Origin of the sequence: Sphingobium sp. CFD-2 (assembly GCF_024611135.1) — a bacterium.
In the GTDB taxonomy this organism is placed as follows: domain Bacteria; phylum Pseudomonadota; class Alphaproteobacteria; order Sphingomonadales; family Sphingomonadaceae; genus Sphingobium; species Sphingobium fuliginis.
This window is the reverse complement of the sequence record NZ_CP084405.1, coordinates 1,084,561-1,193,286: the sequence shown is the minus strand read 5'-3', so window position 1 is coordinate 1,193,286 and position 108,726 is coordinate 1,084,561. Positions and strand designations below refer to the sequence as shown.

At 64.2% G+C, this 108,726-nt stretch carries 128 protein-coding genes, 5 tRNA genes and 1 other RNA gene; 80 read left to right on the top strand and 54 right to left on the bottom strand.

Going from position 1 to position 108,726, the window contains the following annotated elements:
• Positions 1 to 102 precede the first annotated feature (102 nt).
• The 3 genes from LDB29_RS05730 to LDB29_RS05720 form a co-directional block, all read right to left on the bottom strand.
• Positions 103 to 178: transfer RNA gene (locus tag LDB29_RS05730), tRNA-Ile, on the bottom strand.
• Between the two features lie 25 nt (positions 179 to 203).
• Positions 204 to 1,241, bottom strand: coding sequence for a polysaccharide deacetylase family protein (locus tag LDB29_RS05725; protein ID WP_025551547.1), 1,038 nt, complete (start codon positions 1,239 to 1,241; stop codon positions 204 to 206).
• A 51-nt stretch (positions 1,242 to 1,292) separates the two neighbouring features.
• Positions 1,293 to 2,984, bottom strand: coding sequence for a HAMP domain-containing sensor histidine kinase (locus LDB29_RS05720; protein ID WP_099185984.1), 1,692 nt, complete (start codon positions 2,982 to 2,984; stop codon positions 1,293 to 1,295).
• Between the two features lie 222 nt (positions 2,985 to 3,206).
• Between LDB29_RS05720 and LDB29_RS05715 the strand changes: the two genes are divergently transcribed.
• Entirely contained in the window at positions 3,207 to 3,680 is a 474-nt protein-coding gene (locus LDB29_RS05715; protein WP_025551551.1) for an Lrp/AsnC family transcriptional regulator, read from the top strand.
• Positions 3,681 to 3,887: 207 nt separating this feature from the next.
• Here the strand turns inward: LDB29_RS05715 and LDB29_RS05710 are convergent, their stop codons facing one another.
• Together LDB29_RS05710 and LDB29_RS05705 are read right to left on the bottom strand one after the other, a co-directional pair.
• Positions 3,888 to 5,156: a hypothetical protein gene (locus tag LDB29_RS05710; protein WP_025552084.1), complete on the bottom strand. Its 1,269-nt coding sequence runs from the start codon at positions 5,154 to 5,156 to the stop codon at positions 3,888 to 3,890.
• A gap of 106 nt (positions 5,157 to 5,262) precedes the next feature.
• The gene (locus tag LDB29_RS05705; RefSeq protein WP_025552082.1) at positions 5,263 to 6,543 is read right to left on the bottom strand and encodes a hypothetical protein; all 1,281 of its coding nucleotides are present in this window, start codon (positions 6,541 to 6,543) and stop codon (positions 5,263 to 5,265) included.
• A gap of 274 nt (positions 6,544 to 6,817) precedes the next feature.
• Between LDB29_RS05705 and gyrA the strand changes: the two genes are divergently transcribed.
• Both gyrA and LDB29_RS05695 read left to right on the top strand, forming a co-directional pair.
• Positions 6,818 to 9,553: a DNA gyrase subunit A gene (gene gyrA, locus LDB29_RS05700; RefSeq protein WP_025552080.1), complete on the top strand. Its 2,736-nt coding sequence runs from the start codon at positions 6,818 to 6,820 to the stop codon at positions 9,551 to 9,553.
• Complete coding sequence (locus LDB29_RS05695; RefSeq protein ID WP_025552078.1) at positions 9,550 to 9,897, top strand: DUF952 domain-containing protein; 348 nt, start codon at positions 9,550 to 9,552, stop codon at positions 9,895 to 9,897. Before gyrA ends, LDB29_RS05695 begins: the two co-directional genes overlap by 4 nt.
• Here the strand turns inward: LDB29_RS05695 and LDB29_RS05690 are convergent, their stop codons facing one another.
• The 3 genes from LDB29_RS05690 to LDB29_RS05680 all read right to left on the bottom strand — a co-directional run bounded on the left by LDB29_RS05690 (position 9,898) and on the right by LDB29_RS05680 (position 12,970).
• The gene (locus LDB29_RS05690; protein ID WP_052816784.1) at positions 9,898 to 11,016 is read right to left on the bottom strand and encodes an acyltransferase family protein; all 1,119 of its coding nucleotides are present in this window, start codon (positions 11,014 to 11,016) and stop codon (positions 9,898 to 9,900) included.
• Between the two features lie 326 nt (positions 11,017 to 11,342).
• Positions 11,343 to 11,855, bottom strand: a complete 513-nt coding sequence (locus tag LDB29_RS05685; protein ID WP_099185787.1) for a YgcG family protein — start codon at positions 11,853 to 11,855, stop codon at positions 11,343 to 11,345.
• Positions 11,852 to 12,970: a glycosyltransferase gene (locus LDB29_RS05680; protein ID WP_025550517.1), complete on the bottom strand. Its 1,119-nt coding sequence runs from the start codon at positions 12,968 to 12,970 to the stop codon at positions 11,852 to 11,854. Before LDB29_RS05680 ends, LDB29_RS05685 begins: the two co-directional genes overlap by 4 nt.
• A 53-nt stretch (positions 12,971 to 13,023) precedes the next feature.
• On the opposite strand from LDB29_RS05680, the gene LDB29_RS05675 reads away from it, so the two are divergent.
• The 7 genes from LDB29_RS05675 (at position 13,024) to LDB29_RS05645 (ending at position 19,598) form a co-directional block, all read left to right on the top strand.
• A complete protein-coding gene (locus tag LDB29_RS05675) occupies positions 13,024 to 13,917 on the top strand; it encodes a lysophospholipid acyltransferase family protein (RefSeq protein WP_025550515.1) in 894 nt (297 codons plus the stop codon).
• A 41-nt stretch (positions 13,918 to 13,958) separates the two neighbouring features.
• On the top strand, positions 13,959 to 14,603 hold the full coding sequence (locus LDB29_RS05670) for a phosphoribosylanthranilate isomerase (RefSeq protein ID WP_025550513.1): 645 nt from the start codon (positions 13,959 to 13,961) through the stop codon (positions 14,601 to 14,603).
• Between the two features lie 90 nt (positions 14,604 to 14,693).
• Positions 14,694 to 15,935, top strand: coding sequence for a tryptophan synthase subunit beta (gene trpB / locus LDB29_RS05665; protein WP_025550512.1), 1,242 nt, complete (start codon positions 14,694 to 14,696; stop codon positions 15,933 to 15,935).
• Between the two features lie 129 nt (positions 15,936 to 16,064).
• A complete protein-coding gene (gene trpA, locus LDB29_RS05660) occupies positions 16,065 to 16,895 on the top strand; it encodes a tryptophan synthase subunit alpha (protein ID WP_025550511.1) in 831 nt (276 codons plus the stop codon).
• Entirely contained in the window at positions 16,892 to 17,743 is an 852-nt protein-coding gene (gene accD / locus LDB29_RS05655) for an acetyl-CoA carboxylase, carboxyltransferase subunit beta (RefSeq protein WP_025550508.1), read from the top strand. Before trpA ends, accD begins: the two co-directional genes overlap by 4 nt.
• Positions 17,744 to 17,766: 23 nt before the next feature.
• Positions 17,767 to 19,089, top strand: coding sequence for a folylpolyglutamate synthase/dihydrofolate synthase family protein (locus tag LDB29_RS05650; RefSeq protein ID WP_099185788.1), 1,323 nt, complete (start codon positions 17,767 to 17,769; stop codon positions 19,087 to 19,089).
• 68 nt (positions 19,090 to 19,157) lie between these two features.
• Positions 19,158 to 19,598: a DUF6628 family protein gene (locus LDB29_RS05645; RefSeq protein ID WP_025550506.1), complete on the top strand. Its 441-nt coding sequence runs from the start codon at positions 19,158 to 19,160 to the stop codon at positions 19,596 to 19,598.
• Here the strand turns inward: LDB29_RS05645 and LDB29_RS05640 are convergent.
• Complete coding sequence (locus tag LDB29_RS05640) at positions 19,583 to 20,899, bottom strand: MFS transporter (protein WP_025550504.1); 1,317 nt, start codon at positions 20,897 to 20,899, stop codon at positions 19,583 to 19,585. The genes LDB29_RS05645 and LDB29_RS05640 overlap by 16 nt on opposite strands.
• A 93-nt stretch (positions 20,900 to 20,992) precedes the next feature.
• Positions 20,993 to 21,451 carry a response regulator gene (locus tag LDB29_RS05635; protein ID WP_025550502.1) on the bottom strand — a complete coding sequence of 153 codons (459 nt, stop codon included), beginning with the start codon at positions 21,449 to 21,451 and terminating at the stop codon, positions 20,993 to 20,995.
• A 161-nt stretch (positions 21,452 to 21,612) separates the two neighbouring features.
• On the opposite strand from LDB29_RS05635, the gene LDB29_RS05630 reads away from it, so the two are divergent.
• Positions 21,613 to 22,524 carry a pseudouridine synthase gene (locus tag LDB29_RS05630; protein WP_099185789.1) on the top strand — a complete coding sequence of 304 codons (912 nt, stop codon included), beginning with the start codon at positions 21,613 to 21,615 and terminating at the stop codon, positions 22,522 to 22,524.
• Between the two features lie 59 nt (positions 22,525 to 22,583).
• Positions 22,584 to 23,132 (top strand): 16S rRNA (guanine(966)-N(2))-methyltransferase RsmD, encoded by a 549-nt coding sequence (gene rsmD, locus LDB29_RS05625; protein ID WP_025550498.1) that lies wholly within the window; start codon positions 22,584 to 22,586, stop codon positions 23,130 to 23,132.
• Positions 23,133 to 23,338: 206 nt separating this feature from the next.
• Here rsmD and LDB29_RS05620 read toward each other — a convergent pair whose 3' ends face one another.
• Together LDB29_RS05620 and LDB29_RS05615 are read right to left on the bottom strand one after the other, a co-directional pair.
• Complete coding sequence (locus tag LDB29_RS05620; RefSeq protein WP_061940062.1) at positions 23,339 to 23,812, bottom strand: hypothetical protein; 474 nt, start codon at positions 23,810 to 23,812, stop codon at positions 23,339 to 23,341.
• Positions 23,813 to 23,948: 136 nt separating this feature from the next.
• The gene (locus tag LDB29_RS05615; protein WP_025550496.1) at positions 23,949 to 24,344 is read right to left on the bottom strand and encodes a GFA family protein; all 396 of its coding nucleotides are present in this window, start codon (positions 24,342 to 24,344) and stop codon (positions 23,949 to 23,951) included.
• 106 nt (positions 24,345 to 24,450) lie between these two features.
• On the opposite strand from LDB29_RS05615, the gene LDB29_RS05610 reads away from it, so the two are divergent.
• On the top strand, positions 24,451 to 26,727 hold the full coding sequence (locus LDB29_RS05610) for an ATP-dependent helicase (RefSeq protein WP_025550494.1): 2,277 nt from the start codon (positions 24,451 to 24,453) through the stop codon (positions 26,725 to 26,727).
• A gap of 602 nt (positions 26,728 to 27,329) precedes the next feature.
• On the opposite strand, the gene LDB29_RS05605 is transcribed toward LDB29_RS05610, so the two are convergent.
• From LDB29_RS05605 to LDB29_RS05590, 4 genes are all read right to left on the bottom strand, one after another.
• Positions 27,330 to 28,541 carry an IS256 family transposase gene (locus tag LDB29_RS05605; RefSeq protein WP_011950834.1) on the bottom strand — a complete coding sequence of 404 codons (1,212 nt, stop codon included), beginning with the start codon at positions 28,539 to 28,541 and terminating at the stop codon, positions 27,330 to 27,332.
• A gap of 491 nt (positions 28,542 to 29,032) precedes the next feature.
• A tRNA-Ala gene (locus LDB29_RS05600) sits at positions 29,033 to 29,108 on the bottom strand.
• 195 nt (positions 29,109 to 29,303) lie between these two features.
• A tRNA-Ala gene (locus LDB29_RS05595) sits at positions 29,304 to 29,379 on the bottom strand.
• 87 nt (positions 29,380 to 29,466) lie between these two features.
• The gene (locus LDB29_RS05590; RefSeq protein ID WP_007688826.1) at positions 29,467 to 29,802 is read right to left on the bottom strand and encodes a TIGR02300 family protein; all 336 of its coding nucleotides are present in this window, start codon (positions 29,800 to 29,802) and stop codon (positions 29,467 to 29,469) included.
• 149 nt (positions 29,803 to 29,951) lie between these two features.
• On the opposite strand from LDB29_RS05590, the gene aroA reads away from it, so the two are divergent.
• The 6 genes from aroA (at position 29,952) to LDB29_RS05560 (ending at position 34,657) form a co-directional block, all read left to right on the top strand.
• The gene (gene aroA / locus LDB29_RS05585; RefSeq protein ID WP_025550490.1) at positions 29,952 to 31,292 is read left to right on the top strand and encodes a 3-phosphoshikimate 1-carboxyvinyltransferase; all 1,341 of its coding nucleotides are present in this window, start codon (positions 29,952 to 29,954) and stop codon (positions 31,290 to 31,292) included.
• Positions 31,289 to 31,540 carry a hypothetical protein gene (locus LDB29_RS05580; protein WP_007688823.1) on the top strand — a complete coding sequence of 84 codons (252 nt, stop codon included), beginning with the start codon at positions 31,289 to 31,291 and terminating at the stop codon, positions 31,538 to 31,540. The genes aroA and LDB29_RS05580 overlap by 4 nt, the downstream gene beginning before the upstream one ends.
• The gene (cmk, locus tag LDB29_RS05575) at positions 31,537 to 32,172 is read left to right on the top strand and encodes a (d)CMP kinase (RefSeq protein ID WP_025550487.1); all 636 of its coding nucleotides are present in this window, start codon (positions 31,537 to 31,539) and stop codon (positions 32,170 to 32,172) included. The genes LDB29_RS05580 and cmk overlap by 4 nt, the downstream gene beginning before the upstream one ends.
• 172 nt (positions 32,173 to 32,344) lie before the next feature.
• The gene (rpsA, locus tag LDB29_RS05570; protein ID WP_044662092.1) at positions 32,345 to 34,057 is read left to right on the top strand and encodes a 30S ribosomal protein S1; all 1,713 of its coding nucleotides are present in this window, start codon (positions 32,345 to 32,347) and stop codon (positions 34,055 to 34,057) included.
• A 168-nt stretch (positions 34,058 to 34,225) separates the two neighbouring features.
• Positions 34,226 to 34,516 carry an integration host factor subunit beta gene (locus tag LDB29_RS05565; protein WP_025549821.1) on the top strand — a complete coding sequence of 97 codons (291 nt, stop codon included), beginning with the start codon at positions 34,226 to 34,228 and terminating at the stop codon, positions 34,514 to 34,516.
• A 55-nt stretch (positions 34,517 to 34,571) separates the two neighbouring features.
• A tRNA-Leu gene (locus LDB29_RS05560) sits at positions 34,572 to 34,657 on the top strand.
• A 104-nt stretch (positions 34,658 to 34,761) separates the two neighbouring features.
• On the opposite strand, the gene LDB29_RS05555 is transcribed toward LDB29_RS05560, so the two are convergent.
• From LDB29_RS05555 to LDB29_RS05460, 20 genes are all read right to left on the bottom strand, one after another.
• A complete protein-coding gene (locus LDB29_RS05555; protein WP_257556503.1) occupies positions 34,762 to 35,202 on the bottom strand; it encodes a hypothetical protein in 441 nt (146 codons plus the stop codon).
• Positions 35,199 to 35,507 carry a hypothetical protein gene (locus LDB29_RS05550; RefSeq protein WP_257556501.1) on the bottom strand — a complete coding sequence of 103 codons (309 nt, stop codon included), beginning with the start codon at positions 35,505 to 35,507 and terminating at the stop codon, positions 35,199 to 35,201. Before LDB29_RS05550 ends, LDB29_RS05555 begins: the two co-directional genes overlap by 4 nt.
• Entirely contained in the window at positions 35,491 to 35,943 is a 453-nt protein-coding gene (locus LDB29_RS05545; protein ID WP_257556500.1) for a hypothetical protein, read from the bottom strand. The genes LDB29_RS05550 and LDB29_RS05545 overlap by 17 nt, the downstream gene beginning before the upstream one ends.
• Positions 35,940 to 36,218: a hypothetical protein gene (locus LDB29_RS05540; protein WP_257556499.1), complete on the bottom strand. Its 279-nt coding sequence runs from the start codon at positions 36,216 to 36,218 to the stop codon at positions 35,940 to 35,942. The genes LDB29_RS05545 and LDB29_RS05540 overlap by 4 nt, the downstream gene beginning before the upstream one ends.
• A 3-nt stretch (positions 36,219 to 36,221) precedes the next feature.
• Positions 36,222 to 36,650 carry a hypothetical protein gene (locus LDB29_RS05535; protein ID WP_257556498.1) on the bottom strand — a complete coding sequence of 143 codons (429 nt, stop codon included), beginning with the start codon at positions 36,648 to 36,650 and terminating at the stop codon, positions 36,222 to 36,224.
• Between the two features lie 122 nt (positions 36,651 to 36,772).
• Positions 36,773 to 37,264 (bottom strand): DUF1643 domain-containing protein, encoded by a 492-nt coding sequence (locus LDB29_RS05530; protein WP_257556495.1) that lies wholly within the window; start codon positions 37,262 to 37,264, stop codon positions 36,773 to 36,775.
• Positions 37,264 to 38,319, bottom strand: a complete 1,056-nt coding sequence (locus tag LDB29_RS05525; protein ID WP_257556494.1) for a hypothetical protein — start codon at positions 38,317 to 38,319, stop codon at positions 37,264 to 37,266. Before LDB29_RS05525 ends, LDB29_RS05530 begins: the two co-directional genes overlap by 1 nt.
• On the bottom strand, positions 38,316 to 39,542 hold the full coding sequence (locus LDB29_RS05520; protein ID WP_257556492.1) for a hypothetical protein: 1,227 nt from the start codon (positions 39,540 to 39,542) through the stop codon (positions 38,316 to 38,318). Before LDB29_RS05520 ends, LDB29_RS05525 begins: the two co-directional genes overlap by 4 nt.
• On the bottom strand, positions 39,535 to 39,792 hold the full coding sequence (locus LDB29_RS05515; RefSeq protein WP_257556490.1) for a hypothetical protein: 258 nt from the start codon (positions 39,790 to 39,792) through the stop codon (positions 39,535 to 39,537). The genes LDB29_RS05520 and LDB29_RS05515 overlap by 8 nt, the downstream gene beginning before the upstream one ends.
• The gene (locus tag LDB29_RS05510) at positions 39,792 to 40,145 is read right to left on the bottom strand and encodes a hypothetical protein (protein WP_257556488.1); all 354 of its coding nucleotides are present in this window, start codon (positions 40,143 to 40,145) and stop codon (positions 39,792 to 39,794) included. Before LDB29_RS05510 ends, LDB29_RS05515 begins: the two co-directional genes overlap by 1 nt.
• Positions 40,146 to 40,389: 244 nt before the next feature.
• A complete protein-coding gene (locus tag LDB29_RS05505) occupies positions 40,390 to 40,800 on the bottom strand; it encodes a hypothetical protein (RefSeq protein WP_257556486.1) in 411 nt (136 codons plus the stop codon).
• Positions 40,797 to 41,549, bottom strand: a complete 753-nt coding sequence (locus LDB29_RS05500; protein WP_257556484.1) for a hypothetical protein — start codon at positions 41,547 to 41,549, stop codon at positions 40,797 to 40,799. Before LDB29_RS05500 ends, LDB29_RS05505 begins: the two co-directional genes overlap by 4 nt.
• 153 nt (positions 41,550 to 41,702) lie before the next feature.
• Complete coding sequence (locus tag LDB29_RS05495; protein WP_257556482.1) at positions 41,703 to 42,377, bottom strand: hypothetical protein; 675 nt, start codon at positions 42,375 to 42,377, stop codon at positions 41,703 to 41,705.
• On the bottom strand, positions 42,377 to 42,877 hold the full coding sequence (locus tag LDB29_RS05490) for a hypothetical protein (protein WP_257556480.1): 501 nt from the start codon (positions 42,875 to 42,877) through the stop codon (positions 42,377 to 42,379). Before LDB29_RS05490 ends, LDB29_RS05495 begins: the two co-directional genes overlap by 1 nt.
• The gene (locus tag LDB29_RS05485; RefSeq protein ID WP_257556478.1) at positions 42,874 to 43,173 is read right to left on the bottom strand and encodes a hypothetical protein; all 300 of its coding nucleotides are present in this window, start codon (positions 43,171 to 43,173) and stop codon (positions 42,874 to 42,876) included. Before LDB29_RS05485 ends, LDB29_RS05490 begins: the two co-directional genes overlap by 4 nt.
• On the bottom strand, positions 43,170 to 43,361 hold the full coding sequence (locus LDB29_RS05480) for a hypothetical protein (protein WP_257556476.1): 192 nt from the start codon (positions 43,359 to 43,361) through the stop codon (positions 43,170 to 43,172). Before LDB29_RS05480 ends, LDB29_RS05485 begins: the two co-directional genes overlap by 4 nt.
• Positions 43,361 to 43,501, bottom strand: coding sequence for a hypothetical protein (locus LDB29_RS05475; protein WP_257556474.1), 141 nt, complete (start codon positions 43,499 to 43,501; stop codon positions 43,361 to 43,363). Before LDB29_RS05475 ends, LDB29_RS05480 begins: the two co-directional genes overlap by 1 nt.
• A gap of 3 nt (positions 43,502 to 43,504) precedes the next feature.
• Complete coding sequence (locus tag LDB29_RS05470) at positions 43,505 to 43,639, bottom strand: hypothetical protein (protein WP_257556472.1); 135 nt, start codon at positions 43,637 to 43,639, stop codon at positions 43,505 to 43,507.
• Complete coding sequence (locus LDB29_RS05465) at positions 43,636 to 43,950, bottom strand: hypothetical protein (RefSeq protein WP_257556470.1); 315 nt, start codon at positions 43,948 to 43,950, stop codon at positions 43,636 to 43,638. Before LDB29_RS05465 ends, LDB29_RS05470 begins: the two co-directional genes overlap by 4 nt.
• 262 nt (positions 43,951 to 44,212) lie before the next feature.
• Entirely contained in the window at positions 44,213 to 44,731 is a 519-nt protein-coding gene (locus tag LDB29_RS05460) for a hypothetical protein (RefSeq protein ID WP_257556468.1), read from the bottom strand.
• Between the two features lie 78 nt (positions 44,732 to 44,809).
• Between LDB29_RS05460 and LDB29_RS05455 the strand changes: the two genes are divergently transcribed.
• The 48 genes from LDB29_RS05455 to LDB29_RS05220 all read left to right on the top strand — a co-directional run bounded on the left by LDB29_RS05455 (position 44,810) and on the right by LDB29_RS05220 (position 78,268).
• Positions 44,810 to 45,097, top strand: coding sequence for a hypothetical protein (locus LDB29_RS05455; protein WP_257556466.1), 288 nt, complete (start codon positions 44,810 to 44,812; stop codon positions 45,095 to 45,097).
• A gap of 195 nt (positions 45,098 to 45,292) precedes the next feature.
• Complete coding sequence (locus LDB29_RS05450; RefSeq protein WP_257556465.1) at positions 45,293 to 45,718, top strand: hypothetical protein; 426 nt, start codon at positions 45,293 to 45,295, stop codon at positions 45,716 to 45,718.
• Between the two features lie 36 nt (positions 45,719 to 45,754).
• The gene (locus LDB29_RS05445) at positions 45,755 to 47,215 is read left to right on the top strand and encodes a helicase-related protein (RefSeq protein WP_257556463.1); all 1,461 of its coding nucleotides are present in this window, start codon (positions 45,755 to 45,757) and stop codon (positions 47,213 to 47,215) included.
• A complete protein-coding gene (locus LDB29_RS05440) occupies positions 47,212 to 48,165 on the top strand; it encodes a site-specific DNA-methyltransferase (protein WP_257556461.1) in 954 nt (317 codons plus the stop codon). The genes LDB29_RS05445 and LDB29_RS05440 overlap by 4 nt, the downstream gene beginning before the upstream one ends.
• Entirely contained in the window at positions 48,162 to 48,335 is a 174-nt protein-coding gene (locus LDB29_RS05435) for a hypothetical protein (RefSeq protein ID WP_257556459.1), read from the top strand. The genes LDB29_RS05440 and LDB29_RS05435 overlap by 4 nt, the downstream gene beginning before the upstream one ends.
• Entirely contained in the window at positions 48,332 to 48,778 is a 447-nt protein-coding gene (locus LDB29_RS05430) for a hypothetical protein (protein ID WP_257556457.1), read from the top strand. The genes LDB29_RS05435 and LDB29_RS05430 overlap by 4 nt, the downstream gene beginning before the upstream one ends.
• Positions 48,779 to 48,789: 11 nt before the next feature.
• Positions 48,790 to 49,887 (top strand): DNA polymerase III subunit beta, encoded by a 1,098-nt coding sequence (dnaN, locus tag LDB29_RS05425; protein WP_257556455.1) that lies wholly within the window; start codon positions 48,790 to 48,792, stop codon positions 49,885 to 49,887.
• An 11-nt stretch (positions 49,888 to 49,898) separates the two neighbouring features.
• On the top strand, positions 49,899 to 50,288 hold the full coding sequence (locus tag LDB29_RS05420) for a hypothetical protein (protein WP_257556453.1): 390 nt from the start codon (positions 49,899 to 49,901) through the stop codon (positions 50,286 to 50,288).
• 26 nt (positions 50,289 to 50,314) lie between these two features.
• Entirely contained in the window at positions 50,315 to 50,557 is a 243-nt protein-coding gene (locus tag LDB29_RS05415; RefSeq protein ID WP_257556451.1) for a DUF2312 domain-containing protein, read from the top strand.
• Positions 50,557 to 50,712, top strand: a complete 156-nt coding sequence (locus LDB29_RS05410) for a hypothetical protein (RefSeq protein ID WP_257556450.1) — start codon at positions 50,557 to 50,559, stop codon at positions 50,710 to 50,712. Before LDB29_RS05415 ends, LDB29_RS05410 begins: the two co-directional genes overlap by 1 nt.
• Positions 50,709 to 51,293 (top strand): hypothetical protein, encoded by a 585-nt coding sequence (locus tag LDB29_RS05405; RefSeq protein ID WP_257556449.1) that lies wholly within the window; start codon positions 50,709 to 50,711, stop codon positions 51,291 to 51,293. Before LDB29_RS05410 ends, LDB29_RS05405 begins: the two co-directional genes overlap by 4 nt.
• Positions 51,294 to 51,295: 2 nt before the next feature.
• The gene (locus LDB29_RS05400; RefSeq protein ID WP_257556448.1) at positions 51,296 to 51,658 is read left to right on the top strand and encodes a hypothetical protein; all 363 of its coding nucleotides are present in this window, start codon (positions 51,296 to 51,298) and stop codon (positions 51,656 to 51,658) included.
• Positions 51,659 to 52,729, top strand: a complete 1,071-nt coding sequence (locus LDB29_RS05395; RefSeq protein ID WP_257556446.1) for a YdaU family protein — start codon at positions 51,659 to 51,661, stop codon at positions 52,727 to 52,729.
• Positions 52,726 to 53,406 carry a hypothetical protein gene (locus LDB29_RS05390; RefSeq protein ID WP_257556444.1) on the top strand — a complete coding sequence of 227 codons (681 nt, stop codon included), beginning with the start codon at positions 52,726 to 52,728 and terminating at the stop codon, positions 53,404 to 53,406. The genes LDB29_RS05395 and LDB29_RS05390 overlap by 4 nt, the downstream gene beginning before the upstream one ends.
• A 274-nt stretch (positions 53,407 to 53,680) precedes the next feature.
• Complete coding sequence (locus LDB29_RS05385) at positions 53,681 to 53,905, top strand: hypothetical protein (protein WP_257557087.1); 225 nt, start codon at positions 53,681 to 53,683, stop codon at positions 53,903 to 53,905.
• Positions 53,827 to 54,135: an HNH endonuclease gene (locus tag LDB29_RS05380; RefSeq protein WP_257556442.1), complete on the top strand. Its 309-nt coding sequence runs from the start codon at positions 53,827 to 53,829 to the stop codon at positions 54,133 to 54,135. Before LDB29_RS05385 ends, LDB29_RS05380 begins: the two co-directional genes overlap by 79 nt.
• A complete protein-coding gene (locus tag LDB29_RS05375; protein ID WP_257556440.1) occupies positions 54,123 to 54,296 on the top strand; it encodes a hypothetical protein in 174 nt (57 codons plus the stop codon). Before LDB29_RS05380 ends, LDB29_RS05375 begins: the two co-directional genes overlap by 13 nt.
• A 354-nt stretch (positions 54,297 to 54,650) precedes the next feature.
• Positions 54,651 to 55,055 carry a hypothetical protein gene (locus LDB29_RS05370; protein ID WP_257556438.1) on the top strand — a complete coding sequence of 135 codons (405 nt, stop codon included), beginning with the start codon at positions 54,651 to 54,653 and terminating at the stop codon, positions 55,053 to 55,055.
• A gap of 145 nt (positions 55,056 to 55,200) precedes the next feature.
• Complete coding sequence (locus LDB29_RS05365; RefSeq protein ID WP_257556436.1) at positions 55,201 to 56,880, top strand: terminase large subunit; 1,680 nt, start codon at positions 55,201 to 55,203, stop codon at positions 56,878 to 56,880.
• On the top strand, positions 56,881 to 58,098 hold the full coding sequence (locus LDB29_RS05360) for a phage portal protein (protein ID WP_257556434.1): 1,218 nt from the start codon (positions 56,881 to 56,883) through the stop codon (positions 58,096 to 58,098).
• The gene (locus LDB29_RS05355; protein ID WP_257556432.1) at positions 58,098 to 58,388 is read left to right on the top strand and encodes a hypothetical protein; all 291 of its coding nucleotides are present in this window, start codon (positions 58,098 to 58,100) and stop codon (positions 58,386 to 58,388) included. The genes LDB29_RS05360 and LDB29_RS05355 overlap by 1 nt, the downstream gene beginning before the upstream one ends.
• Positions 58,378 to 59,142, top strand: coding sequence for an HK97 family phage prohead protease (locus LDB29_RS05350; protein ID WP_257556430.1), 765 nt, complete (start codon positions 58,378 to 58,380; stop codon positions 59,140 to 59,142). Before LDB29_RS05355 ends, LDB29_RS05350 begins: the two co-directional genes overlap by 11 nt.
• A gap of 23 nt (positions 59,143 to 59,165) precedes the next feature.
• Positions 59,166 to 60,581 (top strand): phage major capsid protein, encoded by a 1,416-nt coding sequence (locus LDB29_RS05345; RefSeq protein WP_257556428.1) that lies wholly within the window; start codon positions 59,166 to 59,168, stop codon positions 60,579 to 60,581.
• A gap of 77 nt (positions 60,582 to 60,658) precedes the next feature.
• Positions 60,659 to 61,078 (top strand): hypothetical protein, encoded by a 420-nt coding sequence (locus LDB29_RS05340; protein WP_257556427.1) that lies wholly within the window; start codon positions 60,659 to 60,661, stop codon positions 61,076 to 61,078.
• A 4-nt stretch (positions 61,079 to 61,082) separates the two neighbouring features.
• A complete protein-coding gene (locus LDB29_RS05335; protein WP_257556425.1) occupies positions 61,083 to 61,667 on the top strand; it encodes a head-tail connector protein in 585 nt (194 codons plus the stop codon).
• Between the two features lie 33 nt (positions 61,668 to 61,700).
• Positions 61,701 to 62,198, top strand: a complete 498-nt coding sequence (locus LDB29_RS05330) for a hypothetical protein (RefSeq protein ID WP_257556423.1) — start codon at positions 61,701 to 61,703, stop codon at positions 62,196 to 62,198.
• Positions 62,198 to 62,518, top strand: a complete 321-nt coding sequence (locus tag LDB29_RS05325) for a phage head closure protein (protein WP_257556421.1) — start codon at positions 62,198 to 62,200, stop codon at positions 62,516 to 62,518. The genes LDB29_RS05330 and LDB29_RS05325 overlap by 1 nt, the downstream gene beginning before the upstream one ends.
• A complete protein-coding gene (locus tag LDB29_RS05320; protein WP_257556419.1) occupies positions 62,518 to 62,991 on the top strand; it encodes an HK97-gp10 family putative phage morphogenesis protein in 474 nt (157 codons plus the stop codon). Before LDB29_RS05325 ends, LDB29_RS05320 begins: the two co-directional genes overlap by 1 nt.
• Complete coding sequence (locus tag LDB29_RS05315) at positions 62,991 to 63,383, top strand: DUF3168 domain-containing protein (RefSeq protein WP_257556417.1); 393 nt, start codon at positions 62,991 to 62,993, stop codon at positions 63,381 to 63,383. Before LDB29_RS05320 ends, LDB29_RS05315 begins: the two co-directional genes overlap by 1 nt.
• A 2-nt stretch (positions 63,384 to 63,385) precedes the next feature.
• Complete coding sequence (locus tag LDB29_RS05310) at positions 63,386 to 63,808, top strand: phage tail tube protein (RefSeq protein WP_257556415.1); 423 nt, start codon at positions 63,386 to 63,388, stop codon at positions 63,806 to 63,808.
• Positions 63,805 to 64,149, top strand: coding sequence for a hypothetical protein (locus tag LDB29_RS05305; protein WP_257556414.1), 345 nt, complete (start codon positions 63,805 to 63,807; stop codon positions 64,147 to 64,149). Before LDB29_RS05310 ends, LDB29_RS05305 begins: the two co-directional genes overlap by 4 nt.
• Positions 64,150 to 64,211: 62 nt before the next feature.
• Entirely contained in the window at positions 64,212 to 64,454 is a 243-nt protein-coding gene (locus tag LDB29_RS05300) for a hypothetical protein (RefSeq protein ID WP_257556411.1), read from the top strand.
• Positions 64,451 to 67,354: a phage tail length tape measure family protein gene (locus tag LDB29_RS05295; protein WP_257556409.1), complete on the top strand. Its 2,904-nt coding sequence runs from the start codon at positions 64,451 to 64,453 to the stop codon at positions 67,352 to 67,354. The genes LDB29_RS05300 and LDB29_RS05295 overlap by 4 nt, the downstream gene beginning before the upstream one ends.
• A complete protein-coding gene (locus LDB29_RS05290) occupies positions 67,354 to 67,953 on the top strand; it encodes a DUF2460 domain-containing protein (protein ID WP_257556407.1) in 600 nt (199 codons plus the stop codon). The genes LDB29_RS05295 and LDB29_RS05290 overlap by 1 nt, the downstream gene beginning before the upstream one ends.
• On the top strand, positions 67,950 to 68,123 hold the full coding sequence (locus LDB29_RS05285; protein ID WP_257556405.1) for a hypothetical protein: 174 nt from the start codon (positions 67,950 to 67,952) through the stop codon (positions 68,121 to 68,123). Before LDB29_RS05290 ends, LDB29_RS05285 begins: the two co-directional genes overlap by 4 nt.
• A complete protein-coding gene (locus tag LDB29_RS05280; protein ID WP_257556403.1) occupies positions 68,120 to 68,257 on the top strand; it encodes a hypothetical protein in 138 nt (45 codons plus the stop codon). Before LDB29_RS05285 ends, LDB29_RS05280 begins: the two co-directional genes overlap by 4 nt.
• Positions 68,258 to 69,124, top strand: coding sequence for a DUF2163 domain-containing protein (locus tag LDB29_RS05275; RefSeq protein ID WP_257556402.1), 867 nt, complete (start codon positions 68,258 to 68,260; stop codon positions 69,122 to 69,124).
• Positions 69,117 to 69,533, top strand: a complete 417-nt coding sequence (locus tag LDB29_RS05270; protein ID WP_257556401.1) for an NlpC/P60 family protein — start codon at positions 69,117 to 69,119, stop codon at positions 69,531 to 69,533. The genes LDB29_RS05275 and LDB29_RS05270 overlap by 8 nt, the downstream gene beginning before the upstream one ends.
• Positions 69,530 to 73,648, top strand: a complete 4,119-nt coding sequence (locus LDB29_RS05265) for a phage tail protein (RefSeq protein WP_257556399.1) — start codon at positions 69,530 to 69,532, stop codon at positions 73,646 to 73,648. The genes LDB29_RS05270 and LDB29_RS05265 overlap by 4 nt, the downstream gene beginning before the upstream one ends.
• A 28-nt stretch (positions 73,649 to 73,676) precedes the next feature.
• Positions 73,677 to 74,396, top strand: a complete 720-nt coding sequence (locus LDB29_RS05260) for a DUF2793 domain-containing protein (protein WP_257556397.1) — start codon at positions 73,677 to 73,679, stop codon at positions 74,394 to 74,396.
• 3 nt (positions 74,397 to 74,399) lie between these two features.
• A complete protein-coding gene (locus LDB29_RS05255; protein WP_257556395.1) occupies positions 74,400 to 75,908 on the top strand; it encodes a hypothetical protein in 1,509 nt (502 codons plus the stop codon).
• A gap of 54 nt (positions 75,909 to 75,962) precedes the next feature.
• Positions 75,963 to 76,268: a phage holin family protein gene (locus LDB29_RS05250; protein ID WP_257556393.1), complete on the top strand. Its 306-nt coding sequence runs from the start codon at positions 75,963 to 75,965 to the stop codon at positions 76,266 to 76,268.
• A 42-nt stretch (positions 76,269 to 76,310) separates the two neighbouring features.
• Positions 76,311 to 76,547, top strand: a complete 237-nt coding sequence (locus tag LDB29_RS05245; protein WP_257556391.1) for a hypothetical protein — start codon at positions 76,311 to 76,313, stop codon at positions 76,545 to 76,547.
• Positions 76,534 to 77,112, top strand: a complete 579-nt coding sequence (locus tag LDB29_RS05240; protein WP_257556389.1) for a lysozyme — start codon at positions 76,534 to 76,536, stop codon at positions 77,110 to 77,112. Before LDB29_RS05245 ends, LDB29_RS05240 begins: the two co-directional genes overlap by 14 nt.
• Complete coding sequence (locus tag LDB29_RS05235) at positions 77,109 to 77,288, top strand: hypothetical protein (RefSeq protein ID WP_257556387.1); 180 nt, start codon at positions 77,109 to 77,111, stop codon at positions 77,286 to 77,288. The genes LDB29_RS05240 and LDB29_RS05235 overlap by 4 nt, the downstream gene beginning before the upstream one ends.
• Positions 77,248 to 77,628 (top strand): hypothetical protein, encoded by a 381-nt coding sequence (locus LDB29_RS05230; RefSeq protein WP_257556385.1) that lies wholly within the window; start codon positions 77,248 to 77,250, stop codon positions 77,626 to 77,628. Before LDB29_RS05235 ends, LDB29_RS05230 begins: the two co-directional genes overlap by 41 nt.
• 61 nt (positions 77,629 to 77,689) lie before the next feature.
• Positions 77,690 to 77,860: a hypothetical protein gene (locus LDB29_RS05225; protein WP_257556383.1), complete on the top strand. Its 171-nt coding sequence runs from the start codon at positions 77,690 to 77,692 to the stop codon at positions 77,858 to 77,860.
• Between the two features lie 6 nt (positions 77,861 to 77,866).
• Positions 77,867 to 78,268: an HIRAN domain-containing protein gene (locus LDB29_RS05220; RefSeq protein WP_257556381.1), complete on the top strand. Its 402-nt coding sequence runs from the start codon at positions 77,867 to 77,869 to the stop codon at positions 78,266 to 78,268.
• Here LDB29_RS05220 and LDB29_RS05215 read toward each other — a convergent pair.
• Positions 78,265 to 78,393: a hypothetical protein gene (locus LDB29_RS05215; protein ID WP_257556380.1), complete on the bottom strand. Its 129-nt coding sequence runs from the start codon at positions 78,391 to 78,393 to the stop codon at positions 78,265 to 78,267. The genes LDB29_RS05220 and LDB29_RS05215 overlap by 4 nt on opposite strands.
• Before the next feature lie 11 nt (positions 78,394 to 78,404).
• On the bottom strand, positions 78,405 to 78,941 hold the full coding sequence (locus LDB29_RS29370; RefSeq protein ID WP_373886334.1) for a GIY-YIG nuclease family protein: 537 nt from the start codon (positions 78,939 to 78,941) through the stop codon (positions 78,405 to 78,407).
• Positions 78,942 to 79,173: 232 nt separating this feature from the next.
• Between LDB29_RS29370 and LDB29_RS05210 the strand changes: the two genes are divergently transcribed.
• Positions 79,174 to 80,958, top strand: coding sequence for a cation:proton antiporter (locus LDB29_RS05210; protein ID WP_044662091.1), 1,785 nt, complete (start codon positions 79,174 to 79,176; stop codon positions 80,956 to 80,958).
• Here LDB29_RS05210 and LDB29_RS05205 read toward each other — a convergent pair.
• Together LDB29_RS05205 and LDB29_RS05200 are read right to left on the bottom strand one after the other, a co-directional pair.
• Positions 80,955 to 81,893, bottom strand: coding sequence for a glutaminase (locus tag LDB29_RS05205; RefSeq protein WP_099185790.1), 939 nt, complete (start codon positions 81,891 to 81,893; stop codon positions 80,955 to 80,957). The genes LDB29_RS05210 and LDB29_RS05205 overlap by 4 nt on opposite strands.
• 159 nt (positions 81,894 to 82,052) lie before the next feature.
• Positions 82,053 to 84,149: a malate synthase G gene (locus LDB29_RS05200; RefSeq protein WP_257556375.1), complete on the bottom strand. Its 2,097-nt coding sequence runs from the start codon at positions 84,147 to 84,149 to the stop codon at positions 82,053 to 82,055.
• A 92-nt stretch (positions 84,150 to 84,241) separates the two neighbouring features.
• On the opposite strand from LDB29_RS05200, the gene LDB29_RS05195 reads away from it, so the two are divergent.
• From LDB29_RS05195 to LDB29_RS05180, 4 genes are all read left to right on the top strand, one after another.
• Positions 84,242 to 85,165, top strand: coding sequence for a LysR family transcriptional regulator (locus LDB29_RS05195; protein ID WP_025549823.1), 924 nt, complete (start codon positions 84,242 to 84,244; stop codon positions 85,163 to 85,165).
• Between the two features lie 10 nt (positions 85,166 to 85,175).
• Complete coding sequence (locus LDB29_RS05190) at positions 85,176 to 87,443, top strand: NADP-dependent malic enzyme (protein ID WP_025549824.1); 2,268 nt, start codon at positions 85,176 to 85,178, stop codon at positions 87,441 to 87,443.
• Between the two features lie 93 nt (positions 87,444 to 87,536).
• Positions 87,537 to 88,214, top strand: a complete 678-nt coding sequence (locus LDB29_RS05185; RefSeq protein ID WP_025549825.1) for a L,D-transpeptidase family protein — start codon at positions 87,537 to 87,539, stop codon at positions 88,212 to 88,214.
• 116 nt (positions 88,215 to 88,330) lie between these two features.
• The gene (locus LDB29_RS05180) at positions 88,331 to 89,527 is read left to right on the top strand and encodes an MFS transporter (protein ID WP_025549826.1); all 1,197 of its coding nucleotides are present in this window, start codon (positions 88,331 to 88,333) and stop codon (positions 89,525 to 89,527) included.
• A 56-nt stretch (positions 89,528 to 89,583) separates the two neighbouring features.
• Here the strand turns inward: LDB29_RS05180 and LDB29_RS05175 are convergent, their stop codons facing one another.
• The 12 genes from LDB29_RS05175 to LDB29_RS05120 all read right to left on the bottom strand — a co-directional run bounded on the left by LDB29_RS05175 (position 89,584) and on the right by LDB29_RS05120 (position 99,674).
• A complete protein-coding gene (locus LDB29_RS05175) occupies positions 89,584 to 90,117 on the bottom strand; it encodes a hypothetical protein (RefSeq protein WP_025549827.1) in 534 nt (177 codons plus the stop codon).
• Entirely contained in the window at positions 90,104 to 90,475 is a 372-nt protein-coding gene (hisI, locus tag LDB29_RS05170) for a phosphoribosyl-AMP cyclohydrolase (RefSeq protein ID WP_257556359.1), read from the bottom strand. Before hisI ends, LDB29_RS05175 begins: the two co-directional genes overlap by 14 nt.
• A gap of 158 nt (positions 90,476 to 90,633) precedes the next feature.
• Positions 90,634 to 90,710, bottom strand: a tRNA-His gene (locus tag LDB29_RS05165).
• Positions 90,711 to 90,997: 287 nt separating this feature from the next.
• Positions 90,998 to 91,270: an HU family DNA-binding protein gene (locus tag LDB29_RS05160; protein ID WP_007688799.1), complete on the bottom strand. Its 273-nt coding sequence runs from the start codon at positions 91,268 to 91,270 to the stop codon at positions 90,998 to 91,000.
• Positions 91,271 to 91,446: 176 nt separating this feature from the next.
• Entirely contained in the window at positions 91,447 to 93,843 is a 2,397-nt protein-coding gene (lon, locus tag LDB29_RS05155) for an endopeptidase La (protein ID WP_025549829.1), read from the bottom strand.
• A 130-nt stretch (positions 93,844 to 93,973) separates the two neighbouring features.
• Entirely contained in the window at positions 93,974 to 94,297 is a 324-nt protein-coding gene (locus LDB29_RS05150) for a YbaB/EbfC family nucleoid-associated protein (RefSeq protein WP_025549830.1), read from the bottom strand.
• Complete coding sequence (locus LDB29_RS05145) at positions 94,294 to 95,904, bottom strand: DNA polymerase III subunit gamma/tau (RefSeq protein ID WP_099185792.1); 1,611 nt, start codon at positions 95,902 to 95,904, stop codon at positions 94,294 to 94,296. The genes LDB29_RS05150 and LDB29_RS05145 overlap by 4 nt, the downstream gene beginning before the upstream one ends.
• Before the next feature lie 114 nt (positions 95,905 to 96,018).
• An RNA gene (ffs, locus tag LDB29_RS05140) (signal recognition particle sRNA small type) lies at positions 96,019 to 96,116 on the bottom strand.
• Between the two features lie 89 nt (positions 96,117 to 96,205).
• Positions 96,206 to 97,123: an SGM family class A beta-lactamase gene (gene blaSGM / locus LDB29_RS05135; protein ID WP_373278246.1), complete on the bottom strand. Its 918-nt coding sequence runs from the start codon at positions 97,121 to 97,123 to the stop codon at positions 96,206 to 96,208.
• Positions 97,124 to 97,137: 14 nt separating this feature from the next.
• Positions 97,138 to 97,473, bottom strand: coding sequence for a 2Fe-2S iron-sulfur cluster-binding protein (locus LDB29_RS05130; protein WP_025549833.1), 336 nt, complete (start codon positions 97,471 to 97,473; stop codon positions 97,138 to 97,140).
• Positions 97,474 to 97,542: 69 nt separating this feature from the next.
• The gene (locus LDB29_RS05125) at positions 97,543 to 98,631 is read right to left on the bottom strand and encodes a cysteine desulfurase family protein (RefSeq protein WP_025549834.1); all 1,089 of its coding nucleotides are present in this window, start codon (positions 98,629 to 98,631) and stop codon (positions 97,543 to 97,545) included.
• Positions 98,628 to 99,674, bottom strand: a complete 1,047-nt coding sequence (locus tag LDB29_RS05120) for a cysteine desulfurase family protein (protein WP_025549835.1) — start codon at positions 99,672 to 99,674, stop codon at positions 98,628 to 98,630. The genes LDB29_RS05125 and LDB29_RS05120 overlap by 4 nt, the downstream gene beginning before the upstream one ends.
• A gap of 147 nt (positions 99,675 to 99,821) precedes the next feature.
• Between LDB29_RS05120 and LDB29_RS05115 the strand changes: the two genes are divergently transcribed.
• Both LDB29_RS05115 and LDB29_RS05110 read left to right on the top strand, forming a co-directional pair.
• Positions 99,822 to 100,478: an alpha/beta hydrolase gene (locus LDB29_RS05115; protein ID WP_013040443.1), complete on the top strand. Its 657-nt coding sequence runs from the start codon at positions 99,822 to 99,824 to the stop codon at positions 100,476 to 100,478.
• A 162-nt stretch (positions 100,479 to 100,640) separates the two neighbouring features.
• The gene (locus LDB29_RS05110; RefSeq protein WP_025549836.1) at positions 100,641 to 101,726 is read left to right on the top strand and encodes an HPP family protein; all 1,086 of its coding nucleotides are present in this window, start codon (positions 100,641 to 100,643) and stop codon (positions 101,724 to 101,726) included.
• Here LDB29_RS05110 and LDB29_RS05105 read toward each other — a convergent pair.
• Positions 101,723 to 101,917, bottom strand: coding sequence for a hypothetical protein (locus tag LDB29_RS05105; protein WP_025549837.1), 195 nt, complete (start codon positions 101,915 to 101,917; stop codon positions 101,723 to 101,725). The genes LDB29_RS05110 and LDB29_RS05105 overlap by 4 nt on opposite strands.
• 102 nt (positions 101,918 to 102,019) lie before the next feature.
• Here LDB29_RS05105 and rpiB point away from each other — a divergent pair, with 102 nt between their 5' ends.
• The 4 genes from rpiB to LDB29_RS05085 all read left to right on the top strand — a co-directional run bounded on the left by rpiB (position 102,020) and on the right by LDB29_RS05085 (position 105,394).
• The gene (rpiB, locus tag LDB29_RS05100; protein ID WP_025549838.1) at positions 102,020 to 102,457 is read left to right on the top strand and encodes a ribose 5-phosphate isomerase B; all 438 of its coding nucleotides are present in this window, start codon (positions 102,020 to 102,022) and stop codon (positions 102,455 to 102,457) included.
• Between the two features lie 12 nt (positions 102,458 to 102,469).
• Positions 102,470 to 103,789: a serine hydroxymethyltransferase gene (gene glyA, locus LDB29_RS05095; protein ID WP_099185793.1), complete on the top strand. Its 1,320-nt coding sequence runs from the start codon at positions 102,470 to 102,472 to the stop codon at positions 103,787 to 103,789.
• A 6-nt stretch (positions 103,790 to 103,795) separates the two neighbouring features.
• Positions 103,796 to 104,257: a transcriptional regulator NrdR gene (nrdR, locus tag LDB29_RS05090; protein ID WP_013040447.1), complete on the top strand. Its 462-nt coding sequence runs from the start codon at positions 103,796 to 103,798 to the stop codon at positions 104,255 to 104,257.
• Between the two features lie 81 nt (positions 104,258 to 104,338).
• Entirely contained in the window at positions 104,339 to 105,394 is a 1,056-nt protein-coding gene (locus LDB29_RS05085) for a TrmJ/YjtD family RNA methyltransferase (RefSeq protein WP_099185794.1), read from the top strand.
• A gap of 44 nt (positions 105,395 to 105,438) precedes the next feature.
• Here LDB29_RS05085 and LDB29_RS05080 read toward each other — a convergent pair whose 3' ends face one another.
• The gene (locus LDB29_RS05080; RefSeq protein ID WP_025549840.1) at positions 105,439 to 105,735 is read right to left on the bottom strand and encodes a chorismate mutase; all 297 of its coding nucleotides are present in this window, start codon (positions 105,733 to 105,735) and stop codon (positions 105,439 to 105,441) included.
• A 182-nt stretch (positions 105,736 to 105,917) separates the two neighbouring features.
• Here LDB29_RS05080 and rpsD point away from each other — a divergent pair, with 182 nt between their 5' ends.
• On the top strand, positions 105,918 to 106,532 hold the full coding sequence (gene rpsD / locus LDB29_RS05075; protein ID WP_025549841.1) for a 30S ribosomal protein S4: 615 nt from the start codon (positions 105,918 to 105,920) through the stop codon (positions 106,530 to 106,532).
• A 135-nt stretch (positions 106,533 to 106,667) separates the two neighbouring features.
• A complete protein-coding gene (locus LDB29_RS05070) occupies positions 106,668 to 108,314 on the top strand; it encodes a M28 family metallopeptidase (protein WP_025549842.1) in 1,647 nt (548 codons plus the stop codon).
• Positions 108,315 to 108,726 lie beyond the last annotated feature (412 nt).

The window sequence follows — 108,726 nt, the reverse complement described above, 5'->3', positions numbered from 1 at the left end:
GATACCCCGAGACATCCTGAGACATTATGGATGAACAACGGCTCACAAACCCCTGATTTATAGGGATTTATGATATCACATAATGCTCATGAAATCGAGTGTTGGTGGGCCCGGCAGGACTCGAACCCGCAACCTAGCCGTTATGAGCGGCCAGCTCTAACCATTGAGCTACAGGCCCCACCTTGTTGCCCGGATAGGCAGCATCAGGCCGCTTGGCAAGCCTGTCCTCGCGGCTGGACTGCGTTAAGGAACGCATCCAGGGTCGCGGGGCGAACATTTCGCCTGTCCAGATGATCAAGCACTGCGTCCCACCAGCCATAGAAGGCGGTCCTGTCCGCCTCGTCGCGAACATAGGGCGTATGCCCCGGCTCCAGCGTCGGGGAGTGGAAACTGAAATTCAGCACCGGCACGCCCTCCCCCAACAGGGCGTCGATTGCGGCGATCGCCTCCCGCGCGTCGATCCCTTCGGGCGTCAGCGGTATGCGGCTCAACATCCCGGTGCGCGCCAATGCGCCAGCCATCGGTCCCATGAGTTGCGCCGCGCGGTACAGACGCTCGCCACCGCCGCGCAGCAGACCGGCAAAGGCCGTGGACAGCGGCAGCTCCACCAGGCGCCGCCTGGGTCCCGCCCAATAGGGATATTGCGGCAAGCCCCGGAAGTCCGGACCATATTGCCCGCCATAATCGAAACGGCTGCGGACCGAACTGTCCAGCCGGAAGCCCGCCTCCTCCAGCAGGGGGGCGCTGTTGGGCCCGACACCGTAGCGGCCGGCCCGGTAAGCGATGGGGCGAGCGCCGAAACGTTCCGCAATCCGCTGGCATAGCGCTTCCAGCTTCGCCCGCTCCACCGCCTCCGGCAGAAAGCCGACATAGCTGTTGGCGGCCGTCACCTCCTCGACATGCGGCGGATTGACCCAGGGATGCAGATGCGCGCCGATGTCGGCCGCGCCATCGGCCAGCCAGCGTCCCATCAGCTCCGCCGCTGCGTCGCTGTCGACCACGGGATAGTCGGTCACATAGACGGGTTTCACCCCGGCGGCCGAGAAATAGGCCTGGCCGCGCGCCATTCCGTCGAGCGCCGTCACGCCATGCCCCGTCCGGCGGAAGGGGGCGTTCCAGTCGAACTCCTCCTCCGTATCCACGAACAGCATGAAGCGCGTGCCGAAGTCCGGATCGAGCGTGACCCTGTCCTCCGCCGCCGGCGCGCGGAGCAGGTTGCCGTCATGGAAAAGCGTCGTCATCCCGCCACCGCTACCCGGATTTGGTTGCGATAGGGTTTCCCTCGGCGCAGGTCAGGCGCTGCCGACGGCATCCTCCGTCTCCGCCATGGCCGGCACGGCGAGCAGGAAACGGCCCGGTTCGACGTCCAGCGCCCCGCCGCACCCCGTCGCCAGACTGCGGATCAGGCGCAGGGAAAAGCCAAGGCCCAGCAGCGGGCCGTCCGCCCAATTGCCGTCCGGCATATAGCCCGGATCGAGCAGCCGGTCCTCTTCCATCCCCGCCAGCGTCGACGGCCGGTCGATGGCCAGCACCACGCGGCCTTCCGCCCCGTCCGGCTGATACCAGCAGGCGCCGGTCAGCGCTTCCCCGACCGGTGCAACGGATATGAGCGTACGCAGCAGATGCTGGATCATGCGCTCGCCCTGCACCGGGTCGATCCGCACCATCGGCAGGCCCCGCGCCATGGCGATGTCGATCTGCGCGCTGTCCCCCTGCTCGCGGAAGCGCGCCGAAACCTGCGTCACCAGCAGCGCGGGGTCGACGGCGCGCGGCGCCTCGTTCCCGCCCTCGCCCCGCGACACGCGCGCTGCAAGGTCCAGATCGTCGAAGGCCGTCAGCAGATGCCGCGCATCCACGGCGATCTTGCCCGCCATGTCGCGATATTCGGAACCTGCCGGACCGAACAGTTCCTGTTCGATGATCTCGGCAAAACCCAATATCGCATTCAGCGGCGTGCGGAGTTCATGCACCAGTTGCCGGATCGAATCGGCGGACAGGCCGGCGATGGACACAGGCTCGGCGCGGGGTTCGGCGGCGACTTCGTGGAGATAGGGCCGCCGGGCCTGCCCGCGATAGCCCTGGAAGCGGCCGGAGCGCGGATCGAAAAAGGGTGTGGCCGACAGCCGCCACTCGCCGGCCATCGTGCCGCCGACGATCGTATAGCGGCCGTTCTGAAAACCGCTGCGCCGCATGAAGGCGCCCGCGACATGGCCATCCGGGCCGCTGCCGCCTTCCAGCGCCGTCTCGTTGAGCGCAAGGCCGATCAGCGCCGCCCGCGGTCCCTGGTCGATCCAGACGATCGTTCCGGACGCATCCGTTTCGAAGGCGAAGGCGCGGGGTCCGGTGATGGCGGGGCGCTGCGGCGCTTCGTCCGCGTCGCCTGCGCGCCGGGCGCTGGTGAAGCGTGCGATCCGGTCAACCAGATTGCGGATCTGGCTGCGATCCTCCTCCGCCTCCTCGACCGGCTCGGCCTGCGGCCGGTCGATTTTCGGATCGGTAGGAACGATCATCGCCTCGGTCAGCAGCATGTCTTCCTGCTCGACCGCGACATCGCTGGTCAGCACCAGGTCGGTCGCACCGAACGCCTCCAGCCCCTGCAGCGTCGCCGGGCCAAGGTCGCGCCGCGACCGCAGCACGCCACGCGCCGTCGGCGTCAGGCGCGGCAACATCTCCACCCAGGCCGCGTCGGAAAGGCGCGCACGGGACATGGCTGCGGCGACAATCGCCGGGCGATCATTGGCGAAGAATTCGACCAGCGTGGGCGACCGCAACCGTCCGCCCAATTCCACGACCGTCGCGATCCGCTGCGTTTCCGACAGTTTCGGCAGCAGTCCGGTCAACCGTTCCAGCAGCGCCGCCCGTTCCGCATCGGACATGATCGATCGGTCGTGCCGGTCGTTTTGCGCCAGCAGATCCACGCATTGCCGCCAAAGCGTGACGGCCCCGATGCCGCTGCGTCCTTCCGCGGCGAGAACCGTCTGCATGAGATCGTTGAAGCGCACCCGAATTCCCCAAATTCCAGCCCCGGCGCAGCGCTGAAAAACCTTCCGCCGGAGAGATCGTTACACAGGAATAATGCTTCGCGCCGCAAAGGGGAAGGGCCGCGGACGGGTTCTTATGCGAACGTCGCATAGTGGGACAATTGCATTGTCCTGAAATATTATTATGGTAACGCCTTATTAACTGGCAAGGAAATAAGCGGAATAATGGCCGGCCCCAATATTGACGACATCGACCTCCAGATCCTTGGCGAATTGCAGGGCGACGGCAGGATGACCAATGTGGAGCTGGCCCGCAAGGTGGGCCTGACGGCTCCCCCGTGCCTGCGCCGCGTCCGCGCACTGGAGGAAAGCGGGGCCATCAGTTCCTACCATGCCGTGGTCAACCCATCGATGCTGGGTTACACCATCACGGTCTTCGCGATGGTCAGCCTGAAGAGTCAGGCCGAAGCCGACCTGAAGGCATTTGAAGATCACATCGCCACCCTGCCCGAGGTGCGCGAATGCTATATGCTGAACGGCGAAATCGACTTCATCCTGAAGGTGGTGGCGAAGGACCTGCAAAGCTTCCAGCAATTCCTGACGTCGAAACTGACGCCCGCCCCCAATGTGGTCAGCGTGAAGACCTCGCTCACCATAAGGACATCCAAGAACCTGCCGGGCGTGCCGCTTCCCGTTTGAAGGGTGACGGTCAGGGTTGGTTTCCTGCCATTCCCCCTCCCGCAGGCGGGAGGGGGCTAGGGGGTGGGCTAGCGCGGCATCTGCGCTGTTTTGCAACGGCTAAGTCAGAAGCTCGCTACGCTCGCGCCCACCCCCAACCCCTCCCGTTTACGGGAGGGGAATGTCTTGGATTGGCCAATTCCGGCCACAAGCAGCCCGGCTTCTCCCTCAGCTCGCAGGCGCCACCGTCGGCATGGAGGCCGTCTTCCTGCTCTGCTGATCCACCCAGACAGACCAGAAGCCAGCGACATTCGCCCAGTTGCCCGTCGTCACCTGTCCCAGTGCGGCCTTCGCCCCGGCCAGATCGCCCGACCGCGCCAGCGCCACGCCAAGCCGTGCATTGGCCTTGCCGGCATCGACGCCTCCCTTGCTCAGGGCAAGGCGATATTGCTCGACCGCCTGCGGGAACTGGCCGAGCGAGAAATAGGTGTCGCCCACGGCCATGGCTGCCGACCCGTCCTTTGCCGCCGACGCCTTCTTCGCCGCAGCGGGCAGGCCCGCGATTTCCTTCGCAGCCTTGGGCGTGGCGCTCTTCAGCAATTGCGCCGTCGCCGCCTGTGTCGGCGTCAGCTTGCCGGCCGAGCGACCGGCCTCGATGATCGCCTTGGTCTCCGCGCTATAGCCCGTCTTGTCGGCCAGTTGCGCATAGGCCTGGTAGTCGCGCTCGCTCGCCATGGCGCCATTGGCCGCCTGCAGGCGATAGAGGTCGAGCTGCACCTGCGCATCCATGCCGGGCGCCGTCAGGTAATTGGCGAGAGCGGACCGCCATTCCCCTGCCGAATCATAATGGGCAAGGCGCTCCCGATACAACGCCCCCAACTCCGTCCAGTCCCCTGCCTGATAGGCCATGGAGATCGCCCGGTCGTACCAGGCGGCCGGTATCGGCTGCCCGGCTGTCCGCTGCCGCGCCAGCGCCTCCTGCACGAAGCCTCGCGCATCCTTGGGCTTGTTGCGCCGGATGGCGATGTCCGCGCGCAGCATGGTGGCGTCGATCGGATCGTAACCGAGCGTCCGGGCGTAATCGAGCTGCGCCGTCGCATCGTCGTAATTACCGACGATGTAGGACAGATAGCCCGCGATATAGCGCAGGCGCGGCATATCGCCCTTGGGCACCGAGGAGGTCTTGAACATGTCGTTCAATGCCACCCGCTGCGCCTGCCGGTCGACCTTCAGCACCGCGAGCTGGAACCGCAGGCCCGCCGCCACATAGGCCTCGAAATCGCTGACCGGCATCAGGCCCGAAATCTGGGCCTGCGCGGTCGAGACATCCCCGGCCTTGATCGCGCTGTCCGCCGCCTGCGTCGCGGCGCGGAAACTGTCCGACATCTGGATCGCGGGGCCGACGGCCGGCTTCTTCGCAACGGCGGGCGCGGCCGCCATCAGGGCGGCGCCGGCCAGCAGCCCGCAGGTCAGATTCGAATGTCTCATCATGGCCATGTCAGCCATCCCCCTTGTCGCCTGGCTCCGGCCAGACCGTCATCATGTTCGAAGATGAAAAAGGCGCACCGCCCGGACCGGGCAGCGCGCCTCCATCAGGCAAAGATCAGGCCTTGGTGGCCAGATAGGCCAGCCACAGATCGGCGATCTGCTTGCGCGAACCGGCCTGCACCGACTGGAAAGCCGCCTTGGCCGAAGCATTGTCGCCGCCCAGAGCCTTGGCGATGCCCATGCGGGTGTTGATCTCGTCCGCGTCGACGCCGCCCTTCTGCTTGGCGAGTTCGAACATCGCCGCCGCCTTGGCATAGTCGCCATAGCCCAGATAGGCGTCGGCCGTGGCCGCAGCGATCTTGCCATTGGCCGCCTTGCGCGCATCGGCCTCGGCCGTGCCCAGCGAGCCCTTGTCGCCCGCGATCTTCGACACGGCAGGCTGGTACAGGTCACCGCCCTGGCTGGCGTTCAGCACGCCCTTGCCGCGGCCCGCGTCGATCGCGGACTTCACTTCGCCATAGATGCCGGTCTTCGACGCCATTTCGGCATATTCCAGATAATCCTGCGCCACGACCAGGCCGCCGGAGGTCGCCATCAGGCGCAGCACGTCCAGATTCTCGCGGTTTGAGATATTGGGATTGGCCTGCTGGAACAGACGGATCAGCGTGCGCAGATTTTCGCCGCTGGGCGCAGCCTGATAGGCCATCTTGGCCCATTCGGTGACTTCAGGCAGCTTCGCCGTCGCGGCGCGGCTGACGCCGATCTGGTACCATTGCGCCGGCACCTGGCCGCCCGAGGCCCTGGTGGCGTCCGCCGCGGCCTTGAGCGCGGCCAGACCCTGCTGGTTCAGGCCACGCTGCGGCTCGACCGAAGCGTTGGCGGTGCCGGCCTTGCCGAAATAGGCCTGCGCCAGCGTCACGTTCACCGCTTCGGGCTTGTAACCGGCCTGCGCCGCGGCCTGGGCGCGGGTGATGGCAAGATCGTAATTCTTCGCCTGCAGCGCCTGGTCGGCGGCGACGGCGTTGAACTGGCCGGCCTGTTCCGGCGGGGTGAGGCCGCTGTCCAGCATCTGGGTCAGCGCCTCGCTCTGCATCGCCGCATCCTTGCCGGCGATGGAGGTGTTCAGCTTGATGGCGCCGATCTGATATTTGTCGTCGTTCGACTTGGCCTTGCTGTCGGCGTCGGCCAGCGCGGCCTTTGCCGCTGCGAAATCCTGCTTCTCGGCGGCTTGCTGCGCGGTCTGCAGCGCCTTCACCACATCGGGCGAGACGTTCAGCTTGGGCGCGCCGCCCTTCTTCTCTTCCTTCTTGGCCGCGAATGCCGGAACCGAAACGGCGCCGCCAGCCAGCGCGAGAGTCAGCGCGAGCGCCACGGGGGTAACAAAACGCATGTTCATCTTCTCCTCTGCGCCCGGGGGACAGGCGGCCTTTGTTTACGCCGATTAGGGGTCGGCGCGTGAATAACGTTTGAACGACCTATATGCACCAGTTAACCGCCTGTCAGCCCCAAGGAACGGATCGCGCGAAACAATCTGGCGCGCCGATCGCGCGGCTCATGGTCCATACCGCTCATTCCCGTCGCGTGCGCGCGTGCGCGCGAGGGGTGACAATATTGTTTCGCTCCGCTAGTGCAGCAGCAACGAACCATATCCATCCAAAAAGAGAATCGCATTGACCGACGAGACTGCCCTCGCCGACCCTTCGGACATCAGCCCCATCTCCATCGTGGAGGAGATGAAGGCGAGCTATCTCGACTATGCCATGTCGGTGATCGTCGCCCGCGCCCTGCCGGACGTGCGCGACGGCCTGAAGCCGGTGCATCGCCGCATTCTCTTTTCCGCCCATGAATCGGGCTTCACCTACAACAAGCCCTATCGCAAGTCGGCCCGCATCGTCGGCGACGTGATCGGTAAATATCACCCCCATGGCGACACGGCGATCTACGACGCATTGGCGCGCATGACCCAGGACTGGTCGATGCGCGTGCCGCTGATCGACGGGCAGGGCAATTTCGGCTCCATGGACCCGGACCCGCCGGCGGCCATGCGCTATACCGAAGCGCGGCTCGCCAAGGTGACGAACGCCCTGCTGGACGATCTCGACAAGGACACCGTGGATTTCCAGCCGAACTACGACGCTTCGGAAAGTGAGCCGCAGGTCCTGCCCGCGCGCTTCCCCAACCTGTTGGTCAACGGCGCGGGCGGCATCGCGGTCGGCATGGCGACCAACATCCCGCCGCATAACCTTGGCGAAGTGATCCGCGCCTGCCTGGCCTATATCGACAACACCGGCATCACCGTGGACGAACTGATCCAGATCGTCCCCGGCCCCGACTTCCCGACCGCGCCGCTCATCCTCGGCCAGTCCGGCGCCCGCAGCGCCTATCATACCGGCCGCGGCTCGATCATGATGCGCGCCCGGCACGAAATCGAGGAAGGGCGCGGCGACCGCCGTTCCATCGTCCTCACCGCCATTCCCTATCAGGTCGGCAAGAACGGCCTGGTCGAAAAGATCGCCGAAGCGGCCAAGGACAAGCGGATCGAGGGGATCAGCGACATTCGCGACGAATCGAGCCGCGAAGGCGTGCGGATCGTCATGGACCTGAAGCGCGACGCCACGCCCGAAGTCGTGCTGAACCAGCTCTGGCGCAACACCCCCGCCCAGTCGAGCTTCCCGGCCAACATGCTCGCCATTCGCGGCGGCCGCCCGGAACTGCTCAACATCCGCGACATCATAGAGGCGTTCGTCCGCTTCCGCGAAGAGGTCATCACCCGCCGCACCAAATATGAGCTCAACAAGGCCCGCGACCGGGCGCATATCTTGCTGGGCCTCGTCATCGCGGTCACGAACCTCGACGAAGTCGTCCGCATCATCCGGGGCTCGGCCAGCCCCGCCGAAGCCCGCGAAACCCTGCTCGCCCGCGACTGGCCAGTGGCGGAAATCGCGCCCTATCTGCGTCTGGTGGAAGCGATCGAAACGGAAGTCAGCGGCGACAGCTACCGCCTGTCGGACACGCAGGTCCGCGCGATCCTCGACCTGCGCCTGCATCGCCTGACCGCGCTCGGCCGGGATGAGATCGGCAATGAACTGGCGGAACTCGCCGCCGCCATTGCCGAATATCTCGCCATCCTCGGCGACCGCGTGAAGCTCTACGCCGTGATGCGCGAGGAGTTCGAGGCGATCGAGCGCGACTTCGCCACCCCGCGCCTGTCGGAGATCACCGCCGCTGCCGACGGCATAGACGACGAAGACCTGATCGAGCGGGAGGAGATGGTCGTCACCGTCACCGTACAGGGCTATATCAAGCGCACCCCGCTGGAGAGTTTCCGCGCCCAGGCGCGCGGCGGCAAGGGCCGCTCCGGCATGGCGACGAAGGATGAGGACGCGATCACCGAATTGTTCGTGACCTCCACCCATACGCCGGTCCTGTTCTTCTCGACGGCGGGCAAGGTCTATCGCCTCAAGGTCTGGCGCCTGCCCGAAGGCGGCCCGGCGACGCGCGGGCGGCCGATGGTGAACCTGCTGCCGCTCGGCCCCGGCGAGACGATCCAGACCGTGCTGCCGCTGCCCGAGGATGAGGAGAGCTGGAAGGATCTGCACGTCATGTTCGCCACCGCGAACGGTACGGTGCGCCGCAACAGCATGGACGCCTTCGCCAACATCCCGTCGAATGGCAAGATCGCGATGCGCTTCGACGATGAAAGCAGCGACCGCCTGATCGGCGTGGCGCTGCTCACCGAAGAGGATGACGTGCTGCTCGCCACCCGCCAGGGCAAGGCGATCCGTTTCCAGGCGACGGACGTGCGCGAATTCCAGAGCCGCACCTCCACCGGCGTGCGCGGCATGACGCTGAAGAAGGACGATGAGGTCATCTCGCTCTCCATCCTTCATCGCGCCGGCATCAAGGATCAGGAAGAACGCGACGACTATCTCCGCTTCGCCCCCTGGAAGGCGGAGAAGGAAGGCTCGCCGCAGATGAGCGCGGAACGCTTTGCCGAACTGGCGGCCAAGGAACAGTTCATCCTCACCGTCTGCGCGAACGGCTATGGCAAGCTGTCCTCGGCCTATGACTATCGCCGCACCGGACGCGGTGGGCAGGGCATCACCAATATCGACAATATCGGCCGCAACGGTCCTGTCGTCGCCAGCTTCCCGGCGCGGCACGGCGACCATCTGATGCTCGTCACCGACCAGGCCAAGCTGATCCGCATGGGCCTTGAATCCCTCCGCGTCATCGGCCGCAGCTCGGCGGGCGTGCGCCTCTTCAACGTGTCCGACGACGAGCATGTCGTCAGCGCGGCGAAGATCGAGGAAAGCGACGAGGAGACGGAGGTGAGCACCCCCGCCGGCCTGGAAGTCAGCCCGGACGTCAGCCCCGAAGCCGATCCGGACCTGGCCGAAGAGTGACAGACCTCTTCGCCTACAAGATCCTGACCGGGGATCAGTATGACCAGTTGAAGGCGGACGGCGTGTTCAAGGGCGCGCCGGTCGATCTTGCGGATGGCTATATCCACATGTCGACCCGCGAACAGGCCGCCGAAACCGCCGCCAGGCATTTTGCGGGGCAGGACCATCTGGTGATGCTGATGGTCGACCTGGCGCCTTTCGGGGACGCGCTGAAATGGGAAGAGTCGCGCGGCGGCGCCCTCTTCCCGCACCTCTATGGCGACCTGCCGCTCAGCGCCGTTGCAGGCAAGGTGGTCCTGCGGCTGGACGAGCAGGGCAGGCATCTCTTTCCGGCGGGTTTCTGATCACCGGCCTCTGGCGCGGCGCGCCCGCGCGGCAGGCGGCGGCGCCGTCATGACCCCCTGCGCCCTGACAGCCATGGCAGGATGATGCAATAGTCCGTCGATCCTGCGCACCCATGCCGGTGGCGGGACCGGCCTGCGCAGTCCCAGCAGGCCCAGCCGAATGATTGGCGAGCTTCTTTCGAGCAGCAGATGGAACAGGACCGGGACCGCCAGCGCCGCCACGATGCGCACGGAGGCGGGCCACCATGGCTGCGTCTCGATCAGCACCATCCTGTGCATGAAGAGGATCACGAGGGACGCCCGTCCCAGCAGGGCGAATTTGCGGCCGATGCCAAGCGGCGTCAGCGGCCCCGATGCCAGCCACCGGCTCAGCCACACGATCATGTGCGACCATCCGATCGCCCCTGCGACGCTGGTCAGGGCCGAGCCATAATGGCCGAACTTCATGTCCATCGGCAGGATGAAGGGCGTCAGCAACAGCGTCACGATGGCGATCAGCAGGTGCACCGGGCCCTCGAACACCGGCTCGCCTCCCAGCAGGAAGGTCGATGCCCAAAGGCTGCCGATGCCGAGGAAGAATATCGCCATGGGCAGCACCGCCATATTCCATGCCAGCGAATAACCGCCCAGCGGATAGGCGATGACCAGCATCAGCAGGAGCAGCGGGATCAACCGCACCCCGCACCCCTCCCCCATGCGCCGGGCCATGGCATTGAAGGCGACCTGCGCCCCGAAAAGGACGGTGATGAACCAGGCCGTTCCGAACCAGCCGGTAAGCTGCCGCCCGCCGAACAGCATGCGCCGGGCCAGCAGCAGGTCGGAATGGAAGATCGCGGACCAGCTTTTCCCATCCAGCATCATGCCGGCGTCCTGCATGCCCGTCAGCAATGTGAGGAAGCAGCCATAAGGCAGCAGCAGGGAAAAGACGCGCTTGTAGATCAACTGCGCGGATGGTTCGGAATGATAGGCTATGCCCGACAGGATGAAGAACAGCGGCATGTGGAACAGGTAGATCCAGTCATGCAGCCGCCCCGTGACCGCATGGCCCACCACGACAGTGACGATGCCAATTCCCTTGGCACAGTCCAGCCACTCCCAACGTTGTGTCGCGCATTGCATCGATGACGCCTTTCGCTCGCTCATCGTGCGCCCGATTTTTCTTTGTTGGATAGGCGTTTCCGGCGTCGAAAGCCATTAAGGGCGATCGCCTAGAGCCAATCGACATTCAGAAGATGACGAGCCGAAAATGGTGGTTTTCCGTGACCCGGAGCGCAGCGTACTCAAGGTACGTGAGCACCGGAAGCACGGAAAAGCGTCATTTGCAGGCCGTCAGGGCTGAATGTCGATTGGCTCTAGGACAATTCGCAAGCGACGGAATAGCCGCTGGCCGGGAAAGAGCGGAGAAATACGGGAACAGAGCGGCTGTCCCTGGCTGAATGGACGGCTCAATCCAGCCGCTCGATTAGTGCGTCGACACCGGCGTTCACGCCGCCGTAAAGATCGCCCTTCCGGAAATGGGGGATCATCTTTTTGTCGATGACGCCCTGGCAATAGGCGTCCGTCAACACGCTTTCCAGCCCGAAGCCCACGGCTATGCGGACCAGTTGCTCGTTCGGGGCGACCAGCAGGACCACGCCATCGTCATGGCCCTTGCGCCCGATGCCCCACTGGTTCGCCAGATCGGTTGTGAACGATCCGATCTCCGCCCCGTCAAGGGACGCCACGGTGGCGACAACCATCTGGTGCCTGGTCGATCGCTCCAGTTTTTCGAGCTTCCGGGACAGCGCTTCCTCCTGCCCGTCACTGAAAATACCGGCTGCATCGGTCACCCGCCCGGCCAGCGCCACGGCCGGTTTGACCGGCCAAGCCGTTCCCTGAGACGCCGTTTGCGCTTTAAGGCCGGGGATCGCCAGCGCAGCGGCGCAGAGCAGCAGAAGGCGGACCGGCATGGCCCTCATCCCACCTTCTCCATCCGCGCGACCTTTCCATTCCTCATCCAATAATCATAGCCGCCCCATCTTATCCGGCTGGAGCAGGCGGCCGCCAACTGAATTCCCCAATGCGCCCAGCACACGGCAAATGGCGCCAGCACGTCCCACCGGAGCGACCGCCGCGCCGTCCGCGCCTGGCCGGGTTCCAGCACGCCCGCGACGATCCGCCGCCGCGCCAGCGCCCGGCCGAGAGCCGCTGCATAGCCCACCGCCACGGCGCTCCAGCCGCCCCATCCCACCGCCCAGACCCAGCCCAGCGCCTGCACGCCCGCCACGGCGCAGGCGATCCGCCACATGCCCGGACTGTTGGTCAGGACATGGCGATACTGCCGCACGGCGAAAGCCAGCGCCCCTTGCCGCGCCAGCGGACTGGCGACCAGCAGATCGCGCACCGGCCGCAACCGCAGCTTCGCCCGCCATCCGGCCAGCCCGATCGCCATGTCGTCGGACAGCCGCCCCGCCAGCGCGGCATCCAGTTCCAGCCGCTCCGCCGTCTCCCGCGTCAGCGCCATGGCCCCGCCCCAGGGCATGGTCGCGCTCGCGGCTCTGGGCAGCGTCGCCAGTTGCATTTCAACCGCGCCCACCAGCGCAGCCGCCACGCCCGCTTCCGGCAACAACAGCCGGTATCCCGTCACGATGTCGGCCTTTCCCCGCACCAGGGGAAAGAGCAGCCGGCCCACCAGCCGCGGCGGCGGCATGATGTCCGCATCCACGAAAACCAGATAGCGATCGGCCTCCCGCAGGGAGCGCAGGGCCGCGCGCAGCTTGTGAACCTTCTGCCCCTCGTCCCCGGCGATGCCGGCACGAACGAGCTGCACCCAATCCCCCTCGCGCGCAGCCATCGCCTCCGCCGCCGCGCATGCGCCGGAGGTGGCGACCACCAGCCGGAACCGGGCCGTCTGCGCCTTAAGCCGCGCGATGAGACCGGGGCTCCCATCCCAATCGTCCCGCACCGACAGCAGCATGGCGACGCCCTCCGGCGCCTCCTCCTGCCGGTCCGTCGGCAGATGCCGCCAATAGTTGAGCACGCCGATCACGCTCAGCCCCTGCAGGATCACCCAAAGCCCCAAGGCCCAACTCATCGCAAATCCAAGCCCTTTACCGCCCCGACCGCTGCTGTATGACGGCAGGCGCGATGCTCTCCAACCCCTTTCTCTTCACCCTCCTCCGTATCCTTCCGGCATCCCTCGCCTCCTGGCTGGGAGGCTGGCTGTCGGCCAATGTCGCGCGCAGGTCCATGAAATTGCGGGATGAACGAGCCCGCAGGAACCTTGCCGTCCTGCGCCCCGAACTGGACCAGGCAACCCAGGAGAGGATGCTCACCCGCCGCTGGTTCAATCTGGGCCGCACCATGGCCGAACTCGCCAATGTCGACCGGCTGGTGAACGACCGGCACGTGACCATTGCTGACGAGGCAGCCTATCGAGAAGCGCTGGCTTCGCCACGGCCGATGATTTTCCTGACGACCCATATCGGCAATTGGGACCTGCTCGCCGCTCATCTCAAGGCGTCGACCGACCGCCCCGGCCTGGGCGTCTACGATCCGCCGGACAATGCGGCGCAGGCCGCGATGCTGAAGCGGGCGCGGGAAAGCTATATGGGGGAAGCGATCACAGGCAGCAGCGGCGCGGCCCGCGCCATCCTGCGGCACCTTTCTGAAAAGGAGCGCCCGATGCTCTATATCCTCGTGGACGAAAGGCGCGACCGGCAGGTCTGGTTTCCCCGTTTCGGCCGCGACCTCGAACCGTCGGGCAATCTTTCCATCGCCCTGCGTCTCGCCCGGCGCAGCAATGCCCGCTTCCTGCCCTTCACCCTCGCCCGGACGAAGGGCGCACACTTCCATCTCGACTGGCACCCGCCGCTCGACCCCAAGGCCATGGAGGAAGCGGAACTGCTCGACGCCATCGACGCCTATCTGGGCAAGGCATGCATCGACCATGCGGACCAATGGCTGGCGTTGCACGATATGGACCTGGCGGCTGCTTCCCCCGCCCTTGTGGCTTCCCGGAGCGAACAGGTGGCGGGATGAAAGCGGTTCTCACGCCCTGCCGCACCCGCTAAAGCGCCCCCATGTCCCGACTCGCCATCAAGATCTGCGGCCTTTCGACGCCTGACACGGTCGGCGCCGCCATGCGCGCGGGCGCCACCCATCTGGGATTCGTACATTTCCCCAAAAGCCCCCGTCATGTAGAAGCGGACCGATTGCGCGCCCTGGCAGCGCCCGTCCCGTCCCATGTCGGGCGCGTCGCCGTGCTGGTCGATCCAACCGACGAGACACTGGCCGATCTCAGCGCCACGGGCGCCCTCACCGCCCTTCAGCTACATGGGAAGGAAAATCCCGAACGCGTGGCGGCCATTCGTCAGCGCTTCGGCATTCCCGTCTGGAAAGCCATTCCAGTGAAGACCCGCGCCGACATCGACGCCGCGGGCGCCTATGCGGGCGCTGCCGATTTCATCCTGTTCGACGCCAAGACGCCCGAGGGCGCGGCTCTCCCCGGCGGAATGGGCCTGCGCTTCGACTGGACGCTGCTGCGCGGCGCTTCCCTGCCGTTGCCCTGGGGTCTTTCCGGCGGGCTCGGTATCGACAATGTGGCCGAAGCAGTCCGCATCACAGGCGCGCCGCTGGTCGATGTTTCGTCCGGCGTCGAAAGCGCGCCCGGCATCAAGAGTGTGGACAAGATCATGGCCTTCTGCAATGCGGCGTCGGCATGTTGACGCAGAGCATCCTTTTAGAACGCATCGGCCTTCGATGGCGTTGATCACTTGCCCAGGTGATCCAACCCCATGACTGAAGAGATAGAAGCGATGACCGACAGCATTATCCTGCCCAACAGCCTGCGTTCACAGCCCGACGCCTCCGGCCATTTCGGTTCCTTTGGCGGCCGTTATGTGGCCGAAACCCTCATGCCGCTCATTCTGGAGCTGGAGAAGGTCTACAGGGACGCCAGGCAGGACCCGGCGTTCGACGCCGAATTCACCGAATTGCTGCGCAGCTATGTCGGCCGCCCGAACCCGCTTTACTATGCCGGGCGCCTGACCGAAGCGCTGCGCGCCGAAGCCGCACCGGGCAAGGGCGCGAAAATCTATCTGAAGCGCGAGGAACTGAACCACACCGGCGCGCACAAGATCAACAATTGCATCGGCCAGGCGCTGCTCGCCCGGCGCATGGGCAAGAAGAAGGTCATTGCCGAAACCGGCGCGGGCCAGCACGGTGTCGCCACGGCGACCGTCGCCGCCCTGTTCGGCATGGAATGCAAGATCTTCATGGGCGCGAAGGATGTGGAGCGGCAGAAGCCCAACGTCTTCCGCATGAAGCTGCTGGGCGCGGAGGTGATCCCCGTGGTTTCGGGATCGCAGACGCTGAAGGACGCGATGAACGATGCGCTGCGCCATTGGGTGTCGAACGTGCACGACACTTTCTACATCATCGGCACGGCGGCCGGGCCGCACCCCTATCCGGAGCTGGTGCGCGACTTCCAGTCCGTCATCGGCCGGGAAGCGCGCGAACAGATACTGGAACTGGAAGGCCGCCTGCCCGACATGCTGATCGCGCCGGTCGGCGGCGGTTCCAACGCCATCGGCCTGTTCCATCCCTTCCTCGACGATGCGGAGGTCAGGATGATCGGCGTCGAAGCGGCGGGCGAAGGCCTGGCCGGCAAGCATGCGGCGAGCCTGGCCGGCGGCAAGTCGGGCATATTGCACGGCAACCGCACCTATCTGCTCCAGGACGAAGACGGGCAGATCACCGAAGCGCACAGCATCTCCGCCGGTCTCGACTATCCCGGCATCGGGCCTGAACATAGCTGGCTGCATGAAATCGGCCGTGTCGAATATATGCCCATCACAGACGACGAAGCGCTCGCCAGCTTCCAGAAGCTCTCCGCGCTGGAAGGCATCATCCCCGCGCTCGAATCCGCCCATGCGATCGCCAGCGCGGAAAAGGTCGCGCCTACGCTCGACGCCGACCGGATCATCGTCGTCAACCTGTCCGGCCGCGGCGACAAGGACATCTTCACCGTGGCGAGCGCCCTGGGGGTGGAGATATGACCTCGCCCGCCATATGTCTTGCTCCTGCGAAGGCAGCAACCCCGTTCAACCGTCACCTGTTCACGCGACCCGTGGACCGGGCTGCCACCTTCGCGGGAGCGCGTTGCGTGTCGGGTTTGGGAATTCGATATGACCGTTGACCGCCTCTCCGCCCGCTTTGCCGCCTGCAAATCGCAGGGCCGCGCCGCGCTCGTCACCTTCGTGACGGCGGGCGACCCCAGCGTGGCCGACACCCCCGCGATCCTCGATGCACTGGTAGAGGGCGGCGCCGACATCATCGAACTCGGCATGCCCTTCACCGATCCGATGGCCGACGGCCCCGCCATCGAACTGGCGAACCTGCGCAGCCTCGGCTCCGGAACGAAGACGAAGGATATTTTCGCCCTCGCCAGCGCCTTCCGCGCCAGGCACCCTGAAACCCCGCTGGTCCTGATGGGCTATGCCAATCCGATGCTCGTGCGCGGCCCCCAATGGTTCGCCGACCACTGCAGCGCCGCAGGCGTCGACGGCGTGGTCTGCGTCGACGTGCCGCCGGAGGAAGACGCCGAAATCGGTCCCGCCCTGCGCGCGGCCGGCATCCACCTGATCCGCCTCGCCACGCCGACGACCGACGCGGCCCGCCTGCCAGCCGTGCTGAACGGCGCCAGCGGCTTCCTCTATCATGTCGCCGTCGCAGGCATCACCGGCAAGCAGCAGGCCGCCCAGGCTGCCGTCGAACAGGCGGTAGCCCGGCTGAAGACCGCCACCGACCTTCCCATCGCGGTGGGATTCGGCGTGCGTTCCGCCGAACAGGCTGCCGCCATTGGCCGCGTGGCCGACGGCGTGGTGGTGGGGTCCGCCATCGTCGACATCATCGGCTCGCACGGCGACGCCGCCGCCCCCTTCGTCAAGGAGTTCGTCGCTGCCCTTCGCGGCGCGCTGAACGCCAACAGCCCTCATTTCCGGGAGACCGCCGCATGAGCTGGATCAACCGCGTCCGCAACGCCCTGCCCTTCATGGCGAAGAAGGAAACCACCGCCGAAACGCTGTGGCACAAATGCCCCTCCTGCGCCGAGATGATCTTCATCAAGGAGTGGGAGGACAATCTTTCCGTCTGCCCGCGCTGCGACCATCATGGCCGCATCGGACCTGCGGAGCGGTTCGAACAGATACTCGATGCCGGTTTCATCCTGCTGCCGACCCCGCAGGTGCAGGAAGACCCGCTGAAATTCCGTGATTCCAAGCGCTATCCGGACCGCATCAGGGCCGCACGCGCCGCGACGGGCGACCAGGACGCGCTGATCAACGCGCGGGGCGCCATCGATGACGTGCCGCTTGTCATGGGCGTGCAGAATTTCGCCTATATGGGCGGTTCCATGGGCATGGGCGTCGGCGCCGCCTTCATCCAGGGCGTCAACGAAGCCATTGCCCACAAATGCCCCTATGTGATCTTCACCGCAGCGGGCGGCGCGCGCATGCAGGAGGGCATACTTTCCCTCATGCAGATGCCGCGCTCCACCGTGGCCATCCAGAAGCTTCACGCGGCGGGCCTGCCCTATATCGTGGTGCTGACCGATCCGACGACCGGCGGCGTCACGGCCAGCTACGCCATGCTGGGCGACATCCAGATCGCGGAGCCCAATGCGCTCATCGGATTTGCGGGCCAGCGCGTCATCGAAAGCACGATCCGCGAAAAGCTGCCCGACGGCTTCCAACGCGCGGAATATCTGCTGGAGCACGGCATGCTGGACATGGTCATCCATCGCAGCGAGCTGCGCGACACGCTGGCCCGGGTGATCGGCTACCTCGCCCCTCGCGCCGCGGCCTGAGGTCATCGGGGAGACCAGCGCCGATGGCCGACCACGCCGTCTCCGACGATCCCGCCGTCCAGGCCCAGCTCGACCGCCTCGCAACGCTGTCGCCGGGCGCCGACATATTGGGTTTGGACCGCATCGCCCGCCTGCTTGACCGCATCGGCAACCCCCATCGCGCCCTGCCGCCCGTCTTCCACGTTGCGGGCACCAATGGCAAGGGCTCGACCTGCGCCTTCCTGCGCGCCGCGCTGGAGGCGGACGGGAAGACGGTTCATGTCTTCACCTCTCCCCATCTGGTCCGCTTCAACGAGCGCATCCGCATCAGCGGCAAGCTGATCTCCGACGAGGCGCTGGCTCATTACCTCTCGCGCGTCCTCGACGTTGCGGAAGGGATCGGCGCCAGCTTCTTCGAAGTCACCACAGCCGCCGCTTTCCTTGCCTTTTCCGAACATCCAGCCGACGCCTGCATCGTGGAAGTGGGCCTTGGCGGCCGCCTTGACGCCACCAACATCATCGAAAAACCCGTGATCTGCGGTATCGCGCAGCTTGGCCTCGACCATCAAAGCTTCCTCGGCACCACGATCAGGGAAATCGCCGCCGAAAAGGCCGGCATCGCCAAGCCCGGGGCGCCGCTGGTGACGCAGCGCTATGCCGACGCGCTTTTCCCCGTGATGCTGGAGGCCGCCGCCCGCAACCGGACCCACTGGTTCGCCATGGGCGAGAGCTGGGACGCGGCGGCCTACCGGGATCGCCTCCATTATCGCGACGATCAGGGGCGGCTCGACACGCCCTTGCCGCGCCTGCCCGGCGCACACCAGATCCATAATGCCGCCCTCGCCTTCGCCATGCTGCGGCACCAGAATGTCGTGCCCGTCAGCGAAGCCGCGTTGAAGGCCGCTCCGCTCTGGGCACATTGGCCGGCCCGCCTGCAAAGGCTGGACCATGGTCCCTTGCTCGCGCCTCTTCCCAAAGGGACCGAGGCCTGGCTGGACGGCGGCCACAATGCCGGTGCGGGCGAGGCGATCAGCGCCTTTTTCAGCAGCGAGCGGCTTGAGGGGCATAAGCTCGAACTGATGATCGGCATGCTGTCGAACAAGGAACTGGACGCCTATCTCCATCCCTTTGCCGGCCGGATCGCGCATATCCACGCCCTGCCGGTGCCAGGTCACGATCATCATCCGCCGGAACGCTTCGCCGCCGTTGCCGATCGGTGGGGCATTGCCTGCACCGCGCATGCGGGACCCGAAGACGCCATTGCCGCCGTCGCCGCTCAGCCGGGCCGTGAACCCAAGCTGCTGATTTCCGGCTCGCTCTATTTGGCCGGAGAAATTTTGCGACTGAACGGTCAATATCCCGACTGAATTTACTTGCGATTGACTCGCAATAGCGTACTCTTGCCTTCCGACGACAAGGCAGAAGGTACGAACGCATGGCCCATGGAGAGTCCCCCTCCCTCGATCAGCCCCGTCCGCTTCCCGGCGGCTACGGCAACCGGCTGTTCCTCTATGTGATGCGCCGCATGGCGACGGCGGGGGTCAACGATGCCCATGCCGCCAATGCGATGCTGGGCGCCTTCGGCCGCGGCTATCGCCGCCCGCTCGTGCTGATGCGGGCGATGATGCTGGAACTGGCGCGGACATCCAGCCGCAGGATATTGATCGCACCCTGCTGTTGTTCGCGCATGACGAGCGACGAGGCGCTGATGATTCAGGCGATCGGCAGCGCGCTGCGCAGCCCCCGCTCGGCTTATGACGATGTCGCCGCGCTACTGGGCAATGACCATGCCTTGGGTGCGCTCACCTGCTTGCAAGCGGTCGCCCAGGCGCATCGCGACCTCGGTCGGCCACTTGACCTTTACGCCGCGGGCTGAGGGGCTGCCGCGCTCCCGACACTGGCGTCGATCAACCCTGCGCGCATCATCAGCCAGAACAGGACGATGCCCGGCACCGCCAGCGCCGTGGTCAGCAGGTAGAAATCGACATAGCCGAACCGTTCGATCATCGCGCCCGCCGTCGTCCCCGTCAGGAACCGTCCGACGATGCTCGCCGCCGCCGAAATCAGCGCATATTGCGCGGCGGTGAAGCGCAGGTCGCAGAGCGCGGAGAAATAGGCGACCACCGTCACCCCGCCGATGCCGCTCGCGAAATTTTCGAAGCCGATCGCGCCGGCCATGCCCCAGTTGCTCTTGCCCAGCGCCGCCAGCAGCGCGAAGCTGAAGTTGGAGACGCCCATCAGCAAGAGGCTGACCAGCACCGAGCGCTTCATTCCCATGCGCGCATACAGCACGCCGCCGACGAAAATTCCGATCAGATAGGCCCAGAAGCCGATCCCGACGTCGTAGATGGCGATTTCGTCATTGGTGTAGCCCATGTCGTCGAACAGCAGGCGGAAGGTGAGGTTGGCCAGCGTATCCCCGATCTTGTGCAGCAGGATGAACAGCAGCACCAGCCAGGCGCCCCGCCGGCGGAAGAATTCCACCAGCGGCCCCGCGATCGACTCCCAGACTTCGCCCAGACCCCGCCGCGCGGTGGGTTCGCGGTGCCGCTCCGGCTCGCCCAGCACCAGCCCGGTCAGCATCGCGGGAAGCGCGAATACGGCGCAGGCCAGATAGGCGCCATGCCAGCCGATCCGGGCCGCCAGCACCAGCGCCAGCGCACCCGCCGCGACCGATCCGATGCGCCAGCCATATTGCGACATGCCCGACCCGACGCCCAATTGCTCGGGCCGCAATGTCTCGATCCGGTAGGCGTCGATCACGATGTCGAAAGTGGCGCCGGCGACGCCGACCAGGATCGCCGCATAGGCCGTCTGCAAAAGGCCGGTGGTGGGATCGACCAGCGCCAGATTGGCGACCGCCGCCATCACGAACACCCCCGCGACCAGCAGCCAGCTCACCCGCTGCCCCAGCCGGCCGATGACCGGCAACCGAACGCCGTCGACGACCCAGGCCCACAGCCATTTGAGATTATAGACCAGGAAGGCAAGGGTGAAGGCTGTCACGGCCTTCTTGTCGATGCCGTCCTGCGCCAGCCGGGTGGTCAGCGTCGCACCGATCATCGCATAGGGAAAGCCCGACGATATGCCGAGAAAAAATGCCCCCAAAGGCGCCTTCTGCACATAGGGCTTCACCGCATCCAGCCAGTTGGCCGAGCCCTTCGCGATGTCGGTCATAAATTGGTGCGCCCCCGGGAATGATTATCCGGGCCACCATATGGGCAAATGCGGTGGAGGCAAGCCGTCCGGCAATCTTATATCGGGCCCGGATCAGGCGGCGTCCTCGAACAGGTGAAGACCGTCGGGAAAACGGGGCAATGCCTTTCCCCGAAGCAGGGCATCCACGACATCGATCGCCGCCAGCAGATCGCGCGGCGCATAGGGCTTGGCCAGGCATCCCAGGGCCATTTCCCGCGCGTCGACAGGGCAGGCCCCCGTCACGAACAACACCGCCACGCCTCTGCCCGCCGCAAAGCGCGCAAGATCGATGCCGGTCTTCTCCCCATGCAGGGTCACGTCCGCGATCACCAGATCGACGCTTTCCTCCTGCATGATGGTGACTGCATGGGCATATTCGTCGACGGTCGCGGCCACGCGATAGCCGGCCATTTCCAGCACATGCTCATTGTCGAAGGCGACCAGCGGTTCGTCCTCGACCACCAGCACGCTGCGTATGGCCTTGCGCCGCCCCCGCGCTTCGGCTTCCCCTTTTACCAGCCCGAAAAACATTTGCCGATCCGCCCCATTTGCGCCATTCACCCGACCAACGTGCAAGGCCCCGAAGGGGTTTCCCATCGTCCCGGCGCATGGGCGCAAGGACAGCACCATTCGTCAATTTCCCGGCCTTCCGGATATGGGAAGGCCACCCTGTTTTGAAAAGGAACTCTTCCGTGGAACCGCCGAAAAAATCTGGGCCGCCCCGTCGGCCGGGCTCCGGTGGTCCCAGGCGTCCGACGGGCGCCAAACCGGCGCCGGCATCACGCCCGGCCCGCCCGCCCGTCAAGAAGACCAGGACGGCGCCCGCCAATCCCGCCAATCCCCATCCTGCCCGCGCTGCCGCCGCCGCCAGCGGCAAGAACGAACCGCAGCGCATCGCCAAATTGCTCGCCCGCGCAGGCGTCGCCTCCCGGCGGGAGATCGAGCGGATGATCGAGGAGGGGCGGATCACGCTCGACGGCGAAGCGGTGTCGACCCCCGCCACCCTCCTCACTTCGCTGCACGGCGTCGCGGTCGACGGGAATCCGGTCGCCGCACCGGCACCTGCGCGCCTGTTCCTCTTCCACAAGCCGGCGGGTTTCCTGACGACCGAACGCGACCCCCGCGGCCGTCCGACCATTTATGACAAGCTGCCCGCCGACCTGCCGCGCGTCATGCCGATCGGACGGCTCGACATGACGACCGAAGGCCTGCTGCTGCTCACCACCGATGGGGAGTTCAAGCGGCAGATGGAGCTGCCCTCCACCGGCGTCCCGCGCACCTACCGCGCCCGCGCCTTCGGTGAAGTCAGTCAGAACCAGCTGGAGGACCTGTTCGACGGGCTGGAGATAGACGGCATACGCTATGGCCGGATCGAGGCCAATCTGGAACGCCGCACCGGCCGCAACCAGTGGATCGAAATGACGCTGACCGAAGGCAAGAACCGCGAAGTCCGCCGCGTGCTCGAACATCTGGGGCTTCAGGTGAACCGGTTGATCCGCACCAGCTACGGCCCCTTCCATCTGGGCGAGCTGGCATCCGGCGCGGTCGAGGAAGTGCGGCAGCACGATCTGGTCGTCTTCCGCAAGAGCCTTGGGAAACCCTGACCCCCTCCGTTCGCCCTGAGCCTGTCGAGGGGCCCTTCTTTTCTGGAACGAGCCAGCCCATGAGAATAATTGCAGGCCAATGGCGGGGTCGCCCCCTTACCGCCCCCAAGAGCGACGCAACACGCCCTACGGCGGACCGCACCCGGGAAACCCTGTTTTCCATGCTGCTGAGCCGGATCGGCTCCTTCGAGGGGCTGAGCGTTGGCGATTTCTTCGCGGGCTCGGGCGCTCTGGGGTTCGAAGCGCTCTCGCGCGGCGCGGCAAGCTGCATCTTCGTGGAACAGGACCGCGCGGCGCTGGACGCGATCCGAGCCAATGGCGACAGGCTGGGCATCCGCCCCGACATCCGCCAGAGCAGCGTCCTGTCGCTGGGTCCGGCAAGCGAGCCCCTGGACCTCATCTTCATGGATCCGCCCTATCAGAGCGGCGCTGGCATGGTGGCGCTGGACAAGCTGAGCCGCCTGGGCTGGACCGGGCCCGCAAGCTGGATCAGCATCGAAACCGACCGGCGCGAGGATGTGGCGGTAAAGGGCTTTACCGTGGAGACGACCCGTGACGTGGGAAAGGCTCGACTGACGCTGCTGCGCGCAACGGAGCGCGCCGAATAGTCCAGGCGGATTGGGTGAAGTGATGGCGCGACGGACATGACCATGGACCATCGCCGCGGCTGCGCATTGCACCCAGCCTGCGACCCGGCATATCGGGAGCAGCCCCGGCGACCTTGCTGACGGTGCTCGATCGGCACAGCCTGACCGGCGGCGTAGCTGGACCGGGCTGGCAGCCATGATCGCCGCCATGCCCGGTCTTGCAAGCATCAACGCCGCTTGCGCATGGATTTGGGCGCTTCGCTCCGGTTGATGCAGCTATCCTGCACGGTCCTGCTGCACAGCGGATAATCCTTCTGCTCGGTCGGCGGCGGCGTCATATTGCCACCCACGGTCGCGGGATTGGCTGAGGTTCCGACGGGAGCGGACGGATCACGCGGAACGCCGGCAGGAGCCGGTTGCATGCCCGTGTCCGGCGGCACGGCTCCGGTCGGCTGCCCAGCATTGGGATCGGCGGCTGGGGGCGGCGTCGCGGGCGTCGCCGGAGTGGCCGGGCTGGCTGGCGTCGCTCCCGGTTCGGCGGGGGTCGCCGGCGTCGCAGGAGTCGCGCCCTGCTCGGGCGGAGGCGGCGTATCGGCGACGGGCGGCTGCGCCGAAGCCGGCATGTCCTGCGCGATCGCAATGCCGGTAACGCCGGTGCCGAAGGCCAATATGGCCGCACCTGCCAACAGGATCGATTTCATCGGGATCATCCTTTCCTTTGTTCTCGCCCCGTTCTGCCGTTTGGGCTGAACAAAGAACCGGATGCGCGATGCCTGCGTTCCGGCCCGGGCGACGAGCCGTTGCGGATGCGCCGCCAGACGATCCTGCCTGTCGGCCTCAGGCCTCGGGGTAGCGCTGGAACTTGGGCAGTTGATGCGCGCCCTCCATCCATGGCGCGGCCTCGGCAAATTGGACGTGGATGGCTGGCGGCAGGTTCGACTGGTCGTCCAGCGTTCCGGTCTGGATGTCGATCATGCCGGGGAACACGGCGGCATTGCGGTAGAAAAGGCCCGTACCGCAGGTTCCGCAAAATTCCCGCGTCACATTGTCGGAGGACCGGTATGCCACCGGCCGACCCGTCACCGTCACCTGTTCTTCAGGGAACAGGGCCCAGCCCACCATCGGCGCGCCCGCGCTTTTCCGGCAATCCGAACAATGGCACAGCGCGCTATAGGCCGGCTCGCCCTGCGCTTCGTAATGGATCGCCCCGCATTGGCACCGCCCCGAGAACATGGCCTTTACTCCTTGCACGATTCGCCTTTTGTTCTCATAGAAGGAGCAACGGTGCAAGGGCCGCCCGCCCTTGCCGCTTCCCGCCCGGCACCCTAGTTGATAGCGCATGACTCTGCCCGCCCCCTCCCCCGACGATCCCGCCTATCTCCAGGGGCTGAACGAACCCCAGCGGGAGGCCGTGCTCACGACCGAGGGGCCGGTGCTGGTGCTTGCAGGCGCCGGCACGGGCAAGACGGCGGCGCTCACCGCTCGCCTCGCCCATCTGATCGCCACCCGTCGGGCCTATCCTTCGGAAATCCTCGCAGTCACCTTCACCAACAAGGCGGCGCGCGAAATGCGGGAGCGCGTCGGCCGGATGATCGGCCCCGCCGTCGAAGGCATGCCCTGGCTGGGCACCTTCCACGCCATCGCCGCGAAGATGCTGCGCCGCCACGCCGAACTGGTGGGGCTGCAATCCAATTTCACCATCCTCGACACGGACGATCAGCTTCGCCTGATGAAGCAGCTCATCCAGGCGGAGGGAATCGACGAGAAGCGCTGGCCCGCACGCCAGCTCGCCGGCCTCATCGACCAGTGGAAGAACAAGGGGCTGACGCCGGAGGAAATCGGCGCCGGCGAGAGCGAGGGCTATGCCAACGGAAAGGGGCAGAAGCTCTACGCCGCTTATCAGGCGCGTCTTCGGGACGTGAATGCCTGCGATTTCGGGGACTTGCTGCTGCATGTTCTGACGATCCTGAAACGCCATCGGGACGTGCTGGAAAGCTATCAGCAGCGCTTCCGCTATATCATGGTGGACGAATATCAGGACACCAACAGCAGCCAGTATCTGTGGCTGCGCCTGCTCGCCCAGCAGCGCAAGAACATCTGCTGCGTGGGAGACGACGACCAGTCTATCTATTCATGGCGGGGGGCGGAAGTCGCCAATATCCTGCGGTTCGAAAAGGATTTTCCCGGCGCGAAGATCGTCCGGCTGGAACAGAATTATCGCTCGACACCCCATATATTGGGCGCTGCGTCAGGAGTGATCGCGGAAAATGGCAATCGCCTGGGCAAGACGCTCTGGACCGACATCGACGTGGGCGAGAAGGTCCGCATCATCGGCGTCTGGGACGGGCCGGAGGAAGCGCGGCGCGTGGGCGACGAGATCGAATCGATCGAACGCAGCGGCCAATCGCTGGAGGGGGTCGCCATCCTCGTCCGGGCCCAGCACCAGACGCGCGAGTTCGAAGACCGCTTCATCCAGATCGGCCTGCCTTATCGCATCGTGGGCGGCTTCCGCTTCTATGAACGCGCCGAGATTCGGGACGCTCTCGCCTATCTTCGCCTGGTCAATCAGCCCGCCGATGACCTGGCGTTCGAACGGATCGTCAACGTCCCCAAGCGCGGCCTGGGCGACAAGGCCGTGGAAAAGCTGCATCGGCTTGCCCGGGCGGAGGGCGTTCCGCTTGCCCTCGCCGCCGCGCGAATCCTCGACACGGACGAGATGACGCCGCAGGCCCGCCGCAGCCTCGGCGCCTTCATCGGCGATCTCGCCCGCTGGCGGGACCGCGCGGTGCAACTTCCCCATGCCGAACTGGCCCGACAGATATTGGACGAAAGCGGCTACACCGCCATGCTCCAGGCCGAACGCACCGCCGAAAGCGCGGGAAGGCTGGAGAACCTCAACGAACTGACCCGCGCCATGGAGGAATATGAGACGCTGGGCGCATTCCTGGAGCATGTAAGCCTCGTCATGGACAATGAGGCGCAACAGGACGAGCGCAAGGTCACGATCATGACCATCCACGCCGCCAAGGGGCTGGAGTTCGACACGGTCTTCCTCGCGGGGTGGGAAGAAGGCATCTTCCCCTCCCAGCGCGCGCTCGACGAAGGCGGCCTCAACAGCCTGGAGGAGGAACGCCGCCTCGCCTATGTCGCGATCACGCGGGCGAGGAAGTCCTGCGTCATCCTGCACGCCGCCAACCGCCGCATCTATGGCCAGTGGACCAGCTCCATCCCTTCGCGCTTCGTCGGGGAATTGCCTCCCGAACATGTGGAGGAGGAAAGCAGCATGTCCGGCGGCGCCTCGCTCTGGCGCGCCAACTGGTCGGAGCGGGCCGATCCCTTCGCCAATGTCCAGCGCGGCACCGGTCGCGGCCCCGGGTGGCAGCGCGCCCAACAGAGCGGACAGTTCACCCGCGAACCCGCAAGGATCGTGGAGGCGCGCGCATCAGCGGTCTCGCTCGGCAACAAGGGGCGGGATGACATGAGCGTCGGCCTGCGCGTCTTCCACCAGAAATTCGGCTACGGCACGGTGGCGGAGATCGAAGGCAACAAGCTGGAGATCGATTTCGAAACGGCGGGTCGGAAGCGGGTGATGGACAGCTTCGTCCAGCCTGCCTAGCCGTCAATCGAGCCTTTCCTCAAGACCGCCGTCCAATATCGTAGATACCGGATGAAATAGCGGTGGCAGGTACCGTTTTGTATGGGAATGATAAAGATGGGTGGCTTTTGGACGGTCTGCTTTCAGGTCAATGCTCGCAGTTTCAGACGCAGTGACCTGATGGCAAGGCTCTGATAATAATGGGCAGCCATGCTTGTGATAGTCCGCACATTCTTGCTTTGCGTCATCGCTCCTTGGCTGATCGCGTTCGTCTTTATAATCAATCACCAAGGCATAATCGGCTTACCCTTTGCCATTGCAGTAGGCGTAATTGGAATTATTATCACGCGACTGCCAAGCCTTACCAAGGGTGTCATCACTATAATTTACCTGTGCTTGGCGTTCTTTGTCTTGGTCAATTATTCGGTACGAATAGTTTGCGACTATAATCCTTGCGAGCGCAACGAAAAGGGTCAGCCGTTGGATTGACAGTGGTGCCGTTACGTCCACATTCGGTGTCCCTGCCTTCCCCTCCTGTCGTCCACAACTGGTCGATTCCAGACGCTCCTTGGTCGCGTCCGTCAATGTGGTGTAGAATTGGGTGTGGCCAGCGGGCTGCATTTTCAGGCGGCCTTGGGTGTAATCTGTAGCGGCTGTGCCTCCTCGATCATTGGTGTAGCAAGGGCGGCCATGCCCTCGATCTGCATGTAGCGGTGCTGGAGCTGGTATTCGTCATTCTGCTCCAGCAGGACGGCGCCGACGAGGCGGATGATGCTATCCTCGTTCGGGAAGATGCCGACGACATCGGCGCGGCGCTTCACTTCCTTGTTCAGGCGTTCCAGTGGATTGGTGGAATGTAATTTGACGCGGTGCTGCTCGGGGAAGGTCATGTAGGCCAGCACGTCGTGCTCGGCATCGTCCATGCAGGCGCCGAGCTTTGGCCAGCGGGTACGCAACTGGTCGGCGACCTGGCGCCAGACCTGTGTCGCGGCGGCATGGTCGGGCTGGAGGAAGACCTGGCGGATGGCAGCGGCGACGACGGTGTTCTGGCCCTTGGGCACGTAGGCCAGGGCATTGCGCATGAAGTGGACGCGGCACCGCTGCCAGGTGGCGCTGAGCACGCGAGTGATCGCTGCCTTGAGGCCCTCGTGGGCATCGGAGATGACCAGCTTCACGCCGGTCAGTCCGCGGCGTGCGAGGTCCTTGAGGAAGCTCGACCAGAATGGCTCGGCTTCGGAGGGTCCAATGTGAAGGCCAACGATTTCGCGCTTGCCCTCGGTGTTGACGGCAACGGCTATTATCGCGGCGACACTGACGATCCGCCCGCCCTCGCGCACCTTGAGGTAGGTAGCATCGAGCCAGAGGTAGGGCCAGTCGCCGGTGAGCGGCCGCTTAAGGAAGGCATGGACACGTTCGTCGATATCCTTGCACAGCTTGGACACCGAGGATTTGGAGATGCCGGTCATGCCCATGGCCTGCACCAGCTCGTCGACACGCCGGGTGCTGACGCCGGCGATCCACGCCTCCTGGATCACCGCGACCAGCGCCTTCTCGACGGTCTTCCTGGGTTCCAGGAAGCCAGGGAAGTAGGCGCCGGTCCGTAGCTTGGGAATCCTCAGGTTGAGCGTGCCGAGCCGGGTATCGAGGCTGCGGTCGCGGTAGCCGTTCCGCCAGGTCGTCCGGTCGCCGGAGCGCTCGTGTCGGCTAGCGCCGACCAGGCCATCGACGTCGGCCTCCATGATGATCTGTAATACGCTCTCGGCGATCGTGCGCAGGAAATCTCCATCTCCAGTCTTCGCCATCAGCTCGGCAAGCGGTAGTCTGTCGTCGGTCATCGGGATCAACTCCTCGGTGGGCGTGTGAAGTGTGGTAACTCCACCTTACCGATGAGCCCGGTGGCCACCGAGATCGAAATCGCATGGGGTGGGGCATGCCCCACCCCATGCGATCATCTCAATCTACACCAGAAATTACACCACGAGCGCGGACGCTAACCGCTCCTTTCACCGGTCAGCTTTCGGACTTAACCGAGCAACTGAGGATCAGCCATAGTAGCCCAACGGCAACAACATCCGCAAAAAGCATCCTATTTCCCAACAGGCGACCATTTCCACCTGTCCTATCCCGCCCCGGCCAGCCTACCAGGCTCTGTCTTTGAAACGTCCGATACATCGGGGTCCCACGCATGCGCGCGCGGGCGCACGCGCGCATACACTGTGAACTTCGGCGGAAAACGGCAGAAATCAGCCGCAAAACAGCCGCCTACAATCCTTATTGGATCGAGAAGCTGGCCCATGGCGAGCTACTTCAGATGATAGGGGAAAGTTGGTGGAGCCTAGCGGGATCGAACCGCTGACCTCCTGCATGCCATGCAGGCGCTCTCCCAGCTGAGCTAAGGCCCCATCGTTGCGCGGCATCATACCGCATCCCAATGGATCAGGCCATGTCCGGCATTAAGCCATCGGCCAAATATAGAACACTCCTTGCGTGGCTTTGGAGTGTTAATCGAGGTCACTTGCAACCTCGCCACACTCCTCGCTTGCGCTCGGGAGTTTTTCGGGAAAATGTCCCCCGGACATTTTCTTTTTCCGAAAAACTGGTGGAGCCTAGCGGGATCGAACCGCTGACCTCCTGCATGCCATGCAGGCGCTCTCCCAGCTGAGCTAAGGCCCCGTTTCCAGTGTCGGCGCCGTTGGGGCGGCGCCTCGGAGGTCGCTGCCATTAGGTGGCGGCGATCTCCTTGGCAAGCACAAAATTCAATTAATTGTCGTCGTCGCCATCGTCCCCGCCGGCGTCGACGCCCAGATCGTCGTCACCGCCCAGATCGACGTCATTGTCCGGCGAATCGCCGTCATCATCCACGTCCAGATCCAGGTCCAGATCGTCGTCCGCCGTCTCGATCTCGCCATCGGCGGTTTCGATGACCTTCTTGGGCGCTTCCTCATAGGGCAGCGGCTGCTTCGACTTCAGCACCGGTTCCGGTTCCCAGGCCGTGCCGCAGTTGATGCAGGTGACCGGGTCATCCTTGCCCAGGTCGTAGAAGCGCGTGGCGCATTTCGGGCAGGTACGCTTCGTGCCCCATTCAGCCTTGACCATGTCCGGCCTTGTCCTTCTCTTGCGAGTGCTCAAAACAGAAATTACGCGGCACGACAGGGTCGCCCGCGAAGAGACGGCGCCTTGCCATAGCGAAACCGCGCTGTCAAAAGCCGGGCGCATTTTTTCAAGTTTTGCAGACGGATTGACCCGTGACCGCTTCTTCCGACCAGCCCATGTCCATGACTTTCACCGCCGCCCCGGCCCTTTCCGGCTCGATCGCCGTGCCGGGCGACAAGAGCATTTCGCACCGCTCGCTGATGCTCTCCGCGCTGGCCGTGGGCGAGAGTCGGGTCGAAGGGCTGCTGGAGGGTGAGGACGTCCTCGCCACCGCCGCCGCCATGCGGGCGATGGGCGCGGACATCCGCAGGGATGCGGACGGCATCTGGCACATCCATGGGGTGGGCGTCGGCGGCCTACTCCAGCCGGAAAGCGCGCTCGACATGGGCAATAGCGGCACCTCCACCCGCCTGCTGATGGGGCTGGTCGCAAGCCACGCCATCACCGCCACCTTCGTGGGCGACGCCTCCCTCAGCAAGCGCCCCATGGCCCGCGTCACCGATCCGCTGTCGCGGATGGGCGCCAGCTTCACCACCAGTCCCGGAGGCCGCCTGCCTCTTACCATGCGCGGCGCCTGCCCGGCCGTGCCGCTGGACTATCGCCTTCCCGTGGCATCGGCGCAGGTCAAGTCGGCCATCCTGCTCGCCGGCCTCAACACTCCCGGCATCACCCGCGTGGTCGAACCGATCCCCACCCGCGACCACAGCGAACGCATGCTCAAGGGCTTCGGCGCGGACCTCGACGTGGAGGTCGAAGCCGACGGCACCCGCATCATCACGCTCAGGGGCGAAGCCGAACTCCACCCGCAATCGATCATCGTTCCCGGCGACCCCTCCTCCGCCGCTTTCCCGATGGTTGCAGCCCTGCTGGTTCCGGGATCGAACGTGACCATCGCCAATGTCGGCCTCAACGCGACGCGCGCCGGGCTGGTCGATCTGCTGCGCGAGATGGGCGGCGACATCGTCATCGAAAACCCGCGCGAGGTCGGCGGCGAGCCGGTGGGCGATCTCGTCATCGCGGCCTCGACGCTGAGGGGCGTCGAGCCCGATCCGGCCCGCGCCCCGTCGATGATCGACGAATATCCCGTCGCCTTCATCGCCGCCGCCTTGGCGCAAGGGCGCAGCATCTTCCGCGGCCTGGAAGAATTGCGCGTCAAGGAATCGGACCGCATCGCCACCATGGCGGCAGGCTTGCGCGCCATCGGCGTGCAGGTCGAGGAACTGGAGGACGGCATCGTCATAGAGGGCAGCGGTGGCGCGCCCCTCCCCGGCGGCGGCCCCGTCGCGACGAAGCTGGACCACCGCATCGCCATGAGCTTCGCGGTCGCAGGCCTCGTGTCCAGCAATGGCGTCACCATCGACGACATGCGCCCCGTCGCGACCAGCTTCCCGGGTTTCACCGCTTTGCTGCATTCGCTCGGCGCACTCGCATGACGTTCGACCTTGCCAATATCCTTGGACTGATCGGCAGCGGCCTGATGGTCATTGCCTATGCCTATAGCAACATGGCGAAGGTGCTGAGCTTCACCCTCTTCAACCTGCTGAACCTGGTCGGCGCGGTGCTGCTGATCTACTCGCTGACGGTTCATTTCAACGTCGCGTCGATGGCGCTGGAAGTCATATGGGCCTTCATCGCCTTGATCGGCCTCGCCAAGGCGCTGCGGAAAGGCAAAGCATCATGATCATCGCTGTCGACGGCCCCGCCGCATCGGGCAAGGGCACCATCGCCAGGGCGCTGGGCCGGCATTACGGCCTGCCCGTGCTCGATACCGGCCTGCTCTATCGCGCCGTGGGCCTTGCCGTGCTCAAGGCCAGCGGCGACCCGGACCATGAAGCCGATGCGCTCGCCGCCTGCGACTTCGACGACGCCATGCTGAAAGATCCCGCGCTGCGCAGCGAGGCCGTGGGCTCGCTCGCCTCCCGCGTATCGATCCACCAAAGCGTCCGGCAGGCCCTCGTCAGGCGCCAGCGCGACTTCGCGACCCAACCCGGCGGCGCGATCCTGGACGGGCGCGACATCGCCACCGTCATCGCCCCCGATGCCGACGCCAAGATCTTCGTCACCGCCAGCGTCCATGTCCGCGCCCAGCGCCGCTATCAGGACGCGCTCGACCATGGCGGCCATCCCGACATGGACAGCCTGATCGCGGACATCCAGGCCCGCGACACCCGCGACATGAGCCGCGATCATGCCCCGTTGCGCATGGCCGATGGAGCGGACTTGCTCGACACCAGCAATTTGACTATAGACGCCGCCGTCCAGCAGGCCATTGCACTGGTGGACGCCCAGTTGGAACGTCGGCAACAGGCCTGACGCGATGCCGGGTGCCGGGGATTCCCAGGCGCCCTTTTCGCTTGTCCACAGGGCGTCGACTCGACATGGCCGAACGGATGTTCGCATGGGTATCCGGCCCTGCGGGCGCTTTGGCCTGAAAGACCACCGGACACAACCGGTAGGCCAGCAATGACGAGTGAAGGACTTACCTATGGCCTCTACGGCATTCCCCTCGCGCGACGATTTCGCCGCGCTTCTCAATGATTCTCTCGGTGGCGAGGATGGCGGCTTTGAAGGCCGCGTCGTCAAGGGCACCGTTACCGGCATCGAAAACGACATGGCGCTGATCGACGTCGGCCTGAAGTCGGAAGGCCGCGTGCCGCTGCGCGAATTCGCCGCGCCGGGCCAGAAGGCTGACCTGAAGGTCGGTGACGAAGTCGAAGTCTATGTCGACCGCGTCGAAAACGCCCATGGCGAAGCCATGCTGTCGCGCGACCGCGCCCGCCGCGAAGCCGCCTGGGACAAGCTGGAAGCCGAGTTCACCGAGAACGCCCGCGTCGAAGGCGTCATCTTCGGCCGCGTCAAGGGCGGCTTCACCGTCGACCTGGACGGCGCCGTTGCGTTCCTGCCCGGCAGCCAGGTCGATATTCGTCCGGTTCGCGACGTCACCCCGCTGATGGACATCCCGCAGCCCTTCCAGATTCTGAAGATGGATCGCCGCCGCGGCAACATCGTCGTGTCGCGCCGCGCCATCCTGGAAGAAACCCGCGCCGAACAGCGCTCGGGCCTCATCCAGACGCTGGCCGAAGGCCAGATCATCGAGGGCGTCGTCAAGAACATCACCGACTATGGTGCGTTCGTTGACCTGGGCGGCATCGACGGCCTGCTGCACGTCACCGACCTCAGCTACAAGCGCATCAACCACCCGAACGAGATGATCAACATCGGCGACACCGTTCGCGTCCAGATCATCCGCATCAACCGCGACACCCAGCGCATCAGCCTTGGCATGAAGCAGCTGGAAAGCGATCCGTGGGAAGGCGCCGCCGCCAAATATCCGGTCGGTGCGAAGCTGTCGGGCCGCGTCACGAACATCACCGAATATGGTGCGTTCGTCGAGCTGGAGCCGGGCATCGAAGGTCTGGTCCACGTTTCGGAAATGTCCTGGACCAAAAAGAACGTCCACCCCGGCAAGATCGTTTCGACCAGCCAGGAAGTCGACGTCATCGTCCTGGAAGTCGATCCGGAAAAGCGCCGCATCTCGCTCGGCCTCAAGCAGGCCCAGAACAACCCCTGGGACAGCTTCGCCGAACGTCACCCGATCGGTTCGACCGTCGAGGGCGAAGTCAAGAATGCCACCGAGTTCGGCCTGTTCATCGGCCTGGACGGCGACGTGGACGGCATGGTCCACATGTCGGACATCGCATGGGGCATTTCGGGCGAGGACGCGCTGGCCCTGCACCGCAAGGGCGAGACCGTCCAGGCCGTCGTTCTCGACATCGACGTCGAGAAGGAGCGCATCAGCCTTGGCATGAAGCAGCTTGAGCGTGGCGGCCCGGCCGCTGGCGGCACCACCGCCGCTGCCGCTGGCCTCAACAAGAACCAGACGGTCACCGTCACGGTTCTGGAAGTCCGCGACGGCGGCCTGGAAGTCCAGGCCGGCGAAGATGGCGCCACCGGTTTCATCAAGCGCAGCGACCTTGGCCGCGACCGCGACGAACAGCGTCCGGAACGCTTCCAGATCGGCCAGAAGTTCGACGCCATGGTCACCGGTTTCGACCGCGCCAAGAAGCCGACCTTCTCTGTCAAGGCCCTTCAGATCGCTGAAGAGAAGCAGGCTGTGGCGCAATATGGTTCGTCCGACAGCGGCGCCTCGCTGGGCGACATCCTGGGCGAAGCGCTCAAGGCCAAGAGCGAGGGCTAAGCCCTCCTTCGGTATCTAACTTAAGTAATATGGCCCGCCGGAACTTAACTCCGGCGGGCTTTTTCTATTCCCAAAATGAGAATGACATACCGATATTGGCTGATTGTCACAGCCATGAGGATTCATTATAAATAAACAGGGAACCAGAAGGGGGAGTCTGGAGGACCAATGATACGCTCGGAACTGATTCAGAAATTGGCTGAGGAAAATCCAAACCTCAACCTCCAGGAAGTGGAAAGGATCGTCGATCTTTTCTTCAAGGAAATAGTCGACCGCCTCTCCAGCGGCGGGCGAGTGGAACTTCGGGGCTTCGGCGCCTTTACGACACGGGCGCGCGACGCGCGTACCGGCCGCAATCCGCGCACCGGTGAGCAGGTGCCGGTGGACGCCAAGCGGGTTCCCTATTTCAAACCCGGAAAGGAAATGCGGGAACGGCTGAACGGCAAAGCTGCCCACTGATCCAACCACATCCTTGACCTGTGCGTCGTTAGCCTTCAGGGGGTAACGGCCTCAAGCGGACGTGGCGAAATCGGTAGACGCAGCGGACTTAAAATCCGCCTCCCCCTGGGAATGCGGGTTCAAGTCCCGCCGTCCGCACCATCATGAAAATAGGTGATTTTTCGCTAGAAATGGCGAGGATCACGCACGTCCATTCCGATTTGTTCCGACAAGTCATTCCGACAAATCCGGCACTGGCAGTCACCCTACCCCTCCCCATCCAGTGCTGCGTCGATCGTATGGCGCGACAAGTGGGCAAGGCAACGCTGGATATAAGCCGCGATTGCCGGCGCCCGGCGCGGAAGCTGCGCCAATCCGGTGCCGACGCCATCCGATGGCCAAACCACGTCGCCGCCTGATGCGAGGTGCGCATCGAGCCTGCGAAATTCAGCCTTGATGCGCGGCACGATGGTCGGCAGGTCCGCGTCACAGAAGAACGATTCGTCATCCATCATCGGATGCCATTTAGTCGGGATTCCTACGGTATTCGGCTCGCCCCGACACTCCCGCGCTTGGCCGCCCCTGCCCAACGTGCTGACATTGTCACCGAACACATATAGGCGTTCGGGGTGGCGTCGGATCTCATCTCTCGAATAGCGGCCGACATAGATGATCTGTCCGCGCCTTGGCTTCTCCACCACGCTCATGATCCGCGCCCTTCAAGTGCTGTGCGGGCGCGACGAAAATCGCCAATGGTCAAATCAGCGCACCATCCTGCGCTGTAGTGCGCGGGGCATCCGTTTGGATGGGCCTCGCAACTATCAACCTGATCCGCCTCTTCCGCGAACGGCCTCAGCGCCTCCCTCAGCCGCTTTATCTCCTCTTCCAGCGCATCAGCCCGTGCCGCCTCTTCCGATCCTGCCTTGATGTATCGCTCAACATCATGGATCAGGCTGGTGATTTGCTCTTCCAGCGCGGCGGTGGACTGGAGGCGGTCATTTTCCCTGTCCATGATCACCTCCCTTGTGACGGTGATAATATTCGAGATTCATTTTCCGCTGACATGTACGGCAACCGCGTTGACCATTTTGTCTTATGATAAGATTTTCGCCAGACAAGGGATGCCCATGTATGCAGGCTTCCCGTCGCATGGCATGATGGCGGCGGCGCTTGACCATGTCCCTCATGTTCTCCTTGTTTGATCCCCATCGTAGATGTTTAGGATTGACGCACGGAGGGTTGTCGCAGGAGTGCAGGGCGAACGCTTTTGGCGGTCGCGGCCTCCCGTCTATTTCCAACGAAACATGGGAGGCTTTGCGGGTAGACAGTGTGCCATAGCCACCGTCATTTTTCGCGCCGGTCCATAACCAGCACTCATCGTCGCCCTTGCGATCAACTTTCGACCAGAAATCCTGCTCCACCGTCACGGGTGCTTTATCGGTGGTCATTTGCTATATTCCTTCGGCTGCGGGCAAATCCCGGCGACCGGACAGCCATTGCAATAAAGCGCCTTCGGTCCCTCTCCATATATGTCGCCATGGATGCAAAGATGCGGCATGTCGCTGGGCTTCCGGCCATTCGGCAGATTGCGCCCAACTTCCGCCATCTGGGTCGCTACATGGCGGCAGACATTGATCAGCCCTTCGGTTGTGGGGAACCTCGCCGCCCGCATTCGCAGTTCAACGATTTCGCCCCATTCCTCTTCGGTCAGAAGGTATTGCATCCCTCAGACCTCCCCGGAGGGAGCAGAGGGGAGCGGATGGCAGATGCCCGAACACTCGCCGCATTTGTGATGATAGCCAAGCGGGGCCGATGGATACTGCTTGCCGCACTTGTTGCAGGCGCTCATTCCCTGACGACTCTCCCCCGCCTCAAACTCCTGCCCCAACGCCTGTAGTTCGGACATCGGGGTGCGAAGGGCGGCAGACATGGCCTTGAAGATTGCAGCGACGATCATGCCGTCATCCCAATCTCTATAGGCTTCCGGCTGATCGCTCGCTTCTCGATCTTCCATTTCCTGACGGGCGCGATCCCAAGCGTCGCAGCCTGCCTCGATCACTTCATCAGGGATGCCTGCGCAAATCCAGTCCCCGCCCGCGTCATTCTGGGGAGGGGAGGAGCGGCGGTTCCAAGCTTCCGGGCTGTCGGCGCGCAATCCGCAGTCACGGCAATAGACGCATCCGTCAGGCCAATGATCGGGCGGCGGAATGATGTTGCTCGATCCGCAGCATGGGCACGCTTTCAGTTCCTCGCTCTTCGCGGTATCGGTGGGGTGGGTCATGGGCGGGTCCACTTCTGGATCGGGGAGGAATAGGGCAGCATCAGCGGGTGCTTGGGGTGGCCGCATTTGGCTGGCTCCCCGATGCAGAGCGGATCAAGGCCAGAGCCATGGATCAGCCCCAGAACGTCCCAAAATCGATTGCGGCGCATCTTCGGCTGTTTGCTGATCGGCCCCCACGCACAAATGACCTGATCGCACTCCGCGAGGATGCGGATCAGATGGTCATCGTTTTCCGGCCCAACGGGATCAGCTACGTCGCCAAGGCCCCGAACATCTGTGGCGCGATAGGCAAAAAGGTTGCCGATGACGAGATGCCCCCATTGATTGCGCTCCCCAAAGCCGCGCAGCTTTCGGATTGTCGCGTCGTCGCTGGTGGCGTCGGCAGTCGATGGGTTGACCATGATGATGGCGGTCAGGGTGGCGTGTGGCGAAGCAAATCGCTCAAGCCGGTAGCGGTATTTCCCGCATTCGCTGATGATCGCGCCCATCACCGCCCCCGCTCGGTTGAGGTTGCGGAGAACAGGGCGGCGACGGCGAGTTCCCAGCCGAAGCGGACCTGTTCCAGCGCATCTTCTCCGTACTGGTAGCCCTCGGCTTCCTTAGTCGCCCACACCTGCTCAAAAGACGGTCTATCCCGCGATACCGTCGCGCTCTCCCCCTCCGATGGGGAGGAAAGAAACTGCCGCGTTTCCAGCAGAATTTGCATGTCACGCTTGGCCGACCATTCGGGCACGTTGGCGTAGCGCTCCGCCCACTGTTGCAGCAGGTTGACGGCTCTCACCCCATCCAAAGCAGGCGCGGGAGGGGTGGCGTAGAGCGGGATCGGGTGCGCATCGGCAGGCGTCGGCCAGATAAAACCTTCGCGCCCGTCTTTCAGCGCCATCAACGAACCGCTGCCTGTATATGCCACCGCCTCCTGCTCGGCCGCAGGGGGTGATGAAAGGGTGGCGCGGAAATCAGCAATGTGCGCCTCCATGAGCGGGTTCGTGCCTGCATCAGCCCTGTCCCCGTCATCGTAGTCGGCAAGGAACCGTTCAATCGCCTCCCGCCCATTGCCCGCAGGCTCTACCGATGAAAGGGCGGCGAACCGCTCTGCCCCTGCAACGCGAGCAGCCTTCGCCTTTTCTTCATCGCGGGTGCAGTCGGATTTGTCGCGGGCGAGCCGACGCAAGGGATGCAATGCCTCCTGGATTTCATCGAAGGCTAGGCCGAACTCCTCCTGATACCGTTCGTCGTCATAGGCGTACGAGCCGCGCCCAGCTTCCCGGAGCCATCGGCGCGTGTGTAGGACGAACTCGATCGCATTGACGCAGGCCGCCGCTGCATAGCGGTCCCGATCGATAACGTGCATCAGCCGCTCGACCTCCCGCACCTCCTGACCTGTGGGCGAAGTTGAGAGGGCTGCGAGATAGCCTTGCTCGTACCCCCAAACGCAATCGTCCTTCGGCTTGCAAAGGCTGTCATCGTTCGGGTTCTTGCTGCACGGGATGCGCCATTCTTCGGCCGCCTTCGCCGCCAGCGCCGCTATTATGTCGGGGGTCATGGTTTCTTCTCCGCTCTGGCGCGCTCGGCGACGTGCCGCTGGCGGGCGGTGCCAGCCTTGCGCGCCTTCTCCTGCGTGGCCTTATTGTAGGTAGCCGTCTGCTGCAGCGTCCGGTGGCCTGACACGGGCCGAATGTCGTACACCCCCGCATCGCCCAGCTCGGTCGCACCTCCATGTCGGAAGCCAGTCATGGTGAAGCCCTTGGGAAGGCCCGCCTTCTCCCTGATCGCCTGCCAGCGCCAGATCGCCTCCCGCTCAGTGTAGCGCTTGCCCGTCAGTTCGTTGATGACGATATGCCCGGTCCCCCGTGGCAGCCGCGCAAGCTCCGCCTCCAGTTCGGGATAGAGCAGCGGCCCGCGTTCCCTGATCTCCGGGTCGTCGCTCTCTGGATCCGGGTCGCCGCGCAGGGGGATATATTGCGGGGGCGCATCCGCGATCTTGCCCTGTCGCATGACGAACATCTCGCCTGGCGTGTAATCCTCCCAGAAAAAGCCGCGCTCCTCGTCCGACGGGTCCATGATGTACCCGAAAACGTCCGTCACGCGGCGGAGCAGTTCGAAGGAGATCGCGGCGGCCGTCGCCATCGACTGGAAGCCTTCGGCGCGCGCGGTGGCGCGGAACAGGTCGTATTCCGCCCGCGTATTCGCCCGGTTACCCTTTTTGGCGGTCATTTTGATGCCCATGCGGGAGAAGGGGTTTGGATCCTTCACCTTCTTGGCGCGGATCGCCTCATTCCACACGCGGCGACACACCTGCATGGCATAGGCACCTGCCCGCTTGCCCCGCTCCTTCATGAGGTAGCGATACATCGCGTCGGCATGGGCCGCCGTGACCTCCACCGCGCGCCGCTGGCCAAACAGCGTCGTCTTGAGCTGGACGCCGGCCACGATCTCCATATAGGCCCGATAGTCGCGCCGTGTGCGCCAACTGGCCTCCTTGAAGCGGTCATGCGCGCGATACCAGGCGAACAGCGCTTCCACGGTGCCCTCTGCCGGCTTGCCCTGGACGCCAGTGCGCCACTCATCCAGCGCCGTGTTGAGCAGATCGGCCTTTCCGATCGCGGCGGCGAGATCCTGCCCGAGCGCTTCCGAGTCCACCGGGCACCGCCGCCCATATCGTTCCGCCGGCGGCTTGGCCCAGGTCGGGCGCTCCCAGAAATAGGCGGTGGCGCCATCGCGCAGCCTTTTTGAGCGCAGGTATCGCGGCAATCGGATCCTAGCCACGACCGAGCCCTTCGAATTCATCGTCTATATCGGTGGTGACCGTGCCGAACAGGCGGGATGTCACGCTATCCAGTTGCTCCCGGAGATAGACAAGCTCGCCATTGCGGCCGATCCGCCGACCGACGATCGAGCCGGACGCCTCCAGTTGGCCGAACAGCTTCGGGGCGATGCCCGTGTACTGCAGGGCGGCCTCACGGTTGAAGGTGAGCGGCAGGACGTTGAAGGTGACATGCTGCGCGGGGGCGCCCATCAGCTTGCCTTTCGGAACGCGGCGAGGAGTTGCTCGCCCAAGGGGGTGAGGACGACGATGCCGCGATCACGGCGCTCGCTCGCGTCGGGTCCGCCGAATTCGTTCGTCGCGACATAGCCGCGGCGCCAGAGCGCCCAGGCGGACACCAGTCCGCGCCCGGGCCTATTGCTGACCGGGTAGCGATAGCAGCGCCCGTTCATGGCCACCGGCTGTAGCGAGGCGAGCAGGCGGCGCTGGGCCGGGGTCAGCTTCGGGATCACGATGCGCGGCGCGGACGCGCTGCAATCGCAGGGGCCGGGGTGCGCCAGGCGGAAGGATCCGCAGTCGGCGTCGTGGGTGATCTTGGTCGTCACCGCCGATCCCATTCATGATAAACGTCAGTGGCGATGCGGTTTGCGTGCGATATGACGCTTCTCGGGTTCGCGCTGCGACGAAGGCGCAAAGATAGGATCACCAGTCCCAGGGCCACCCCGCATGCGGTGTCTGCATCGCGGTCCATTTCAATCGCCCGAAAGAAGGCTGCTATTGCGTCACCCGTCTCATCCGAAAGGCGGACCCCATGGCCTGGCATGCGAACTATGCGATCAACGATGTCCATCAATCCGCCCTCCCCACCATCTCATTGTGAACCGCGACGATTGCGCTGATCGCCGCCATCGCGGTCGGGTCGTCGCCGAAGCTAACCAGCACCGTCCGGTCAGCCGGATCCGCGTCCGCCAAGGCGACGATGTGCAGGCCCTTGCCGTCCCAGATCTGATCCTCCGTCAGCGAGCCCGGGTGCCGGTTGCTCTCCGCCCAGCGCTTGCCCCAATTGGCGCGCAGGCGGGCGGTCATCTGGTCGAGCGGGTCGGCCGCCGCGGGCGGGACGCCGTCGTCATGGCAGGCGACGCACGTCGCCGGGTTGCGGCGGCAGTGGACGTATGAGCCGTCGGCCTGCTTGAAGGCGTGGCACAGGCCCCAGCGCGTCTTGATGATCTCATATTCGTGGATGCCGGCGCCGAGCTTCATGCCGACGCCTCCCGGCCGGAAGCGGCCCACGCCTCGAATGCTTCCTTATCGCCATTGCAGCAGCGAAAAGCGGGCTTGCGATGCTCGCGCATGTCGTAGCTTTGTGGATTGTACTCCAACGACGCCGGCGCGATCTTCATGCCGGGGAACGCGAAGGCGACCTTGATCTGCTTCACCCGCCAGCGACCTTTGACGGTTGTGGCATAGGCGTGGTGATGGCGGCGATAATATGGCTCGTCATCGCCGACATTGTCGCAAATCGCGGCATCGGGGAAGCGCTTAAGGATGATGCGCTTGAACGCATCGATCGCGCGGTTCTGTCGGCGCTCGCGCTCGGCTTCGTGTCTGTCGTGGCGGACCTTGCACGCCTTCCGGCAGAACACCGCCGTATCCATGTACCCTATGATATGATCGGGCCTCCATCGTGCATAGAGTAGTTGCTGGCCGCGCAGGGGTTCATCCCGCCCCATCTCCTGTGCCCAGGCATTGGGCAGATCTTCATTGATGCGACGACCGCAGCCCGCGCACTCGAACCACCACCCCGCTTCGATCGCCGCGGATGCCGGAACATGCCCGTCCTCAGCATATCGATCGGCCCAGGGTGCACGATGGCAGGTGACGCTGTCGAAATCGCCATCGCCGTGTCGTCGCGCGCCGATGCGCCGCGCGACGACATTATGCTTGGCAAACACAATGCCGCCGGTGCCCTCGCAGGTTTCCTGGACGGAATAGGCCTTGATCTCAGGCACGGCGATCGCCCTCCCCCACGTCCGCCGCGCGCGCTGGGTCGGCCGGGTCAACGTCGTCCGTAAAGCGCTCGCCATAGAGGGGCATGCACTTGGCGCAGAGCATGCGGTGCGGCGCGGGGCCGCCGCATTCGGCGCACTGGTTGGTGCCAGCCATCACCAATCACCGACCGACGTGACAACCGCATCCACATCGATGGTGATCTTCGTCCCGCAAGCAATGTAGGAGCGCAGGCGCTGCTCGATGCCATAAGCGCGTCCGAACCAGGCCTTCTTCTGAAAATCGCGATCACCGATCCATCCGCCGGAAATCGTGCCATCCTGGTTCAGCAGCAGGCGATGTTTGCACTTGTGCTTGTCGTGCGCCGAATAGTGATGATCTTCGTCAAGGTGGAGCCATTGCGAGCTGTAACTGGGTTCCTCCAGGATGACCGTGATCACCTGCCCGTATCGATCTTCGCCTTCATGCTCTTGGCGCATGAACTCCGCGATCTCGGACAGCTTCACCTCCTTGGGCGCAAGGCCCAGGAGCTCCTCCATGTCGGATGCAAGTCGCCCGGCAACGATCGGGGCGACAACCGCCTCGATCTGCTTCTTGAGCATCACGGTCACCATCTCGCCGTAGCTGGGCAGGTCGAGCTTGTGGACCTTGAGCGCCTCGGTGACCGCCTCCTCCACCTGCTTCGCGGTGTCGCTGTAGCTGCGAAAGGACTTGTCGATGCACTCGATCACCAGCTTTTCAACGCGGCTGTTGACCTCCTTCTCGATGAAGTCGGGCGTCATGCGCGCGGCGACCGCCTGGCTGATCAGGTTTGTGAGATTGTCGGTCATCAGAACGGCACTCCGTCATCATAGGCATCAGGAAGCCGCGGATCGCTGAGGTCGCCACGCCGGATCATCTGGTTGGCCTTCAACTCCAGCAGGCGCCCGCGCAGTTCCATGGCCGTTCCCTGGGCCTGCTCCATGCGCTTCTCGGCGCTGGACGCCCGGCTCTCAAAAAACCGCTTCTGATTTTCCGCGTCGCGCTTGGCCGCCTCAGCATCCTTCAGCCGCTCGCGGGTGCGATCGTGCGCCGCCTTCTCATTGTCCAGATTGGCCGCATGCCGCGCAGCTTCCGCTTCGGCTGCCTTGATCTGGGCCAGGAAATCGACAGGCTCTACCTTCAGGGCCCCGCGCTCCTCGGCGTTGGTCGCGCCGCCCCAGAAATATTCTCCGCTTTCCAGGCAGTAGGCATCAACCGTCGTGGTCGAATATTCCGACTTGAAGCCGTAGGTGCCGTCCTCGGTCCGGAAGAGACCCGGCGGGCATTCGTTGAGCGTCACAAAGGTCACAGACTTTCCTCCCGCTCGCACGGCACGATGCCGGCAAGGTCGCTGGAACAGACGGCGCAATCGCACTCGTCGCTGGTGGATGGGTTGGCGGGCCGACCGGCCTCGACGGCCGACCCGCGCGGATCAGATGACGACCGAACAGGGGGATGGTCGTCCGAGGCTTCCGCCCGGCGCGCACAAAGGGGGGATGCGCGGACGGGCAGTTGGGGCTGGTTGAGCAGGTGCCGCTTGCGCTCCGCCGCCAGGGCGGCGCGGGCGGCGATGCCTGCGAGGAGGTCCGAGCCGATGGCGATCACTGCCGCGATCCTTCCGGCCAGAGGACATTGCCGTTGACGTCCTCGATCCGCAGCGTGCCGGGATTGCATTCGGCATGCGCGTTCAGGTCATCGTTGGGCGGCAAGTCGATGATGTAGAAGCAGTCCTCCCGGAAGAAGATGCGCGGCACCCAGGTATGACGGGGCGGCAGTTTGATCTGGCTGGCCATTATCCGACCCTCCGGAAGCGGAACCACGGCTTGCGCGGCTCTTCCATCGGCAGGATCGGCCCGCGCATTCTCTCGGCTTGCCATTGCGTGCGCTTGGGCACGATGACCGGGTCGCGGCCGCGGATGGTGAAGCGCGACATGGCCTAGCTGTCCATCTTGAGGATGACCTCGATCATCCGCTCGGCATAGGAATGGAAATGCACGCGGATGAACCACCATGCGCCGATGATCATGCCGACGCTGAGCAGCCCGGCGGCGATGTGCGCGGCGAAACTCACCGGACCGCCCTCAGGATCGAGCGGGCGCCGACGCCCGGAAAGGGAATGACGTCTGCCGACGGCAGCGCCGGGGCCGGACGCTCCAGCATCTCGGCAACGGCCAGCATGCGCGATGCGCCGTGGATCAGCATCTCGCGCGCCTTGGCGGGGTCGCGCTGCAGGAGGGCGTGCGCTTCCTCGGCGCAATAGCTGCCGACGTTGATGAGGTCGACCGGACGCAGGCGCATCGGCCCGGCGTCGCGGACCACCGCGCTTGCCCGGCTCAGCACTTCAGCGAATGCCGATCCTACGGAATATTGGATGTGAGACATGATGGCTCCCCTTGCCGTCTTGCGTCCCGGCCATGACGGCGCGGGAGATCAGGCGATGGGTATTTAAGTCTCATAAACGAGACTCCATGTCAATCGCGTTAATGAGACTTTCCCATTGCGGGTCACTTTTTTTTAGCTATCCTTCGTCCACTTTGTTCACGCTCTCGGGGGAGAGGCGAAATTTTGTGCTTTCCTACACACCAAGGAATAGGACAAAACGAGAACATGGTGCAGAGCGGGAGCGTAACAGTGGTGCTTATAGCTAGGTTTCTGGAACACCTTCGTTTCTTTCAAAATCAAGAGGAAGACGCATTGCCATGCGCACTGCTGACTCCAGCGACTCGAGGCTGTCTTCCATCTCCGGATGTTCCGCGAGTTCCAACAACAGAACCCGCATCGCCGCCGCCACATGGCGAAGGCCGGGCCCAGACCAATCCACATTAGGTTGGATGCTCAGCATCGCCGCAACGAGCACGCGGTACAAGGTCTCGCTCTTTGGTACTCCAGCTGGGGAGATTCCCAGATCGAGCGGAGGGCGGACGCGAGCGGTGTTCGCCAGCTTGATGAGCGTGAGCGTTGTAGGGATATGTGGATTGTCCATGTCGAGAGCGCGGGCGACGGTACTCCGCCCCATCCCCGCTGCCACGGACCATCCGGTCTTATTGAGGTTTTTCGCCTCCATAACCTCTAGTAGCCAGCGGGCAATCTCTTGCTTCCGCCGGCGCTTTTCTCGCTCTTGCACTTCCGCAAGTTCCCCCAGGGTTTCGAACTGCTCGCTCATCTAAATCAAACCCCTGAAACTGGTTAGAACCAAATTAGGCACTTGCTAAGTCTCATAAACGAGACTATGACTACGTGCATGATCGATTGGCATAAACCAGACGCGCTCAAGGATGCGTTGGCGGCAGCCAAAGTCTCTTTTGGAGACTTTGCGATTTTGTCCAATGTTTCCAAGGCTCAGCTTTACCGCCTCAATAACGGGGAAGGTAAGCCGCGCTGGGACACCGATCGCAAAATCCGCATCGCGTTGGACAAACTGCAAGACTCATGCGGTCGCAATAATGCGACAAAACGCAAGGCGAGTAAACCTGCCCAAACGGTATGCGTAGAAGGGCGTAGATCAGCCGGCAAGCGAGCCGCCGCATGACCCGCCGAGCCGCAATTCCTTTTGCCAAGGCCGGGGCCGGCACTGGCGCCAGCCCCGCAGTTTATCCGGCAAACGGGTCGCACCTTTGCCGGGGTCCATATGCCGCGGGAATGCGCATTCGGCGATCTGCCTGCGCTTTCGGTCTTTCGATCTCCTTCCATGGTCATGTTACTACGCCGAAAGGACCGCGCCATCATGTCTACTGATAGCCGTTTGGCGCGAGATGTCGCTGATCGACAGGTCGCGATGTTCAACAGTTTTGTCGGGCCGGGGCTTTACATCACTCGCGCCGCCCTCGCTGCCGCTAGCCGCATACCGGAGAGCACGCTCAAGAGCTGGGCCGCCGGCGCCGCCATGCCTCTGCATGGGGCACTGACGCTGCGCCCGCATCTGCCAGCCGCCGCCATGAACATGCTGACAGAGCCGGGCCAAGTACGATTTGCGTCGGTCGATGGCCAGGAAAGCAATTGGGATGCCATCGCTGCCACGGCGGCTGGGCTGGTCGCGGAAGTCTGCGAAGCCCGCAAGGATGGCAAGATCGACCATATCGAAAGCGCAAAGCTGCGCGAACGCACCAGGGGCTTGATCGCCGAGGCGATCAGCGCCGTCGAGGAAGGCTGAATTTTGAGCGGGGCGTAGCCTCGGGGGAGTTGAATGATGACCAGCGCGAACAACGCGGCGGCGGGGAAGCCCGCTTCCGCGATCCCATCTTTGCACCCTCGGCGGTCCTATGCCGAGTTCCTCGCCAGCAAGGCGATCGTCGATCCGGCCACCGGCCTGAGCGATCTTCCCGCGCTGCCCCCTGCCCTGTTTCCGTTCCAGCGGGACATCGTCACCTGGGCGCTGCGCCGCGGGCGCGCCGCGCTGTTCGCCGGGACCGGCCTTGGCAAGTCGCTGATGGAACTGGCCTGGGGTCAAGCAGTCACGGCGGCGACCGGACGCCCGATCCTGCACCTCGCCCCGCTTGCCGTGTCCGGCCAGCTTGTGCGCGAAGCCGACAAGTTCGGCCTGTCTGCGCATCTGGCCACCAGCCAGGCCGATTGCGGCCCCGGCCTGTCGATCACCAATTATCAGAAGCTGGATCATTTCGACCTCTCGCGCTTCGGCGGCGTCATCCTGGACGAAAGCAGCATCCTCAAATCCACGACCGGCCACTATCGCACCGCCCTGATCGCGGCATGCCAGCAGATCCCCTTCCGGCTGGCCGCCACCGCGACCCCGGCGCCGAACGACTTCATGGAGCTGGGCAATCACGCCGAGTTCCTGGGCGTCATGTCCTACACCGACATGCTGGCGACCTTTTTCTCCCACGACGGCGGGTCGACGCAGAACTGGCGCCTCAAGGGCCATGCCGAAAACGCCTTTTGGCAGTGGATGGCCAGTTGGGCCGTGATGCTGCGCAAGCCGTCGGACCTCGGCTATTCCGACGAGGGGTACGATCTGCCCCCGCTGCACTATCACCATCATGAAGTTTCGATCGCCCCAGCGGAGGGCGCCAGCGACGGCCTGTTCCCGACGCTGGCCATGCCCGCCGTTACGCTGGCGGAGCGGATCGCCGCACGGCGGGACAGCGTCGAGGAGCGGGTCGCCAAGGCGATCGAGATCACGCCGCACGATCGCCCCTTCGTGTGGTGGTGCAACCTCAATAGCGAAGCCGAGCTTCTCGCCAAGGGCATTCCGGGCGCGGTGAACCTGCACGGATCGCTGAGCGACGACGCCAAGGAGGCGATCCTCGTCGCTTTCAGCGAGGGGCGCATCAAGGATCTGGTCACCAAGCCATCGATCGCCGGGTTCGGCATGAACTGGCAGCACTGCGCCGATACGGGCTTCGTCGGCCTGAACGACAGCTGGGAGCAGTTCTACCAGGCTATCCGCCGCTTTTGGCGGTTCGGCCAGACCAAGCCCGTCAACTGCCATCTGGTCGCCGCCGAGACGGAGGGCGCGACGGTCGCCAACATCCGCCGCAAGGAGGCGGACGCCGACCGGATGGCCGCGGCGATGGTCCGGCACATGGCCGACCTGTCCTGCGTCAATGTGCGCGGCGCGGCCCGCACGATCGCCAATTACGACCCGCGCCAGCCGGTCATTCTCCCTTCGTTCCTCCAGGAGGCCGCATGACCATCTGCGCCGTCGACCAGGTCGTAACCGACCAATATGCCATCTACCAGGGCGACTCGTGCGAGATCATCCGCGCCCTGCCCGGCGACAGCATTCATTTCGGCGTTCATTCGCCGCCCTTCGAGGGCCTCTATAAATTTTCCAATTTCGACCGGGACATCTCGAACAATGAAGGCTCCGGCTTCTGGGAGCATTACCAGTTCCTGATCAGCGAACTGCTGCGCGTCACCATCCCCGGCCGCCTGCACAGCGTTCACGTCATGCAGTTGCCGACCAGCAAGATCCGGCACGGCCATATCGGCATGCGCGATTTTCGCGGCGAGGTCATCCGGGCCTATGAGGATGCCGGGTGGATCTTCCATAGCGAGGTCTGCATCTGGAAAGACCCTGTCGTCGCGCAGCAGCGCACGAAGTCGATCCGGCTGCTGCACAAGCAGGTTGTCAAGGATAGCGCGCTCAGCGGCCAGGGGCTGGCCGACTATATCGTCACCTTCCGCAAGCCCGGCGATAACCCCGAGCCGGTCGGCGGGTGCTTCGATATGTGGATCGGCGAAGGCGACGGCCCGGACCCGTCCAAGTTCACGACCGCCGAGGATGGCCGGAACTGGTATTCGATCGAAGTCTGGCAGCGCTATGCGTCGCCGGTGTGGATGGACATCCGCCAGACGCGCACCCTGCAATATCGCGCCGGGCGTGACGAGAATGACGAACAGCATATCTCACCGCTGCAACTCGACGTCATCGAGCGCTGCATCGATCTCTGGAGTAACCCCGGCGATACGGTCCTGACCCCCTTTCTGGGCATAGGCAGTGAAGTCTGGTGCGCGGTGAATATGGGGCGCAAGGGCATCGGGATCGAGCTCAAGCCGTCCTATTTCGATCAGGCCCGCAGCAATCTGGCTCCGCTCGACAATGTATCGGACGGACTGTTTGCCGAGGACGCGGCATGAAGCGCGTCGGCAAGATCGCGCTCGCCTTCGGGGCGGGCATGGCGGCGGTAGCGGTCATCAACCTCGTTTCCGGCATCATCGGACTTGACGTCCAGGGCACGCTGTTCGCGTCCGGCTGGATCGGCGGGCATGTGTTCTGCGCCTGCTATTCGCGGAGGGCGTCCGCATGAGCGCCTCGTCCTCCGCGCGCCAGTTGCGCGAGATCCGCATCGACCGGATCCTGGACATGATCGAGCAGGCGGCCGCCAACGACCAGCCCTGCCCGACCAATCGCGTGCTGTGCAAGGCCCTGGGCGTCAGTTCCGTAGCCACCGTCAGCGCCATGGTCGAACTGCTGGAAAAGCGCGGGCTGATCAAGGTCGAGCGGATGAGCGACGCCCGCATCGCGGAGATCGTCGCGACCGGCCGCAAGACGGCGACCCCCGCGAAATGGGGCATCGTGGCATCGGCGGGCGGGTGCACGCGCAACAAGACCGCCGCCGCCCGGTTCGATGACGTCCTGGCCGAAACCGGCAGCATCGAGCGCGCGGGCGCGGCCATCGGCCTGGGCCCGGCCTCCGCCCATTCCCGCTTCTCCCGCATCCGCAAAGAGCTTGGCTGGCAAGCCCAGTGAAAGGACCGATCATGACCCAATCCTTCATCATCGAAAGCGCCGCGCTCCGATCCGGCGTCTCCGCCGTCCGGTCGGTCGTCCAGGCGGTCAAGGCCATCCCGATCCTGAACAACCTGCGCATGGACGCGGCGGACGGCAAGGTCCGCCTGCTGGCGACTAACCAGGATTGCTGGTCAGAGATCACCCTGCCCGCCGCCGTGAACGAGCCCTTCGCCACGACGGTGAGCGCGGCCCTGCTGGGCGACATCGCGGCGCGGGCGCCCGAGGGCAGCCAGATCGAGCTGTCGATCACCGAGAGCGGCGCGGCGGCCAAGGCGGGCCGGGCGCGCTGGCGGCTGCCGACGCTGCCCGTCGAGAAGTTCCCGCCGATGAACAGCCACGGCATCGAACCCGCCGTGCGGATGAAGCTGTCCGACATGCTGTTCGCGATCGCCGCCGTCGAGCATGTGAAGGCCGGCGACCACAAGCCGCACTTGCAGGGCATGCTGGTGCGCCGGATCGACAAGGGGATCGAATGCGCCGCCTTCGACGGCAACCGCCTCTCCTATTGCGCCGTGCCCGCGCAGGTGTCGCCGGACTTCGAGATGATCACCATCCCGACGGAGGTCATCAAGAAGATCCGCACGGCGATCGAGGGCGCGGCCGACGAGGTCACGATCGGGCACAATGGCCGCCTGGCGCTGATCGAATGCGGTCCAGCCCGGTTCCTGACCCGGCTCGTTGAGGGCAAGTTCACCCCTTACTGGACGGCCATGCCCGAACTGGTCGGCGAGCCGGTCTTGTTCGAACCCAAGGAGATGATCGACGCGATGGGCCGCGTCGCGCTGGCGCAGGATCAGTACAGCACCGGCGTGCGCATCGACCTGGAGGCGGACAAGTTCACGATGAGCCTGGCCAGCCAGACGGCGGGCGATGCGACCGATACCGTCATCGTTGGATATAGCGGCGAGCAGATGCGGCTGGGCTTCAGCCTCCAGTATCTGCGCGACGCCGTAGCAAAGTGCCCGGGCGACGAAGCCGAGATGCGCCTGGATGCGCTCGGCAACGCGCACATCTTCGCCCGATCCCCCGAAGCCCCGCGGCACATGATGTGCCCGATGAAAGTGTGAAGGAGCGCAAGATGAGGACCGAAGTCACCATTCTTGTCGATGACGTGCTGGGCAAGCTCCAGCCGCTCGCCAAGCAACATAGGGTCGAACGACTTTCCGACCTGAGCAAGATCGTGCCGGATTTCGAAATCGAAGTATCTGTCGATGCCGAAGCGATCGCGAAGGAGGCCGGCTACGTCGACCCCGACGAATGCCACAAGGAAACAGTCGAGGACATGGAGCCAAGCGTTGCCGACCTTCGGGACGGCCTCCGCGCGCTCCTGGACGGCGATCGCACAATGGCCGCCGTGCTCCTTTGTCGGGCGTTCGATGAATGGGGCGAAGCCCGTCTGGCGGTCGAGGAAGTCCTGCTCGGCCGCACCGTCCGCGATAGGCGGCAATTCTCGCTGCTTGCTGCCTGACCCACCCCACGAAGGAGAGAAATATCATGTCCGACGGTAATGTTGCAGCCGAACAGCTTCGCCAGTTCATCGAGCGCATCGAGCGGCTGACGGAAGAAATGACCGGCATCCGGGACGACATCAAGGATGTCTATCTCGAACTGAAGGCGAACGGCTATGACGTGAAGACCGTCCGCGCCATCGTCCGCCTGCGCAGGATGGAGCGCAACGCCCGCATGGAAGCCGAGGCGCTGCTCGAAACCTACAAGTCGGCCCTCGGGATCGAATAATGCGCGCCCGGCTCATGAACGCATGGCGCCGGCTGTTCCCGCATCCCTCCGCCATCGCGCGGCGGGACCGGGAGCGGGCCGCGCTGGAAGGCCGCGCGGCGCGTGACGCCGCCGACCGTCGGGTCGCCCTCCAGAAGTTCGGAAGGACGCTATGATCCACACGCATTGCAAGGGATGTGGCAAGGAGTTCAAGCGCAAGTCCGGCCGCAAGACCGGATATTGCCAGCCCTGCTACATGCGCGACGTGCATCACGACAGGGCGGAGGTCCGCGAAGGGCTCAGCCGGGCGATGAAGGCGAAGCTGGCCGATCCCCACGAGCGGGCGGCGCACATTGCGCGCACCCGGCGCGGCCGGATCGAGCGGCTGGCCCGCGATCCCGAGTTCCGGGAGATGGTGCGTCAGCAGGGCAAGGCCGTCGGCGCGCTGGGCCTGGGCGGTCACCAGCCCAAAGGGTCGCCCTCGCGCATCGCGGCGGGCAAGGCGGTCACTGCGACCAAGCTGGCCGACATTCCGCTCGAATATCGCGAACTGCACAAGAAGCTGCGCAAGGAATTCGGTGCGACCGAGAGCCGTAGGATGATCCGGCAGCAGATGGCGGCGGACGAAGCGCGCATGTCAGCGCATGAGCGGCAACTGCGTGCGATCAGCCGTGGTGCGAAAATCGTTAAAAAGTTCAAGCCGTCGGCGGATACTGGCCCCTTCACATTGGGCGGGATCGCCACGGGGATGATTTAATCGTGAGCAACAGCGTCCGCCTGCCCTGGCCGCCCAAGGAATTGTCGCCCAACAGCCGCGCCCATTGGCGGACGGTCAACAAGGCGAAGAAGTCGATGCGGACCAGTGCGCATATCCTCGCGCTGGAGGCCAAGCTGCGCGCGCCAGCGGATGGCGACATCGTGATCCACCTGACCATGCATCCGCCCGTCCGGCGGGGGCATGATCGGGACAATAGCCTAGCGCGCTGCAAGGCGTTGCTGGACGGCGTGGCCGATGCGCTGCGCGTCAATGACAGGCGGTTCAAGCCGCTGACGCCGGTGATCGCCGATCCGGTCGAGGGCGGATGTGTGATGCTGGCGATCGTCCAGCAGGGGGAGGAATAGATGACCGATTTACCGCAACCGCTGACCCCGGCGGAATGCGATCTGCAGGACTTCCCCTTCATGCCGCTGCATGTCGCCCGCCTGCGCGACAGCGATCTCGCGGCGGAGGAGAGCGCGGAGGCTCTTGGCTATGCCCTGCTGCTGTGGTGCGCATCATGGCATCAGCTTCCCGCCGGCAGCCTGCCGGACAACGAGGCGGTCCTGACGCGCCTGGTGAACCTGGGCAAGGATGTCCGCACTTTCCGCAAGGTTCGCGCGGCGGCCATGCGCGGCTTCGTGCTGTGCAGCGATGGGCGCTGGTATCATCCCGTCGTCGCCGAGCAAGTTGTGGCGGCATGGGAGAGCAAGCAGAAGCAGCGCCATCGCACATTCTGCGCGACCATCCGGAAGCATAATGAACGCCACCCCGACGACCTTCGCGATACCCCTGCGTTCGACGTGTGGATGTCACTCGGTTGTCCCGAAAGGATCAGCGAAGCCGTCACGCAGATGTCACGCGTGACAGGCGACAATGTCACGCGTGAAACGCCATCCAAGAGAGAGGGACAGGGACAGGGACAGGGACAGGGAGATTCTAATATTGATGAAGATGAGCGTGCGGGCGTGAAGCCAGACAGCGTCGAGGAGGTGGCGCGCCTCGTTGGCAACGCTGCCGGCGTGAACCACAACCCAGCGAACGACCAGAGCCGCTACGCCGACAACCTGGCCCATGTCCGCGATTGGGTCGCGCTGGGCGCGACGGTCGATCTGATGGTCGAGGTCGCCCGAAAGGCCTGCGAGGCGCAGTCCCAGCCGATCCGGAGCTTCCGATACCTCGATGCGCCGATCCGTCAGGCCGTGGCGAAGCGCAGCGGTCAGGCCGCCGGCAAGCCGAAGGGCGAGAAGGTCAAGCCGCTGGCGTCGGGCGGCTCGCTGTTCCAGCGGTTGCAGGCGGGCGAGATCAGTCAGGAGGAATTTGATCGGGAGCGCGCTGCGATGCTGGCCGCAGAGCGGGCTCCGTCGCGGCGCGAGCGGACGCATGCTGGACCGATTGGCGATTTGGTCGGGCGCTTGGCTGGAGGGCGGGCATGATGGCGGGCGATGTCATTTCGATGTATGGAACATTCGGGGAACGGAGTAAGCGGGGCATGGCACGACGTCGGACGGCAGTGAAGCGTCAAGCGGCAGTAAAGCGCCAAGAGCAGACGAACAAAGAGATTGTCGGGCCGACGCCCGAGCAGCGGCAGCGTGCGAATTACGAGCTCAATGACATTGTGGATGTTGTGCCCGGAAAGGCTTCAGTGGCCATCGGAAAGGCCTATCGCCGAGAGCCCTATTTCGAGGAGCTTGCTCGACGCGATGCAACCGGGATCGGCGGAGATGATCTGCGCTGCCTGCGCTTCTATCGCAATCGCTACGAGGCGTCTCTGAGATCGCCTGTGCGATCGGTATTAAATAGGGACGCTGGTGGCGCGGGCGAAGGGCCTATGCTGGCGGCGCTGATATCATCGTCTGATCATCGTTGGCTTGAGCGGGAGGTTGGCGCCCTTGTCCATACCCTTCGCGCCATCGCGCTTGAGGACAAAAGCTATGCCCAGGTCGCGATGGAGCGGTGGGGCAGCCGCGAGCAGGACTGGATTGTGAAGGGTGAGAGCCGAACCAAGATTGTCCCGAAATCCGGCAAGCATCCGACAATCATTCGTGACGAATTCCTTCAGGCGGTGGCGAGGCTTACCGTTACAGCCCTGCCGTACATTCGCACGGGATAGGGCTTGCGCGGGGGTGCCAGATGGGGCATATATCACGGCATAGGAATTGCGCCTGCAACCGAAGGGTTTGCGGGCGCTTCTCGTTTCTGGAGCATGTCATGTAACCTGCTCATGCCTTCATTCGGTTCCGTCACTCCTCTCCTGACGGACGCTGCCGAGTACCATTCGACCCGGGCTCGGCAGTGTATATTCAGTGATCCGGTGAATCATTTCACGTCTATTGATTCACGAAATCAATTAGATAGAGCAGCCGATCTGGATCACATTCGGGCGCATGCAAGCACGCACTGGCCTGATCCTGTCCTTCGCCTTGGTGCTGGCGATCTTCGCATCGCTGATCGTCAACCGCGTAGCTGATGTAGCGGCGTCCATCTTCGATCCCACATGTGTCGCCGCAGCATCGGAGGAACAAGGCCAGCAATGCCCAGCCGCCCGCCTCATGATAGCACAAGGCCGCGCGAACAGCGGGTCGAGCGGCTCAGAGGTAGAAGGGCAGTAGAGCAGCGCAAGCGGCGGCTGAGGAATGAGCCGCTGTGCAGGGACTGCAAGGCCAAGGGCATCATCACCGCATCCACAGTACCGGATCATATCAAGCCCCTCGCCCAGGGCGGCACCGACGATGACAGCAACATCCGCTGCCTGTGCGGCCCATGTCATGAGGCGCGCACCGCCGAACAGTTCGGCTATCGGCAACGGGTAGAGATCGGGGACGATGGATGGCCGATGTGAACGGCGCTATTACCTTCCACATTGCCTTCCGCAAGCGTTGGTTTTGCAGGCCGGCGGCTGTCGTGATGGTTCTGCTGATCAAGGCTGGCATCGTGAGGGATGCGGAGCGCGCAGCGCGTTGGCTAGTTGAGCATGCGATGGTGCTCGAGGTGCGGCGATGACGATCAAGGTCATAAATCGCGGCAGTCTGCCCGAGAACGACATTTTCAATGTGTCTTGTGGATATTGCAAATCGGATGTTGAGTTTCTCCGCAGCGATGCGCGCCTCACATCTGACCAGCGGGACGGCGACTTTCTCACGATTTCCTGCCCGGTCTGCGACCGCCCGATCCACACCTCAGCCTGTCGCCCAGCATCTCGCCCAACGCGATAATATTGCGCAACTGAGCAACATAGGGAGGGGGTGCCTCAATCTCTGGCCCCCTTCTCTTGGAAACCGGACTGGCCCTGAAATTCGCACAAAGCCAGATTGATTGTCCGAAACGTCTAATGTGGCTCACATTGGAGTGTGAAAAATGGCCACAAGGGGAGCGAAGCCGAAGGCCGCGCACCTGCGCCTGGTGGACGGAACGCACCGCACGGCGCGTCACGGCGACAGCAAAAAGGCGAAGGAGGCGGTCGAGGAGACCGTCACCGCCTTCGGCAAGCTGACCAAGCCCGCCTCGATCAAGGGCGCGGCGGCCGTAGCATGGAAGAAATATATCGAGCCGGCTGGCTGGCTGGATGGATCGCGCGAGCCGGCGGCGATCGCCTTCTGCGAACTGTGGAAGGAGTTTCAGTTCAATCCGACCGGCTTCCCGTCGGCAAAGCACGGCCAGATGCGCGCCTATATGTCGGAACTTGGTCTCACCGATGAACGAAATCGCGGCGGGGACTATGGCGCCAAGAAGGAAGAAGACGAATTCTTCGGTTCCGAGTGACCGTGGAACGCAGTTTGCGCTGGATGTCGTCGCCGGAAAGTTTGTCGCCGGGCCCCATGTACGCAATGCATGCCGCCGTCACTTGGACGATTTGCAGCGGGGACATGAGCGCGGGCTGATATATTCGGTCGAGAAGGCGGAGCGCGTGCTCCGATTTTTCGAAACGAAGCTGAGGCTTAACGGGGGACAGTTCGAGGGGCGCCCGTTCCTGCTGCATCCGTCGCAGGCCTTCAAGCTGTCGATGCTGTTCGGCTGGCTTCGCAAGGATGGGACACGCCGTTTCCGGCGCGCGTACATCGAGGAGGGCAAGGGCAACGGCAAGTCGCCCTTCGCTGGCGGGGTCGGGCTCTACGGCATGATGGCCGATGGCGAGCCCGGCGCGGAAATCTACGCCGTGGCCGCGCATCGCGATCAGGCGAAGATCTTGTTCAATGACGCGGTCGCGATGGTCGACCAGTCGCCTGATCTGGCAAGCCGGATCACGCAGAGCGGCGGGCCGGGTCGGGTGTTCAACCTGGCATGGCTGAAAAACGGGTCATTTTTCCGCCCGCTCAGCCGCAGCGCCGGCAAATCGGGGTCGGGCTTGCGGCCGCATATCGGCCTGGCGGACGAGTTGCACGAACATCCGAACCGCGATGCGGTCGAGATGATCGAGCGCGGCTTCAAATTCCGGCTGCAGCCGCTACTGCTGATGATCACGAACAGCGGAACGGACCGCAATTCGATCTGCTATGAGGAGCATGAGCACGCGGTTAAGGTGGCCGCCGGCACCGCGACGCCGGGTGAGGACTTCGCCTATGTGGGCGAGCCGATAGATGACAGCACATTTTCGTTCGTCTGCGCGCTCGATCCGGGGGATGACCCGCTCAACGATCCGAGTTGCTGGATCAAGGCGAACCCGCTGCTGGGTACGATCCTGTCGCACGACTATTTGCAGAGCGTGGTCAACCAGGCGAAGGCGATCCCCGGCAAGTTGAACGGGATCCTTCGCCTGCACTTCTGCATCTGGACCGATGCCGAGGCGGCATGGATGTCTCGGGCGATCCTGGAGCCCTGTCTCGCTGATTTCGATCCGTCGATCCACCACGGCAAACGGATCGCGCAGGGTCTCGACCTTTCGCAGGCCCGCGACGTTACCGCTAAAGCATCCGTAGTCCAAACGGGCAGCGTCGATGTCGAGGTCATCGTGGATGGCGAAAAGACGATCGTCTCGAAGCCGACATTTGATGCCTGGATTGAGGCATGGACGCCGGGAGATACGGTCAGCGCACGGTCATTGCGCGACAAAACGCCTTATGATGTGTGGGTAAATCAGGGCCATTTGCACGCTCCGAAGGGCCAGAGCATCCGGTTCGACCATGTGGCGCAGTCGCTGGCGGACGATGATCGCGATTTCGAGATCCTTGCCGTCGGCTATGACCGCTACGCCTTCCGGCGTTTCGAACAGGAATGCGCCAATCTTGGGCTGAGCATCCCCTTTGTCGAGCATCCGCAGGGCGGGACGAAGAAGGGAAAGCCCTCCGAGGCGATGATCCAGGCCGCGAAGGACCGTGGCGAACAGGCTGAAGGTCTATGGATGCCCGGCTCCCTGCGCGAGCTGGAAAGCGCGATGATGGAGGGTCGCATCCGCCTCCGCCGCAACCCGGTCCTGATCTCGGCGATGATGAGCGCCGTCACCGACCATGACCGATGGGACAATTACTGGCTATCGAAGGAGCGGGCCGTGAACAAAATCGACGCCGCCGTCGCCCTCTGCATGGCCATCGGCACCGCAGTGGCGTGCGCGAATGCAGCGCCCGCAAAATCGTTCTGGGAAACCATGTAAGTGGGGTGGCTCTCCCGGCTTTTCGGCCTTGAAGATCGGAAATCGAGCGCTCTTGAGGAGATGATGCGCTCGGGCGGGTCGTCCGGATCCGGCGTTGCCGTCAACTGGAAGTCGTCGCTTCAGGTCACGACCGTCCTCGCATGCTGCCGCGTGATCGCGGAGGGCGTATCTCAGGTGCCATGGAAGGTCTATGGCGAGGGCAGCGCGCGCCGGGAAGCGGTCGACAACCCGGTTTACGACCTGCTGTATCGGCGTCCGAACCCGTGGCAGACGAGCTTCGAGTTCCGCGAAACGATCATGTTCCATGTCATCCTGACCGGGAACGCCTATATCCACAAGCTGCGCGTCGGCAGCGCTCGGCGCCTCGCCTCGCTCGAAATCTTCGAGCCGCAAAATGTTCAGGTGCAGCGCGAACCCGACGGGCGCATCCGCTATTTCGCGTCGTCCGGAAACGGTTCGCGCCAGGAGATTCCGGCTGCCGACATGTGGCACATCCGCGGCCCATCGTGGAACACATGGGAGGGGTTGGAGGCCGTCAAGCTGGCCCGAGAGGCGATCGGGCTATCGATCGCGACCGAGGCTGCGCATGCCGACATGCATCGGAATGGCGCCCGCGTTGGCGGGAGTTACTCCGTCCAGGACAAGATAGGGCAGGAAAAGTTCGAGCAGTTGGCGAAATGGCTCGATCGCCACAGCCAGGGCGGCGATCGCGCGGGCAAGCCGGTCATTCTGGATGGCGGGGCAAAGTTCGAGGCGGGTCAGATGACCGGCGTCGACAGCCAGCATCTGGAAACGCGCAAGCATCAGATCGAGGAGATCTGCCGCGCGCTGCGCGTCATGCCGATCATGGTCGGGCTATCCGACAAGACGGCGACCTATGCCAGCGCCGAGCAGATGTTCCTGGCCCACGTCGTTCACACCCTCCTGCCTTGGTATGAGCGGCTGGAGCAGTCGGCGGACATCAATCTGCTCACCGATCAGGACCGGGCCAACGGCCTGTACACGAAGTTCAACCCGAATGCGCTGATGCGCGGCGCGGCGAAGGACCGCGGCGAATTCTACGCGAAGGCGCTCGGCGCCGGCGGGACGCCCGCATGGATGACGCAGGACGAAGTCCGCGGGCTGGAGGAGATGCAGCCGATGGGCGGGAAGGCTGCCGAGTTGAACATGGGCTCGCAAAACCAGGCCGCGCCGCCCAGCCCGATCAAGGAAGAATGATGGCGAAAGGCATTCCTTTTCCAGAGGCGAACACCATCCTTCGCGCGCCAACGGCGGAGGATGCTGCTGCCGGCACGGTCTATGACCTGCATATTCATCGGTATCGCGACCTTGATGGGCAGCGGAACCTCATCAGCAAATGGCAACTGTCGGAGGAGGAGCTTGCGGCCGTCGTCGCAAGTGGCGGGGTCATCTGGTTCGGCTGCTGGGGCGACACTCATCCGCCGATGTGGATTTCGGGCGCAGATCCGTTCGTTCGGCCCAATCAGGAGAATGTCGATGCAGCTTGATGTGAGCTTGCGGCGGCTCCCGATCATGGAGTTTAAGTCCTTCGAGGCGAAGGAAGTCGCCGTCCGCCGCGCGGAGTTTGGGCTCGGCGAGGTCAAGTTTGTTGGCGATGAAGGTGCCGATGCGCGCACCTTCAAGGGCTACGGCGCGGTATTCGGCAACATCGACAGTTACGGCGATGTCATCCAGCAGGGAGCGTTTAAAAAGACCCTGGCGGATGCGAAAAAGAGCGGCGCCTGGCCGGCCATGCTGCTTCAGCATGGCGGATGGGGTATATCGACCGAAGACCTGACCCCTATCGGCATTTGGACCGAACTGTCGGAAGACGACAACGGCCTACTTGTTACCGGCAAGCTGGCTGAAACGGCACGCGGCAACGAGGCCTATGGCCTGTTGAAGATGACTCCCCGCCCTGCCCTTAACGGCCTGTCCATCGGATACCGCGCACGCAAATTCACGATGGGGACAAAGCCTGAGGAGCCGCGCCGGACCTTGCATGAGGTTGAGCTTGTCGAGGTGTCGCTCGTCACATTTCCAGCTAATCCGAAGGCCCGCATTAGTTCGGTAAAATCCGGACAGGGCCTCGGCGTCCGAGAAGCAGAGAAGGCCTTGCGCGAGGCGGGCTTCTCTTCGAACGAAGCCAAGGCGATCCTCGCCAAAGGCTTCGGCGCGATTGATCACCGCGAGGGTGATGGTTGCGATCCCGCGCGTCTGAATGACGCAACCGCCCGCGCGCTGCGCGCCATGGGCATTTGATACCTTTCATAGGGAGCACGACCATGAAGACCGAAGCCATGCTTCGCCAGTCGACCGCGCTTTCCAGCGGCCTGGAATTTGAGCAGAAGGACAGCAATCAGCCGTCCGATCCCACCGCCGCAATCGAACTGATTGCGACCTCCTTCGAGGCATTCCGCAAGTCGCACGACGAGCAGATTGCTGAACTCAAGAAGGGCGTAAACGACCCTGTTCTTCTGGAGCGCCTGTCGAAGATCGAAAAGTCGCTCGATGACGGCGCGGAGGCGAAGCAGAAAATCGAAGGTGCGATCGCCGCCGAGCGCAAGGAGCGCGAAGAGCTCGAACTGCGCCTGCAGCGCTTCGGCATCAAGGGTGACGGCGATGCCGCGAAGGCGGAGGTCGAGCTCAAGCTCTTCAATATCCGCCTCCAGGCCCAGGCCGCCGAGCAGAAGACCCAGGTCGCTCCGCTCGATATGAAGGGCTACGAGGAATATAAGGGCGCGTTCGCCAAGTTCCTCCGCAAGAATAACCAGCTTCTGTCCGCCGACGAGGTCAAGACGCTGTCGGTCGGATCCGACCCCGATGGCGGCTATCTCGTCACGCCCGACATCACCGGCCGCATGGTCAAGAAGATCTATGAGACGTCGCCGATCCGGCGCATCGCGTCGATCCAGACCATTTCGACCGATGCCCTGGAGGGTATGGAAGATCTGGGCGAGGCCGGGTGCGGCTATGCTGGCGAGCATTCGACCAGCGGCGACACCACCACGCCGCAGCTCGGCAAATGGCGGATCGAAACCCACATCATCGACACCGAGCCCAAGGCGACCCAGCAGTTGCTGGACGACGCGGAAATCGACGTCGAGGGCTGGCTGGCCGACAAGGTCGGCAACAAGTTCGGTCGCTTCGAAAACAGCGAATTCGTCAACGGCGCCGCGAACAAGATCCGCGGTTTCGCGGCGGGCTATTCGACCGCGGCGGACGATGGCACGGGCGTTACCTGGGGCACCCTTGGCTATATTGCCTCGGGCGCGTCCGGCGACTTCGCTGCCTCCACCCCGGCGGACAAGCTGCACGACATCGTGGGCGCGCTGAAGGTCGACTATCTGGAGGGTGCCGCGTTTGTCACCCGCCGGACGGTCATCACGAAGATCCGCAAGTTCAAGGATGGCCAGAACCAGTATCTCTGGCAGCCCAGCCTCGTGCTGGGCGCTCCCGAGACGCTGCTCAGTCACCCGCTGGTGCGTGCGGAGGATATGCCGGCGATCGCCGCCAACTCCTTCTCGCTGGCGTTCGGCAACTTCAACGAAGGCTATCAGATCGTGGATCGTCAGGCGATCCGCGTGCTGCGTGATCCGTTCACCAGCAAGCCCTACGTGAAGTTCTACACCACGAAGCGTGTCGGCGGCGCGGTGATCAACTTCGAGGCGATCAAGCTGATGAAGTTCGCCGCCTCGTAAGAGGCCGGCCCCGATCGGCCGGGCAACACCGTATGGGCTGTCCGGCCGATTAACATCTTTCCATCGGGAGAATATCCATGCGCGATATCATGAACGGGCTGCACATTGCTGCCGCCTTCGCTCCTGGCGCGGCCGTCACCGACAACACCGCCCAGGTTTCCACCGTGGCCGATCTCAAGGGCTATGGCGCCGCCATGCTCTCGCTGATCACCGGCACTCTTTCGGACGCCGATGCCACCTTCACGCTGCTGATCGAGGACAGCGACGACAATTCGTCCTATTCGGCGGTGGACGACGCCTATCTGAACGGGACCGAAGCGCTCGGCAGCTTCACCTTCGCCGACGATGGCGAGCCCCGCAAGATCGGCTATACCGGCAAGAAGCGCTATGTGCGCGCCACTGTTACCCCCGCGAACAACACCGGCAACCTGTACATGGCCGGCGTCTGGGTGCTGGGCAAGCCGTCGCGTCAGCCGACCGCGAACCCGCCGGCTTAATCGCATGAAGGCCCTCGCGCCCGTCAGGACGGTTGCGCCGTCCTCGGCAATTCTGTCCCTGGCGGACGCGAAGGCCCACCTGCGCGTGCTGCATGACGATGAGGATGCGCTGATCACCGCGCTCATCGCCGCAGCCGAAGCGCATCTTGACGGATTTTCCGGCGTGCTGGGGCGCGCGCTGGTGACGCAGGAGTGGGAGCGCAGCTTTGACGCTTTCCCTGCGTGCAATTCCTTTCGGCTCCCGCTCGGTCCGCTCGGGGATGAGGTTACCCTCTCCTATTTCGACGCGGACGACGTGGAGCAGACCTTCTCCGACTTTCATGCCGTGTCCGATGCGATCGGGCCGATGATCGTGCTGCAGGACGGCGCGACGTGGCCCTCGACCGCCGCCCGGCCCGACGCCGTGAAGGTGGCATGGCGATGTGGCTACGGCGATGTGGCGGATGTTCCGCCCGCGATCATCCACGCGGCCAAGCTCATGATCGGCCATTGGTATGCGAACCGCGAGGCGGCGACGCCCGATCCGTTCGCGCAAATGCCGCTCGCCGTTGACGCCCTTCTCGCCCCCCTCCGCGCCGTCGGCGTCTGACCCCTTCCCTTCCATCCTCCGGAGTAAGCGACCATGACGCTCTCGATAAAGCTGCAAGCCGCGATCAAGGGCACGATCGCCAAGACGGTTGACGATCGCACGATCTCCGCGCCTGTTTCAGAGGCCTATTCGCACGACCTTTCGACCGGTACCGCAGCCGATCAGGCGACGCACACCTATGTCAAAGACTTCAGCCTCGCATCCGGCGCGAACACAACGTTCGATCTTGCTGGGTCGCTAACCGACGATCTGGGGCAGGCATGTGTGTTTACCGCCATCAAAGCGATCCTGCTGATCTCCGACAGCGACAACACCACGAACCTGACCCTTGGGAACGGATCCAACCCGTTCGTCGGCCCATTTGACGATGGTACGGCGACTGTCACTGTCAAGCCTGGCGGCGCGTTCATGATTTCTGACCCATCAGCGACCGGCATGGCCGTTGCGGCTGGCACCGGCGACATCCTCAAGCTCGCCAATGGGTCTGGCGCGACTGCGACTGGTACGCTTGTCATCGTCGGCGAGGCCTGATGATCACCGCAGGCGAACTCACCGAACTGATCCGGATCGAAACGCCCACCAAAACAGAAAATGAGCTCAAGGAGGAGGAAATCTCTTGGGCGCTCGATGCCATGGCCTGGGCCAAGGCAGTCGAAGGACTCGGTAGGGAATTTGTCAAGGGCGATTACCAGGCCGAGAAGAAGGTTGCCTTCAAGATCCGGTATCGTTCGATGAACAGCGAGGCTCGCGTGATCTGGCAGGACCGCGCCTATGACATCGTCAATGTCACCGGCAAGCCCAGCGAAGGCGCAACCTGGCTGCACTGCGTCGCGATCGGCGGAGCGAACTGATGGCTGAAAGCACGATCAGTGGCCTGGATGAGATCGAGGCCATGCTCCGCCAGCTGCCCTCGAAGGTTGAGCGCGAGCAGGTCGTCGAAAAATCCCTGCGCGCGGGCGCGAGCGTCATTCATGATGCCGCGAAGGAAAATCTGATCTCAGCCGGCTCGGTCGACACTGGCCTGCTGGCCAACACCATGCGCATCACCCGGCAGGCTGACCAGCGGCAGGGGCAGGTCATTGTGTCGCTCAAGCCGTCGAGCAAATTGTCGATGGTCATTCGCAAGGGCAAGGGAAAGCCCACTCGCGCTCGGCCGTCCCGGTACGCCCATTTCGTGGAAAAGGGTACGGAGCATTCCCCGGCACGACCATTTATGCGTCCGGCGGTCGACGAGAAGGGTCAGAAGGCGGTGGAAACCATTCGTGACACTGCCCTTAAAGCCATTGCCGATGTCGCGCGCAAGCTGGGCCTGAAGGTCACCTGATGGCGTCCGCAGAGACCGCGCTCGCTGCCGCGTTGTCAGCCGATGCGGGCTTTGCGGCCCAGGCGGACGGGCGCATCTTTCCGGCGGGTGGGCGGCAGGGGGTCACCTATCCCTATGCCACCTATCAGCGTATCTCGACCACTGGTGCCAAGTTTCTCGACGGAGCCAGCAATCTCGATTGGCCACGCTTCCAAATCGACAGCTGGGGCAGGACCGCGCTGGAGGCCATTGCCCTGGCCGAAGCGATCCGCGCGGCGATCGACAATGTCACCATAGCGGGCGATCCCAGGATCACCGCCACATTCCAGGATCAGAGCGGTCCAGCTCCTGATGAAGAGACGCGCAACTTCCGCGTCAGCCAAGACTACCTCATCTTTCATGAAAGGTCTTAACGATGGCGATTAAGTCGCAGGGGACCACGGTCCACATCTCCAATGAGGACGCGGACGCAACCGCTTATGGTTCCGCGACCTTTGCCAAGGTTGGCGAAGTCGATAACGTGGGCGAGCCTTCCGGCGAAGCCGCGGACATCGACGTCACGCACCTCGAAAGCGAGGCCAAGGAATATCTGATCGGCCTACCGGACAACGGCAATATCGCCATTTCCGGCAATTTCGTGCCCGACGATACCGGCCAGCTGGAACTGCGTGACGCCAAGGATGTGCAGGAGCGCCGCTGGCTCAAGATTACCTGGTCGTCGGGTGATGTCTGGTACATCAAGGCGCTGGTCAAGAAATATGCGGCTTCGGCGGCCGTGGATGGAAAGACGCCCTTCTCGTCGTCGTTCCGCACCTCGGGCGCATGGGGTTATGCATGAGCCTGTCACGTGACAGCATCCTCGGGTACGTCGACGCCGATATCGGTACGGTCGACGTCCCCGAGATGGGCGGAGCGGTGCGCATCGCCACCCTCTCCGTCGACGAGATGGACAAGCTCACGAAGCTGGACGACGCAAAACCTGCGTCCGCGCAGATCGTCATTATCGGCGCCTGCGACGACAAGGGTGTTCGACTGTTCACCCCTGAAGATTTCGATCAGATCGCCAAACTGCCGGCCGGGATCATCTCCAGGATTTCGAAGGCCATCCTTGCCCATAACGGCATGGGGCCCGCGGCGGCGGAAGAGGCAAAAAACGCCTCAAGCGAGACGGCGAACTAAGGTTCCGTCACCGTCTCGCGCTTGCCCTGGGCTGGCGCTCCGTCGCCGAGATGGTGCACGGCATGTCAGCCAGGGAGTATGGCGACTGGAAAGCCTTTTGGGAGCTTGACCCCCAGGGCGAGCAGCGCGCCGACATTCGGATGAGCCGGATCATGTGGGCGACACTTCAGCCGCATACCCGGTCAGCCGTGGACCCGACAGAATTCATGCCCTTCCCGGATGACGTTCACGACCTTCCTGAGGATGTGACCAGCGCCGAGCGGCAGATGATGGCGAAGCTCAAGAGGACGGCGGGCAACTCATGACGCAGCAGATCGGCGTCGACTTCGTCGGCAACACCGCCTCTTGGGATGCGGCATGCAAGGGCGCAGCCGACAATCTGAAGGCGACCAAGACGTCGATGCTAGAGTCCCTGCGCCAAGTCGGCGCCGGGTTCAACGACGTCGGGTCGGAGGCGAAGCAGACGGCCAGTTCGCTCGCGGGTACGCGGTCGGGCTATGATCAGTTGCAGGCGGCGATCAAGGCGGTCGCCGCCTCGCAATTACAGGCGAATGCCGAGTTCAAGGCGGCGAAGGCCGCCTATAAGGCAGGGGAGATCGACCTTGCCGCCTACAAAACGCAGATCCTTGAGACGCGCACCGCTCTCAGCCTGGTTCGCGGCGAATATTCCCGCAGCGTGGCCAACATCAAGCAGTTCGGCAAGGCGGCGAACGACGCGGGGGGCACCAACTTCGGCCTGCGCAATTTGGGCTTCCAGCTGTCCGACGTTGCCACGCAGTTCGCTGGAGGAGCTCACGCCGCGCTCATCTTCGCCCAGCAGGGTCCGCAGGTTGTGCAGGCCGTGCAGGAAATGTCTGGAGGTACGAGCAAGTTCGCCTCCTTCATGAGTGGACCTTGGGGCGTTGCGCTGATGGTCGGCACGGCCGTCGTTGGCGCCCTTGCCACCAAGCTGCTCGACAGCGGAGACGCAGCAAAAAAGGCGAAGGACGCCCACCTTGACCTATCCAGTGCGGTCGATCGTCAGAAGGCGTCGCACGAAGCGCTGACGAAGGCGATCGATGATTACAACCAGAGCCAGAAGAAATCGACGGAAGATACCCGTCTCTACGTCGCCCAGGCCAAGGAGGCTGCGGAGGCGGATCTGAAGCGCGCCCTCGCCACCCGCCAGCTGCTGAAAGCCCAACTGGAGGCGCAGGAGAACAAGTTCGGCAACGCCATGGCGCCGCAGGCATTTCAGGCAGCGGACATTGCCGCGCGCAACAGCATCGCGGACAAGCAGAAGGCCAACGCGGAAGACATCAAGCGCCTTCAGACCGAGATCAACAATCGTGCGCTTCAGCTGGGCGAGTTCGCCGGGAAGGCAATCGAGCCGCTCGAGGCGATCCGTCAGAAATATGACGATATACGCAAGGTCATCCGCGACACATCGCAGATGGGCCTGTTCAAGGGCAAGCCGGTAGAGGTCGTGCTACGCCAGGTCGGCGCCGAGCAGGCGGCCGCGGAGAAGGCGGCGCGCGAGGCGGCAAAATCGACCAACGGCAGCGGAGCCGCGCAGGCAAGCGTGGGCGACATGGTGGCGCTGATCAAGCAGATTTTCCCCGGTGCGTCGGTCACTTCGACCACCGGCGGCAAGCATGTTTCTGGCAGCGATCATTATGCGGGCCGCGCTATCGACTTCGTGCCCGCCGGCGGCATGGGGCAATATACCACCGCCCAGGTCGAGCAGATGCTCAAGGATGCCGGCGTATCGATCCGTCGCAACGCGAAGGGTGTGGAGCAGTTCTTCGGCCCCGGCCGGTCGGCGTCAAAGCCCGGCGACCATGATGATCATTTCCATGTCGCGTGGACCGCATCGGCATCCCCGGAAGAAGCAGCGCGGCGGATGGCTGCCGCGCAGGAGAAAGCGCAGCGGCTGGCCGATCAGCAGGTCAGGCAGGCAAAGGAATTCGTCGATATCCAGGCGGGCCTCGACGGCGATCTGCTGGCTGCCAAGCGCGCGAATGTCACCGACGCCGAACAGATCGCGCAGTTTGCCCGGGATCAGGTCACGGCCGAGCGCGACAAGCTGATTGCCGACATCGAGGCGAAGGCGGCGCTTAACCCGATCATCAAGGCCCACAAGGATGAGCTTGAGGAGAAGGTGAAGCAGATCGCCGAACAGAAGCTGATCACTATCAACGTCGCGGAGGCCCGCCGCAAATCCGACGAGTCGCTTGCGATCTGGACAGCCGCGAACGACAACCAGAAGGATATTTTGAGCCTTCAGGAACAGTTGGCGGTAACCCAGGAAGATCGGCGCCGCCTTCAGCTATCGATCCTGGCGATCGAGAAGGAGGAGGAGCGTCGCGCCCTCCAGCGCATCGCGAACGATCCGCAGGCGAGTGCGGCTGCCCGCGAAGATGCCAATATTCGCCTTGGGTCGTTGGATGCCCGCTATGGCTTCCGGCAGCAGGGCATCATGCGCGGCACAGAAAGCCCGCTGGAAAATTATATCCGGCAGAATGATCCCCGCCTGATCGGCGAGCGGGTTGAAGGCCTGATGGTCGACGAGCTGGAGGCTGTTCGCACCGGCATCAATGATGCGATCGCAAACACGCTTGGCGTCGAAGATCCGATGCTTCGCAACCTCATCGGCATGTTCATCGATCAGGTCCTGATCCAGCCCATCGCCCGCGCCTTGCAGGCCCATATGGGCGGTGGCGGGGGTTTCTTCGGTCAGGCCCTTTCCTTCATCGGCGGTGCGATGGGCGGTGGCAATCCCCTGGAGGGATCGCTTTCGACCGCCAGCAGCAATGTCGCCGGACTCGCCGCGGGCATCAATTCCAGCGGCCTTTCGGCTTTCGCGATGCCCATGCCGTTTGCCGAGGGCGGCGCGGTCAAAGGCCCAGGCACTTCGACGTCCGACAGCATTCAGGCCTGGCTCTCCAATGGCGAATATGTGCTGAACGCTGCCGCGGTGCGCCGCTGGGGCAAGACGCATCTCGATATGATGAACAAGGGCGTGACCCCTCCGCGCTTCGCAGCGGGAGGGATCGTCGGCAAGTATCAGGATCTTGCGGCAAACAATAATGCGCTCGGCACGGTGCATATCGGCCAAATCGTGCTGCCCAACGTCACCAACGCGCGCGAAGCCCGCGAGGCTGGGCGGCAGGTCGCCTCCGCCTTCCAGTCCAGGCTCGCCGCCGCCAAGAAGCAGGGATACTGATGGCCTTCATCGACCAGCACCTCCCCCGCGAAGTCGAGATCGGCGCGCGGCGCCGGGACGATGAGGATATCGAGATCGTCACGACCGATGGCGGCTGGGAGGTGCGCAATGCGCGCTCATCTCAGTCGCTCCGGGAGTATGAGATCAGTTTCCCCATGTCTCAGCGCGACAACGCCGTCTATCAGGCGGTCGTCGCGATGTTCAAGGTCGCCCGCGGCAAGCTGCATAGCTTCCGGTTCCGCGATTGGGCCGATTACCAGCTCGACGCGGAGATCATCGGGACCGGGGATGGGTCCACCACGGCATTCCAGATCACGCAAAGCTGGACGGTCGACGGGGAGACGGTCAGCCGCGACATCACGCGGCCGATCTCGTCTTTCCAGGTGTTCAAGGCCGGCGTGCTCCAGGTCTCCGGATACTCAATCAATTATGACACCGGCATGCTGACCTTCTCCGTCGCGCCCTCGCTGGGCGTGGAGATCAGCGTCACCGGGCAATTCGACATCCCCGTTCGCTTCGATGCCCCCCTCGAAACGCTCGGCTATTCCGCCGACCTTGAGCATATCGAGACGATCACCCTGAAAGAGGTGCGCGAATGAAGCGCAAGATTCACGAAGTGCGGCTGCATGGCAGCAAGCCAGCGCAATACGTCTATCTAGCGATGATCCACGGCCGCATGACGGACCTGGCCCGCTGGGGAAACCGCCTCCCAACTCGATACCAGTATCGGGATTGGCGCGAACATCAGGCTGCCGAGGGTGGGAAATGATCAATCTTCTCGGGGTCGTCGCGCTTATTGCTGCACTGGCTGCGCACTTTGGCCTGATGAAAATGAAGCCGGACGCTGAATTCCTTTTTGTGTATTTCGCCATCCTGTGCGCACTGATAGGGCGCAACAAGTAGATGAGTCGCACGCTTGGCGGCCCACTGGCCGCGCACATAGCGACGCGGACGCACACCCGATGCGCCATGCTCCGCCTTGATCTCGCGGACGGCACATCGATCGGCGTCACCGATCACGACCGCGATCTCGACTTCGATCTCGGCGACGGGTCGATCACCTATTCTGCCGCGACGGGCATCCTACCCAGCGACGTGCGGCTCTCCGCCGGGTTCGATGCGGACAATCTGGAGGTCACCGGGCCGATCGGCGACGTCGTCACCCGCGCGGCGGTGCTCGGCGGCAGGTTCAACAATGCCCGCGCCCGGCTGTTCCAGGTCAACTGGCGCTCGCTCGGCTCCGGGACGATCAAGATCCTGGCGGGCGACGTGGGCGACGCGCGGGTCGAGGGTGGCACGTTCGTCTTGCCCATCACGTCGGACATCGCCCGGTTCAACCAGACGATCGGCAGCGTCATCACGCCCTATTGCGCGACCGACTTCGGCAGCGCCCTCTGTACGCTCACGCCCGAGGAGATCGGCGCGACCGTCAGTGCTGTCATTGGCGATCTCGGCTTCACGGTCACGTTCACCGGCAGCTATGCGGACGGCTATTTCAATGACGGGCAAGTCGAGTTCACATCCGGTGCGCTGGCTGGCACCGCCCCCGTTGAACTTTTTTATTGGTCCGCAACCGGTTCTGTGGTGCTGTTCACCGCACTCGCGGAAGCGCCCGAGGTCGGGGACACGTTGACGATCAGGCGCGGGTGCGCCCGCACGCGCGAGGCGTGCATGGCCTATTCGAACATCCTCAACTTTCGCGGATTTCCAGAGGTGCCGGGCAGCGACCAGGTGCTGAAATATGCCGTGCCGGGAAACAGCGGTGTCTGACGCCATCGTCGCGGAGGCCCGCCAGTGGATCGGGACGCCGTTCCGGTGGCAACAGTCGGCGAAGGGCCGCGGCTGTGATTGCAAGGGCCTGGTCGCGGGCGTGGCGCGCGCGTGCGGGCGACCGGAGGGCAACAGCATCTATGCGCTGATGTCCGCGGAATATCGGCGCGGCGTCGATTCCCATCTGCTGCTGCGCGGCCTCTCCGACCTGTTCGACCGCGTCGATGCGATGGGCCCCGGCGACGTGCTGCTGATGCGCGTCGGGGACAAGGCCCAGCATCTGGGCATCTATGCCGGCGGCAGCCGGATGATCCACACCTATGCGAAGGGTCCGCGCCGCGTGATCGAGGTTCCGCTCAATCCCGACTGGCCCGTTGTCGGCATTTTCCGTTGGAGGGACATCGCGTGACGATCGATCCCGTCAGCCTCGCCATCACCGCCGCGCTGACGGCGGCCCAGATGGGCCTGCAAGCCTCCCGCAAGATCGAGGGTCCGCGCCTCGATGACCTGTCCGTCACGGTCGCGGATTACGGCACGCCGCTCAATTACTTCTACGGACTGCGCCGTTTCGAGGGCGTACCCATCATCTGGGCCGAACCGCTACGCGAGGTGAAGCGCAAGCGGAAGACCAAGGGGGGCAAATACAACGAATATACCTATTACGGCAGTTGGGCCATCGCCATCGCCGCGCATCAGATCGACGCCGTCACGCGCATCTGGTTCGACAAGCATCTGGTTTACGACGCCACCGGCCCTGGGCCGATCTCCCCCTTCGCTCTCAGCAAGGGCTTCTCGATCGCGGATCATATCCGCATCTACCTCGGCACCGAGGACCAGATGCCGGACCCGCGCATGCTGGCGGACGTCGAGAGCAAGCATGGCGCCGGATCCTGTCCGGCCTATCGCGGGGTCGCCTATATCGTCTTCGACGACATCCCGCTTGAAAAGGTCGGCAATCGCATCCCCCAGATCACGGTGGAAGCGGTCGCAACGGGCGATCCGGCCTACCCATATGAGAGCTACCCCTACGCCTATGCCACCCCGGGCAACCTGATGCTCGACCCATCGGGCACCTATGCCTTGTGGGGCGGCACCACCTATGAGATTTGGGATCTTCCCACGCGCACGCTGCTCCATAGCGGGGTCTTCTCGGCGGAAGTTTCCGGAGATCGCATGGGCATCTCCGCCTCGGGCGTCATTTATGCAGCGCAAAACGGATCGAACAATCATGGTCAGGGCGGCGGACGCATCCAGAAATTCGATGCGCAGACATTCGCTTATCTGGGATCGCTCGACACCGGCGGATCATACCAGGCAGCGTGCGCCGTTCTGACCGACGGCAATGGGATCGATCACATCCTGACCTACGCATGGTCCTACTGGAACCGGCAATATCACATGAACATGGCCGCCCCGCTGTTCGGGTGGATGGAGCTTTATTACGGATGGAAGGTCACGCAATATTTCGTGGACGGCCACGGCGACATCTGGGCGGTTGGCGCCGAATGGGGGCCGTTCCTGACGGCGACGACCATGTATCTCCATCGGATCGTGGACACGGGCGCGCGGCCGGGGTCACCCTCGTCGGCATCGTTCACAGTGCCCGGCGCCGTTGGCCCCCAGGTCGACGCCGCGCATCATGACGGGCATTTCGTACTCCAGTGGGCGGGGAGCCGCCTCTATCTGATAGATGAAGAGACCCTGGACATCGTTGATGACCGCTCATTCGGCTATGAGTGGGCCGGCAATAACTGGATCAATCACGATCCCCGGCAGAGCAGCATCTGGCTCGGCTATACGGAGGTATCGCTCAAGGATCTGTCCACCATTCAGACGGTCGACCCGCTCGACTGGAAGAATGAGACCAGCATCCTCGGCACGATCACCTATATCTCCAGCCTGCACGCCATCCTCGCGGGCGCCGGTGGCGGCGCAGGCCCGATCATCACCTTCCGCTTCCTCGACCGAGCCAGCAGCAACGGCGTGACGCTCGGGTCCATCGCGGACGACGTGGCGGAGCGGTGCGGGGTGCCAGACGGCAATGCGGACTTCTCCGCGCTCGACCAGACGATCCGCGGCTACAACTGGACCCAGGGCGCCGGCCGCGACATCCTGGAGCCGCTGTTCGACGCGCATGATTGCGACATCGCGCCGCATGATTTCAGCATCCGGGGCGTGAAGCGCGGCGGTGCGAGCGGCGGATCGATCGACGTCGCGGAATTCGTGCGCGCCGATCCGCGCTACACCGGCGAGCGGGCATCCGACCGCGACCTCCCCCGCGTCCTGACCTTCAGCTTCGCCGACGTCGACGCGGAGCAGCAGACGAACAGCGTCAGGGTGCAGCGCCCCATCGTATCGGTTTCCACGGCGCGCGAGCTCAGCATCAACATGACGAACCTCGCCCTGACGGTGGACGAGGCGCGCCAGTTGGCGGAACGATACCTGCGTCGCAAGTGGTTCGGGCGCGACACGGTCACCAATGCCATCACGGCGCGCGAGTTGGCGATCGAGCCCTCGGACGTCCGGACACTGGTCCTGGATGGCATCAGCCGCACGGTGCGCCTGACCGCGCAGACGATCTCGGCGGACGGGTCGATCAAGGCCGAATGGGAGCGGGATGATCCGTCCATCGCGATCCTGTCGGGCAATGCCGGTGCGGCGATGGATGGCCGGGTGCCTTCGGTCATGCTGGTGCCGGGGCCGACAAGCGGCTTCGTGCTGGATGTCCCGCTCGCCCATGACGGCGAGGATCAGCCCGGCCCGTTCATGGTCGTCGCGGCCGGCCCCTATGCCAGCACGACCTATTGGCCTGGCGCCGACTTCTCCATGAGCGACGACAATTCGCTCGACAGCTATGAATCGGGATGGGCGTCGATCCCGGCGTTGGATGCCTGCACCTGGGGCATCGCCACCAACGCCCTGGGAGAAAGCCTGCCCTCGCTGCCGGATTATGGCAGCAGCCTCAACATCAACATCCAGTCGGGCGAACTGGAGAGCGTGACCGACGCGGAATTCGACGCGAGCCCGTCGCTCAACATGGCGCTGCTGCAGAGTACGGACGGATGGGAATATATCCGCTTCCGCACCGCGACACTGGAGGTCGACGGCTCCTACACCCTGACTGGCCTCGCGCGCGGGTGCCGGGGGACGGAGCAACATATCGCGGGTCACGTCGCGGGCGACCGCTTCCTGCTGGTCGACGCCTCGCGGATCAAGCGGACCATGAGCGCGAGCGAGATCGGCGATACGGACTATTACAAGCCGATCAGCCAGGGCCGCGACGAGGGCACAAGTTTCGGCATCATCACCGTCCCCTTCACCGCCGCCGCGCAAAAGCCCTATTCGCCGGTCCATGGCGCGCTCACGCTGGACAGCGGGACGGGCGACTGGTCGATCGATGCGGTGCGCCGCACGCGCATCGGTGGCGCCAATCTCGACGGGACGGACGTGCCGCTGGGAGAGACGGCGGAAAGCTGGTCCTGCGATGTCATCTATGATGGCGCGGTCATCCGCACGATTACCGGCAGCAGCCTGCCTCTCACCTATACGGCCGATCAGCAGGTCGAGGATCTCGGTTTTGCCCTGACCAGCCTCTCGGTCAATCTTTACCAGGTGTCGCCCGCGCTCTCTCTGCGCGGCTATCCGCTGGCGATCTCGACCAACACCGCGACCTATGGCGAGCATGCCTATTGGCGGGTGCTGATGCTCAACAACCATGGGGACGGCAGCTTCACCGGGCTCAGCAACATCGAGATGCGCGATGTGCAGGGCGGTCCGAACCTCGCGACAGGTGGAACCGCGTCCGTTTCGAACGCCAGCAGCGGCTCGGCGGCGAATGTGTTCGATGAGAATAGTGCGACGTCCTGGGTTGCGTCCGGCTCTACCAATCAATGGGCGCAATACCACTTCGCCGATCCGGTGGAGATCGTTGAGGTGCTGCTCTATTCCGGCAACATCAACGGCATCGGCCGCCTGCCCCGCGACTGCAAGGTCCAATATTCGGACGATGGGTCGAGCTGGACCGACGCCTTCACCTTCACCTGGGACGCGCCGCTCTACGGCAACTCCCGGCTGTTCCCCCAGCCCGCCTATGCGACCGGCTATGCGCGGGCCTGGCGGATCAACGTCACGGCGAACAACGGCGATCCTTCCGTCACCTATATCGAGCAGATCGAATTCCGGGCGACGGCAGGCGGCGATGACCAGGCGCATCCGGTGCCGGCGAACGGCAATGGCGACAGCACTGGCCGCGCCGTGGGCACCAGCGGCACGCCGTGGGGCGCCTTCAACCCTGGCGACCATTGGGGGCATGCCGTCGTGCCGGCCTATGCGGGGTTCGTCTTCCCCGATCCCGTCAAGGTCGAGGAGGTGTCGATCGAGAACCTCTCGACCACGGGCCGCAGTCCGCGCGACTTCACGCTCGACTATCTCGATGACGACGGCGTGACCTGGATCACGCAGAAATCATGGACCGGCATCACCTGGTCATCCGTCCCGGAAATCAAGGTTCTGAGCGCGATCTGATCGCGCGCGCAGCACAGAAGGAAGCAGCATGACATTGCCACGCACCGGCGCCGCCGAATGGGTTGCGTCGCAGGCATCCCCCTGGGACACGGTCAATCTGATGGCGCGGCTGCTTGACGCCGGCGCCTGCCGCTTCCTGATCGAGGACCGAGACCTGACAGCGCCCCCGGGAAGCTGCGCGGACGGCGCCTGCTATCTGGTCAAGGCGACCGCGACCGGCACATGGGCGGGGCATGACGGCAAGTTGGCGGTGGCGATCGGCGCGAATGCCTCGAACGGATGGCAGTTCATCACCGTCGCGGTAGAGGGCATGAAGCTCTATGTCCGCGATGAAAATCTGGAGATCACGCACGACGGCAGCGCGTGGTCGTCATCGGCGGTACTGTCTGCCCCATCAGCGACGATCCAGGCGAGCGAAGCGCTTTCGGCTGGGCAGGTGCTCAATCTCTACACCAGCGGCGGCGCGGCGCGCATCCGCAAGGCGAACGCGACGGACAGCAGCAAGCCCGCCAACGCCTTCACGCTGGCCGCGATATCGAGCGGTGCAAGCGGGGCGATCTACTTCGCCGGACAGATCATCACGGGACTATCCAGCCTGACGCCCGGCACCACCTATTATCTCGATACGACCGGCGGCGCACTCACCGCGACCCCGCCATCCAGTTCCGGCAATGGCGTGCAACAGGTCGGCGTCGCCCTGTCCGCGACCACGCTGCTGTTCAACCCGCAAACCATGATCGAGGTATAATCCATGAAGCGGATTCTTTCCCTGCTGCTGGCGCTCGTGCTGGCGGTTCCTTCCTTTGCCGCCGAAACGCCGCTGGTCATTCAATCCGGACAGATCAAGAAGCTGCCCAGCGCCACCGCGCTCCAGCTCAATGCCCCGACGACCGCGAACAGCAGCCTCAACCTGCCGCACGGCACGGCGCCGACCTCGCCCAATGACGGCGACTGCTGGACGACCACGGCCGGCCTATACTGCCGGATCAGCGGGGCGACAGTCGGCCCCTATGCCACCGGCCTCTCCTCGATCGCGGCGGATAGTGTCGTCGGCAACTTCACCGGATCCTCGGCGGTGCCGACCTCCGGGGCCGTGCCGAGCTGCTCGTCGGCCGGCTACGCCCTGACCTACAACACCGGCACGCACGCTTTCGGATGCAGTGCGATCGGGTTGTCGGCCATCGCGGCGGACAGCATCCTTGCGAACCTGACCGGCTCGTCGGCCGTCCCGACCGCCGCGACGCTGCCAAGCTGCTCTGGCTCCAACGACGCGCTATATTACGACACGACCACGCACACGCTGGGCTGTCACGCGCCGTCCGGCGCGGGCGGCGGCACGGTCACCAGCGTGGCTACGTCCGGCCTTGTCACCGGCGGCACGATCACCGGCAGCGGCACGATCAGTCTGTCGTCCATCAGTGCGGGCTATGTCGTCGGCAACTCGACAGGGTCATCGGCCGTCCCGACCGCATCGACGCTGAGTGCACTGATCGACCAGGCCATCGGATCGACGCAGGGACAGATCCTCTATCGCGGCGCGTCTGCATGGTCAGCGCTGTCGCCTGGAACATCTGGCCAAGTTTTGACCACTGGGGGCGTGGGGGCGAACCCATCCTGGGCAGCGAGTGGAGGTAGCTCAAGCGAGGCAAGCTTCACAGCCCCTCCGACTGCATCCAATTGGACCCAGCAGAATTTTGACGCCACAAAGACTCACCTAGCGGACTTCAGCAGCCCCGTCACAGGCGTGAGAATTTACGAAGACATCTACGCATATGGAAATTCCAACATATTGCGAGCCGCGTTGAGGCCGATCGCCGGAACGCACTGGCAAGTGACGGCTCGCCTTCGTAGGCACACCCGCGTCACAAGCTATATGGCTTGGGGCCTTGTCGTTCGAGATTCCGCGTCCAGCAAGTCTGTTATACTCGGGTTCGATTGGGAGGCGGGCGGCGTGGGCGGCGTCCGCATGACAAACGATACTACATACAGCGCATTTATCTCCTTCGGCGGCAATCAAATTCCCTACCCATCAGATATTTGGATGCGGCTCAAATATGATGGCACGGATTGCAACATGTATCACTCCTACGATGGCGTGTATTGGACGCGCACGGCGAGCTATGCCGGAACGGCGCTGTGGGGATTTTTAACAAACGCTGCCACGCATGTCGGTTTTGGATACAATGCAAACAACTCCGGCGGCACTGATCTTGGGCAAGAGGTTGATCTGCTTTCATGGTCCGAACAGTCGTTGCCATGACGCGACGCGCCCTCCCTCTCACTTAATCACTAATTCGGGGGCAAGACATTGGACATGAAGGATCTGGCTGATGCAGCAGCAAATAACGGCTGGTGGCTGGCCCCTGGCATTGTGGGCCGCCTGATGTTTCACAGCAAGGAGGTCCAGGCGGGCCGGCGGCGCTTCTGGGGGCGGGAGATGTTGCCGGAAACCTTCATCGCGGTCGGCATGGCCATGATCGGCAACGCGCTCGGCACCTATTGGGATCTGCCGGGCCCGGTGTCCGCTGGGCTGATCGGCGCACTCTCCTATCTCGGGCCGCGCTTCATCGACACGGCCGGGGCCAATATCCTCGAACGGTTCAAGAGACGCCGTCCCTGACGGCCACTCACCCTCATTTTCAACCGAAGCAAGGAGACGGCTATGCGGCCGATCGATGAATGGCGCTCGTGGTGGCGCATGTCGTCCGTGCGGATCAGCGCGGTGGCGACGGCGGTATGGGCCTATCTGCTGGCGAACCCGGAGACGCTCAACCAGGTCCTGGCGAGCATCCCGCCCGACCTTCGTGACCTCGTCGCGCCGGCTGCTCCCGTGGCGATCTTTGTGCTGGTCACGATCGCCCGCGTGACGAAGCAGGAGCCGCCCGATGCCCGCAAGTAAGAAGCAGGCCGCGGGCGGCGGGCTGGTGGCGATCGTCGGCTCCGTCACTGCCGCCCTGCTGCTGACCAACGTCCCGGCGGAGGAGAGCGGGCGCAAGGTCGCCGTGGAGATCACGCCCGATGGCGCCGCGACGGTCCGCCATATCAGCGGCAAGCAGTATCTGAGGGCCTACCTCGATATGGTCGGCGTGCCGACGGCATGCGACGGCCTGACCAGTTACCATGGGCGCAAGATCAAGATCGGCGACCAGTTCACTGAACAGCAGTGCGCGACCATGCTGGAAGAGGAACTGGTCGTCCATGCCCGCGGCGTGATGCAGTGCACGCCCGGCCTCGCACTTACCATCCCCGGCCGGGACCGGGCGCGCTTCGCCGCCGTTTCGCTCGCCTATAATGTCGGCGTCCCGCGCTATTGCACCTCGACCGCCCGTCGGCTGTTCAATGAGGGGCGGATCGGCCCGGCATGCGATGCCATCCTCATGTGGAAAAAGGCGGGCGGGAAGATCGTCCCCGGCCTGGTCGCGCGCCGCGGAAGGGAGCGCGCCGTATGCGTGAAGGACGCATGACCGCGATCCTGGCCGCCGCCGCTGGCGGCTTCTTCGTCGGTGCGGGCGCCGTGATCGGCTGCATCGCCATCGTCGCCTCCGTCATCTGGAAGGATCTGCGCGGCGGCTCATCCCATCAACAGCAGGAGAAGACCGATGTTCGGAATTCGCATCATCTCGAAATCGAAGCTCAATGAACTGAAGGCCGCGGCTGCGGCCGGCCTGGTCATCGCCCCGACCGAAGCCGCAAAGGCCGTGCTGCTGCTCAAGCAGACGGAGATCGGCGGGGTTATCGCCAACGACATCGAGGCCATGTCCTCAAAGGAAATGACCGGCTCTCAGAAATTCGAGGCGGTGCTGGCGAACACCCTGCCGCTGGTCGCGAGCTTCCTGGCTGGCAAAGGCCTGTCCGTCGCGCTGAACGAAATCGAGGACATCGGGCGGGCGCTCGTTCAGTCCCTCTATAACGACTTCAAATCGACCACCGCCGGCAAGATCGCCACTGCGATCCTGAAGCTGTTCAAGCTGATCGTCTGAACTGCCCGGAGGTCCTTCACGCCCCTAGCGAATCGGTCTGCGTTCTGTTTATGTTCTCACCATGGACAACGAACATGACGATGACCCGAGAGCAGCGGAGAAGGCGGTAGCCGCGTTCTTCCACATCAGCCGCTCGGAGCGCAAGAAGGCGCAGCGCGACAAGCCGAAGGGCGACTTCCTGCACCATCGGGCGAATACCGATTGGTGGAACCACGGCAAGGGCAAATACTGAGCGGCGATGCTGCCGTCTCCTGCCTCGATCGCCATCGTGGGCGCGGATCTTCCGACCGGGCGCGCGGCGCGGCGCCGGGCGGAGATCGCGGCCTGCCGCCCCGGCGAGCGCCTGGAGTTCCGGCGGGAACCGGGGATGCGGGCCGGCAAGCGCATCGTCGGCGTCTATTCGCCGCGGGGCGTCCAGATCGGCTATGTGCTGCCCGCCCAGGTCGACCGGGTCGCCGGACTGGTGTCGATCGCGCGGGCGATCTTCGAGCGGGAGGATAGCTTTGGAGCTGTTGCCCGGGCGACGTTCGACGGCAGTGCGCCATCGCTGCCCCAGCCTGCACCAAGCCGCCGGATCGAGCCGCCGCGCGAGCCGGTGGATGAATATTGCGACATCTTTCCGGCACGGGCAGCGGGCTAGGCGCCCTCTTTCAGCAGGGCGTCGATAGCGAGCTCATAGGCATCGATGGGATTGATGGTGCCGGCAACCTCGTCGGCCGCCGCGATCATCGCATCCAGCGCCGCTTCCCAGGTCGGCGTGGCCAAGCAGCAGCGCTTCATTTAAAACACCTGCCCCTTTTCCTCCATTCTCGAAGCTGCTCATTCAGACATTTCGCACGCTTGGCGGCAATTGAAAAATCGCTTCCCAATGCCTCTGATCCCACGGGGCATTTCTGGCCTAGCCTCTCGGCTGGCGGCCTTGCCCAGCTTGGGATCTCCCAAAACCATGCCACCTTGCCACCCGCCAATTTCTTCGCTCGAAGATATGCGGGCCTAACCTCACGGCGACCAGGTCGCATTGATGCATCCAGTCCCTCCTGCGCCATACATCTGATCGCATCCAAAATCTCTTTGGAGGGTTTGAACCATTCACCCATAATTCGATGCGCAGCGAATGTCGCGTGATAGTGCCGCTCGACATCCCTTGATCCTCGAATTGCCAGTCGCAGATGAACAGGCTCTGGGATGCTCACGGCAAAATCGCCGAGCCTCCTTTTCAGGTTTCGGGTGAAGCCAATCTTGATTGGCCCATCCTCACCCCTCTGGATGAAATAGACTAGGGACGCAGCTCGATCTGCGGTATCATTGGCCATCGATTTCCATTCCGATAAAAAGGGTAAGCTATTGATCTGATTTAGGGCAACAAATGCCGAACATGCCGGAATGGGCGTTGAAAACATTGGCGCCGCTGTGGACTTAAAATCCGCCTCCCCCTGGGAATGCGGGTTCAAGTCCCGCCGTCCGCACCACAGCCTTTCACGGCATCTTTTCCGGTTTCCAGCGCTTATCGCTGGATATCCGCTGCATTTGTGGCGATGATCGGTCATGGCCGGCGCGATCAACCCACAGAGCTTCAGCGATTCCCTCGTCATCCTGGGGGCCGCGGGGCTCGTCATCCCCGGCTTCGCGCGGCTGCGGATCAGCCCTGTCATCGGCTTCATCCTCGTCGGGCTGGCGGTGGGGCCGTCGGGATTGGGCGCTTTGGTGGGCCAATATCCCTGGCTCTATCATGTCACCATTTCCAACAGGGCGGCGATAGAGCCTTTTGCCGAACTGGGCGTCATCCTGCTGCTTTTTTCCATCGGACTCGAACTCAGTTTTCGTCGTCTCTGGACCATGCGGACACAAGTATTCGGCGTCGGCGCGGCAGAATTGATCGGCGGCGGTACGCTGATTGCACTTGGCCTTTACTTGCTGGGCCAGCCACCGGCAGGCGCTTTCGGCCTGGGCCTTGCGCTGGCGCTGTCGTCCACGGCCGTGGTGCTGCCGATGGTGGGCACGCAAAGCGCCGTCGGCCGCGCGGCCTTTTCCATGCTGCTTTTCGAGGATCTGGCCCTCGTCCCCATCATCTTCATGCTGGGCGCGCTTGCGCCCTCGGTCGCTGCCAGTCCGGACGGCCCGTGGGGCGAACTGGCCGACACGCTGATCAAAAGCGGGATCACCATCGCCATCATGCTGGTCCTTGGCCGCCTCTGCCTGCCGCATATCTTCAGCCAGGCCGCCCGCACCAAGAGCCCGGAGGTGTTCCTGGCCGCCAGCCTGCTGGTCGTCATCATATCCAGCATGGCGACCTCGATCGCCGGCCTGTCTCCGATCGTCGGCGCGCTCCTCGCCGGGCTGCTGATCGCGGAAACCGATTATCATGGCGAGGTCGAGGTCATGACCGCGCCGTTCAAGGGACTGGCGCTCGGGGTCTTCCTCATCACCGTCGGCATGGGCCTTGACGTGCGCGTCATCCTGGCCAACTGGCCTACGCTCATTTTGGCGATGGTGGGCGTGGTCCTTGCCAAGACGATCGTCACCGCGGCCCTGCTCTACCTGTCGGGCGCGAGGAAGGGCGTGGCGCTGGAAGTCGGCGTGCTGATGTCCAGCCCTTCGGAAACCACATTGATCGTATTGTCCGCCGCCGCTGCGGCCCAGTTGATCCTTCCTTCCACCGCGGCTTTCTGGCAGATCGTGACCGCTATCGGCCTTACCATCACGCCGCTGCTCGCACGGCTGGGACATGACATTGCGCGGCGGCTGGAAATGGCGCTGGGCGAAGAGGCGCCGGAAATCAACGAAGACCATGCCGAGGCGGCCGCCGTCGTAATCGGCTTCGGGCGCGTGGGGCGCATGATCTGCGACCTGCTCAACCTGCACAAACAGCGTTTCATCGTCGTGGAATCCGACCCGGACGTCGTCGCGGAAGCTCGGCGCGGAGGATATCCCATATTGTTCGGCGACGTGTCCCGCACCGAAATGCTCGACAAGCTTCGTCTCGGCCATGCACGGGCCCTGATCCTGACGATGGACGATCCTGTCCTGTCGGTTCGGGTGACGAAGCGTGTGCGGGGATGGGTGCCCGATCTGCCGATCATCGCGCGCGCACGGGACACCGATCATGCGGCCCAGCTCTATCGCGCCGGGGCCAGCGATGCGGTTCCGGAAACGCTCGAAAGTTCGCTCCAACTGGCGGAGACCGCGCTGGTCGACCTGGGCGTGGCGATGGGACCGGTGATCGCCTCCATCCACCAGACGCGGGAGGATCTGCGCATGGGCATCAAGGATGCCGCGCAGCTCGAAACCGCGCCCAAGCTGCGGCGGCTGCGGGCCGATGAGGTGCCTTAGGACGGACCTTGCGGTGGGCTGAAAACCGACCAGCCGGTGCGATGGGCCAGTTCTTCGAGCGCCAGCGTGCCAAGCTGGCTATTGCCATTTTCGTTCAGACCAGGCGACCAGACGGCAATGGACGCGCGACCCGGCACGATCGCCAATATGCCGCCGCCTACCCCCGACTTGCCGGGAATGCCGACGCGGAAGGCGAAATCGCCCGAAGCGTCATAATGGCCGCAGGTCAACATCAGGGCGTTGATCCGCTTGGCCCGGCTGGATGAAACGACCCGTCCCCCCTCGGGATGCCGGCCATCGAGCATCAGATAGCGGCCCGCAAGTGCGAGTTGACGGCAACTCATCTCGATCGCGCATTGGTGAAAATAGGTGCCAAGCACCAGATCGACCGAATGACGGATATTGCCGAAGGCGCGCATGTAATTGGCCAGCGCCATATTGCGAAAGCCGGTCGCCGTTTCCGACGCCGCGACGGTTTCATTGATGGCGATGCCGTCGTCGCCCGCCAGATAGCGGACGAAGCGCAGCATTTCTCCAATCGCGACGCGGGGTTGATGACCGCCCAGATTGACGTCCGCGACGACGACGGCGCCCGCGTTGATGAAGGGATTTCGCGGTATGCCCTGTTCCTGCTCCAACTGAATGATGGAATTGAAGGCGTTGCCGGACGGTTCCCGCCCTACCCGCTGCCAAAGCTGATCGCCTATCTTGCCGAGCGCGAGCGTCAGGGCGAACACCTTGGAGATGGACTGGATCGAAAAGCCGGTGGCGCAGTCGCCTCCCTCGATCAACCGGCCATCGGCGGTTGCGACAGCGATGCCGAACTGGCCGGGATCGACCTTGGCCAGTTCCGGAATATAGCTGGCGACCGTGCCGCGATCTTCCCGGCTCGCAGCATGAGCGACGATGTCGGCAATGATCGCGGGCAAGTCCATGAACAGATCGGCGTCCCACCAGGCAGGGTTGGATGAAAATGACTTGATAGAACGCCGCCGGCTCCTGCCCAACATAGCTGGGCAGGAAATTCTGAAAAGGGCTATGTGCTGCTGGCAGGACGGGCGGCACGATGAGCCATCCGCCTCAATCCCACAGCCTCAAGCCGTCGCCTTGGCCAATGCCCGATATTTGTGGAGCAGCGGTTCGGTATAGCCGTTGGGCTGCGCCACGCCCTCGAAGACCAGGGCGCGGGCCGCCTGCCAGGCAAGGCTGTCCGGGTTGCCGCTCATCGGCCGGTAGAGCGAGTCGCCCGCATTCTGGGCATCGACCTTGGCGGCCATGCGGGTGAAGGCGGCGTCGGCCTGTTCCGCCGTGCAGACGCCGTGAAGCAGCCAGTTCGCCATATGCTGCGAGGAGATGCGCAGCGTGGCGCGGTCTTCCATCAGGCCGATGTCATGGATGTCGGGAACCTTGGAGCAGCCGACGCCCTGATCGATCCAGCGGACGACATAGCCAAGGATGCCTTGCGCGTTATTGTCCAGTTCCTGGGCGATTTCCTCTTCCGACCAGTTGCGGCCCGGCTGCGCGACCGGAATGGCCAGCAGCTTGTCGAGGGGTGCGATGGCCTCGGCCTTGCGTTCCGCCTGGCGGGCGAAGACGTCGATGCGGTGATAATGAGTCGCGTGCAGCGTCGCCGCCGTGGGGGACGGAACCCAGGCCGTGTTGGCGCCGCTCCTGGGATGGCCGACCTTCTGGTCCAGCATGTCGGCCATGCGATCCGGCGCGGCCCACATGCCCTTGCCGATCTGGGCGCGGCCCGACAGGCCGCAGGCGAGGCCGATCTGGACGTTGCGGTCCTCGTAAGCCGCGATCCAGTCGCTGGTCTTCATCTCGCCCTTGCGGATCATCGGGCCGGCGCGCATCGATGTGTGCATCTCGTCCCCGGTGCGGTCCAGGAAGCCGGTGTTGATGAAGACGATGCGGTTCCTCACCGCCTCGATGCAGGCGGCCAGATTGGCGGAGGTGCGGCGCTCCTCATCCATGACGCCGACCTTCAGGGTGTGGCGGTTGAGACCCAGAAGGTCTTCGATGGCGTCGAACAGGCGGTTGGTGAAGCCGACTTCTTCGGGGCCGTGCATCTTCGGCTTGACGATATAGACGCTGCCGGTGCGGCTGTTGCCGCCTTCACGCTTCAGATCATGCAGGGCGATCAGCGTGGTGACGATGCCGTCGAGAATGCCTTCGGGCGCTTCCTGCCCGTTGGCGAGCAGGACGGCGGGCGTGGTCATCAGATGGCCGACATTGCGGACGAACAGCAGGCTGCGGCCCGGCAGGCTGAAGGTGCCGCCGTCGGGGGCGGTATAGCCGCGGTCGGGGTTGAGGGCGCGGGTCATCATGGCGCCGTTCTTCTCGAACGTGTCGGTGAGGTCGCCCTGCATCAGGCCGAGCCAGTTGGAATAGGCGGCGACCTTGTCCTCCGCGTCGACGGCGGCGACGGAGTCCTCGAGATCGCAGATGGTGGTGAGCGCGGATTCGAGGATGACGTCGGCTATGCCCGCTGGATCGTCCTTGCCGATGGGGTGCGCGCGATCGAAGACGACTTCGATGTGCAGGCCATTATGGCGGAAGAGTCGGCCCTTCTCGCTCCGTCCGAGATATTGGCCGGGATCGGCAAGCTGGATGTCGTCGCTGGCGAGCTTGGCCCAGGAGCCGTTGGCGAGCGGTATCGCTTCATCCAGGAAAGCCTTGGCCCAGGCGATGACCTGCGCGCCGCGCTGCGCGTCATAGCCCTTGCCGGCCGCCGCGCCGGGAATCGCGTCGGTGCCGTAGAGCGCGTCGTAGAGGCTGCCCCAGCGCGCATTGGCGGCGTTCAGCAGGAAACGGGCGTTGAGGATGGGAACGACCAGCTGCGGTCCGGCGAGGCGCCCTATTTCCTCATCGACATTTTCGCTGCCGATCTGAAACGGCGCAGGTTCGGGGACGAGATAGCCGATGTCGCGCAGGAATGCCTGATAGGCGGCAGCGTCAACAGGCTGGCCCGCCCTTTCCCGATGCCAGCCGTCGATCTGCGCCTGGATCGCGTCGCGCTTGGCCAGCAGCGCCGCATTTTCCGGCGCGAATTGCGCGAAGATCGCGGCGGCGCCACGCCAGAAAGCACCGGCATCGATGCCCGTGCCGGGAAGCGTGCGCTCCTCAATGAAGGTGGCGAGTTGCTGCGCGACCTTGAGGCCCGCGCGATCGGTCATGCTGGTCATGGGATGGTCTCCTTTGGGCGGGACCATAGACGGGGCGCATTATGCGCGGTAGATGATATTATTCGAATTCAGATTTTCCTCTGGTGAAACAAATGATGGACCCGGATTATGATCTTTTCGCGACGATCGTCGACGAAGGCGGCATGGCGGCGGCGGGACGAAGATTGCATGTCTCGCCCGCCATGGTGTCGAAGCGGCTGGTCCGGCTGGAGGATCGGCTGGGCACCCGGCTGATCCACCGGACGACGCGGCGGCTGGCGCTGACTCCGGCCGGCGAACGGCTGCATGAAGACCTGCGCGCGATCATGGCCGCGCTGGACGCGGCGGAGCGGCGCGTCTCCGGCGCTTCGGCGGAGGCGACAGGGACGCTGCGGGTATCCGCGCCGACATCCTTCGGGCGCATGCACGTCGCACCCTATCTGGGCCGGTTTCTGGAGGCGCACCCCAAGGTCCGGATGCAGATAGATTTGTCGGACGACTATGCCGACCTGCTGGCGACCCGCGCGGACCTGGCCATCCGCATCACGGCCGATCCAGGCCAGGGCCTTGCCGCTCATCGGCTGGCGACCAACCGGCGCGTGCTATGCGCTGCCCCCGATTATCTGACGCGCTTCGGCATGCCGCAGACCGCCGCCGATCTTCGCAAGCACCGCCTGCTGGCGGCGGAGGGACAATTGCCCTGGCGCCTGCTCGGACCCAGGGGCCCGGTCCTGATCGAAGGCGACAGCCATGTCCGCACCAACAGTAGCGAAATGGTCCGGGAACTGGCGCTTTCCGGGGTAGGCGTCGCCCTGCGCTCGCTCTGGGACGTGAGCGACGCCCTGGAGCGGGGCGATATTCGGCAGATCATGCCGGATCATGAGGGATCGGCGGATGTCGGCCTTTATGCCGTTCATCTGCCACAAAATAATCCGCCACTCGCCATCACCGCCTTCATTGATTTTCTTGTCGGACTATATGCCCCCAGCCCGCCATGGGAGCGGTCGGGCATTGCCCGCGCGGAAAAGCGGCTTTAAGGGCCATTTCATGGACGAAAACACCCGGCGCGCCGCCCTAGACTATCACCGCTATCCGCAACCCGGAAAGCTGAGGATCGAACCGACCAAGCGCATGGTCAACCAGCGCGACTTGGCGCTGGCCTATTCGCCCGGCGTCGCCGCGCCCTGCGTCGACATTGCCGCAGATCCCGAAAAGGCGATGGACTATACCGCGCGGGGCAATCTGGTCGCGGTGATCTCCAACGGAACGGCAGTGCTGGGCCTGGGCTCCATCGGCGCGCTGGCCTCCAAGCCGGTGATGGAGGGCAAGGCTGTCCTCTTCAAGAAATTCGCAGACATCGACGTATTCGACATCGAAGTCGACACCACCGATCCCGAGAAATTCGTGGATGCCGTCGCCCTGCTGGAACCGACCTTCGGCGGCATCAATCTGGAGGACATCAAGGCGCCGGAATGCTTCGCCATAGAGGCGGAGTTGAAGAAGCGGATGAACATTCCGGTCTTCCACGACGACCAGCATGGCACCGCCATCGTGGTAGCGGCGGCGGTGCGCAATGCACTGGTGTTGCAGGGCAAGACGCTGGCGGATGCCAAGCTCGTCACCTCCGGCGCGGGCGCGGCGGCGCTGGCCTGCGTCGACCTGCTGGTGTCGATGGGCCTTCGACAAGAAAATGTCACGCTGACCGACAAGGACGGCGTCATCCATTCGGAACGCGAGGGCATGTTGCCGAACATGGCCCGCTATGCCCGCACCACCAATGCGCGGACCCTGCCCGACGTGCTGCCGGGGGCGAACCTGTTCCTGGGCCTTTCCGCGCCCGGCGTGCTGAAGCCCGAATGGCTGCCGCTGATGGCCCCCAATCCGCTGATCTTCGCGCTCGCCAATCCGGAGCCGGAAATCCGCCCCGAAGTGGCGCGGGAGGCGCGGCCCGACGCGATCATCGCCACTGGGCGGTCGGATTATCCCAATCAGGTCAACAACGTCCTGTGCTTCCCCTATATCTTCCGGGGCGCGCTGGATGCGCGGGCGACCGAGATCAACGAGGCGATGAAGGTCGCCGCCGCCGACGCCATCGCCAATCTCGCCCGCATGCCCGCCCATGACAGCGTCGCCCAGGCCTATGGCGGGCGCAAGCTGGTGTTCGGGCCGGACTATATCATCCCCACCCCCTTCGACCCGCGCCTGATCGCGGAGATCGCCTGCGCCGTGGCAAAGGCGGCCATGGACAGCGGCGTCGCCAAGCGGCAGCTCGACCTGGAAGCCTATAAGCGACAGCTCACGCAGCAGAATACGCGGTCGGCCCAGTTGATGCTGCCGGTGTTCGAGGCAGCGCGGGGAACGCAGCGGCGCATCGCCTATGGCGAGGGCGAGGATGAGCGCGTGCTGCGCGCCATTCAGGATGCGCTGGACGAAGGCATCGTCCGCCCGATCATCGTGGCGCGCCGGCGCATATTGAACCAGAAACTGCCCGACCTCGGCCTCAGCTTCGCGCTGGATCGCGATGTCGAGGTGGTCGATCCCGAAACGGACCATCTGCTGATGGGCGAACTGGTCGAGGCGTATCGCGCCGTCGCCGCGCGGCGCGGCGTTTCCTCGGCAGAGGTCGTGCGCCATGTCTACCGCCGGCCCAGCGTCACCGCGGCCATGCTGCTGCGCACCGGACGGGTCGATGCGGCGCTGGTGGGCGGCAACAGCGAATATTGGGGCGAGGTCGAGCATGTGCTGCGCATCATCGACCGCACCCCGGGCAACAGCCGGGTCTATGCGCTTTCCGGCCTTATCCTGGACGCGGGCGCGCTGTTCATCACCGACACCCATATGGTGCCCGATCCCACGCCCGACCAGATTGCGGAAATGGCGCTGCTCGGCGCGACTGAACTCAAGCATTTCGGGCTGACGCCGCGCGTGGCGCTGCTGTCGCATTCCAATTTCGGCGCGTCCCATTCCCCCAGCGCCCGCAAGATGCGGGAGGCGCTCAAGCTGGTGAAGAAGGCCGCGCCGGAACTGATGGTCGATGGCGAGATGCATGCCGATGCAGCGCTCAGCCAGGGATTGCGCGAGCGGCTGATCCCGGATTCGCGGTTCGAGGGGCCGGCCAACCTGCTGGTCATGCCCAATCTCGACGCGGCGAACATCACGCTGACGGCGTTGTCGGCTTCCTCCAGTTCGCCCACGGTCGGGCCGATGCTGGTCGGTCTGGCGCAGCCGATCCATGTGCTGACGCCCGGCGTGACGGCGCGCGGCATCCTGAACCTTACCGCCATAGCCGCGGCGGAGGTGGAACGGGAAGGCTGAAGCCTTAACCTTTTTCTGCAATGGCTTGGGCTGCTACTGGTCGTCATCCCCGCCTCCGCGCGGATGACGACGATCTGAGGTAACGGACGGTTCATGGCGGGACGGGTTTCGACGCGGGTGAAGCTGGCGATCGGCGGCGGTGCGGCGGCGGTGATGCTGTTGCTGGGCCTGTCGTTCGGCCGCGGGCGCGATCTCCCTCCGCAGGGCAGGACAAGCGCTCAAAGGAGTGAAGCGCCGAAGCCGGCCAGGTCATCCCCACAGGTCGAGCGCACCCGCGCCCAGCCCCTCGCGGTCGATCCGCACGCCCTGATGGTCAGGCGGGTGCTCCCCATCGAAGGCCCCTTCCGCCATGGCGATTATGTCTGGGACGAAAGCGGCGCGCCGGCGACCGGACGGGTCATCATCACCGTTGACCTCAAGGCGCAGACATTGTCGGTATTCCGCGCCGGTTATGAGATCGGATCGGCGGTCATCCTCTATGGCGCGGACGACAAGCCCAGTCCCCTTGGCGCGTTCCCGATCACGGAAAAGGACGCCGATCATTATTCGCGGACCTACAACAACGCGCCCATGCCCTACACGCTGCGCCTGACCAGCGACGGCGTGGCGATCCACGGCAGCGACGTCCAGTGGGGCAATGCCACCCATGGCTGCATCGGCGTGCCAAAGCCGTTCGCGAAAAAGCTGTTCGGCGTGACCAAGGTGGGCGACCTGGTCGTCATCACCAATGGCAGGATGCTGGACACCAGCCAGGCCCGACAAGCCATGTGAGTTGCGCAACTTATTGGCGTAATTGCAATAAAGTCATGTGAACATAACTTGATTTCAATCCGCAACTCTATCATGTGCGGACGGCATTCCTATCGCATCGCAACATGGAGCAACCGATGGCGCAGGCCAGCCGCGCGGTTCACCCCGCTCTCGTCATTCTCGCGCTCTCCATGGGCGCCTTCGCCATCGGCACGACCGAATTCGCGGCGATGAGCCTGCTGCCCTTTTTCGCGGGCGATCTGCGTATCAGCGAACCCATGGCGGGCCATGCCATCAGCGCCTATGCGCTGGGCGTGGTGGTGGGCGCACCGCTGATCGCCGTGCTGGGCGCGCGGCTGCCCCGGCGGAAGCTGCTGATCGGGCTGATGGCATGGTTCGCGATAGGCAATGCGCTCAGCGCCCTGTCGCCCGACTATACGACCATGCTGTTGTTCCGCTTCCTGAGCGGTCTGCCCCATGGCGCCTATTTCGGCGTCGCGGCGCTGGTGGCGGCGTCCCTGGTGCCGAATGACCGGCGCGCGCTGGCGGTGGCGCAGGTGATGACGGGCCTGACGGTCGCCACCGTCGTCGGCGTGCCGGTGGCGAACTGGACGGGGCAGGCGCTGGGGTGGCGCTGGGGCTTTGGCATCGTGGCGTTGCTGGCGGTGATCACGGTGACGCTGGTGGCGATCTATGCGCCGCGCGACGCCGGCGATCCGGAGGCCAGCCCGATGCGCGAACTGGGCGCGTTGCGCGAACCGCAGGTGCTGCTGACGCTGCTGACCGGCGCTATCGGCTTCGGCGGCCTGTTCGCGGTTTACACCTATGTCGCCTCGACGATGATTTCCGTGACCCATGTGTCCGAGGAGTTGGTGCCGGTGGTGCTGGCGATCTTCGGCATAGGCCTGACGATCGGCAATCTGGTTGCGGCATCGGCAGCGGACCGGGCGCCGAATCGGACCGCTATCGGCGTGCTGCTGTGGAGCGCGGCGTCGCTGGCGTTGTTCCCGCTGATGGCCGGCAATATCTGGAGCCTGTCGCTGGTGATCTTCCTGATCGGCTGCGGCGGGGGCCTGGGCAGCGTGTTGCAGACCCGGCTGATGGACGTGGCGGGCGATGCGCAGACGCTGGCGGCGGCGGCGCATAACGGCGCCTTCAATGTCGCCAATGCGCTGGGACCATGGCTTGGCGGGCTCGCGATCTCGGCCGGCTACGGCCTGACATCGACCGGGTGGATCGGCGCGGGATTGGCCTTGGGTGGCTTGGCGGTCTTCCTGCTGGCCTTGAACCTGCGCCAAAGGTCCTTGCGCTTGGCGGCGGTAGCCTGCGAGTAAGTCCTTCAACATCCCGCGTTCCGCCGTTCGCCGGAGCATGACAGGGTCCGAAGCGTCTAGTCCGACTCGCATAGCAGCCCGCCACCACTGTCGCGGGCCTGGAAAGCCGATGCGGCGTCGCTCGCCACGCGGGGGAAGCTGACGCCTTCGAGGGAGCCCCTTCCCTTGCAGACATTCGCGCAATTCATGTCGACAACGCCCGGCAGCGATAGTTGATCGCCGTCATATTGGGCCACCACGATGCAATGATCGCTATGGGAGAAGCTGAGGATCAGCTTGTCGCCCGCTGGCCGCGCGGAGCCCCTGCCCGCACAGCTCTGATCCTCCCCGAAGGTCGCCTCCAGGCCGAAGCGATAGTCACCGTTTTTGGCCGGGATCACGCAAAGCGCATCGCGACCGGCTTCGTGATTGCGCTGGTAGAGGCCGATGGCAGGCACCTTGGCCGCATCAGCGATCACGCCGGTTTCGATCGCTGCGCGTTCGAGGCCGGAACTGATCTGCATGCCGGTTTCGCGCGGCCCCTGCGTGGGCGCAGCCTCACGCTGGCACGCCGCGAGCAACAGCAATGCGGCAAGGCTAGTCGGCCGCATCGACAGCTGTCAGGCCTTCCGGGCCGATGCGGCGGAAGAAGCAGGAGCGCGCGCCGGTGTGACAGGTGGGACCGGCGGGTAGAGCCTTCACCCAGACAGCGTCCTGATCGCAATCGATGCGAAGATCGCGCACCTGCAACATATGGCCGGACGTCTCGCCCTTCTTCCAGAGCGACTGGCGGCTGCGCGACCAGAAATGCGCAAGGCCGGTATCGCGGGTAAGCCGAAGCGCCTCCGCATTCATATTCGCGACCATCAGCAGTTCCCCGCTGTCCACATCGGTCACGACGGCTGTGATCAGGCCGTCCTTGTCATATTTGGGATTGAGGGTCAGGCCCCGGTCACGTGCTTCGTCCATGAAGGCGGCTATAGAGGGCGGTGGCGCTCATGCGAAGCCCTGAATGATGAAGAGCCGTCGCGGGAAAGAAGGAGAGCAGTTTCGACTGGCTGAGCGCGAACCAAGTTCGAAGGCGACCGGGCGCCCCTCACGCAAATTCATCCAGCGAAGAAGGAAAATGGGGCGATCGACGGGATCCGAACCCGCGACCTCCGGTACCACAAACCGGCGCTCTAACCAACTGAGCTACGATCGCCACAGGGGCTGTGCCCCTTGAGAGAAGGGCCACATATGCGGCCCTTCCCGCGCCGTCAAGCGGCCTGATGCGGAAAAAGCCGCAATGCCGAAATAAAAAGAAAAGGGGTGAGAAGCGTGATGCCCCCACCCCTTTTCATGCCCTGGAAGATCAGCGCGCATGAGAGCCCCGCTCCCTGCTGCCGCGCTCAAATCCGGCAGTCTCTCTCCGATAAAAATTCCGCCAACCGCGATGCCGGCTCGAAAACGGACCGAGGCGCTCCGCCGGGGAGCGCCCCTTGAAAATCCTTAGTTGACCGAGTCCTTCAGGCCCTTGCCGGCCTTGAACTTGGGCTGGGCCGAAGCCTTGATCGTCATCGTCTCGCCCGTGCGCGGGTTGCGGCCGGTCGAGGCCTTGCGCTGCGAAACGGAGAAAGTGCCGAAACCGACCAGACGAACCTCATCCCCCTTCTTCAGGGCTCCGGTGATGGCGTCGAAAACACCCTCGACGGCCTTGCTGGCGTCGCTCTTGGAAAGGCCGCTGCTTTCAGCGACTGCGCTGATAAGATCCTGCTTGTTCATGCCTTGGGAACCCCCTTCTAGCTGTTTGGATAGTTTAGGAATCGCGGCGTAGGCGGCGCAATAAGGCCCAGCTTTCGGGCCTTGTCAAAGGGAAAGCGGCGTCGGCGGCCGGTCAAGCAAGATTTTATGGTAAAAGCTTGCTGAATAGCCGTGCGACGCCGCTTTCATTAGTCAGCTCAGTGCCGAATGGACGCTTCCCCGTCCCGCCCCTGCGCCGGGTTCGGCTGGGCGGCAAGGTCATCCTCCTCGGTCCACGCGATCGCTTCCGGCTTGCTCATCAGTGCGCGGGCCAGCACCTCATCGACATGGGACACGGGAACGATCTCCAGCCCTTCCTTGATATTGGCCGGAATCTCCGCCAGATCCTTCTCGTTTTCCGCGGGGATCAACACCGTCTTGATGCCGCCCCGCAGCGCCGCAAGCAGCTTTTCCTTGAGGCCGCCGATAGGAAGGACGCGGCCCCGCAGCGTGACTTCACCGGTCATCGCCACATCCTTGTGCACCGGAATGCCGGTCAGGGTCGACACGATGGTCGTCACCATGCCGATGCCTGCCGAGGGGCCATCCTTGGGCACCGCGCCTTCGGGAAGGTGGATGTGGATGTCCTTGCGGGTGAAAATGCTGGGCTTGATCCCATAGCCGGGCGAGCGCGCCTTCACATAGGAGAAGGCGGCCTGGACCGACTCGTTCATGACCTCGCCCAGCTTGCCGGTGGTCTTGATCGCGCCCTTGCCGGGCACGGTCACCGCTTCGATGGTCAGCAGTTCGCCGCCCACCTCGGTCCACGCCAAGCCCGTCACCGCGCCGATCTGATGCTCTTCCTCACCCACGCCGTGGCGGAATTTACGCACGCCGGCATAGTCGGCCAGATTATCCGGCGTGATCGTCACCTTGTCATAGGCGCCTTCGAGGATCTTGCGCAGCGCCTTGCGGGCGAGGCGCGCCACTTCGCGCTCCAGCGTGCGGACGCCGGCTTCGCGGGTGTAGTAGCGGATCAGATCGCGAACCGCCTCCTCCGTGACGTCGAGTTCGCCTTCCTTGAGGCCGTGGGCGTCGATCTGCTTAGGCAGCAGATGCCGCTGGGCGATCTCGACCTTTTCATCCTCCGTATAGCCTTCGAGCCGGATGATCTCCATGCGGTCGAGCAAAGGCTGCGGCAAATTCAAAGAGTTGGCGGTGGTCACGAACATGACGTCTGAAAGGTCGACGTCGATCTCCAGATAATGATCCTGGAACTTGCTGTTCTGTTCGGGGTCCAGCACCTCCAGCAGCGCAGAGGCGGGGTCGCCGCGAAAATCCTGTCCCAGCTTGTCGATTTCGTCCAGCAGGAAGAGCGGGTTCATCGTCCCGGCTTTCTTGAGGTTGGTCACGATCTTGCCCGGCAACGAACCGATATAGGTGCGGCGGTGCCCCCGGATCTCCGCTTCGTCGCGCACGCCGCCCAGCGACTGGCGCACGAAGTCCCGCCCGGTCGCCTTGGCGATCGAACGGCCGAGCGAGGTCTTGCCGACGCCCGGAGGCCCGACGAGGCACAGGATGGGGCCCTTCAGCTTGTTGGTGCGCGCCTGCACCGCGAGATATTCGATGATCCGGTCCTTGACCTTTTCCAGCGCAAAATGATCCTCATCGAGGATCGCCTGCGCCTTTTTGAGGTCGGTCTTGACCTTGCCCTTCTTGCCCCAGGGCAGGCCCAGCAGCACGTCGAGATAGTTGCGCACCACCGTGGCTTCGGCGGACATGGGCTGCATGCCCTTGAGCTTCTTCAGCTCCGCCGTCGCCTTGGCGCGGGCTTCCTTGCTCAGCTTGGCCTTCGCGATCTTCTCGGTGAGTTCAGCGAGTTCGTCGCCTTCTTCGCCATCGCCATTGCCCAGTTCGCGCTGGATCGCCTTCAACTGCTCATTGAGATAATATTCGCGCTGAGTCTTCTCCATCTGCCGCTTCACGCGGCCGCGAATCTTCTTCTCCACCTGGAGCACGCCCAATTCGCCCTCCATGAAGGCGAAGACCATTTCGAGGCGCTTGACCGGGTCGGCTTCGACCAGCAGCGACTGCTTGTCGGCGACCTTGACGTTGATGTTGGCGGCGACGGCATCGGCCAGACGCCCCGCATCCTCGATCTCGCGCAACTGCACGGGGGTTTCCGCCGGCAGCTTCTTGTTGAGCTTGGCGTAATTTTCGAACTGCTCCGCCACCGAACGCATCAGCGCGGCGGCCTCCGGCCCTTCGGCGTCGATTTCCTCGACCGCCGTCACATCCGCGACCATATGGCCGTCGGCCTGTCCGATGCCGTCCAGCCGGGCGCGCTGCTTGCCCTCCACCAGCACGCGAACGGTGCCGTCGGGCAGCTTCAGCAATTGCAGCACCACGGCAATGACGCCGGTGTCGTAGAGCGAATCCTGGCCCGGATCATCCTCCGCCGGGTCGAGCTGCGACACGAGGAAGATTTCCTTGTCGCCTTCCATCGCCGATTCGAGCGCGGCCACGCTCTTGTCGCGGCCCACGAACAGCGGCACGATCATCTGCGGGAAGACGACGATGTCGCGCAAAGGAAGCAGGGGATATTGCGTAGTCATTCACTCTCCGGGGTGACATTCCACCCAGTCATGCGGTTCATCGCCTTTATGGGGATGGTCGCCGCATGGTTCAATCATGCGTTATGGGATCGCAATGATGAATAAAGGCTGATCCCCGGCACGCTCACGATCAGAAAGGCAGTTTGAAGCCGGGCGGCAGCGGCAGGCCGGCGGTCATCTTGCCCATTTCGGCGCTGGACACTTCATCCGCCTTCTTGCGCGCATCGTTGAACGCGGCGGTGATAAGGTCCTCCAGCATCTGCTTTTCCGACACGGCGAGCAGGCTGTCGTCGATGGCGACGCCCAATATGCGCCCCTTGGCCGAGGCGCGGACCTTGACCAGTCCGCCGCCAGCGCTGCCCTCCACCTCCAGCTTGTCGAGATTTTCCTGGGCGCGTTGCAGTTCCTCCTGCACGCGGCTCGCCATGCCCAATATTTCGTTCAGATCCTTCATCGCTCTGCACTCCATTGTTCGAGCTCGTCGCCAAGCTCGGCATCGGGGAAAGCAGCCAACGCCGCCTTGACCACCGGGGTTTCCATGATTTCCGCACGGGCATCCGCCGCCTTGCGCATTTCCTGTTCCAGCAGGGTCGGCGCAGCAGGACCGTCGACGGCGCTGACGCGCCAGGCCGTGCCGGTCACCTCGCGCAGCGCCGGGTTCAGGCGGGCAAGGAAATCGGACGACAGGGAAGACGTCGGGGCATAGTCCAGTTCCGGCGCGGCATAGCGGACAAGGCCGATGCAATCATGCATTTCCTGCGCAAGTTGCCCCTTGCCGCGCTGCCAGAAGGCTTCGATCAGCTCTTCGAAGCTGGCCGGAAGTTTCGCGGCAGGTGATCCGGAGGGTATGGCGGCGGGCGCCTGCCCCGGAGCGGCGGCCGCAGGCGCGCCTTCGCGCAGCAGGCGGGCGATCTCGCCGGGGTCGGGCATGGTCGCGGCGTGCATCACGCGCAGCAGCGCCATTTCGCAGCTTTCGATCGGCAATGCCGCGCTGGCAACCTCTTCATGGCCTTTCAGCAGCAATTGCCATAGCCGGTGCAGCGGCGCGAAGCCGAGTTGCGAGGCCCAATCCGCCAGAGCCTCGCGCTCCTCCGCCGACTGGCCGGGATTGGCGATGTCGCGGCCCGCCTTCACTAGCGTCACCGCATGGACCAGTTCCAGCAGGCCACGCATCAGCGAGAGCGGCTCCACGCCAAGCGCATATTGATCGCGCACCGCGCCAAGCAGCGCGCCGGTGTCGCCTTCGAGCAGCAGGCCCAGCAGGCGGCGTGTGGCGCCCCTGTCGGAGAGGCCCAGCATGTCGCGAACCTGCATGGCGGTGACGAGCGGGGCGCCTTCGCCCATTTCCGCATGCGCTATGGCCTGGTCCAGGATGGACAGCCCGTCGCGGGCCGAACCCTCGGCGGCCTGGGCGATCAGCGCCAGCGCATCGGCTTCGGCGGCGACCGATTCCGCCTCCACCACATGGGCGAAATGGGCGGCGAGCAGTTCGGCGGGGATGCGGCGCAGGTCGAAGCGCTGGCAGCGCGACAGCACCGTCACCGGCACCTTGTTCACTTCCGTCGTGGCGAAGAGGAATTTCACATGCGCCGGCGGCTCCTCCAGCGTCTTCAGAAGCGCGTTGAAGGCGTTCTTGGACAGCATGTGAACTTCGTCGATGATATAGATCTTGTAGCGGGCCGAAACGGCGGCGTAGCGCACCGCCTCTATGATTTCCCGCACATCGTCGACGCCGGTATGGCTGGCGGCGTCCATTTCGACCACGTCGATATGGCGTCCCTCGGCAATGGCCATGCAGGGTTCGCAGACGCCGCAGGGATCGATGGTGGGACCGCCCTGCCCGTCCGGGCCGATGCAGTTCAGCGCCTTGGCGATGAGGCGCGCGGTTGAGGTTTTTCCCACGCCGCGCACGCCGGTCATCAGGAAGGCATGGGCCAGGCGTCCCCGGCGGATCGCATTGCCCAGCGTCTGGACCATCGCGTCCTGCCCGATCAGTTCCCGGAAATTGCGCGGGCGATATTTGCGCGCGAGCACGCGATAGGGCTGGGGGGAATCGGACATGCGAATCTTCTAGCCGTTCGTACGGGGCTTGGCGACCCGAAGGGCAGCCTTCATCGTTCCAACATCGAAAGAAGAAGTGGACGCCGTCAGGCCCGGTCCGAACGGATGCTGTTTGGAGGTGGGAGCCGGAACGACCCGCAGCGAAATCACTGTGGCTGCTTCCGTCAGGACCTGACCAGGTTCGCGACGACTACGTCCGCCCGACTCCCGGCGCGGCATATGGCGAAAGGTGGCGGTTATGGCAAGGGGCCAAGGAGAGGGATCGCCAGAAGAGAGCTGTATTCCCTGCAAGGTCGCGGCTTTATTCCAGCCCCGTCTTCTGCGCCTTCCCGACGAAATCCAGCGCCGCGCGGGCGGTTTCGGCTATGGCGGCTTCGGCGGCCCTGGCGTCGATGGTCGGGCGGTCGAGATAGATGGCGAGGATATATTCCTCGCCTGACGGGGCCTTTACAAGCGCCACGTCATTATAGGCAGTGCCGCAGCTTCCGGTCTTGCTGCCCGATGTCCAGCCCTTGGGCAGGCCCGCCTTGATCCGGTTGGCGCCGGTTGTGCTGGCATTGAGCCAGCCGCGCAGCTTTTCGGCGCTTTCCGGCGCGAGGTCGCGGAAGACCAGGCGGCCCATCAGGCCGGCCATGGCGGCGGGGCTGGTGGTGTCGCGCTCGTCGCCCTCGACATTCTCGTTGAGCGAGGGCTCATTGCGGTCGAGCCGCGTCACCATGTCGCCATGGGCGCGGATGAAGCGGGTCAGGCCCTCCGGCCCGCCGACCATCGGCAGCAGCAGGTTGGCGGCGCTGTTGTCGCTGACCTCCACGGCTGCCGCCGCCAGTTCCTCCATCGACATGCGGCCGCGCTTCACATTCTTCCTGACGACCGGAGCATAGTCCAGGAGATCGGACCTGGTGAAGCTGATCTGCCCCTCCAACCCGAACTTGCCGCCTTCCGCACCGGTCAGCACGGCGGCGGCGAGCGGGGCCTTGAAGGTCGAACACATGGCGAAGCGCTCGTCCCGGTTGAAGCCCAGCATCAAAACGCCCTTGCTGTCGACCAGCGCGACGCCCAGCCGGCCGCCGGTCGCGCTCTCTATCTCCTTGGGATTGCGCACGGATGCCAAAGCGGATTCGCTCACCATGTAGCGGGGCGCTGGCGGCAGGAGCGAAGGTCGCGGCGCCTCCTGCTGCGCGAAAGCCGGCGCGGCGAGCAGCAGGGCCGCAAGGATCAGGCGCTTCGACAAGCCTACATTCCCTGCATATTATAGGATTCGCCCGGAATGCGGACCGTCAGGCTGTCCAGCTTTTCGTCCAGCACGATCTGGCAGGACAGGCGGCTGGTTCGGGTCGCGGCGGCGGCAAGGTCCAGCATGTCCTCCTCATCCTCGCTCGCCCGCTTCAGCTTCGGGAAGTCGGCGGCATCGACGATGACATGGCAGGTGGAGCAGGCCATCTGCCCCTCGCAGGTTCCCTCGAGCGGCTGGCCCGCTGCCTGCGCGACCTCCAGCAACACGGCGCCTGTCGGCGCTTCGACCTCCTGCTTATGTTCTCCATCGGCGCTGATGAAGACGACCCTGGTCATGATATGCGTTCCCCGCTCTCTGTTGCCGCATGATGCGAAAAACGGTCTTCCGCTCTTTCGCACGACGCTTCATGGCGCCCATATTTGGGCTGCCCTGTTCACTGCCTCCGCCGCATCCCCCAATTCGGCCAGTGTCGTGTACCGGCCGAAGCCGATCCGCACCGATCCGCGCGCCTCCGCGTCTGAAAGGCCGAGTGCGCGCAGCACATGGCTAGGCCGCCCGGACCCACTTGCGCAAGCGCTGCCGAGCGAAAAAGCGACATCGCGGCATTCCGACAACAACCGCGCGCCGTCGACTCCTGCCCTTCGGAGGTTCAGATTGCCATGATAGCGCAAATCCTCGCTGCCGTTGACCGTCCATTGGGAGAAGAGGCCATGGGCGGCGCTCCAGAGCGCTTCCACATGCAGGCGGTCGCTTTCCGCGCGTTCGCGCATCAGCCGGGCGGCGGCCCCGAAACCCGCGCACAGAGCCGGCGAAAGGGTGCCCGAACGCAGGCCGCCCTCCTGGCCGCCGCCGTGGATGATCGGCGTGAGAGTCACGTCCTCGCGCAGCCAGAGCGCCCCGATGCCTTTCGGCCCATGGATCTTGTGGGCGCTGATCGCGATCATGTCGCAGCGGGGCGCGATGGGCACGCGGCCATAGCCCTGCACGGCGTCGCAGAGGAACAGCGCGCCTGCGCTGTGCGCAAGGTCGGCCAGCTCCGCAACAGGCTGGATGACGCCGATCTCGTTATTGACCAGCATGGCCGCGACGAGCGCCGTGCCGGGACGGATCGCCCTGGCGGCTTCTTCAAGGTCGACGATCCCGTCGGGACCGACCGGCAGGATCGTGACGTCCCGACCCGTCCGGCGCAGCGCGTCGACCGTGTCGAGGACGGCGGCATGTTCGGTGGCGATGGTGACGATGCCGCCCGGCGGAGCGCCCTGGATCGCCATGTTGAGCGCCTCGGTCGCGCCGGAGGTGAAGATCAGGCGGCCGCCATCGGGCAGCAGCTTCAGGATTTCCGCGCGGGCAAGATCGACCTGCGCGGTGGCGGCGCGGCCCAGCCTGTGGGCACTGTGCGGATTGGCGAACTGGTCGCGGAGCAGGGGGACCATCGCATCGAAGGCTTCGGGCGCGAGAGGCGTCGTCGCCTGATAATCGAGATAGATCGTCACCGGGCCCGCCCCGCCATCCGGGTCCAGGCCGCGGCGAAGCGATCCAGATCCTTCTCGCTCGTATCCGGGCCGAAGCTGACCCGGACGACTTCGCCCGCCCGCGCATCGTCCCAGCCCATGGCATGGAGGACATGGCTGGTCTTGAGCGAACCCGAAGAACAGGCGCTGCCGGCGGAAACGGAAATGCCGGCGAGGTCGAACTGGATAAGCTGGGCGCGGGCGGAAAGGCCGGGCATGCGATAGCTGGCGATGGTCGGGATGCGCGGGGCATTGCGGGCGACGATCTCTCCGCCGGCCGCTTCGATGGCGGCGTCGAGCCGCGCGCGAAGGATCGCGGCTTTGGAAAGCCAGTCCGTGCGCGCGTCGAGCGCCGCCGCCATGGCGAGGATGGCGGGCAGGTTTTCGGTGCCGGGGCGATAGCCCTGCTCCTGACCGCCGCTCGGGCGGATCAGCGCAAGATCCTTGATCAGAAGCGCGCCCGTGCCCGGAGGACCGCCGAATTTATGCGCGCTGATCGCGATCATGTCGGCATCCGGGAGGGGGAGTTTGCCTGCACTCTGGGCGCAGTCCGCGAAAAGGACGGCACCCTTGCGGTCTATCGCGTCGAGAGGCTGGATGACCCCGGTTTCGTTGTTGACATGCTGGATGGCAAGGATGGTCTCATGCCCCTCCTCCTCGCAAAGGGGGGAAGGACCAAGGAGAAGGCCATTTGCGTCCACCTGAAGCCGCTCGGCCTGGGGCGTGACGCGCAGGACCGAATCATGTTCGACGGGAGAGGTCAGGATGCGGTCAAAGCTGGCGCGGCCCAGCGCGATGGCGATGGCTTCGCTCGCGCCGGAGGTGAAGATGATCTGCCCGCCCCATCCCAGCGCCGCGCCGATGCGCCGCCGGGCATCCTCCAGCAGGGCGCGGGCGGCGCGGCCGTCGCCATGGGGGCTGGACGGGTTGGACCAGTTCTCCATCGCCTCGACCATCGCTGCCCTTGCCTGGGGCAGGATCGGCGTGGTGGCGGCGTGATCCAGATAGAGACGGTCGGAAGCCACGGATTTGGGAAGACTCATTGATTGCGGAAATGGTGGCGACTTCTATATAGGCGGTCTGTCGCGCAGCGCCAGCACTGGCTGCTGCGCCCTCTCCATTCGCGGCTCGCCCGGTTTCGGGTTGGGCCGCCCAGAACCATAACAGGTGCCATGCCCGACGTTATTTTCCCCGGACCCGAAGGTCGCCTCGAAGGCCGCTTCAGCCCGCCGCCCCGCCCCCGCGCGCCCGTCGCGATGATCCTGCATCCGCACCCGCAGGGCGGCGGCACGATGAACGACCGCATCACCCAGGCGCTCTACAAGACCTTCGTGCGGCGCGGCTTCGCCACCTTGCGCTTCAACTTCCGGGGCGTCGGGCGCAGCCAGGGCACGTTCGACAACGGCATTGGCGAACTGTCGGATGCCGCCGCTGCGCTCGACTGGGTGCAGAGCTTCCATCCGGAGGCGCAGACAACCTGGATCGCCGGCTTCTCCTTCGGTGCGTGGATCGGCATGCAGCTTTTGATGCGCCGTCCGGAAATCCGGGGCTTCATCTCGGTGGCGCCGCCGGCGAACATGTATGACTTCTCCTTCCTGGCGCCCTGCCCCTCCTCCGGCATCATCGTGCAGGGGACGGCGGACGAGGTCGTGACGGCAAGCGCCGTGCAGAAGCTGGTGGACAAGCTGCGCACGCAGAAGGGCATCACCATCCACCATGACGAAATCCGTGGCGCGAACCATTTTTTCGAGCATGAACTGGACCAGCTTATGAAGTCGGTCGACAATTATCTCGACATGCGCCTGTCGCCGGATTCTCCGATCCGATAAGGCGATTGCCGCTGTTCGAGGTGGAGGGGCTGCTGCGGCGGCCCCTTTTCTTTTTGGCCCATCGTACATGGTCCTCCGGCAAGGGAATGGAAGCTGCGGTTGAGGCGGCTGAGGAATTTTGCGCTTGGCCCGTCGGCATGCGGGCTTTAGCGGCAGCGCCCCATGACCGATCCGAAGAACGACGTCCGCCTGATCTGGAGCCGCTATTACAGCGCCTTCGTCCCCGCTCCCGCCGGTCCCGGCTTCCTGGACCGGCTGAAGGCGGCGAGCGGCGCCATTGGCGGCATCGCCGTTACCGGGCTGCTCTGCGGACTGATGCTGGGAAACGGGATCGCCCATCCACTGCTGGTCGCCCCCATGGGCGCATCGGCAGTGCTGCTTTTTGCCGTGCCCGCCAGTCCACTGGCCCAGCCCTGGCCGGTATTGGGCGGCAATATCATATCGGCACTGGTCGGAGTCATGGTGGTCCGGCTGATCCCCGATCCCACCATCGCCGCCGCGCTGGCGGTAGGCTGCGCGATCGGCGCCATGTCGGTGCTGCGCTGCCTCCACCCGCCCGGAGGCGCCGTCGCCCTCTCCGCCGTACTGGGCGCGACGCATGGCGCGCCGAGCTATATGTTCGCGATCGTGCCTGTCGGCGTGAACACGGCGCTGCTCGTGACCGTCGCAATCCTCTTCCACCGGCTGGCCGGGCACAGCTATCCCCATGTCGCGGCCAAGGCGGCGACCACCCATGGCACCAGCGACCCCGCGCCGATCCTGCGCACGCCGTCCGAACAGGACGTGGAGGAAGCGCTGAACGCCTATGGCGACAGGCTGGACGTGAATGCGGCCGACTTGCAGGCGGTGCTGCACGATGCGGAAATGCGGGCGGCCGAGCGGGCGCATGGCAGGCTGACGTGCGGCGAGATCATGTCGCGCGATGTCGTCACCGTGCGGGCGGGCCAGCCGGTGGCCGCGGCGCGGCAATTGCTGCACGATCGGCGGCTGCTGTCGCTTCCCGTGCTGGACGATGCCGGCCGTGTTCAAGGCGTGGTGGGCCCGCTGGATCTGGCGAGAGAAGGCGGGCGGGTGCAGGACATCGCGTCCGAGCCCTATATCGTGCATGCGGATACGCCCGTGGCGGCTCTGCTGCGGCCATTGACCAGCGGTGCCCGGCGCGAGGCGATCGTGGTCGATGACGATCGGCGGCTATGCGGCCTAGTTACCCAGACCGACCTGCTGACGGCGATGGCCTTTCGGGCCTAGCGGGCGTTTTCCAGCACCGGCAGGTCCGGCCCGGGAATCGCGGAGATGGCGACATTGCCGAACATCACCAGTCCGGCGAGGATCATCAGCGTGCCCCGTTTACGGTCGCCCTTCTTCACGATGGCGTAGGCGCCGCCGCCGGTCAGCGCCATGCCTGCGAGCATCAATATGGATAAAATCGTGCCAGCCATGAAGCAGGCCATAGGTCGGCCGGTGGACTGTGGCAATATCGCGGCGCTGCCCCTATGAGGCGCGGGAACGAATCACCTTTTGCGTGAGTGGACAACCTTATCGTGAAAATCGCCATCGCTTCCGACCATGCCGCCGTCGATCTGAAGGCGGAACTTGCCGACTGGCTGCGCGGCGAAGGGCATGAGGTCGACGATCTGGGTCCAGCGACTGCCGACCGCGTGGATTATCCCGATTTCGGTTACAAGCTGGCGAAGGCGGTGGCGTCCGGCGCCGCCGAACGCGGCATTGCGCTCTGCGGATCGGGCATCGGCATTTCCATCGCCGTGAACCGCAACCCCGCCTGCCGCTGCGCTCTGGTGTCGGAGCCGTTGTCGGCCGCGCTCAGCCGCGAGCATAATGATGCCAATGTCCTCGCCATGGGCGCGCGCCTGACCGGCGTCGACATGGCCAAGGCCTGCGTCTCCGCCTTCCTTTCCACCGATTTCGGCGGTGGCCGCCATGCCGGCCGCGTTGAAAAGCTCTCCCATCCCGCGCTTTAAGGAGCCTGCCCTATGAGCACCGCTACCCTCACCCAGCCCGACCTGTCGGACATCCGCTCCGAAGGCTATTTCACGCGCAGCCTGGCCGATGCCGATCCGGCGGTGTTCGCGGGCGTCACCAGGGAATTGAAGCGCGAGCAGAACCAGATCGAGCTGATCGCTTCGGAAAATATCGTATCCAGGGCGGTGCTGGAGGCGCAGGGTTCGGTCTTCACCAACAAATATGCCGAAGGCTATCCCGGCAAGCGCTATTATCAGGGCTGCGCCCCGTCGGACGAGGTCGAGCAGCTGGCCATCGACCGCGCGAAGGAAATCTTCAACTGTGGCTTCGTCAATGTGCAGCCCCATTCGGGCGCGCAGGCGAACGGCGCGGTGATGCTGGCGCTGACCAAGCCGGGCGACACCATCATGGGCCTGTCGCTCGATGCAGGCGGTCACCTGACCCATGGCGCGAAGCCCGCGCTGTCGGGCAAATGGTACAATGCCGTGCAATATGGCGTGCGCGAGGATACGCACCTCATCGATTATGACGCGCTGGAGGCGCAGGCGATCGAAGCAAAGCCCACGCTGATCATCGCGGGCGGTTCGGCCTATCCCCGCCACCTCGACTTCGCCCGCTTCCGCGCGATCGCGGACAAGGTCGGCGCGCTGCTGATGGTGGACATGGCGCATTTTGCCGGACTGGTGGCTGGCGGGGCGCATCCGACGCCATTTGGCCATGCCCATGTCGTGACCACCACCACGCACAAGACCCTGCGCGGTCCGCGTGGCGGCATGATCCTGACCGATGACGAGGCCATTGCGAAGAAGATCAATTCGGCGGTGTTCCCCGGCCTTCAGGGCGGGCCGCTGATGCATGTGATCGCGGCGAAGGCGGTTGCCTTCGGCGAGGCGCTGCGTCCTGAATTCAGGACTTATGCGCAGGCGATCGTCACCAATGCAAAGGCGCTGGCTTCGAAGCTGGAGCAGCGCGGCCTTGCGGTCGTTTCCGGCGGCACCGACACGCATCTCGCCCTGATCGACCTGCGCCCCTACGGCATTTCGGGCAAGGATGCGGACGAGGCGCTGGAACGCAGCTTCATCACCTGCAACAAGAATGGCGTGCCGGGCGATCCGCTGCCGCCGACCAAGACCAGCGGTATTCGGGTTGGTTCCCCTGCGGGAACGACGCGCGGGTTCGGCGTTGCGGAGTTCGAGGCCATTGGCGACATGATCGCGGACGTTCTGGAGGGGCTGCGCGATCATGGCGAGCATGGCGACGCAGCCGTGGAAGCCAATGTGCGCGACCGCGTCTTCGCCCTCTGCGCCCGTTTCCCGATCTACGAAGGGTAAGCGCCCTTGCGTTGCCCCTTCTGCGCCCATGACGACAGCCAGGTGAAGGACAGCCGCCCGACGGAGGATGGCGCCGCCATCCGCCGCCGGCGTCAGTGCGAAGCCTGCGGCGCGCGCTTCACCACCTTCGAACGGATACAGCTCCGCGACATCTGGGTGGTGAAGAGCGAGGGACGCAAGGAAGCCTTCGACCGGGACAAGCTGGCGCGCTCCATCGGCATCGCCTGCCGGAAGCGGCCGATCGATCCCAGTCGGCTGGAGAAGCTGATCTCCGGCATCCAGCGGCAGTTGGAGACGTCAGGCGACGGCGAAGTTCCAGCGCGGGCGATTGGGGAAATGGTGATGGAAGGGCTGAAACGCCTCGACAGCGTTGCCTATATCCGCTTCGCCAGCGTGTACAAGGACTTCACCGATGCTCGGGATTTCGAGGATTTCGCCTCCACGGTGAAGGAGGTCGGGAGTGATTGAGGGCTCTCATGCCTCCCTCAACCTCCGTTCGTCCTGAGTAGCCATTGAGCCTGTCGAAATGGCGTATCGAAGGACCTTGCCATGACATTCCACGCCTATATGCTGCGCTGTTCGGACGGCAGCTATTATCTGGGGCACGCGGATAATCTGGAAAGCCGCATCGCTCAGCATCAAGCTGGCGAAATTGCAGGATATACGCAGAACCGACGGCCAGTGTCTCTGGTCTGGCAACAGGATTTCGGAACTCGCGAAGAAGCACTGTCCGCTGAGCAGCAGGTCAAAGGCTGGTCGCGGAAGAAAAAGGAAGCGCTGATCGCTGGCGACTGGGACATGATCAGTCTGCTCGCGCGCAAGTCCTTCGATACGGGGCTTCGACAAGCTCAGCCCCTACTCAGGACGAACGGTAACATGGAAAAAATTACGCCCCTCACGCCCGTTATCGTGCTCGTCCGCCCGCAACTTGGCGAGAATATCGGCAAGGCGGCGCGGGCCATGCTGAATTTCGGCCTGACCGAGATGCGGCTGGTGTCGCCCCGCGACGGCTGGCCCAATCCGGATGCCGGGCCGTCTGCGGCCGGCGCCGATGTGGTGCTGGACAAGGCGGAAGTGTTCGAATCGCTGGCCGACGCCGTGGCCGATTGCGCGCATGTCTATGCGACGACCGTGCGCAAGCGCGGCGTGACCAAGCCGGTGGTGACGCCCGAAGAGGCGGCGCGGGAGGTCCACGCCGTTGCCGGGCGCTCCGCCTATGTGTTCGGGCCGGAGCGGTCGGGACTGGAGACAGAGGATGTGGCGCTGGCGCGGAAAATCCTGACGGTGCCGATCAATCCGGAATTCGGATCGCTCAATCTGGCGCAGGCGGTGATCCTGTGCGCCTATGAATGGTCGAAGCAGTCCTCCCTGGAGCAGCCGACGGTGGTCGATCTGGGCGAACCGGCGCCGCAGTCGGAACTGGAAGGAATGATCGCGCAGTTCGAGAATCTGCTGGAAGGCGCAGGCTATTTCTTCCCGCCGGACCGTGCGCCCGCAACCAAGCGGACCTTGCGGAACCTGCTGACCAAGCCGGGCTGGAACCATCTGGAGGTGCGGACTTTGCGCGGAGTGTTGTCCGCATTGGGCAATCCACGGTCGCGCTGAAGGCTGAGCGCAGCCCGTTCCTGCCAAGGCAGGCGCAGGTCACATCAAGCGTTTCGTCGATCGAACTCAGTCATCTCATACGCGATCGAGGCTTCGACCAACTGATCCCACAGCTTCGCGATCGCCTCCCCGGGCAAGCCCAGCCGTTCCGCTTCGGCGCGTGCATTTGCAATGACTTCCGCCTTGCGCGTTTCGTCACGGACCGCGCCACGCTCCGGCTTGATGCGGGCGGCGGCGCGCATATGGGCGAAACGCTGGGCGAGAAGGGCGACAAGCTGGCGGTCGAGTTCGTCCACGCCTGCGCGGACTTCGGCCATGGTCGTGTAGCTTTCGGGGTTCATGGCCCGCTCACCTAAGCCGGGAACACCGGCCTGTCGAGGGTTGACATGCCCCCCGCCCTTCGTCATAGGCGCCGCTTCGCGATTGGCTCCGCATCCCGGTGAAGCGGTGGCCCTGCCCCTGAAATATGGATCGCAGGCGATACCGGGGACAACGTTATAAGCAATTGTCTTAGGAATATATCATGTCGAAGCGTTCAAGCGCCAAGTACAAACTCGACCGCCGCATGGGCGAGAACATCTGGGGCCGCCCGAAGAGCCCGGTCAACAAGCGTGAATATGGCCCCGGCCAGCATGGCCAGCGCCGCAAGGGCAAGATGTCCGACTATGGCATTCAGCTCCGCGCCAAGCAGAAGCTGAAGGGCTATTATGGCGACGTCACCGAAAAGCAGTTCAAGAAGGCCTATATCGAAGCCGCCCGTCTGAAGGGCGACACCGGCCAGAACCTGATCGGCCTGCTGGAGCGCCGCCTTGACGCCGTCGTCTATCGCGCCAAGTTCGCTCCGACCATCTGGTCGGCCCGTCAGCTCGTGTCGCATGGCCACATCTATGTGAACGGCGTGAAGTGCAACATTGCGTCGCGTCTGGTGAAGCCGGGCGATGAGATCACGCTGGGCAAGAAGGCACAGGAAATGGCGCTCGTCCTGGAGGCTCAGGGCCTGCCCGAGCGCGACATTCCCGACTATGTCGTCGCGGACGGCGCTGCCAAGGTCACCTATGTCCGCGTGCCGACGCTGGATGAAGTGCCCTATCCGGTGAAGATGGAACCCAATCTGGTCGTCGAATTCTATTCGCGCTGATCCGGTTTCGCTTCCGGCGAGACATTCAGGAAGGCGGTCCTTCGGGGCCGCCTTTTTTGTTTGTCCGCTCGGCTTGTTTGACGGCAGGCCAACTGGCATCAATGGAGCATTCGCAGTCTTTTCAAAGGCCTTGCCATGCGCGTGCTTTTCCTGACCTCTCTCATCGCCCTTGCCAGCGGGGGCGCGGCGATTGCCGCTTCGACCGACGGCGGTCCTTCGATCGATACGATGAAGGAGGTCGTGAAGGAGATTTCCTCGGACGCCTATGAAGGACGCGCGCCCGGAACGGCGGGGGAGGAGAAGACCCTTGCCTATCTGGTGCAGCGTTTCGAGGCGCTGGGGCTGAAGCCCGGCAACAAGGGAAGCTGGTTCCAGGACGTGCCGCTGGTCGAGATCGACGCGAAGAATGTGTCGCCGCTCCGCTTCACCGGCGGCAAGACGGCGGTTTCGGCCAGTTACGGTCCTGAGATGGTGATCGCCACCTACCGCACCGGCCAGCCGCATATCGAGGTGAAGGACAGTCCGGTCGTCTTTGTCGGCTATGGCATCCACGCGCCGGAGAAAAAGTGGAACGACTATGCCGGCGTCGATGTGAAGGGCAAGACGGTCCTCATCCTGGTGAACGATCCGGATTACCAGACGCCCACGCTCCGCGGCCCGTTCAACGGGCGGGCAATGACCTATTATGGCCGCTGGACCTACAAGTTCGAGGAAGCGGCGCGGCAGGGCGCGGCGGCGGCGATCATCGTGCACGACACGGTGCCGGCCGCCTATGGCTGGAACGTCGTGCAGTCGAGCTGGACCGGCGCGCAACATGTCGCGGACAGCGCCAATGGCAATGCGGACCAGTCGGCGGCCATCGGCTGGATGCAGAAGGACAAGGCCGCGGCGCTGGTGGCGAGTGCGGGCCTCAATCTCGACGCGCTGACGGCGGCGGCGAAGAAGCGCGGGTTCAAGGCGGTCCCGCTGAAGGGCGTGAAGGCCAGCGTCTCCTTCGACAACGCCATTCGCAGGCATAGTTCGAAGAATGTCGTCGCCCTCCTTCCCGGCAGGACGCGGCCTGACGAATATGTGCTCTATGCCGCGCATTGGGACCATCTGGGCCATTGCGAGGCGGCCCCAGACGGCGACGACATCTGCAACGGCGCGATCGACAATGCCACGGGAACGGCGGCGCTGGTCGCGCTGGCGGAGGCGAATGTGAAAGCTGGGGCGACGGATCGCAGCCAGGTCTTTCTCGCGGTGACGGCGGAGGAGTCGGGCCTGCTGGGATCGGCCTATTATGGCAACCATCCCGTCTTTCCGCTCAGCCAGACCGTGGGCGGCGTCAACATGGACGCACTCAGCATGGCGGGCCCTGCGAAGAATGTCGTGGTGATCGGCAAGGGCAAGTCGCAGCTTGACGCCTATCTCGACCGCGCGCTGGCGGCGCAGAAGCGGGTCGCCAGCCTGGAGCCGACGCCGGAGAAAGGCTTTTACTACCGCTCAGACCATTTCAGCTTCGCCAAGCATGGCGTGCCGATGCTCTATTTCGAAGGGGGGCAGGATCTGGTGAAGGGCGGGCCCGCCGCGGGCGCAAAGGCGGCCAAGGACTATGAAGAGCATCGCTATCACGGCCCCAAGGATGAATATGATCCCAAATGGGACTGGAGTGGAGTGAAGGCCGACCTGAAGCTCTATTATGATGTAGGGCGGGCGCTGGCGAACACGACCGACTGGCCCAATTGGATGCCGGGCGACGAGTTCCGGGCGATCCGCGACAGGAGCCGGGCGACGAAATGACGGATTTCCGCCATTTCGAGCAAAATCCTGCGCCGAAGTTCACACCATATGCGCGCGCGTGCCTGCGCGCGCGTAGGCGTGGCGAAGCGATTGGCAGGACGTTTCAAAGAGCGGTGCGGAGATAGGCCGGGCGGCGCGGAATAGGACAGACCTGAATTGCCTTCATCTAGAAATAGGATGCTTTTGGAAGCACCTGTTGCCGATTGGACACGCACCGCGTGAGGTGTCCCGTTTGGGGTGGAGGCGACCAGAAATTGCCGCTCAAACGGTTTGCCCTATAGCTCAAAAGCCGACACAGTTTACCGATGATAAAAGTTCCGAGCCTGATAGACCGGTTCCCAACGGTGTCGTTGATGTGCGGTCTTCTATTATTCGCGGGAGGCGGCGTCACCGCCTACTATTCCATCTTGGC

Bases quoted from the DNA above. Each gene is read 5' to 3' on its own strand.
- LDB29_RS05725 (WP_025551547.1), bottom strand. From the start codon at position 1,241: ATGACGACGCTTTTCCATGACGGCAACCTGCTCCGCGCGCCGGCGGCG.
- LDB29_RS05720 (WP_099185984.1), bottom strand. From the start codon at position 2,984: ATGCAGACGGTTCTCGCCGCGGAAGGACGCAGCGGCATCGGGGCCGTC.
- LDB29_RS05715 (WP_025551551.1), top strand. From the start codon at position 3,207: ATGGCCGGCCCCAATATTGACGACATCGACCTCCAGATCCTTGGCGAA.
- LDB29_RS05710 (WP_025552084.1), bottom strand. From the start codon at position 5,156: ATGGCCATGATGAGACATTCGAATCTGACCTGCGGGCTGCTGGCCGGC.
- LDB29_RS05705 (WP_025552082.1), bottom strand. From the start codon at position 6,543: ATGAACATGCGTTTTGTTACCCCCGTGGCGCTCGCGCTGACTCTCGCG.
- LDB29_RS05690 (WP_052816784.1), bottom strand. From the start codon at position 11,016: ATGCAATGCGCGACACAACGTTGGGAGTGGCTGGACTGTGCCAAGGGA.
- LDB29_RS05685 (WP_099185787.1), bottom strand. From the start codon at position 11,855: ATGAGGGCCATGCCGGTCCGCCTTCTGCTGCTCTGCGCCGCTGCGCTG.
- LDB29_RS05680 (WP_025550517.1), bottom strand. From the start codon at position 12,970: ATGAGTTGGGCCTTGGGGCTTTGGGTGATCCTGCAGGGGCTGAGCGTG.
- LDB29_RS05675 (WP_025550515.1), top strand. From the start codon at position 13,024: ATGCTCTCCAACCCCTTTCTCTTCACCCTCCTCCGTATCCTTCCGGCA.
- LDB29_RS05670 (WP_025550513.1), top strand. From the start codon at position 13,959: ATGTCCCGACTCGCCATCAAGATCTGCGGCCTTTCGACGCCTGACACG.
- trpB (WP_025550512.1), top strand. From the start codon at position 14,694: ATGACCGACAGCATTATCCTGCCCAACAGCCTGCGTTCACAGCCCGAC.
- trpA (WP_025550511.1), top strand. From the start codon at position 16,065: ATGACCGTTGACCGCCTCTCCGCCCGCTTTGCCGCCTGCAAATCGCAG.
- accD (WP_025550508.1), top strand. From the start codon at position 16,892: ATGAGCTGGATCAACCGCGTCCGCAACGCCCTGCCCTTCATGGCGAAG.
- LDB29_RS05650 (WP_099185788.1), top strand. From the start codon at position 17,767: ATGGCCGACCACGCCGTCTCCGACGATCCCGCCGTCCAGGCCCAGCTC.
- LDB29_RS05645 (WP_025550506.1), top strand. From the start codon at position 19,158: ATGGCCCATGGAGAGTCCCCCTCCCTCGATCAGCCCCGTCCGCTTCCC.
- LDB29_RS05640 (WP_025550504.1), bottom strand. From the start codon at position 20,899: ATGACCGACATCGCGAAGGGCTCGGCCAACTGGCTGGATGCGGTGAAG.
- LDB29_RS05635 (WP_025550502.1), bottom strand. From the start codon at position 21,451: ATGTTTTTCGGGCTGGTAAAAGGGGAAGCCGAAGCGCGGGGGCGGCGC.
- rsmD (WP_025550498.1), top strand. From the start codon at position 22,584: ATGAGAATAATTGCAGGCCAATGGCGGGGTCGCCCCCTTACCGCCCCC.
- LDB29_RS05620 (WP_061940062.1), bottom strand. From the start codon at position 23,812: ATGAAATCGATCCTGTTGGCAGGTGCGGCCATATTGGCCTTCGGCACC.
- LDB29_RS05615 (WP_025550496.1), bottom strand. From the start codon at position 24,344: ATGTTCTCGGGGCGGTGCCAATGCGGGGCGATCCATTACGAAGCGCAG.
- LDB29_RS05610 (WP_025550494.1), top strand. From the start codon at position 24,451: ATGACTCTGCCCGCCCCCTCCCCCGACGATCCCGCCTATCTCCAGGGG.
- LDB29_RS05605 (WP_011950834.1), bottom strand. From the start codon at position 28,541: ATGACCGACGACAGACTACCGCTTGCCGAGCTGATGGCGAAGACTGGA.
- LDB29_RS05590 (WP_007688826.1), bottom strand. From the start codon at position 29,802: ATGGTCAAGGCTGAATGGGGCACGAAGCGTACCTGCCCGAAATGCGCC.
- LDB29_RS05580 (WP_007688823.1), top strand. From the start codon at position 31,289: ATGACGTTCGACCTTGCCAATATCCTTGGACTGATCGGCAGCGGCCTG.
- cmk (WP_025550487.1), top strand. From the start codon at position 31,537: ATGATCATCGCTGTCGACGGCCCCGCCGCATCGGGCAAGGGCACCATC.
- rpsA (WP_044662092.1), top strand. From the start codon at position 32,345: ATGGCCTCTACGGCATTCCCCTCGCGCGACGATTTCGCCGCGCTTCTC.
- LDB29_RS05565 (WP_025549821.1), top strand. From the start codon at position 34,226: ATGATACGCTCGGAACTGATTCAGAAATTGGCTGAGGAAAATCCAAAC.
- LDB29_RS05555 (WP_257556503.1), bottom strand. From the start codon at position 35,202: ATGAGCGTGGTGGAGAAGCCAAGGCGCGGACAGATCATCTATGTCGGC.
- LDB29_RS05550 (WP_257556501.1), bottom strand. From the start codon at position 35,507: ATGGACAGGGAAAATGACCGCCTCCAGTCCACCGCCGCGCTGGAAGAG.
- LDB29_RS05545 (WP_257556500.1), bottom strand. From the start codon at position 35,943: ATGACCACCGATAAAGCACCCGTGACGGTGGAGCAGGATTTCTGGTCG.
- LDB29_RS05540 (WP_257556499.1), bottom strand. From the start codon at position 36,218: ATGCAATACCTTCTGACCGAAGAGGAATGGGGCGAAATCGTTGAACTG.
- LDB29_RS05530 (WP_257556495.1), bottom strand. From the start codon at position 37,264: ATGGGCGCGATCATCAGCGAATGCGGGAAATACCGCTACCGGCTTGAG.
- LDB29_RS05525 (WP_257556494.1), bottom strand. From the start codon at position 38,319: ATGACCCCCGACATAATAGCGGCGCTGGCGGCGAAGGCGGCCGAAGAA.
- LDB29_RS05515 (WP_257556490.1), bottom strand. From the start codon at position 39,792: ATGGGCGCCCCCGCGCAGCATGTCACCTTCAACGTCCTGCCGCTCACC.
- LDB29_RS05505 (WP_257556486.1), bottom strand. From the start codon at position 40,800: ATGAAGCTCGGCGCCGGCATCCACGAATATGAGATCATCAAGACGCGC.
- LDB29_RS05495 (WP_257556482.1), bottom strand. From the start codon at position 42,377: ATGACCGACAATCTCACAAACCTGATCAGCCAGGCGGTCGCCGCGCGC.
- LDB29_RS05480 (WP_257556476.1), bottom strand. From the start codon at position 43,361: ATGGCCAGCCAGATCAAACTGCCGCCCCGTCATACCTGGGTGCCGCGC.
- LDB29_RS05475 (WP_257556474.1), bottom strand. From the start codon at position 43,501: ATGTCGCGCTTCACCATCCGCGGCCGCGACCCGGTCATCGTGCCCAAG.
- LDB29_RS05465 (WP_257556470.1), bottom strand. From the start codon at position 43,950: ATGTCTCACATCCAATATTCCGTAGGATCGGCATTCGCTGAAGTGCTG.
- LDB29_RS05460 (WP_257556468.1), bottom strand. From the start codon at position 44,731: ATGAGCGAGCAGTTCGAAACCCTGGGGGAACTTGCGGAAGTGCAAGAG.
- LDB29_RS05455 (WP_257556466.1), top strand. From the start codon at position 44,810: ATGATCGATTGGCATAAACCAGACGCGCTCAAGGATGCGTTGGCGGCA.
- LDB29_RS05450 (WP_257556465.1), top strand. From the start codon at position 45,293: ATGTCTACTGATAGCCGTTTGGCGCGAGATGTCGCTGATCGACAGGTC.
- LDB29_RS05445 (WP_257556463.1), top strand. From the start codon at position 45,755: ATGACCAGCGCGAACAACGCGGCGGCGGGGAAGCCCGCTTCCGCGATC.
- LDB29_RS05440 (WP_257556461.1), top strand. From the start codon at position 47,212: ATGACCATCTGCGCCGTCGACCAGGTCGTAACCGACCAATATGCCATC.
- LDB29_RS05435 (WP_257556459.1), top strand. From the start codon at position 48,162: ATGAAGCGCGTCGGCAAGATCGCGCTCGCCTTCGGGGCGGGCATGGCG.
- LDB29_RS05430 (WP_257556457.1), top strand. From the start codon at position 48,332: ATGAGCGCCTCGTCCTCCGCGCGCCAGTTGCGCGAGATCCGCATCGAC.
- dnaN (WP_257556455.1), top strand. From the start codon at position 48,790: ATGACCCAATCCTTCATCATCGAAAGCGCCGCGCTCCGATCCGGCGTC.
- LDB29_RS05420 (WP_257556453.1), top strand. From the start codon at position 49,899: ATGAGGACCGAAGTCACCATTCTTGTCGATGACGTGCTGGGCAAGCTC.
- LDB29_RS05415 (WP_257556451.1), top strand. From the start codon at position 50,315: ATGTCCGACGGTAATGTTGCAGCCGAACAGCTTCGCCAGTTCATCGAG.
- LDB29_RS05410 (WP_257556450.1), top strand. From the start codon at position 50,557: ATGCGCGCCCGGCTCATGAACGCATGGCGCCGGCTGTTCCCGCATCCC.
- LDB29_RS05405 (WP_257556449.1), top strand. From the start codon at position 50,709: ATGATCCACACGCATTGCAAGGGATGTGGCAAGGAGTTCAAGCGCAAG.
- LDB29_RS05395 (WP_257556446.1), top strand. From the start codon at position 51,659: ATGACCGATTTACCGCAACCGCTGACCCCGGCGGAATGCGATCTGCAG.
- LDB29_RS05390 (WP_257556444.1), top strand. From the start codon at position 52,726: ATGATGGCGGGCGATGTCATTTCGATGTATGGAACATTCGGGGAACGG.
- LDB29_RS05385 (WP_257557087.1), top strand. From the start codon at position 53,681: ATGCAAGCACGCACTGGCCTGATCCTGTCCTTCGCCTTGGTGCTGGCG.
- LDB29_RS05380 (WP_257556442.1), top strand. From the start codon at position 53,827: ATGCCCAGCCGCCCGCCTCATGATAGCACAAGGCCGCGCGAACAGCGG.
- LDB29_RS05375 (WP_257556440.1), top strand. From the start codon at position 54,123: ATGGCCGATGTGAACGGCGCTATTACCTTCCACATTGCCTTCCGCAAG.
- LDB29_RS05370 (WP_257556438.1), top strand. From the start codon at position 54,651: ATGGCCACAAGGGGAGCGAAGCCGAAGGCCGCGCACCTGCGCCTGGTG.
- LDB29_RS05355 (WP_257556432.1), top strand. From the start codon at position 58,098: ATGGCGAAAGGCATTCCTTTTCCAGAGGCGAACACCATCCTTCGCGCG.
- LDB29_RS05350 (WP_257556430.1), top strand. From the start codon at position 58,378: ATGCAGCTTGATGTGAGCTTGCGGCGGCTCCCGATCATGGAGTTTAAG.
- LDB29_RS05345 (WP_257556428.1), top strand. From the start codon at position 59,166: ATGAAGACCGAAGCCATGCTTCGCCAGTCGACCGCGCTTTCCAGCGGC.
- LDB29_RS05340 (WP_257556427.1), top strand. From the start codon at position 60,659: ATGCGCGATATCATGAACGGGCTGCACATTGCTGCCGCCTTCGCTCCT.
- LDB29_RS05335 (WP_257556425.1), top strand. From the start codon at position 61,083: ATGAAGGCCCTCGCGCCCGTCAGGACGGTTGCGCCGTCCTCGGCAATT.
- LDB29_RS05330 (WP_257556423.1), top strand. From the start codon at position 61,701: ATGACGCTCTCGATAAAGCTGCAAGCCGCGATCAAGGGCACGATCGCC.
- LDB29_RS05325 (WP_257556421.1), top strand. From the start codon at position 62,198: ATGATCACCGCAGGCGAACTCACCGAACTGATCCGGATCGAAACGCCC.
- LDB29_RS05320 (WP_257556419.1), top strand. From the start codon at position 62,518: ATGGCTGAAAGCACGATCAGTGGCCTGGATGAGATCGAGGCCATGCTC.
- LDB29_RS05315 (WP_257556417.1), top strand. From the start codon at position 62,991: ATGGCGTCCGCAGAGACCGCGCTCGCTGCCGCGTTGTCAGCCGATGCG.
- LDB29_RS05310 (WP_257556415.1), top strand. From the start codon at position 63,386: ATGGCGATTAAGTCGCAGGGGACCACGGTCCACATCTCCAATGAGGAC.
- LDB29_RS05305 (WP_257556414.1), top strand. From the start codon at position 63,805: ATGAGCCTGTCACGTGACAGCATCCTCGGGTACGTCGACGCCGATATC.
- LDB29_RS05300 (WP_257556411.1), top strand. From the start codon at position 64,212: ATGTCAGCCAGGGAGTATGGCGACTGGAAAGCCTTTTGGGAGCTTGAC.
- LDB29_RS05295 (WP_257556409.1), top strand. From the start codon at position 64,451: ATGACGCAGCAGATCGGCGTCGACTTCGTCGGCAACACCGCCTCTTGG.
- LDB29_RS05290 (WP_257556407.1), top strand. From the start codon at position 67,354: ATGGCCTTCATCGACCAGCACCTCCCCCGCGAAGTCGAGATCGGCGCG.
- LDB29_RS05285 (WP_257556405.1), top strand. From the start codon at position 67,950: ATGAAGCGCAAGATTCACGAAGTGCGGCTGCATGGCAGCAAGCCAGCG.
- LDB29_RS05280 (WP_257556403.1), top strand. From the start codon at position 68,120: ATGATCAATCTTCTCGGGGTCGTCGCGCTTATTGCTGCACTGGCTGCG.
- LDB29_RS05275 (WP_257556402.1), top strand. From the start codon at position 68,258: ATGAGTCGCACGCTTGGCGGCCCACTGGCCGCGCACATAGCGACGCGG.
- LDB29_RS05260 (WP_257556397.1), top strand. From the start codon at position 73,677: ATGACATTGCCACGCACCGGCGCCGCCGAATGGGTTGCGTCGCAGGCA.
- LDB29_RS05255 (WP_257556395.1), top strand. From the start codon at position 74,400: ATGAAGCGGATTCTTTCCCTGCTGCTGGCGCTCGTGCTGGCGGTTCCT.
- LDB29_RS05250 (WP_257556393.1), top strand. From the start codon at position 75,963: ATGAAGGATCTGGCTGATGCAGCAGCAAATAACGGCTGGTGGCTGGCC.
- LDB29_RS05245 (WP_257556391.1), top strand. From the start codon at position 76,311: ATGCGGCCGATCGATGAATGGCGCTCGTGGTGGCGCATGTCGTCCGTG.
- LDB29_RS05240 (WP_257556389.1), top strand. From the start codon at position 76,534: ATGCCCGCAAGTAAGAAGCAGGCCGCGGGCGGCGGGCTGGTGGCGATC.
- LDB29_RS05235 (WP_257556387.1), top strand. From the start codon at position 77,109: ATGACCGCGATCCTGGCCGCCGCCGCTGGCGGCTTCTTCGTCGGTGCG.
- LDB29_RS05230 (WP_257556385.1), top strand. From the start codon at position 77,248: ATGTTCGGAATTCGCATCATCTCGAAATCGAAGCTCAATGAACTGAAG.
- LDB29_RS05225 (WP_257556383.1), top strand. From the start codon at position 77,690: ATGGACAACGAACATGACGATGACCCGAGAGCAGCGGAGAAGGCGGTA.
- LDB29_RS05220 (WP_257556381.1), top strand. From the start codon at position 77,867: ATGCTGCCGTCTCCTGCCTCGATCGCCATCGTGGGCGCGGATCTTCCG.
- LDB29_RS29370 (WP_373886334.1), bottom strand. From the start codon at position 78,941: ATGGCCAATGATACCGCAGATCGAGCTGCGTCCCTAGTCTATTTCATC.
- LDB29_RS05210 (WP_044662091.1), top strand. From the start codon at position 79,174: ATGGCCGGCGCGATCAACCCACAGAGCTTCAGCGATTCCCTCGTCATC.
- LDB29_RS05205 (WP_099185790.1), bottom strand. From the start codon at position 81,893: ATGGACTTGCCCGCGATCATTGCCGACATCGTCGCTCATGCTGCGAGC.
- LDB29_RS05200 (WP_257556375.1), bottom strand. From the start codon at position 84,149: ATGACCAGCATGACCGATCGCGCGGGCCTCAAGGTCGCGCAGCAACTC.
- LDB29_RS05195 (WP_025549823.1), top strand. From the start codon at position 84,242: ATGATGGACCCGGATTATGATCTTTTCGCGACGATCGTCGACGAAGGC.
- LDB29_RS05190 (WP_025549824.1), top strand. From the start codon at position 85,176: ATGGACGAAAACACCCGGCGCGCCGCCCTAGACTATCACCGCTATCCG.
- LDB29_RS05185 (WP_025549825.1), top strand. From the start codon at position 87,537: ATGGCGGGACGGGTTTCGACGCGGGTGAAGCTGGCGATCGGCGGCGGT.
- LDB29_RS05180 (WP_025549826.1), top strand. From the start codon at position 88,331: ATGGCGCAGGCCAGCCGCGCGGTTCACCCCGCTCTCGTCATTCTCGCG.
- LDB29_RS05175 (WP_025549827.1), bottom strand. From the start codon at position 90,117: ATGCGGCCGACTAGCCTTGCCGCATTGCTGTTGCTCGCGGCGTGCCAG.
- hisI (WP_257556359.1), bottom strand. From the start codon at position 90,475: ATGGACGAAGCACGTGACCGGGGCCTGACCCTCAATCCCAAATATGAC.
- LDB29_RS05160 (WP_007688799.1), bottom strand. From the start codon at position 91,270: ATGAACAAGCAGGATCTTATCAGCGCAGTCGCTGAAAGCAGCGGCCTT.
- lon (WP_025549829.1), bottom strand. From the start codon at position 93,843: ATGACTACGCAATATCCCCTGCTTCCTTTGCGCGACATCGTCGTCTTC.
- LDB29_RS05150 (WP_025549830.1), bottom strand. From the start codon at position 94,297: ATGAAGGATCTGAACGAAATATTGGGCATGGCGAGCCGCGTGCAGGAG.
- LDB29_RS05145 (WP_099185792.1), bottom strand. From the start codon at position 95,904: ATGTCCGATTCCCCCCAGCCCTATCGCGTGCTCGCGCGCAAATATCGC.
- LDB29_RS05130 (WP_025549833.1), bottom strand. From the start codon at position 97,473: ATGACCAGGGTCGTCTTCATCAGCGCCGATGGAGAACATAAGCAGGAG.
- LDB29_RS05115 (WP_013040443.1), top strand. From the start codon at position 99,822: ATGCCCGACGTTATTTTCCCCGGACCCGAAGGTCGCCTCGAAGGCCGC.
- LDB29_RS05110 (WP_025549836.1), top strand. From the start codon at position 100,641: ATGACCGATCCGAAGAACGACGTCCGCCTGATCTGGAGCCGCTATTAC.
- LDB29_RS05105 (WP_025549837.1), bottom strand. From the start codon at position 101,917: ATGGCTGGCACGATTTTATCCATATTGATGCTCGCAGGCATGGCGCTG.
- glyA (WP_099185793.1), top strand. From the start codon at position 102,470: ATGAGCACCGCTACCCTCACCCAGCCCGACCTGTCGGACATCCGCTCC.
- LDB29_RS05085 (WP_099185794.1), top strand. From the start codon at position 104,339: ATGACATTCCACGCCTATATGCTGCGCTGTTCGGACGGCAGCTATTAT.
- LDB29_RS05080 (WP_025549840.1), bottom strand. From the start codon at position 105,735: ATGAACCCCGAAAGCTACACGACCATGGCCGAAGTCCGCGCAGGCGTG.
- rpsD (WP_025549841.1), top strand. From the start codon at position 105,918: ATGTCGAAGCGTTCAAGCGCCAAGTACAAACTCGACCGCCGCATGGGC.
- LDB29_RS05070 (WP_025549842.1), top strand. From the start codon at position 106,668: ATGCGCGTGCTTTTCCTGACCTCTCTCATCGCCCTTGCCAGCGGGGGC.